Source organism: Sulfurimonas sp. (assembly GCF_041583195.1).
In the GTDB taxonomy this organism is placed as follows: Bacteria; Campylobacterota; Campylobacteria; order Campylobacterales; family Sulfurimonadaceae; genus Sulfurimonas.
Map to the genome: position 1 here is coordinate 57,672 of NZ_JBFHGL010000003.1, position 115,343 is coordinate 173,014.

Here is a 115,343-nt window from a genome sequence, read left to right on the forward strand (position 1 = left end):
AATGAGCCATTATTAATGTTTTTTTCTATAACAACACCTGAATATTTAGATAAAAAGTCAAAGTTTTCCGCACTTTTTAAGCTTTTTGGGTCTATGTCATATAAAGATAGTTTTTTGTTTATTGTGCTTTGTAGACTTTTATCGAGATGTTTTAAAGATGATAACTCTTTTTTAAGATTGTATATCTCTTTTGAGTATACTCTAAATAGTGCTTGACCTTTTACTATGTTCTCATAAGTATCATCAACATAAAGATCTTCTACAAAGCCGTCAAAACGTGTTGTAATATCGTATATCTTCTTCTGGTTATATTGTATAGTTCCATAAAACTCTTTTGTATTTTGTTTTGTTTGAACCTTTGGAGATATACTAACTATATTAAACTTTTGCTCAAAAGTTTTTCCATGTAGATTGTAAAACAATAATAAAATCAATAAAAAAGTTTTCATAGTTTACTCTTTCTCGTAATATAGTCTATTTCTAAACGACTTAGATCTATTTGCTCTAGTAATTGAACTTTCCTAATCTCAAAATCAATCTTTTTGTTTCTGTTTTCAATTATTTGAGGTGTATTTGACACATCATTAAAATTATTGTTGCTATATGAGAGTTCAGAGTCTAAACTCTCTATAACCAAAGTAATGTCATTTAGAGAATTTTTTAAAAAAAGTGTTTTCGACTTATAGTTTTCGTATTTCATTTTTACTTTTCTTAAAAAATCATCTTCAGCAAATGTACTTTTTCTAAATAACTCATTAGTTTTTATAACTTTTTCCTCTTCGGTACCATATATAGGTAAAGGAATAGCTATACCTACATTTACATAATTATCAAAACTCTCTCTTCTGTTATATGAAAAATTAAATGTAAAGTTTGGTGACTCTTCTAATTTTGCATATGTGACTTGCTCTTTAGCAATATTTTTATCCATCTCATAAGCTTTATATTTAGGTGTGAGTTCAAACTCTTCTTGATCATTCAGATTATTTAGATCGTCATTAAATATATTATACTGCTCGCCTAATATATATGAAAATCTGTTTTGTAGATTATCTATCTTTGTAAGCAGGTTATATTTTTGCTCTTTGGCTTTATATATTTTTTCATCAGCTTTTGACAAAAGGGATATATTTGTCATTGAACTGGTTGTATTTATAAAGTATTTTTTCAAAGTATTTAGATTTAAGATCTTTTTATCAAGCAAAGATAGAATCTCTTTACTCTTTATGATCTGTATATTTATTTGACGCAATTGTTTTAAAAGATCATAATAAAGGTCCTCTAAAACAAAGTTCTCTTTTTGAAGTGCATAAAGGGCTATCGACTTTTTAGAATCTATTTTATCACCATCCTCAATCTCTTGTGATATAGCAATATATTGAGTCTGCATAGGTTCTAGGTCAAACTTGTTATATTTGTCTTTTGAGAGCATAATATCGTTGACTCCAAAACTAAGCTTTGGATTTTTGTAGTTAGTTTGTATCGATATATCTTTTTGTTTAGCAGATACAATAGATTTTTGAGCCTGAATCAAGCTGGAATTTTTCTCTAATTGAATTAACAATTCATCTAGAGAGTCTCCAAAAATATTTACTGCTAAAAATATAAAAAATAAGCCTTTATACAACATTTTAAACCCTTTAGTGATTCATATGACCCTCATCGTCATTCATATCCATCATATGTGATCCACCTACATTTATACTGTTTCTATATTTATGTTGTTTGCCGTCTTTGTCTGTAACATACATCATATACTGCCATGTACCGTTCATAGTGAAGTTAGCATCGCATTCATATTTTTTTTCAGTTTTTTTACAAATGTCTTTAGTTTCCATATAAGGCATTCCCGGCATTTCAGGCATGAAAAACTTAATTCTCATATCTTTAACGTCATGCATACCTTTAGAACCATCCATCATATTTATATGGAACTTATTAGCCCCAAGTGTAAGGTTTTTCTCACTAGAGAGATGTAAGTCCATTCCTCCTACATTACACATCTGTGAAAAACCCGCTGCAAATGTAACTGCTGCTAGAGATATAACTCCTAAAACTACCTTTTTCATTTCTTACTCCTAAAGTTAATATTGTGTAAGTATAAAGTATTCAATGTGTAGAAATCGTGTATAGTTTTTGGAACCAATTTTATTAAGTAATATATGTAATTTATTTTTAGATATAATCAATTGAATGATAAAAATTATTTATAAAATTGGATAAAAAGATTTACAATGAAAGATATAGAAATAGCACATCAGGCACAAATGATTCCCATTGTTGACTTAGTAGAAAAAAAGTTCAATATACCTAAACAAGATATAGAACCGTATGGTCATTACAAAGGTAAAATTTCACTTGAATACATCGAAAAACTTTCACATAAAAAAAGTCACGGTAAACTTATTTTAGTTACTGCTATAAATCCAACACCTGCAGGTGAGGGGAAAACAACTACGACAGTCGGTCTTGGTGATGCACTTAATTCACTTGGAAAAAAATCAATTATATGTTTAAGGGAACCATCTCTTGGTCCTGTATTTGGACTAAAAGGCGGAGCAGCAGGCGGTGGTTATTCTCAGGTTGTACCAATGGAGGATATTAACCTTCATTTTACAGGGGATTTTCATGCAATTGCTGCGGCACATAATCTTCTTTCGGCTATGATAGATAATCATATAAATCATGGAAATGCACTAAATATTGATATTAGAAGAGTAAAGTGGAAGCGTGTAGTAGACATGAATGATCGGGCCCTTAGAAAAATAACGGTAGGTCAAGGCGGACCTGCAAATGGTTATCTAAGAGAAGATGGATTTGATATTGTTGTTGCATCTGAAGTTATGGCCATTTTATGTTTAGCAATAAATCGTGCCGATTTAAAAGAAAGGCTAGGGCGAATTATAATTGGATACAGACAAGATGATGCTACTCCTGTATTCGCAAGTGATCTAAAAGCTCATGGTGCGATGGCTGCTATTTTAAAAGATGCCATCAAACCAAATGTTGTTCAAACTTTAGAAAACAATATAGCTTTTATTCACGGTGGACCATTTGCAAATATAGCTCACGGCTGTAATTCTGTAATAGCTACAGATATGGCTATGAAACTTGCTGATTATACAGTAACTGAAGCTGGATTTGGAGCAGATCTTGGAGCTGAAAAGTTTATAAATATAAAGTGTAGAAGCTCTAAAATAGAACCATCAGCAATAGTTTTAGTAGCAACTATTAGAGCATTGAAATATCATGGAAATGTAGAACTTGATCATCTTAATAAAGAGAACTTAAAAGCATTAAATAAAGGTTTTGAGAACCTAAAACGACATATTAAAAATATACAAAAACATTATGGCTTACAGCCAGTTGTTTCAATTAATCATTTCACATTTGATACAGATGAGGAGATTCAACTTATACAAAATAGATGTAAAGAGATGGGAGTTAAGTGTGTCATTGCAAAGCATTGGGCAAATGGCTCTAAGGGAGCAGAAGGACTTGCAAAAGAAGTTTTAAATAGTATTGAAAATGATAAAAATGAATTTAAATTTCTTTATGATGACAAGACACCTTTATGGGACAAAATAAATACAGTAGCAACAAAAATATATAAAGCTAAAGGGATAACTGCTAGTGCGAAAATAAAAGCGGAGATTGAAAAACTTCAACAAACTCACGGCTCACTGCCAATATGTATGGCTAAAACACAGATGTCATTTTCTACAGACCCGTTAAAAAGAGGCGCTCCTAAAAACCATACTGTAGATATTACAGATGTAAAACTGGAAAATGGTGCGGGTTTTATTGTTGCAATAGCAGGGAATATTATGACAATGCCGGGACTACCAAAAATTCCTACAGCTGAAAAAATAGATATTGATAATGACGGTGAAATTACAGGATTATTTTAATAGTAGCTGCATATATCCAATAATGATGATATAGATAGGATATTTGGTATATATGTTTTGAAAGAAATATTTGAACACAGTTAGTTTAGTTTATAAGCTTACTTTATTTAAAATTTAAAAGTTTTTTAGCATTACTTATTGATAATCCTGACTTTGAACAAGCAATATTAAATAACTCATTGTTATTTAAAAGTCTGGTTAATACATTTAATTTAATTAGCGTAGATATATTTATTGAATTAATTGGCATATAGTCTCCTTATATTTTTTATTTTTGATTGGTTGCGGAAGTTGGATTTGAACCAACGGCCTTTGGGTTATGAGCCCAACGAGCTACCGAACTGCTCTATTCCGCGATAAGATTTTTTGTATATATTATTTGGAGATATTTAGATTTGGACAGAGGAGTCTCTGTCCGTTGATACTCTTAAAGAGCAGAAACGTTTTCAGCCTGTGGGCCTTTTTCACCCTGACCAATTTCAAAACTAACTTTTTGACCGTCATTAAGAGAAACACGTTCATTTCCATTACTGTTAATTTGACGATAGTGTACGAATACATCTTTACCGCCGTTTTCTGGTTCGATAAAACCGAAACCTTTTTCACTGTTGAACCATTTTACTGTTCCGTTTATTTGAGTTGCCATTGCAATTCCTTTAGTTATTAATACATATCATTACTGAAATGCTCAAAATTATAATGTGGAGTGTTGTTCTGTTGGGAGGTTAATACTGTAAACTGTAAGTAAGCAATAAAAATCTTGCCTTAGATGAAACTCTAAATCATCATTCGATTTGGAAAGTATAGCTGAATTGATATGTAATAGCAAGCTTTAAAAAAATAAATGTTTTATTTCGTATTTTAAAAAGTACATTATTTACTAGATAAGTTTTAATAAGTCATTATCTAAGTAATATTTATTTAACCATTTACTTTAAAGGTTTAAATGCTATACTCCCATAGAGCCTATTTTTATCTTTTTTGATTTAAAACTTAATTAATATTTTCTGCAGCTCAGTCCTTTGGAGCTGCTATATGAAAAAACAACCTACTACTGAAATTGACTCTAGTGAGATAGATGACTATCTTAAACAAGCAAATCACTATAACAATAATAACGATTATAAAAATGCACTTTTATATTTAAAAAAAGCAGTTAAATTAAATGACAAATGTTATATTTGCTATCACAATATAGCTAATATATATGATAAACTTAATAAGTTTGAACTTAGTCTTTTTTACTTACAAAAGGCAATAAAAATAAACCCTGATTTTTCTGACGCTCTTTTTTCAATGGCACAATGCTATAGAAAAATGAAGAATGAAAATAAAATGCTCGAGTATCTTAATAAAACACTAGAAAAGACACCTGAACATCCAGGAGCGAATCATCTTTTAGCATCGACAAATAAAGAAACAAGTAGCCAATACTCTTCTGAGTATGCAGAAGATTTGTTTGACCGCTATGCTGATCATTTTGAAAACCATCTAGTAAATTCTCTGCAATACAAAGTACCATCTATTATAAAAGAAAAACTACAATCTTTAAATCCTCCAAAAGATTCAAAAATCTTAGATTTAGGGTGTGGTACGGGACTGTTAGGAAAAGCTATTATAGATATGTTTCCTAATATAGTCGGTGTAGATATATCTACCAACATGATAAAAGAAACAAGAAAAAAAGATATTTACACTACACTTTACATAGATGATATTCATGATTTTCTCTTAGAAAATGTAAAAGAGTTTGATCTAATTTTAGCGGCAGATGTTTTCATATATATTGGAGATTTGCAAGTTGTCTTTTCTAGTGTGAGAAAGTGCCTAAATGATAACGGCTATTTTATATTTACTATTGAACTCTCCACAGAAGTTAATACATCAGACCATAAACTGGCAAAAAGCGGAAGGTTTTCTCATACTATGGAATATATAGAGTCCTTATGTAAAGAGGTCGGGTTTGATGTTCTAGATAAAGAGGAGATTATACTAAGACAAGAGAATCAAATTGGTCAAAAAGGGGCAGTCTTTACATTAAAGAACCTATCTGTTCGATAAAGTTTAATATGCCTTGATTTTTATATTGGAACGTAAAGTAAATATATTAGCTGTACGTGTTACTCAAAGCCTTAGAAATATTTGAATGCTATAAAAAGCTGAGTTTCACTAACTCTTGCTACAATTACAATAATATTTTAGAATAAAAGCTATAAATAGTGTAATTTATGGAGTTGTAGGATGCAGATAAGAGTTTATTATGAAGATACAGATACAGGTGGTATAGTATACCATTCAAACTATTTAAACTTTTGTGAACGTGCAAGGAGTGAAGTTTTTTTTAGTCGCGGTATGACACCTGAACTTGAAAATGGACATTTCGTAGCTAGAAAGATAGTAGCTGATTATTATAGACCTGCAAAACTTGGAGATGTTTTAGATGTTAAAACAGAACTACTAGAGATGAAAAACGCATCTTTTTCGTTAAAACAAACGGTATATAAAGATGATGTTAAACTTTTTGAACTTGTGATCACGTTAGCCTACATAGATTTTGAAGGACGTGCACAAAAGCTAAACGAGGTAAAAGAATTTTTATTAGAATTATTCTAGTTTTGAAATATACTTTATAAACCTCGTTTTAGATGGTTGCAGTAACTCTATAGGGTACTGCATCTGATTATCAACTACCTTTATTTTGTATTGTCTATCCTGTTTTGTAATTAGGTTAAAAAAGTAATCTATTCCTACAGTAGTAGTATAGTTAATCCAATCATACACTATATCGTTTCCTAAAAGAGCATTTGTTTCTGTAAATATAGAGTTATTCTCTGTAATAGAGTTTGCTATAACCATATTTTCTCTGTCTTCATACTGTGTAAGTGACAAGATCAAAGGATCGTAGTTTATTTGAGTAGATAATACATTTGTCGCATTTGTATCGTACATTGTAAGTTGAGAGATGATCATTGAGCTTTTTACAATAGGTGTATTTACAATAAATGATCCCTCTTTGATAGCTTCGTTTTCAGAAAGTTGCTCTTCTAAGTTTGTAGTTCGTCTAGGTATTGAAAATTTTACTATACTGCGATTATCATCATAAGCTACTACTTCTGTTTGTTGTTCATCTTCAGAGTCATTAAACTCTGTTGGTTGAACATCTTTATACATATACTTTGTCTCTTGATATTCGGCAAGTTTTTTACCTGTTGAAGACTGATCGTAAAAAACTACTAGAGGGGATACAGCTTCTTTTAAAAGCATATCACTTTGAGCTTTGTAGTCAATTCCTCCAAAATACACATTCTGTAAGCTGGAATTTGTATCTTTTTTATGTATAGTCGGAAAGTATACATTTTCATACGGTCTTAATGATATAAGAGTTTCTGCACCTTCTTTTGTAAAAGGGGCAATGATATATCCAAAGCCGTCTTTTTGAATTTGAGTTAGTGCTTCTTGAATATCTTCTTTACTTTCATTATCAATGTTATATGTTTTTAGATCGAAGTTCTGATTTCTGGCTATAAGATATGCAAAAGATGCATTAGTTGTAGATGCTGCGTAACGACCTATTTTTTTATGAGGTAAAAGAAGTGCGATTTTAAGTCTGTCACTAACTTGTGAACCAAGATTTAATATAGATATGCTCATCATCCTTACTTCATCTTGAGCAGGATCATCAAGTTTAGTTTGTGCATGAGCTAAAAATGATAAGATCATATCGTTATCAAGCAATTCTTGAAGACAATCTTCATTACACGGATAAGGATCCAGGTTTTGAATATATGTTTTAGGCAGAGGTATGTTAGATATTAAATAGCTCTGTGCATTAAGTATTACAGATAAAAATGTAATTATTAAAAATATTATTTTCATAAACAGCTCTTTATAGTTATAAGGTCATTATATGTTGTTTTTTTGCTCTCAGGATTTCTAAGCAAGAAACTTGGATGATGAATAGGAACTAGTTTATATTCTCTAAAATCAATTACATGTCCCCTGACATTTTCAAAGTCTTCATCAACTCCCGTTATTTTAGCATATGCTTCTTTACCTAAAGTAACAATTACTTTAGGTTTTATAAATTCTATTTGTGAAAAAAGATAATTTTTACAAGATTCCCATTCAGACTGAGAAGGCTTATTTGCGTTTAAAGGCTTACATTTGACGGCATGTGTGTAGAAAATATTCTCAGTCGTAAGTTCTAGTACGTTTTCTATCATTTTTTTTAAAATTTCACCGCTTCTTCCGGAGTAATAAGAGTTCAGTTTATCGTCGTTTTGAGACACACTGTAGTCTACTATCATAAGATCTGCATCTTTGTTTCCAAATCCAGGCATACTTTGAGAACGTGATTTACTTAAATCACAAAGATGACATAAAGATATGTTCTGATACAATTGAGAAATATTTAACGGTTTTTCATTATGTGAATTTGAATTAATTGAAAAAGGATCGGTATATTCATAGCCCAGAGCTTTTAAACGATAGAGGTTTTGTAAAAGTGCCAGGTTTTGATAAGAATCCAAATATTCACCTTCATATATAGTTTGAACTGTAATTATAATAGGAATTGTTTTGCATAAAGATAAAAATAAAACACTTGATATAAAAGAATATCTATTAGAATCATCATCGGAAGTTGAAAAGACTGTTAGAGAAATTTCTGAACTAGACTGTAAGCATATGTTAATTCATGTGTATTCAATAATACATAACACTGTATTGGTTCAAAATTTAAAGCAGGAACTTTCAAAAAGAGTTGAAAATGCCGAAGTCGTGTTGTTAAAACATAATGATAGGACAAAAACTAGGGTAGTTGTATACGGCTACTATATGGATAGTACAGAAAATGATCTGCAAAGTAATATATTAAACACTTTAAATGATAATAACTATAAACTAGCAGAAGAGTTAAAGCAATGTAAAACAGAGTTCTTAAGTAGATACTTTACAGATAACCTGACTCATCTTCCAAACCTTTATAAACTAAGAAAAGACTTGGGAGACAGTGAAGAGAGTACTTTAATAAATATAATTGTAGATGACTTTAGTACGATTAATAACTTTTACGGCTTTATAGTAGGGGATTATGTATTAGAGCAAATAGGTAAATTTTTAGAAGAAAACATTAAAGACCAAGTTTACAGAATCTCAGGTACTGAGTTTGCAGTTCTTATAGAAAAAAATTTGACTTTTTATGATTTAAAACAATATTTAGAAGAACTGTATAAAAAGATCAATTTTATTCAAGTAGATTATCAAGGTTCACAGATCGCTATGAGTTTAACACTCTCATCAAGTGCAAGTTCTACAAATGAAAATATGTTTGCTAAAGTTTCTATGGCTTTAAAATATGCACGAGATAATCAACTACCGTTTTGGATATATGAAGACAGCATGAGACTTGAAAATCAGTATGAGCAAAATTTAGATGTATCTGCAAAAGTTAGACATGCTGTTGAAAATTCAAAAATAATTCCATATTTTCAACCCATAGTAGACAATAAAACAGGGAAAATTGTTAAATATGAATGTTTAGCAAGACTGCTTGACGAGTCTGACAATGTAGTTAGTCCTGCTCTGTTTATACCTTTATCAAAAAGAATTAAAGTATATAATTTAATAACAAAAATCATAATAGATAAGTCTTTTGAAGTCTTTAAAGACAATAATTATGACTTTAGCATAAACTTATCTATTGATGATGTTATGAATACGGAAATCTTCAAGTTTATAATAGATAAGTTAGAAGCTTCAGATGCTTCAGATAGGGTTACTTTTGAGATTGTTGAATCCGAAGCTATTGTTGATTTTACAAAAGTATCAAAGTTTATAAATCAGGTAAAAAGACATGGCGCAAAAATAGCTATTGATGATTTTGGAGACGGGTATTCTAACTTCTCATATCTTATAAAAATGGACGTTGATTTTATAAAAATAGACGGTTCTTTGATCAGCAATATAGATGTAGATGTAAATTCACGTTTAGTAGTTGAGACAATAGTTGATTTTGCTAAAAAACTAAACATAAAAACAATAGCTGAATATGTTCATTCAAGCACAGTATCGGATAAAGTTAAAGAGCTTGGAATTGATTATTCACAAGGTTATTATATAGATAAACCTTCTTTAAATATACAAAGCTGATTTTTACCATTTTCTTTCGCTTTGTACAGTGCTTTATCGGCTCTATTTAGGGCACTGTCAATATTCTTGTCATCTTTTAAAACATTATCTACACCTAAACTAATGGTAAATTTTATTTTTAGGTTTTTGTCTATAGTCACTATTTCATTTTCAACTATAGCTCTAAGTTTCGATGCTATATTCGTCGCACCCTTTGAGTCTGTATGTGGGAGAAGAACTATAAACTCTTCACCGCCGAATCTTGCTATTATGTCACTCTCTCTGGTATGCGTTGTTAAAATATTTGATAGGCTTTTTATAACTTCATCTCCGACAGCATGACCATGAGTATCATTTATTTGTTTAAAATTATCAATATCAAGCATTATGATTCCAATATCAGTTTTTTCTCTTTTTGAAATGGTTAAAAGATTAGAAGCTACATCATATAAATATCTTCTGTTGTATAGATTAGTTAAAGGATCCCTGTTAGCTTGTTCAACGAGTTTATCCTGCAGTGCTTTTAGCTCTTTGTTTGCAAGTGATAGCCTTCTGTATGCGTAAATACCTATAGCTGCTAATATTGTAGCAATTACTAAGATTTTTATAATAAGACTATAGTCAGTGCCTTTTTCATATTTAATAGCTATATACCTATTTAATATATCTTGATGTTTACGACTTGATATACTCTGAATAGATTTTTCGAAAATATTTTGAAGTATAGGTTCATCGTTTCTAGTACCTATGCCAAGTTCCCATTTTTCATCAAATTTACCTGTGATTTTTAACTCACCCATGAAGTTTTTTTGAAAAGCATAACCTACACTTGCCAGCGTGCCGATAAAACCATATAGTTCACCGTTTATAACTTTTTGCAAACCGTCATTTATATTTTTTACGTCTACTACTTTTATATTTTTGTACTTTTGTCTTATGATTTCGTTAAATGCATAACCTTTTACAATACCTATTCTTTGATCTTCTATATTTCTCATATCATTTATAAACGGTACATGCATATTTGTCGCAAGAACTAAAGGTATACTCAAATACGGAGAGGTAAAATTCATATATTCTTTGCGTTCAGGTGTTTCCATAGCTAAAGAATAGATATCACAACCTCTTGTTTTAGCAATTTGTATTGATTCCGTCCAGGTGCTTGATGGTACTACTTTTATAGGTATGCCTATTTTACTTTCAAACAACTTGAAATATTCAGCAGTCATGCCAATATGCTTTCCATTTTGATCAAATTTTTCATATGGCATCCAATTTGGATCGATACACATCTTAATAACTTTTTTATTTTTAAGATATTGATGTTGTTCTTTTGTAAAAACAAGCTCTTTTGTATTTGTCTTTGAAAACCATTTTTTTTGAATGTCCAGTTTTTCAGTTGTGGTTAAATTATCATATGCTTTATTTAAAATACTTATTAGTTCAGGAGAAGTTTTATGTGCTACAAAATATAGGTACTTTTTCTTATATGCTTGATCTTCAATATATCCGCCATGTTTGACATTTGTAATAATATTCTCACTCATCAGAAACTTGATTGTATTAATGTTGTCTACAATAGCATCAACTTTATTCATTGATAGAGCTTCTAGCATACTCAAGCTATTTGGTAGTTCTATTATAGTGGCATTTGGGTACTTCTTTTTTAAAGTTTTAACAATATCCCAATCTTTTCCTGTTGCAATAGTTTTACCGTCTAAATCTTCACTTGAGTGTATACTGTTTTCGTCTGTTCTTATAATATAGGAGTTTTTATATGGCATATATGGAGCTGAAAAAAGATATTTATTATCTCTTGATTTATTCCATGCCATAGTATGCATCAGATCTATTTTGTTGTTGTTAAATTTTTCTAAAAGCTCACTCCAAGAAGGAGCGTTTATAAACTTAACTTTTATTCCGGATTTTTCAGCTAGTTTTTTTATTAGATCTACAGAGTATCCTCTGGCTACTCCATTTCTATTATAGTCACATGGAGCCCAATCACTTTGATTGCTGACTTTTACTACAGAGTGTTGCTTGATCCAGTCTTTTTCTTTTTTTGTCAGATTGAGTTGATCGGCTAGTATAAAGTTATTAAATATTAAAAAGTAAGTAGTAAAAACTAAAATGTATTTCATATAAATTTAAATATCCCCTTCTTAAATATCCCCATATTTGTTTAATTATATCATTTTAGATAAAAACTAAGTTTAAAATAATGTGATATTTGAATAATTAACATAAATGTTATTGTTAATGTTACTTAAGTTAAAAGATGTGATCGTTAAAAAAACGTATTGAGATAAAATGTGATAGTTGTTAAAAAAAGCCCTAAGAGTAGGGCTTTAAAATATAAGGAGTGTTATTCAGCTACTTCAACAGTTACAGGAGTTGATTCCCAAACACCGTGTTTAGTACAGTATGCATGAGCAACTAAGTCTAGTTTTTTACCCATTGGACGGATATTAAAAGTTACAGTTGTATGAGACTTTTCATTTCCTAATGTACCTGCTACGAAGTCAGCACGTGCTAAAAGAGTTTCACCATTGTAAAGTGCGATGTTAGCAATGTAGTGATCAAAGTCATCTGGGTGAGTGTACTCTTCTCCCATTTTTACAGTTACAGCGAACATTTCACCTTTTTTTGCACTTGAATCACAGTGAATAAACGGTGAGTGACGGTCAATATAATCTTTTTTAGCTTCTCTTTCTACAGTGTCGATGTCAACGTATTTGTTAATCTTTGGCATTTTTTATTCCTTTGAAGTTTAAATTTATTCAATATTGTATCTTGAAATATATTTGATAAAGTTAAATAAGAGTTTATTTCTCTTATTTAAGTTATTTTTAAATTATATAATCTCAGCTCCACAAAATATTTTTGCATTTCCCTTGTCTAGGGCATATTTAACTTTATATTTTTTATCAAGTATCTTATTGTAGCTAGGATCATTAAGTCCTGAATCAAGTTCTACTTTCATAGTTTGTTGTTCAAGATCACTTGGCTTAATAGTTTTGTCTGCAAAATAAAATGCTATACCTGAAGTACTAGAGTCAAATATATAACCTTCCTCTTTTATATTGTTTGAGAGGTGAAAGATAGCTTTTAAAGGTGGTGTAATTACAGTTCTATTTTCTACCCTGTTATTTAGGACTGCTTGGAAACCGTCACTTAAATCTTTTAGTTTAGAACTTTCATCCATGATCTCATCAATTGTTTCATTTAATACTTTTGAAGTTGCTAAAGAGTGTGTTGAGAACTCTTTTATGTCACTTAAGCTGTTATGAACAGATTCGAGTTTAGTTGTTTGTGTATCGAATTTTTCTTCAAAGCTGTTTATCGAACTTACAGTCATTTCAAGAGTTTCCTCTATTGAGCTGAAGTTGTTCTCAAGCTGTTCAGTCTTTTCTCTAAGTTCCCCAAATATCTCTTTAGTAGATTCTGTATCACTTGTAACTTCACTAATACTTTGTTCGATGTTAGATATAACGCCTTTTATCTCAGTAGCACTTTTTTGAGATTTCTCAGCTAGTTTTCTAACTTCATCTGCAACAACGGCAAAACCGCGACCGTGTTCACCTGCACGAGCAGCTTCTATAGCAGCATTAAGTGCAAGCAGATTAGTTTGATCCGCTATATCTGAAATAGCAGCAATAGCATGTGAAACTTCAGCTGAAAGCGTTCTAAGGCCTTCAACCGAATCAGCTGTTTTTTCTATAGATTCATATACTTTATCAGTACTTTGCATGTTTGAGTTTAATACGTCTTTACCGTTTTCAACACTTTGGATAGATTTTTGAGAGTCATCTTTTAGAACATTCATCTGATCCATCAAATCCTGGTTTATTTGACTAACATCATTTATAGATTCTACAGATTTTGAAACTGCACTGTCTTGTTCATATATTTTTATAGAGTTTTCCTCAACTTTTACAGTTGCATATGAAGCATTAAACGTTATCTCTTTTGATTTTTGAACAACATTATGAATTACAGGCTGCAATGCTTTAGCAGTTTTATCAAGGTGTCTTATGATTCTGTCTAGTTCATTGTTTGTTGAACCCTGCTGTGTAACTTCACCTTTAAGATCCTCTTCTAAAACAAAGTTTCCTCTTTCTATTTTAAAAATTATATTTAATATTTTTGATACTCTTTTTGAGATCTCATAATGGAAAAACAACTGAACGGCAAGTAGAACTAAAAAGATGTTTAAAAACCAGTTCAAAAGCAGTGTATAAAGATTAAAGTCAAGTGCATCGTTGTAATCAACCAGATCAATTTTTACATTTTCAGCAGCTATAACTTCACCTGTGTTCCAAGTAGGGTGACACATCTTACATCTGTCTTCCGCAATTATTGGTCTTGCAAGTATATAAAAGTCTTTATTGTCCTCTTTTATAAACTTTTCTTTTTGTTTTATATCCTTATTTTCAGAAAAATAGTCTATTAAAGTTTCTTCATAATCTACAGCCTTGTTTGTTTCCAGCATAGGGTGCTTTGAAGCTTGTTTAAAAAATACCTTTCCCTCTGAAACATCTGTGAATTTTTCAAATACTTCATTTTGTATAACCTGAGGAATTTCCGGTGATTCACCACTGAAAAACTTTTCATTTCTACTATTTAACAATACGCCTGCAAAATTAAGAATTGATTCTGCTTGAGATTTTAAATTATTGTCTAGTGTATGTTTATTTTCAGTGTAAAGTTTTAAATATGCAGCTGTTGTAATTGTAACGATTGTTAAAAAAATTATTATTGAAAAAGCTGTACTTATTTTAAATTTTCTTAGTTGTTTTAACATGTTGATACTCTTTATTGTTAGTGTTAATTTTGGTTGGAATATTACCATTTTATTACTTTTGGTTTCATTAATAGTATTCAATACAGCATTTTTTAACCATAATATGGGTAAAATCCCGAATATTTAATTATTAAAGAGATATCTATGTTAAAACCACTTTTGATTGAGGTTGGAGTTGAAGAACTCCCGGCCGTTCCACTTTTAAAACAGCTAAAAGAAGTTGAAAAGAAATATGTTGAGATCTTAGAAGAATATTCACTTCTGTGTGAGTTTGAATTTTATTATACGCCAAGACGTTTGGTTTTATGGCATCCAGAATTCAAATTATCACAAGATGATTCAGTAGAAGAGTTTTTCGGAGCACCTGTAGCAGTAGCTTTTAAAGATGGAGAGCCTACACCGGCAGCATTAGGGTTTGCTAAAAAGTGTGGTGTTAGCATAGATGAACTTGGACGTAGTGAAAAAAACGGCAAAGAGGTACTTTACTACAAAAAGGATGTTAAAGGGCAGGAGTCTAAAACACTTTTAAATGAGATTATAACTAAGTGGATTATGTCACTGGATTTTGGTAAGTCTATGAGATGGTCAAGTAATTCTGAGAGTTTCATTCGTCCGATTCGTTGGTTAAACGTAATGCTTGGAGATGATCTGGTTGATGCAGAACTATTTGGCGTAAAATCTGAAAAACATACATTTGTACACCGTATAAGCAATTTTAACGCACTAAATGTAGATGGTGCAAAAGAGTATTTTAACACTTTAAAAGAGGGTGGTGTTACACTTTATCAAGATGAAAGACGTAAAAGTATTTTAGATGCATTTAAGAAGTTAGAAAATGAAAACGGTGTTGTAATAGAGATTGATGAAGATCTTTTAGATGAAGTTGTTGCTATTACTGAAAATCCAACGCCTCTTTTAGGTAGTTTTGATGAGGAATTCTTGACTCTGCCACCTGAAGTTATTATAACGTCTATGAAAGAACACCAACGCTATTTTCCTGTATTTAAAGATAACAAACTTATAAATAAGTTCTGTGTAGTATCAAACGCTCTAACAGATGATTTTTCAGATGTTGTAGAAGGGAATGAGAGAGTTCTTCGTCCACGTCTTGCAGATGGACTGTTCTTTTGGGAGAATGACCTTAAAAATGGACTAAGTACAGAGGGGCTTGAAAAAGTTGCTTTCTTTAAAGGTTTAGGAAGTGTTAAAGACAAGATAGAACGTGAGACTAAGATAGCAAACAAACTTTTTGAACTATACACGCCAAACGATAATAAAGATGATTTAAATACTGCTATATCTTTAGCTAAAGCTGATCTTATGAGTGAAATGGTTTATGAATTTACTGAACTTCAAGGTATTATGGGTGGTTACTACGCTCTTAAAGCAGGACATTCAAAAGCTGTAGCTACTGCAATAACTGAGCAGTATCTCCCTGAGGGTGAAGACTCTCTTTTACCATCAACTAAACTTAGTGCTATAGTAGCTATGAGTTTAAAGCTTGATACTTTAATAGCTCTATTTAGTATAAACCAGATCCCTACAGGTTCACGTGATCCATTTGCACTTCGCCGTGCTGTAAACGGGATCATCCGTATTACAAACGAATACGGTTTTGAATTTGATATAGTAGAAACAATAAAAGAGCTCTCAGCTGAATATGCAGAGTTCGACCTATCTAAGCTTGAAGCATTTATATTAGAGCGTGTGAAACAATACTATAAAGTTAATCCATCTATAGTAGAAGCTGTGCTTGCTTCAGGTGAGAGAGAACTTTTAGCTATCGCTAACAAGATTGATGCACTTAACAATATCGCAAACTCGGATAATTTTAAAGATGCAAGTTCAACTTTTAAAAGGGTTTCAAACATTACAAAAGATATCGATCTTTCTCAAGATATGAGTGTAGACGAATCTCTGTTTGAAGCTGAGGCTGAAAAAGTTTTACACGCTGAGTATAACAAAGTTATTTCTGAGACATATGAGAATTACGAGCAGGAATTGGATGCACTTCTTGGACTTAAACCAAGTCTTGATAAATTTTTTGAAGATGTAATGGTAAATGCTGAAGATGAAAAGGTTAAAAATAACCGTAAATCTTTAGTGGCAAATATATATAAAAGTATTCTAAACATTGCAGATATCAAAGAGGTATCTATCTAATATATGTATGATATAGCTATAGTTGGGGCTGGGATCAACGGTACCAGTGTAGCTTATGAATTTATACAAGCAGGCAAAAAAGTAATAGTGTTTGATAAAGATGCTATTGCAGCCGGAGGCAGCGGGGCAGCCGGTGCTTTTATATCTCCAAAGTTTTCAAAAGCTGGTGAGTTAAAAGAGTTGATTCATGATGCTTTTGTTTATTCTACAGATTTCTATGAGAAAAACTTCCCAAATATTTATAACAAAACAAGACTTATCCATATTGCAAAAGATGAAAAAGATGCAGAGGATCTAAAGTACTATAAAACACACACATCTCTAAAGCTATATGATCAGAACTCTGTTAATATCGATCAAGAATATGTATCGATCGATTCTGGCATAGTAGATGCAAAAAATATGTGCGAAGCTTTATGTGAAGGTGCAAAATTTAAACAAGAAAATATAAGCTCACTTGTATATGAAGATTCTTACTGGGTGTTAAACGATATTTACGCTGCAAAAGAAGTTGTTTTGGCAACTGGTGCATACAAATCACTGTTAAATGAACCTTGTATAAAATTGCGTGGAGTTTGGGGACACAGAATAGATATAAAAACAAGTACAAAAAATGAAAACTCCATTCATCATTTTGTATCTATGTCACCAAACAATGGCGGTGTAATGGCAATAGGTGCTACACATAATGTTCATTATCATCCAGAGACTTCTAAAGAGGAGTATGACCTAAGTTATGGCAGGGTAGAGCTGCTGGAGAAAGCCACACGTACACTTGACTTAACAGATGTAGAGATCATCAAAGATTATGTAGGGCTCAGAAGCGGTAGTTTTGATTATCTGCCTCTTCTAGGTCGTATAGTTAATTCACATGAGACACTAGAATGTGGTGAGAAAAATATACGTGTTAAAAAACCTGACTTTGAAAAATTTATATACTATCCGAACCTTTATATGATCAATGGAAATGGTGGTTACGGATTTGTTTTAGCCCCATATTTAGCTAAAAAATTAGCAGATTATATTTTAAAAGGTAAAAAGATAGAAGATATGTTAAGCCCTGCGAGATTTTTTGCCCGCTGGGTAAAAAGAGGCTAGTCTATACGCTTTATTTGAGGTGGGTTAGTCATAAACGCACCTTTAAAAGCATACGCACGTGTATCTTTCGCTTTTCCTTGAGCTAATGGATGTAAAAAGTATGATCTTTCTATACACTCATCTGCATTGTAGTTACGATCGTGTATAAATACGACCTCTTTTCCAAGCTCCTGTGCTTTTTGGGCAATAGCTTTTGCATAGTTAGATATTCCTATATGTTGAGGGTCATATTTGTGCCCGACACCCATAAATACAAACTTTCCACTTATTCTAATGTTTTGAACATCTTGATAGTTCATAGTTTTTTCAAAAATAGTAAGCTGACCTGAGTTATAAAGATCCAAATCAACTGCAAACTTATCTAAAATAGATGTAGTCTCAATGTTTGAAAGGTTTATGTTAAAAAGGTATTTAATCTCAATAAGTTTGCCTTTATACTCTTTTTTCGTAGCCTGATAAAGTAGGTTAGACATATCATCAAAGTTTAACTCAACAAACTCACCGTTAAATTCATAGCCTTGAGATGCCAGTGAGCTGTTAGTGTTATAACCTTCAGGGCTCATACAAGGGTTAAATAAAAATATAGTACCCGCTACGTGCTTTCTTTTTTTCTTTAGTTTTAACTCCAGATCTTTACTCGTGATCTTCTCATCGTCTTCATTTATGTATATGTAGTGTTCAACTAAAAATTCATCATCAAACTTTGTATCAAATCTTCCAAAAATCTGCATAAACTATCCTATTTGTTATTAAATGGAATTATAGCTAAAATTTCACTATGGATATTGGATTTATAATAAAAAAAACTATTACATTCTTTGTTGAGCCTATGGGTTTTATACTTCTTTTGTTCGCATTAGGGCTTTATTTCTTATATGTAGGCAAAAATAGATTTGCAAAAATACTACTGAGCGCTTCATTTGGCTTTTTATTTCTTTTTTCATACCCGCCTTTTTCAAATTTTCTTATTAAGCATATTGAAGAAAGGCATGAGAAATATGATTATTCTAAAAAAATAAAGTATATACATGTTCTTGGTGGTGGGCATACCATTGATGAAACACAACCTTTAAGTTCAAGTTTGTCTGATGCTTCAGTGAAAAGAGTATTAGAAGGAGTGATTATACATAAAAGAACTCCAAATTCAAAGATAATTTTTACAGGTTATGGTGGAAAGATAGGAGTTCCTGCAGCTATTACAAATACAAAATTAGCTTTAGAATTAGGAGTTAAAAAGGAAGACATCATAGTTGGTATTAAACCAAAAGATACTTATGAAGAAGCTGAGTTTTCTAAGAGCATAGTTGGGGAAAAAGAGTTTGTCCTTGTTACATCTGCTACACATATGCCAAGATCTATGATGTTATTTAAAAGTAATGGTATGAATCCAATAGCTGCTCCGACATACTTTAAAAAATCAGGTGAATACGAGTTTTTACAACCTCCAAGTACAACAAGTTTAGAGAGAAGTCGTATGGCTATACATGAATATTTAGGTATTTTATGGGCGAAAATCAGAGGTTAAGATAAAACTTTCTATCCTCCTTCGCAAACCTCTCGACAGCATACCTAAGCATCACTCTAGGCATCTTTTTAGCATGTTTATCTAAAAAGGTTTTTTCTAAAGCTTCATCTTTTTTACCAACCTCTCTTAACATCCATCCAACTGCTTTATGGATTAGATCCTCTTGATCGTTTAATAGCATCTCTGCGATCTTAAGCGTATGATCAAAGCTGTTTTGTTTTATAAAATAAAAGGTGCTTACAATGGCAATACGTCTCTCCCACAAAGAGTTTGAAAGTGCTAGTTTATATAGTGTTTCTTTATCTTTATCTTCTAAATATGAACCGACTATATGGTGAGCTGAACAGTCAACCAAATCCCAGTTATTTATATGCTTTGTATTTTTTAGATAGATATTATAGATATTATCTTTTTCTTTCTGGACAGCTTTTGAAAAACTGCCAACCATATAAAGTAGTGCAAAATGCCTAACTTCATGGTATTTTGAGCTTAATAACATTTCTATCTTAATCAGTGAAGCAGTTGGAAATTTTTTAATGGCTTTACGTATATCAGGAACTTTAATACCTAAAAAAATATCACCGTGAGAATACTGACCCTTGTTAGTTTTAAAAAAGCTTTTAGTGACCTTGGCAACTTCATCATTGGAAATTGACTTTAAATATTTTACTATCGTATCTTCACTCATTTTTAAAACCTTTTGAATTTAAACTTGATACAATAACATAAAAAAAGGTTTGATTTGCGATATTTAGTTTTATTTGTTTTAGTTTTAAGTTTTGTGGGTTGTAGTACCAGGTTTGTACATGAACAAAAAACTAAACCAAAGCAAGTAGCAAAAGTTAAAGAGCAAAAGGTTGAATTTATACCGTTTCAAGAGCCTGAAATAGTAGATTATAAGCCAATACCAAAACCAAAAATTCTTCCACCAAAGCCAAAAGAACTAACTAAAGCTCAGATACAATACAATAAACGCGTAACTTATGTACAAAAAAAAGCAGCACCTCACTGGGGTAAAAAAGCGCAAGTTGCTACTAAATACAACTATGTTAAATATGTAAAAGATTTTAAAGCACGTACGATAATTGACTTTGAAAACGGTGTAGTTAAAGTTGAAACAACAGATACACAAAATCCTATTAAAACTCTTCAAGAAGTTATATCAAGCTCACTTTTAAACCCTCAGAACCCTGAAGATGTGGATCTATTCTCAACAAGAAATGTAACTCATGTAGGTGTACCATTTTTACATGAGCGTGTTGTTGACTTTGATGGACAACCGATTCGTTGGCAGTGGAGGGCAGATCGTTTTGCAAAGCAGCTTATAGAAAGAAGTTTAAAAAAGCAAAGTATAAAAACAACTTCCGGATATAAAACGAATTACTATGTTACTTTTAAAATGAAGCAAGATAATTATTCAAACACTTCTGAATTAAACTATGCTTCAATTGTAAAAGAACAAGCAAAACGTTTTGGGCTTGAGAGTGCACTTATATTTGCACTTATTGAGACTGAGAGCCATTTTAACCCTTATGCTACAAGTGCAATTCCCGCATACGGACTTATGCAGGTCGTTCCAAATTCAGCAGGACGTGATGCTTGGAAGTTTTTGAAAAAAACAGATGGGAAACCGACTAGAAACTATCTTTTTAATGCTAGAAACAACATAGAGATGGGAAGTGCATATATGCATATTTTGCAAGAGCGTTATCTATCAAAAATAACAAATGATAGAAATCGAGAGCTATGTGCAATAGCTGCATACAATACGGGTAGCGGGAATGTTCTTGAGAGTTTTCATAAAAACAGAGACATTGCTGCTTCTAAAATAAACTCAATGTCACCAAGTTCAGTTTATAATCACCTTCGTAAACACTTGCCATATAAAGAGACGAGAGACTATATAAAGAAAGTTACAGAAGCTAAAAAACGCTATCTATAATTAATACATACTTGCCTGCTAGTTGATAGTTTTTTGGATTTTTTGGTTTTGGTTCATACGGATGAGTCCATTTTTCACCATCTAGAAGGTTAGCAAAAAATACAAAGTTATTATCTAAAAACTTGTTCAGTTCTTCACTCATACGTATACACCCGTGAGACTGAGGTTTTCCAAGAGTTTCTCTAAGACTGTGTGCGTGCATAGCTAGACTCAGTTTGTCTTTTATAAGTATCCATTTCTTTTTATCTTTGATCTTTTTACCGTCTTTATCAAACGAGTTATATCTAACGCTATCTTGAATTCCAAAGAAAAATACAAATCTACCTTTGTTTCCATATGGTTTTGTTGTATTCTCATCATTCATTTTACCATCAGAACGCCATCCACTTTTTATATCAAACAGCCCTGCGGGAGTTTTTACATAGTGGTCTTCACCAGTTTTAGTTTCAATCTCTCTATTAATATCACCGCTTGATATATAGTCAAAACCTATAGGAAAAAAATCTTTTTCATCGTTATCCCAGATTGTTAATACAAGAACTTGTTGAGATAGATCTACTAGGGCTACAAACTGTGTATAAGTAAAATTGTCTTGTTCTTTTAGTAAATGTATTTTTGCTTTATTGAAGTAGCTTTCAGAGAGATTAAATTTGTTAGGAGACTTTTTGTGATTTGAGTGTATAACGACTTTTTTATAGAAGTCTTTTTTGATATCTTCTAGATCGTAAGTGGATGCTTGTAGAAAAATCGATAACAATATTGAGATGGATAGTATTTTAATAAACAATCATAAACCCTGGTTTTAGGTTTATGAAAGCAAAATACGTACCATTACTTAACTTTTTTGCCTATATCATCTTCAGTATAAAAGCTATGTGTACCATCACAAAACGGCATATTTTTGCTAGATTTGCACATACATATGTGATACTGCTTAGTTTTTTCTATATCAACTTTTTTCGGCAAACATGTAGTAGGGCATTTTGTATCTGCATGACTTCCATCACAAAACACACCCTCATCTTTACTTCTTCCACATTGGCAGATGTAGTAACTATGTCCTGCTTCAAGTGTTACTGCTTTTGGTTTGTTGTCATAAACAATTGCATCTTTACACATAATGACTTCCTTTTTTATTTGCTTAGCTTATTATTGTAGTATTAATTTTGTTTATTTTTTATTAGACTTGTTTGAGTAGTGTGTAGCACTAACTATATCGCCTATTATGGCTTTATGAAACAGGTAAGGTCTTTTTATATTTCTTATTACATAGCGACCGCCGTATGTAGTTATAACTTCTAATGTTCCAACATCTAGTACATCTTTTAGCGTCTGGTTAATTGGTTTTATATATATGGTTCTTATATCTTCAAGGTTAATCGGGTATATCTCTTTTACCTTATGACCTTTTAGTATGATCAGTCTTTGTTCGGTAAGAAGACAGTGGTATGAAGCTTTTTCTTTGATCTCTTGCATGTTTACATAAAACGTGCGTATAACTAAAACCGCTCCAATAACTCCGATCTCGTACTCGTAACCTATAAAAAGCAGTGTAAATCCAAGCATATAAAGCAGGGCAATAGATGTATAAAAAGTTCTTGAAATCTCTGCTTGTGCTAATATCGATTCATTCTCATGGAGAGTTTTACTTATGTTGTTCATACAGATTTAAAAAATAATACCTTGCTTTTTACTAAGCGGCTGACATGCATTAGATAAAAAGTAGAAATTCTCATCAATCAGTTTAAAATAATAGTGACCGTTTATATGCTCAATAGTAGCATTTTTATGGGAGATCATTTTAAATGAGTGTTGACCGACATGACATAAAAGTTCATTTTTATCAGACTCTTTAAAATAAGACACAGCATCATCTGCAAACATATATACACTTAGTGATAAGATCAATAATAATACACGCATAAAACCACCTTATTTGTTATGTAACAATTTTAGCACAATTTGTTATATATTTATTTATATATAGAGTTTTTAAAAATCTCGTAACTAGCTTGCGATGAAAATACGAAGTTCACTTCCATAGTGTCGTCTGTTTCTAAAAAGGACTGGACTGCCTTGTAGGCTACTTTTGCCGCTTTATCTTTAGGATAGCCATAGATACCTGTAGAGATCGCAGGAAAAGAGACGGATGTACATCCTAACTTACGAGCTACTTTTAGAGAGTTTACGTAGCAGTTAGTCAGCAGCTCTTCACAACGATCAGCGCAAGAGGGATAGACGGGACCTACCGTGTGGATCACATACTTGGCTTTCATGTCTCCTGCACTTGTCACAACAGCTTCACCAGTAGGCAGACCGTCTTTGTAAGTTGTAGCTCTGATCTCTTTACACTGCTCAAGGATCTGTGAGCCTCCTGCACGGTGAATGGCACCATCAACTCCGCCACCACCAAGAAGTGAACTGTTTGCTGCATTTACCACTGCAGATACATCTTCTTGTGTAATGTCTGATATTTTTAGGTTAATCATTTTACAACTCCACAACACTCTCAAACATCTCTTTGATCTCCATCTCATGGCTGATCAAAAAGATCTGTCTGTACTGCTCTTTGATCGTATGAAACGCTTCTAGTATCTCCATACGTCTTGCCTCGTCTTGAGATCCAAACACTTCATCAAATGCTAAAAATCCTATAGAACTTGCACCGCTTAACTCTGTTAGTGTTTTACTTATGGCTATGCGAAGTACCAAGTTTGCAAGATCGACTTCACCGCCTGAGAATCTCTCGATCGGATACTTTTTACTCTCATCATAGATGAAAAAGTCAAAGTCGTTGCTTACCTCTATGTGTTGGTATTTTCCTTTAGTTATGCGCGCGTACATTTCAGATGCAATGGCAGATATTCTAGGTGCTACTTTGGAATTAAGACGTGTTTTAAACTCCGCTAGGCTTGTTTTGATCTTCTCATAGTCTTGAAGATCATCTTTTTTACTTTGTACTTTTTTAAGTTGGGTTTCGTTGTTGTCAAGTGAGCTCTGAATTGTTTTGATCTCTCCCTCTATTGAAGCTACTTCAACTTTGATTTTGTGTATTTGCTCTGTTTGCTCTTCAACTGTTTTTAGAGCTTGAGAGTGTTCAGACTCTTTTTGTTTGTGAGCGTTTTCATCGTAGTTTACTTTGCTGAATTGCTGTTCTTTTTCTTTGTACTTTTGTTCTAGATCTTTTATGTTTGCAAGTGTCTTATCAAGATCTTTTTTTACAGAGTCCAAACGCTTGGTTTCAGTTTCTAGTGCCAATATATGTTTGTATTTATGAGAAAGTTCATCAAAACTTTTTAACATTTTTGTATGAAGTTTAGGATCGTAGCTGTAGTTCTCTAACTCTTTTAGCTCTTCTTTGTTTTTTAGTCCTTTGAGTTCTACTTGTTTAAAGTGCTCTTTTGCGTTTGTCAGATCTTTTTGTTTGCTCTCTATGATGTTGAGTTTTTTACTTAGTTCTGCAAACTCTTTCTCTTTTACTTTTTTCTCATCTATTAGTTTTGTTTTTTGATCTGTGACATTTTTTAGCTGTTTATTAAGCTCATCGATCTTTTTTTGATGAGTCCCTTGGACTATAGCGTTTAAAGAGCTTATAACATTGTCGTATTCTTCTAAAAGCGGTCTTGTGCATATTGGACATTCAGATTCACTTCCGAGCTTTTCTAGGGCTTTTATTTTGGCATTTGTCTCATCTATAATTCTTTGCTCTGAACCTACCTCTATTTGGATCTCTTTCTCTATCGTATGTTTAGCCTCTATATCGTCTTGTCTGATCGAGAGTTCTTGTTCTAAGTTCTTGTGATCAAAGCTGTATTGTTCGAACATTTCACACTCTTTTTCAAGTGTGTGTATATCTTCTTTGGCTTTTTTATATTGATCTCTTAGTTGGTCTTGTTCTTTTTGAAGACCTTCACGTCTAAGGTAGTGCTCTTTTAGTTTCTCTTGGTTTTTCAAATCTTCTTGCAGACTAAGATACTCTTTTTTTGCACCTTCAAGTGAAATAAGAGATTCTTTTTTGTGTTCTAGTTCGTGTACCTCGGCAATTAGTTTTGTCTCATTTAGCAGTTCTATGCTTTTGTTGCTTTTTATAAGATCAAGTCCGGCTTGTAGTTTTTGTTTTTGCTCTTTTGTTTTTACAAAAACGTCCAGCTCTTTTTTTATTAGTGACTCTTTGTCTTTTAGGATTATAAGCTCTTTAGTTTTGTTTTGCTCATCTTTGATCAGCTGATGTTTTTTATCTTGGTTTTGTTTGATCTGCTCTTGTTTTGTTTTGATCTCGTCATCACTTAGAAGCACCTCTCTAAAAGCGTCTATCTCTTTTTTTAAAGTACGGCTTTTATCGATCAGCTCTTTTTCTACAAAGTCTATTTTCTCCAGTCCCAAAAGACGGCGGATCATCTTTTTACGATCTTCGTTTTTAAGGCTGCTTAGGCTTGTTAGCTCTTTTTGAGATGCAAAGAGTGTATGCATAAAAGCATCTTTACTCATACCCGTTAGTTTTATAATAGCAGTTGTTACCTCTTTAGCTCCAGTTGTAGTAAGTTCACCATTTTTAAAGAGCTTTGCATTTGCACTCATAGCTTTTCCTCGAAACTCTCTTACAACTTTATACTCTGTAGATTCAAACTCAAATACTAGCTCAACCACTACTGCGTCTTTTTCAGATGAATAGCTGTTTCTAAGCAGCTCTTTGTTTCCACGTTTTTTAGCTTCACCGTAAAGGGAAAAAAGTATAGCTTCAAATATTGTAGATTTTCCACTTCCGTTTTTACCTATGATCCCAATGAGTCCCTCACCGAAATCTATATCGTACGAGGTATATTTTTTAAAGTTTTCAAGATGTAGTCTAGTTAGTATCATCTGAAACCTCTTCATAGCTTGCAAACAGCTCTTGAACTTTGTTCTTAAGTCTGTCGTACTCTTTATCTTCAGCGCCTTCTTTTATATGTTCTAAAAAGAACTCTTCAATACTTTGTGCTTCAACACCCTCTACGCTGTTATCATTTGCAGAGCTTTTAAACTCTCTTTTTATATTGACACTCATAGCTTCGCTGAAACGCTCTTTTATATCAGAGTTTTGAATCTCAATAGATTGCATAGAAGAGAGGTTTTTTAGCTTAACCTCTACGATAGCATCTTTAGTGTCACTAGTATCAAGAGATGCAAGTGAATTTTCATAATCCTCACAGTCTATCTCTTTAGTGATGAAAGGACGTATATTGATCTCTTTGTATTCAACTTCCAAAGCGCCAAATAAAGAGTCTTCTTCATTTAAAGTTAGCTCAATGTAGCCTTTTGAATTTCTCTTATCATTCAGACTTGTCCTCTCTGTTGATCCGCTGTAGTATACATTCTCATGTTTACCGACCTGACCAAAGCCGTGCCAATGCCCAAGAGCTACATAGTCCATTTTTTCAAATAGATACTCTTTATCTTTTGGGTATACCCACTCCCCAAATTCTTGCATCAAGTAATGAGCCCCTACAGAGCAGTGCATCATCATAATGTTTTTTCTATTCTCGTCTATGCTTTTCTCACAAAGCTCTATTTGTGGTAGTGCTTTTGTTTCATCATTCATATGGGGCAGGGTGTGAAACGCTACATCTTTAAACTCTATCTTTTTGTATACCTGATTGTATGATGTATGTATGTTTTTAAAAGAGTTGAAAATTTTTAAAATTGGCGAGCTCAGATTTGTTCTTGGTGTTGAGTGATTACCTGCTATTATGATAAACGGGATGTTTAGCGAGTCTATTATTTTAAATTGCTCAAGCGCAAAAGTTATGGCACGGTTAGAGGGAGATGAGCGGTGAAAGAGATCACCTGTATGGATGATATAGTCAGGTTTAGTAAGTTTTATATTTTCAACAACTTGTTTGAAAGCATCGTAAAAGTCAGCCTCTCTTTGGTTGATATTTTCATCGTTTAAAACTTCTAAGTCGTTAAACCCTAAATGGGTGTCGCTAAAGTGGATAATCTTCATAAGATATGGTAGTGTTTTTGAACTTAAAACAACTTATAAAAACGCTTAATACTTTATCTTGGCTAGGTATAGTCCGTTTGCAAGTGCGGGTTTGATCTTATGCTGCTTTGTACATTCTAGCTGCTCTTTTATTTCAGACTCGCTGAGTTTTAAAAGCGCTCCGACCATAAGACGGATTTGGCTTCTTAAAAAGCCGTTGGCTTCAAAGTTTAAAACTATTAGACCTTTGTGTTTATATGCAAAAGACCTATAAATCTCTCTAACAGTCGAGCCTGTATCACTACCTGTTTTCATAAACTGCTTAAAATCATATTCACCTACAAAAACTGGCATCTTCTTTTGAATCTCTTCAAAGTTAACATCTTTGTAAAAGCTTATAAAGTCATCTTCAAAAGGGTTTGAATAAGTAGTTTTTATAAGGTAACGGTAGACTCTGCTTTTAGCTGAATATCTTGCATGAAACTCTTCATCTACTTCTTTTATGGTTAGTATTTTTATTGAGTTTGGAAGCATCTCATTTAGAATGCGTTTGAGCTTTTTAAGATCAGTCCAAAACTCAGGCAGATCTATATGAAAAGTTTGTCCGCTTGCATGTACGCCTTTGTCTGTGCGTCCGCTTGGTTGCGGTTTTGAAGTGATGTTGATCTCGTTTAAAACGTGCTCAATTTGACCAAATACAGTATTTTTAGTTTCACTCTGGGTTTGTGAACCTAAAAAATGAGTACCGTTGTATGAACATGTTAAAAGGGCGCGCATTTCTAAAACTTTGAAACAATTACTTTTCTATATAGTATATATGTAGCACTCAACCAGCTTATAGCAATAACAGGGATCGCATAAAAGAAAAGTGGTACCCATAAAAGCTGTATAGCTTCATAGAATATGATGATCCCCAAAAACATATATAAATAAGCTTTCCCTTTATTATGTCTAACATGAACTATACCTATAGTAGCAGCTAAAAAAAGTGACATCATAGGGAAAAAACTCATTAAAGTATCTGTAATAAATGTTTTATATTTTCTACCAATATCAAAATCTGACTGCCAGTATTCAATAGGTGTTTCGTATTTTACAAGATCAGTTGTAAGGGAACTGTTAATAAACATCTTTTCAAAGTTTATTTGGGAAAACTTGTCATTTTTATAGCTGTATCCTTCACCGTCTGTCAGCTTTAGTCTAAGCAGGTTTGTTTCATTGATAATTTCTGCTTTTTTAGCACTAATTAAAACTTCTTCGTTGTTTTTTTGGTTCTTTTTAAATAAGAATACATCCTCAAAAGTCTCATCAGGATTGCTTTTACCTATATAAAGTAGCCAGTCTCCGAATTTATGTCCAAATTCTGATGCTGAGAGGTTAAATTTTGCCTGTGATTTTTTATATGCAAAAAAGTTTTTAGATAGAGTTTTTGCATGCGGGTAAAGCACGAAAAAGTTTAAAAATAACAGTACACCTAGTAGCGCAGCCGGTTTTAGCAAAGTTTTGATAATAAAATTCGGATGTATACCGAGTGAGAAAAATACAATAATCTCATTATCGTTTGATAGTTTAAAAAGTGTTAGTGTAGCTGCTATAAAAAAAGAAAACGGAAGAGTAAAGAAGAATACCTCAGGAAGTACGAAAATATACATTTTCGTCATCTCCCATATTGTTAGTTTTACAACAGCCGTAAAAGTAGCTAGTTTAATTAAAAATATAACAGATGCTATGGCAAACAGCGGTAAAAATACCGATAAAAAGAGTACAGATAAATGACTTAAGATATATTTTTGGAGTATTTTCATTCGTTAGTAATTTGCCTCTATATATCTCATAATAGGTGAATCATAAATATAAACTATAAATGTTGCAAGTGCTAAAAATGGTACAAAAGGTACACGTTGTTCTTCTGCACTTTTATTATGAACCATTACCATTATAGGCAGTGTTAATATAGCAGATAAAAAGATAGCTACAAGAGCTAATTCAACACCTAGTAGTGCACCCATTGTTGCGGCTACCATTATGTCGCCTTCACCCATAGCTTCAATGTACGGATATCTTTGATAGTATTTTGTCCAAGGTGTTAGTGTTTTATCTGCTTCTATTCTGGCTAATGAGGTTAATATATAAGAGAGTGCAAATCTAAGAAGTGTAAATCCTCCTGCAACTAGCAGAGCATTTGTAAAGTTCTCAATAAGACTGCTAATACTCCACACACCTATAATCGCAAAAAGTATAGCTAAAAGGTTTAATGAATCTGGTACCATCTTGTATTTAAAATCTATCATAGATAGTGCTAATAGCATTGTAAAACTAAGGTATATAAATATTGTTGGAATAGAGATAGTTAGTTTTTGCGCTAATGCTACAAATAATAGACCTGAAACAAGTTCTATTATTGGATATTGTTTTGATATTTTACTCTGGCAATATGCACACTTCCCACCTAAGAAAATCCATGAAAATAAAGGAATATTGTGCCAAGGTTTTAATTTATTGTCGCAAGAGTAGCAGTGTGAGGCATTGAATATAACACTTTCGTTATTTGGTACTCTAAGTATTACTACATTCAAAAAAGAACCAAAAACAATTCCAAATATAAATATTAAAATAAGCTCAATCATTTTAGACCTCCAAAGCGTCTCTCAATTTTTTTAAATTCTTTGATAATTTTTTCCAGCTCTTTAGATGAAAAATCAGGCCACAATGTGTCACAAAAAAACAATTCCGCATATGCTAACTGCCATAATAAAAAGTTAGATATTCTGTGATCACCACCTGTACGGATCAAAAGATCTACATCGTGTGAACAATCAAGAGCGTTTAAAAGCATCTCTTCAGTGATGTCGTTTTCAGAACATTTTATATTGTTTATAGCACGAAGAAGTTCGTCTTTAGCACCGTAGTTTAGGGCTAATGACTGTACAAGTCCGTCACAATGTGCAGTTTTTTGCTGAACTTCGTTTATAGTTTTTTGCAGAGATTTTGAAAAAGCTCTTAAATCTCCGATTGGTTCAAAACGAATATTGTTTTTTATATATGTTTCAAGCTCATTTTTTAGATATTTTTCAAGAAGTTTCATTAAATATTCAACTTCAAGACGCGGACGTTTCCAGTTTTCAGTTGAGAAAGCGTAAAGAGTCAGACGTTCAATGTCATTATGAGCGGCACAGAACTCTGTAATTTCACGAACAACTTCAGAACCAGCTTCATGCCCTTTAACTCTCTTCTTACCTTTCATCTCGGCCCATCTGCCGTTTCCATCCATGATAATTGCTATATGTTTTGCTTGATTCATTTTGACATTATATCTTTTTTATATATTTTTTGCGTGTTCAAGTATTTCAAATGCTACACTAAGTTTATCACCGTGATCAATAGACTCTATTTTGTCGGCTTTTATAAATTCTACTTTATTTGTATCACTTCCAAAGCTGTTAGAGTCCTTTAAAATATTTAGACAAACTGCATCCAACTCTTTTCTATCAAGCATATTAGTAGCATTTTTATGTGCATTCTCAGAATCCATTTCCGCTTTAAAACCTACTGTAGTTATATCCGTCTTATCTATTGAGTTTAAAATATCTATATTCTGAGTTAGTTTTAGATTCCATTCATCACCTAGAGCATCTTTTTTTAGTTTTCCCTCTTGTGCAAATTTTGGAATATAGTCACTAACGGCTGCTGCCATAAAAAGATATGGTTTTTTTTGTATTAGATGTATTTGTTCAGAATCCATCAGTGATGCTTTTGATAGCTTTCCTTTTTTTGCAATACGGATAGAGTCACTTAAATATTCTAACATTTCACTACTGTCATAAACATCGATTGTATGTATATCTTCTGCTAAATCACTCTCACGTCTTGTTGAGATTAGATTTACATCCGCGCCTTTGCAGTAAAGTGCTGTTGCCATAGCTGATGCCATTTTACCGCTTGAGTAGTTTGAGATATATCTAACGTCATCTATCTTCTCTACTGTTCCACCACCAGTTACAATTACACGTCTGTCACTCCAAAATTCATCTTTTAACAAAGCTTTTGCACATTGCCAAAATATCTCTATAGGCTCAGCCATAGCACCGTTACCCTCAGTTTTACAAGCTAACTCTTTTGTTTGAGTGTCTATAAGCTCATAATTCGCAAGTGCTAACATTTTTAAATTTGCTTGTGTTATAGGATTATAAAGCATATTTGTATTTGCTGATGGTGCTAATAATTTCTTATTTGGATAGGCTAGGGCAGCTTGCAGGAGCATATTGTCCGCTATAGCATTTGCAAGTTTTGCAATCGTGTTTGCAGACGCAGGAGCTATAACAAATAGATCAGCCCACTCGCCGATTTTTATATGATTAAAATCATTGCTCCAGTCTTCATTTGTGTCATCAAGAACTTTGTTTGATGTTAACGTCTCAAAAGTAAGCGGAGTTACAAATTTTTTAGCGCTAGCAGTCATCACAACTCTAACTTCAGCTCCGGCTTTTGTAAGTAGTCTTATAAGCTCTAATGACTTATAGATTGCAATAGAACCAGTTACACCTAAAAGTATTTTTTTATCTTTTAGTAAAGTAGTAGGTATAAGCATATTAAATCCTTATTTTTTTCCAAAAAACTTATAGTAGAAATCTTTTACAATTTTCACTTTGTTTCTGCTGATAGCTAAAGCACCTTTTTCTATTTTGTCATTTGTAACAGTTGTACCAGCTGCTATCATAACATCATCTTCTATAGTTACAGGCGCTACAAGTTGAGAATCGCTTCCTATAAATACATTTTTACCTATAATAGTTTTGTATTTATTTATACCGTCATAGTTACATGTAATTGTTCCTGCACCTATATTTGTGCCTTCATCTATCTGAGCATCACCAAGGTAGCTTAAATGTCCTGCCTTAACACCTTTTAGAGAGCTTTTTTTAACTTCAACAAAGTTACCGATATGAGTATCTTCTATATATGAAGCAGGGCGAATATGTGCAAGTGGTCCAATGTCTGAATTTTTAACAACAGAATCTTCTACAACAGAGCCTGATTTTATATGTACGTTACTTATAAGTGTATCTCCAGTTATACGGCATCCATTTTCAACTATACACTCACCCTCAAATGTAACACTCTCTTCTATATAAATAGTTGAAGGAAGCTGCATAATAACACCTTGCATCATCCAGTGTGTTTTTATTCTGTCTTGCATAATAATTTCAGAATCACTCAAATCTTTTTTAGAGTTAACACCTTTAAAATACTCTTCATCAACAATTAAAGGTTTGATCACCAAAGAGTCTTTTTTTGCCATAGAGATTACATCTGTTAAGTAGTACTCCTCTTGAGCATTGTCATTATTTAAAAGTGGGATATATTTATCAATAACATCTTTAGAAAATGCGTATATTCCAGCATTTACTGTTGATATTTTTAATTCATCAGCATCAGCATCTTTTTGTTCTACTATATATTGAACTTCTCCACTTTCAATTTTTACACGTCCGTATCCATCAGGGTTTTGCAGATCAAAAACAGACATTATAATGTCTGCATCGGTATCTATAAAACCTTGAAGTGAATCAGCATTTATGAGTGGCATATCACCGTTTAAAACTAACACTTTTTCGTTCTTTGGTTTTACGTTTTTCATAGCACCGCCAGTGCCTGGAAAGTTGTCTGCATCTTGAACTACAAAGTGAATATCAGTAAAAAAATTCTCCATCTCTTGTTGAACTTTTTCTTTTTGGTGTGCAATAACAACAGATATATCGTTACTGATCTCTTTTGAAGCTTTTATAATATGATATAACATAGGTTTGCCACAAATATTATGTAAAACTTTTGCTTTATTTGACTTCATACGACTACCTTGACCAGCCGCTAGGATCACTATACTGATATTGTTTTTATCCATTTTATAACTTCTTTATAATTTTTTAGTGATAGAATTTTAACATTTAAGAGATAATTTTAAAGTAAAGTGGTATTATAAGAGAATTATTTTTCATAGAGGCTATTATATGGATTTAGGTACAGTCATTGGTTTAGTGTTAATTCTCGCGCTTCTAGCAGGTGCGATGGCTATGGGTGTTGGTATTGGAGCATATATCGATATTCCATCTGTATTAATTGTTATCGGTGGTTCTATGGGAGCACTGATGATCGCATTTAAACCGGTGCAGATGAAAAAATTTATGAAAGTTTTTATGATCGCTGTAAAACCGCCTGAAGAGGATGTTGCAGAACTTATAAAAAAGCTTGTAGCTTATTCATCAAAAGCCAGAAAAGACGGATTGTTAGCATTAGAGGGTGATGCTAACAATGAATCAAACGACTTTTTAAGAAAAGGTCTTTCAATGGCAATTGATGGAAGTGAACCTGACACAATCCGTACTCTTTTAGAGATAGAGATGGAGCAAACTGGGGCTCGTCACAAAGCACACTCTTCAATATTTTCAACTTGGGCTGGGATTGCAGGTGCATTTGGTATGATCGGTACACTTATAGGTCTTGTTGCAATGCTTTTAAATATGGCTGATCCTTCAGCAATCGGACCATCAATGGCGGTTGCTTTACTTACAACAATGTATGGTGCTATTATCGGAAATGTACTTGGTACTCCAGTGGCAAATATACTTGATATTAGAAGTTCAGATGAGATGCTTATTAAAGAGATAGTATTAACTGGAATTATGTCTATTCAAGATGGAGATGCACCAAGAGATCTTGAAGCCAAACTGTTAGCTTATCTTCCACCAGAACATAGAGAAAGCAGTATTTAATAATGGCAAGAAAAAAGTGTCCAGAATGTGAAAAATGTTTGCCGGCTTGGTTAGCCGCATTTGGAGATCTTATGTCTCTGCTTTTATGTTTTTTCGTTTTGTTATTATCAATGTCAAGTATGGATGCTAAGAAAATTTCTGAGGCAATTGGATCTCTTTCAGGTGCTATGAGTGTACTTGAGGGCGGTATAAAAACTGAAATATCAAAACAGCGTATTCAAGAGTCTACACCTATTGAAGCTAGAGATGAAACTTCACAACAGGTAAATAAGGTAACTCAAGCTGTTATAGATGCAAATGAGATGATGGAAAAGGGTCATGGCCCTACTATAACTATGGAAGAAGCTCAAGAAGGGTTCAAGATAGAACTTCCATCATCGCTTCTTTTTAAACCAGGAAGTGCAACTATATATAATGAAGATGCATTACTGTTTTTAAAACGTATAGCTCTTTTGATAGGTGAGATGCCAAATACAGTAAAGATCAGTGTACAAGGTCATACAGATAATATTCCGCCTAGTAAGAACTCTCCATATAAAGACAACTGGGAACTATCATCTGCAAGGGGTATATCTGTACTTCAAGAGTTAATACTTGACGGTGTAGATCCAAAACGTATCAGTGCAGCAGGTTTTGCAGAGTTTACGCCAAAAGCTACTAACGAAACAAAAAGCGGTAGAGAAAAAAACCGTCGTGTTGAGATACATTTTTACGGCTCTAAAAATGAAAATGAGGCAAAAGTTAAAAGATCAGTATTAGATAAGGCCGCGTCTTAATAATGATTAGAATAATCTTTTCTTTATTGGCTTTAGTTTCAATTTTAGGAGCTGAGGCTGTAACTATACCTACTATGAATTTCAACTTGGCTTCTCCTGATACGCCGCAGCAGTTAGTTAGTTCATTAAATGTATTAGTTGTACTTACACTTTTATTTTTAGCACCATCTATGGTGCTTGTTATGACAACATTTACAAGATTTGTTATTGTGTTTGGTTTTTTACGTCAAGCTTTGGGTACACAGCAAGTTCCACCTACACAGGTTTTAGTAATGCTTGCTATGATACTTACTTTTTTTGTGATGGAACCGGTTGGTACAAAAGCATACGAGCAAGGTATAAAGCCATATGTAGAAGAGAAGATCGGCTATGAAGAGGCTTTTGACAAAACGGCACTCCCGTTTAAAAACTTTATGATTAGAAACACAAGAGAGAAAGACTTAGCTCTTTTTTTTAGAATTAGGGAGATGGAAAATCCGCAAAGCGTAGCCGATGTACCACTTTCTGTAGTGATACCTGCCTTTGTAATAAGTGAGTTAAAAACAGCCTTTGAAATAGGTTTTTTACTATTCTTACCGTTTTTGGTAATAGATATGGTTGTTGCATCTATCCTTATGTCAATGGGTATGATGATGCTCCCACCTGTTATGATATCTCTGCCATTTAAGATACTTGTCTTTGTCCTTATAGATGGATGGAACTTACTTATCGGAAACCTCATAGCCTCAATAAAATAGGAGAATAACTTTGGAATGTAAACATTTTGGCGAATGTGGTTCATGTAAAATATATGCAGATGGATATGAAGCACAATTAGATCAGAAATTAAAAATCAATCAAGAAAGATTTGGTGCTTTTTATAACTCAGATATAAAAATATACAGATCTCCAACACAAAATTACCGCTCACGTGCAGAGTTTAAAATATGGCATGTAGAAGATGAGATCCATTATGCTATGAATCATTTGGAACATAAAGGTGTGGTCTTAATAGAAGAATGTCCACAAGTAAGCGAACATATTCAATCTATAATGCCAAAACTTTTAGATAAGATAAAAGAATTTGGTATTGGTTTTAAACTATTTGGAGCAGACTTTTTAAGCTCTCAAAACGGCGAGATGGTAGTATCTTTACTATATCACAGAAAACTCGATGACGAATGGAAATCTTTAGCACAGAAGATTGCAAATGAGCTCGGTATATACATAATAGGAAGAAGCCGTAAACAAAAGCTGGTGATCGGACAAGATTATATAACTGAGAATTTAAATATAAATAATGAAGTTTATAAGTTTAACTATATAGAAAACAGTTTTACTCAGCCAAACGCAAAAGTTAATGAGCAGATGATAGAGTGGGCTATATCTTCACTTGAAGATACAGACAGCGATCTGTTAGAACTTTATTGCGGTGCAGGAAATTTCACAATACCTTTTGCCAACAGATTTAATAAAGTACTTGCAACCGAGATCTCGAAGTCATCTATAAATGCAGCAAAAAGCAATATGGCGCTTAATGATGTAGATAATATAGAATTTGTACGTATGAGTGTTGAAGAGTTTGTTCAGGCGCTTGATGGTGTACGAGAATTTAGAAGAATGAAAGATATCGATATAAATGATTATAGTATAAATACAATTTTCGTAGATCCTCCTAGAAGTGGAATGGATTTGGCTTCTTGTGAGTTTAGTGCAAGACAGGATAATATTATTTATATTTCTTGTAATCCTGAGACATTGGTACGTAACTTGGAAGTTTTATGCAAAACACATAAGATAGTTGATATGGCTTTATTTGATCAGTTTCCATATACTAATCATGTTGAGATGGGTGTAAAGTTAAAAAGGGTTTAGATTGAAATATTTTCTTTTGCTTATTTTAATAGTTGGTTTTTTAAATGCTGATGAGATAAAAAGAATAGAGTCTATAGTTGAAGATATTACAAAGTTAAGAGTAAAATATCAAGAGTGTCAAGATACAAACTTAGAGACTGATTCAAAGTTAGTAAAACTTGAAAAGCAACTGGATAAATATAAAAAACTTTTAAAAGCCAAAGAAAATGAACTATTTATTTATAAAAGTCAAAAAAATAAAGATAAAGTTGTAGAAAAGGTAAAAATTTCTGTTTGCAAAGATATAGATACTGATAAACCAAATAAATTTCCAAAATTAGTATTAAAAGACAAATTTAATGCACATAAAATTATAAATACTAACCCATCTACATACAGATTGAAAAACAATGCAAAAATATACGATTCTATAAATGGAAAAGTTATTGAAGAATGGGAAAACAAGACCTCCTTTACATCAAATAAAAAAAGTGACGGCTGGGTAAAAATAACCGGTTTTTTTATAAATAAAGTTTGGGTAAGGTCTGAATCACAAATGTGGATAAAACTAAAAGACGTTCAAAAAAGATAATTTCATCAAAGATAGATTTAATGATATAATACTCACAAAAAAAGTAAGTATAAAGTGAAAAAAATATTAATAATAAGTGATGGTGATATTGGAAAGCACTTTGTAAACAGGGTTATCCAAACACATACATCAGAAAACATATATTATGTTGTAGAAACTAAAGCGGTCGAGTATGAAGAGTATAATCCTGCTCGCTTTAAGTTTTTCGAATTTGATCCTACAAGTCTTCATAAGTTGGCAAATATTTTAAAAATGGACTTTGTACAAGTTATCATATTAATGGATGATGAAACAGAAGCAAAATACACACTAAAAAATATAAGATCCCTAAAGAGCAAAGTTAGGATAATTTTACTTGACAGCTGGGGTATCGAAAATACTGACCCTGACACTGTACTTGTTGATTCAAAAGAGATAGTTGCTTCAAGGTTGATTGACTATCTTCCAAACGTTCCTGTAATTGCACAAAATGTCGGTATAGGCGAGGGTGAAATTATGGAAGTACTAGTTCCGTTTGGAAGCTCTTTTGTATACAGACATATTGGAGTAATTGAGCAAAAAGACTGGCGTATAGTTGCTATGTATAGAAACAGAAAACTTTTAATGCCTTCACGCAGACGTATGATACAGCCAAACGACTTGCTTGTTTTAGTAGGTCAGCCGGCAGTTTTAAAATCTGTTTATCGTGCTATTAAACGTGAGCTTGGTCAATTTCCTGAACCTTTTGGCTCAAATATTTATCTATATTTAGATATGGATCTCTCAAATAAAGAGACTATTAAAGAGCTGATCAGACGTTCAATTTTTATACATAAAAAATTCAACCATAACTTAATTATAAGAGTTGTAAATCCAAGTGATATAGATATTATTCAACATATTAAAGAGCAGGTGAGCTTAGATGTTATAGTCGATATAAAGTACGATAATACTCCGACAGATGTTAGCTTTTTTGATGATATACAAAACTATCATGTAGGTCTTGTGATTGTGCCTAAAGAGACATTTAACCATACAGAAACAAGAAATATGCTTTACGAATCTCATGTACCGGTATTAAAAATGGCAGATAAATCTTTCTCTGCGGTTAAAGATGCTGCACTTATTTTAAGTGACAACAGAGATCTTGAAAAAATTTCTACAACTATATATGACATTTCAGAACAAATGGGTTTTAATATTAACTTGTATGATTATCAAAATGAACATGAAGCTCAAAAAGAGCAGGTAATAGAGCACTATTATAACCTTTCTACCATCTTTTCTAAAAGCATTAAAGTGATAAAAGAGAATGAAAATCCTATAAATGTTCTAAGACAAAAAGATGATTTTATACATATTCTTCCTTTTACTTTTAAGTTGACAAAAAAATCATATTATTCTTTTTTATCAACAGATAGTGAGAGACTTTATCATAAACTTGACGATTATCATCAGATTTTTATACCAGTACAATTGTAATTTAGCAAAGTATTAGCATAATTTAAGTATTATCTATCAAATAATAAATTTTATGTTTGGATAGATAATGCAGGTAAATATTCCCCTTAAGAAAACAATAGACAATTCGTACGATATAACAATAGACACACTTCCAAAACTACATTTTGATAGAAAAGTGGCAATTATTACAAATACAACGGTTTCTGACTTGCATTTAGACTATTTAAAAGAGAAAGTTAGTGCAAAAGAATTGGTAATTGTTACATTGCCTGATGGTGAACAGTACAAAAATCAAGAGAGTATAGATAAAATACTAAATGCTCTTTTTGAAAATAAATTTAATAGAAAATCACTTCTTATAGCTTTTGGCGGCGGTGTTATAGGTGATATGACAGGTTTTGCTGCAAGTATATATCAGCGCGGAATAGATTTTATACAGATACCTACTACTCTTTTATCTCAGGTTGATGCCAGTGTAGGCGGTAAAACTGGTATGAACAACAAATACGGAAAAAATTTAGTGGGTGCTTTTCATCAGCCTCAAGCTGTATATATCGATCCATACTTTTTAACAACGCTTCCAAAAAGAGAATTTGGTGCAGGTTTTGCAGAGATTGTAAAAATGGCCGTGACATTTAACAAAGAGTTTTTTGAATTTTTACAAGATGCTGATATGAGAGATCAAGAGACTTTGATCGAAGCTATTACAAAAGCTGTAAAAACTAAAGCTGAAGTTGTAGCAAAAGATGAAAAAGAGCAGGGAATTAGAGCTGCTCTTAATTACGGGCATACTTTTGGGCATGTTATAGAGAACGAGACAAAGTATGAAAAATATCTACACGGTGAAGCTGTATCTATCGGTATGGTTATGGCTAATGAGCTGGCTTGTTCAATGGATTTGATGAGCAACGATGAAGCTGTAGCAATTAAGTTTTTGCTTGAGAAGTATGATCTTCCGGTTGATTATAAGATCAAAGATATAGACAAGTTTTATGATGCATTCTTTTTAGATAAAAAAAGCTCAGACTCTAAAATAACTTTTATCATTCCAAAAGGTATCGGTGATGTAGTTATTAGCGATGAGTGTTCAAAAAATTTAGTTATTTCTGTTTTAGAAAAATTTGAGGATAGATAATGGTTAAAAAATTATTAGTATTTTCATTTATCTTTTTTTCCGTAATATCAACTTTTGCAGCTGAAAATAAAGATGCGAATGTTATCGAAGAATATTCTCAAAGCGGTGATTATACAAATGAAGTAAATACTCAAGAAGCTAATAACATCAAAATAGCAAAATATTTTGCTCTTTTAGACAGTTTGGATATTGAAATTTCAAAAGAAAAAGTTTGGACTAAAAGTTATGCTACTTATCTTACAGCTTTAGAAGTTAAGTCGAATTTGGATGATATTAGACAAAGAATTACATTTTTATCTAAAAAGAAAAAAGATCAAGCTGCAAAAGAGGAACTTAGAGCATTAGAAGCAAAAGAAAAAATATTAGCTGCTCAAGTATCTCAGTTAAAAGACAGCTACTCTACACCTTTTTCTGAACTTATTACTCCTCCTGAAATCGATGATGCACCTCAGATATCAAACCCTTTTGATATATTTACAGGTATTTCATACATCAAAAAAGCTAATTCTGATTTTGATGCATATATGAATAACAAGCAGGAGTTAACGAAGCTTATTAAACTGCTAGAGCGTGAGAGTGAAATATATAAATCTATTGAAAAACTTGATAAAGAAAAAACATATTTAGCTCAGGCTGTAACTAAACAAAAACAGCTTGAACGTTTTAAAAATGCACTTAGTACAATATCAGCTGCAGTAGAGGTGTATGAAAGAAGATTAGAAGTTTTAGAGCTAAATATTAACCAAGAGATTGAACAACAAGTATATAAGCTAATCAAAATCGGTATATTGGTTTCTATTGTATTTGTAATTTTCTTTTTATTAAAACTAGCACTAAAAAAATATTTTACAGACAACGAACGTTTCTATATGGCTAATAAAGCTATAAACTTCAGTAATTTCACACTGATCATCTTAATTGTATTTTTTAACTACATTGAGAATGCAAGTTATCTTGTAACTATTTTAGGTTTTGCGTCAGCCGGTATCGCCATCGCTATGAAAGACTGGTTTATGTCTATTCTAGGATGGTTGGTTATCGTATTTGGTGGAAGTATACATGTAGGTGATAGAATCAGAGTAGATATGGATGGTATGTTGTATGTTGGAGATGTTCTTGATATATCACCTATGCGTATGACTATCATGGAAGATATTACGCTTACATCAGTTATGCATAATAGACGTGCAGGTAGGATTATATTTATACCTAATAACTACATTTTCACAAGAATGATAGCAAACTATACACACTCATCATTAAAGACGGTATGGGATGGTGTTAAAATAACTATCACTTTTGAATCCAATCACAAAAAAGCGATGAGTATAATTAAAGATATAACGAAAAAATACTCAAAAGGTTATACGGATATTACAAGAAAACAGTTAAATAAACTTAGACACCACTACAGTTTAAAAAACACAAGTGTAGAACCTAGAATTTTCTCTTTTATAGAAAGTAACGGTATAAACTTGGAAGCTTGGTATTTAACAAATGCATATGCTACTTTAACACTTAGAAGTGTTATTAGTACGGAGATTATAGATGCATTTAATCAAGAAGACGACATTACAATTGCTTACCCAACTCAAATGCTACATTTAGAAGCTTCGGCTAAAGATAAACCAATAATGCCGGTAGCTAGTGATGAAGGTACGGTAAGTCAGTAAAATGAAAAAAGTTTACTTTAAAACATTCGGTTGTCGCACAAATCTTTATGATTCACAAGTGATGATCTCTGCACTAAAAGAGTATGAAGTTACTAAAAATGAAGATGAAGCAGATGCAATAGTTATAAACTCGTGTACCGTAACAAACGGAGCTGATTCTCATGTTAGAACTTATATATCGCATATAGAAAAAACATCAAATGCAAAAATATTTTTAACTGGATGTGGAGCTCATACGAAGGGTGAGAGTTTACTCTCATCTGGTCGTGTTCACGGAGTTTTCGGTCAAAGTGAGAAATTAAAGATAGATAGTCTGCTCTCAGCAGAGAACCCATACTATAATCCAGGTGATCTAAATCATATTGATAACGCAATAGTAGATGATTTTGTAGGAAAGAGTAGAGCGTTTATAAAAGTTCAAGAAGGCTGTGACTTTCGTTGTTCATACTGCATAATTCCATTTGTTCGTGGTGATGCAAGAAGTATGAATGAAGATAAGATCTTAGAACAAATCTCACGTCTTGCACTTAATGGTTTTGGAGAATTTATACTTACAGGTACAAATGTAGGTAGCTATGGAAAAGGCAACAACTCGTCTATGGCAAAACTAATGAAGCGTATATCTCAGATTCGTGGAGTTAGACGTATACGTCTGGGCAGTGTAGAGCCTATTCAAATTACAGATGAATTTAAAGAGATTTTAGATGAGCCTTGGTTAGAGAAACATCTTCATATAGCTTTGCAACATACATCGCCTAAGATGCTAAAAATTATGAATAGAAGAAATGTCTATAAGCAAGACAGAGAATTGTTTGAATTTTTATCTGATAAAGGTTTTGCAATAGGGACTGATTTTATTACAGGACACCCTGGTGAGACTCAGGAAATTTGGAATGAAGCTATAGAAAATTTAAACAATTTACCTTTAACACATCTACATGCTTTTACATATTCTAAGCGTGATGGGACACCTTCTGCCATAATGAAGCCAGAAATAAATGGCAAAATTGCTAAAGAAAGACTACATGAGATAGAAGCTATTATTGAGCAAAAAAATTATGATTTTAGACAAAAGCATAATGTAAACCTTGAAGTGTTGATTGAGAGTCAAAGAGAAGAAGGTCTCTATCAAGGGTTTGATCAGTTCTTTAATAAACTTCTTCTAAAGTCAGATGAAGATATGTTAGGTAACTGGATAGATATAGAAAAATATGAGATCAAGAAAGGAAATAACTATGCCGAACTTTAAAACAAATAGAATTGCACTTTACGTATCCTCTTTTTTTATTGTTGTTTTAGTTTTATTTGCGATTTTTAGAGATAACTCTGAGGTTATTACTCTAGTTGAAGCTAAAAAGATCCTATCTAATAAGAGTGTTGAGAGTGTAACAGCTACTAAAGAGTTTGTTTATTTAAAAACAGAACACGGTATTTATAAAATTGCTTCATCTCAAGTAAATCCTGCTATGTTTGAAGGTTATACAGTTGAAGTTGGGAGTGAGAGCAATATAGTTTTATATCTGTTTTTATTGGTTATTCTTCTTGGTCTTGGATCAATTGGTATTAGATATTTATTAAAGCAAATAAATAAAGATCTTCCTACTCTTAAACAATCATCGGCTCCAATTGGTACAAATCAAAGTATGGTTGTAGAATCTATTAAAAGTGATGTAAGCTTTGATGATATAGGCGGGATTAGTGATGTTAAAGTAGAGTTAGAAGAGATCATTGACTTTATGAAAAATCCAAAGCGTTACAAAAGCTTTGGTGCACGTCTACCTCGTGGTGTTTTACTTGTGGGACCTCCAGGTGTTGGTAAAACTATGATTGCAAAAGCAGTTGCAAGTGAAGCGGATGTTCCATTTTTTTATCAAAGCGGTGCATCTTTTGTTCAAATATACGTAGGTATGGGGGCAAAACGCGTACACGAGCTTTTTGAAGCTGCAAAAAGAAATGCTCCTTCAATAATTTTTATTGATGAGATAGATGCAGTTGGAAAAAAACGAGACGGGCAAAGAAATGATGAACGTGAAGCTACACTAAATCAACTGTTGACTGAGATGGATGGGTTTGAAGCTTCAAGCGGTGTTATAGTTGTCGCAGCTACAAATAAGATAGATGTATTAGATGAAGCACTTCTTCGTGCAGGGCGTTTTGATAGACGTATATTTGTAGAACTACCTACAAAAATTGAGCGTGCATCTATACTTTCAAAGTATCTTGATAAGGTACCTCATTCATTAGATGTATCTGTTATAGCAAATATGACTGTTGGATTTAACGGTGCATCACTAGCAGCACTTGTAAATGAAGCTGCACTATTATCGATTCGTCAAAAAGATATGCAAGTTACACAGGAGCATTTTGAACAGGTAAAAGACAAAGTTGTATTTGGAAAGAAAAAGCTTCAAATACTTAGTGAGAAGCAAAAAATGTATCGTGTTACATATCAGGCTGCAAAAGTAATGGTAGCTACATATTTTGACATACCTTTTGAGAAATTGATTTTAAGTAATGAGAGATTAACTCCTGCTACAAATGAACCTTTTATTAAGCATGAACTTCAAAACAGAGTTAAAATGCTTTTAGCCGGTGTTGTAGCTTGTTCTATGAAGTATAATGAGCATTCAAGTAGCGCAAAACAAGACTTGGATGAAGCTAAAGAGTTAGTAGAAAAAATGATTACTGAATATTCTATGGGTGAAAATATATATCCAAAAGAGAATGAAAAAGAAAATGTAATGAATGCTTTATATGATGATACTTCTAAACTTATTTCATCATTATCAAAAGTTATTCAAAAGATTGAAGCTGATCTAAATGAGTTTGAAAGCATTACGAAAAAACGTGTTAAAGAGTATATAGATGAAGTTCTTTAGTGGTTTTTCTCTGCAAAATGAAGAGTATCTTTTTGAAGATTACATAAAAAAAAGTGACTATACTGTTTGCGGTTTTTCATATGGTGCTATAAAAGCTTTGGATTTTGTACAAAAACAGATAGTAAACGGGAATAGGGTAGATACATTACAACTTCTTTCTCCTGCCTTTTTTCAAAGCAAAGATGCAAAGTTTAAGCGCCTTCAGCTTATCGCTTATAGAAAAAATGAAGATGTGTATCTAAATCAGTTTTTAAACTCTTGCTTTTATCCTTATGAGAAAAAAATAGTTGAGCGTTCAACTACCGTTATAGATGAGCTTGAAGAGTTGTTGGATTATGAATGGGAACTAGAAGCTTTAAATGCCTTAGTCAAAAAAGGTATAAATATTGAGGTATATTTAGGCGGTGAAGATGCTATAGTAGATGCAGAAGCTGCAAAAGAGTTTTTTAAAAATGTAGCTACAGTTACATATATAAAAGATGCAAACCACTTTTTACAATTGAATTAATTTTACCGGAGAGAATATGAGTGATATAAAAATAGGCGTAATAACTGCCAGTGACAGAGCTAGTAAAGGTATTTATGATGATATTAGCGGTGTAGCTATACAAGATACAATGAAAGATTATCTAATAAGTGAGTTTGAAATTGTATACAGATGTATTCCTGATGAGCAAGATGAGATCGAAGCTACAATGAAAGAGTTATGTGATAAAGAGGGATGTTGTTTGGTTGTAACAACAGGCGGTACAGGTCCTGCTCTAAGAGATGTAACACCTGAAGCTACAGAAAATGTGTGTCAGAAAATGATGCCTGGTTTTGGTGAATTAATGCGTCAAGTAAGCTTGCAGTATGTACCGACTGCTATTTTATCAAGACAAACTGCCGGAATAAGAGGAAAAAGTTTAATTATAAACTTACCTGGAAAGCCAAAATCTATTCGTGAGTGTTTAGATGCAGTGTTTCCTGCAGTACCTTATTGTATTGACCTTATTGAAGGTCCGTACATTGAAACAAATGAGGAAGTTATAAAAGCTTTTAGACCAAAACAAGCATAAGCGCAGTTTCTTCAGAAAACAAGCGTAAGTGAAGTTTCTTTAGAAAACAAAAATAATGCTACGTTGTTGCTACTTTTCAATTGTATAATGTAATGAAGTTAGATAAGAGGGAGTTAATAAGATGACACTAGTTGAACTTTTTACAGACTATATCGTTAATAGAAAAGATTTAAAAGATTATGTAGAAGAGCGTAAGACAAGAAATGAGAGAGGTGAGTTTAATGATACTAAACTTCTCACTGCTCAGGAAAATTTAGATAGATTAAAAAAAGAAGATTTAAAGACTTACGAACAGATGTATATGATTTTGGACAAAATAATGAAAGCAGACAGAGGTCACTATGTAGAGTATTCTATAAATTTTACAAAAGCTATCTTAAAGATGTACAGAGGACATGCTACACCGGAAGATGTGTGTAAAGAGTATGCAAAAGAGTTAAATCATCGTTATCACGATGCATAAATAAATTCAATGCTCATGGATTTTAAAGATTTTCAAGTATTAAACGATAAAATTTTTTTAGCTATTAAATTAGGAAAATAAAATGGATAATAAATTAAATATAGAAGTTTATAAGTTTAACCATAAACAGGATTATTTACCGTACTATAAACAATACACTATAAAGTTTAAAGAGGATGATACTGTAGAGGATTTGCTTGATGCGATAAATTCTTTAGAAAAGATTGGTTATGAAAAGTCTTGCAACGTTTCAATAAATAAGCTATTTGTAAACTCAAGAGAGTCAATAGAGAATGTTATTAACAAGCTTGGTAAAGATTTAAAAATTGAACCTATAAGTAAATTCAGAGCTAAGAACGATTTGATAATTGATAAAAATGACTACTTAGGCAAACTAAATAGATTTAATCAGTTTTTAAAAGAAGATGAACTGCTTAAATATGAAAAAGAGCTTGAACTGCTTTACTATTCATCTAATAGTATTAACTACAACAGAGATTATATAGGCGATCATTCTCTACTTATAGCTTATGATATTATCAAAAACAAACCTGAGTACAAAAAAGCTATTTTAAATATACTTTCTGATGAAAACAACGGTATATATAACTATACTTCTTCAAAAAAGCGTATGTTTAATTACGATGATTCAGTTGATGAAAAAGTTGAATATCTATTTGAACTTGTAGGTGAACATACAAAGCCTCTCTTAGCGCAAAACAAATACTTAAGCAGTTTTTTTAACAAGCTTATGAAAAAAGATGAATCAGTATCTAAAGAAGAGTCAAACACTCAAAAGAATGTAGATATAAAACAGTATTTTGAGAATTTCAATATAGCATACTATGCTGATGACCAAGACCTAAATATAGAAAAATATATAATAGATTCAAAGGCAACGTTTATAAAAACAGATATGCAGCATGAACAAATGCCAAAAAGAAATTTTACGCAAAATACAAAACTTCTTAGAGCAATTGCCGCAGATATATTGCTAGATGCTAAAGATAACAATGCAGATTTTTTAATAGTAAAAGATGAGCAGCTTATCAGTCTGTTTGATAAAGATCAAGACAAACTAGCTTCTATATCAGGTAGAGAGATTGATATGATCATTATCAGTTTTTCTCAGTTTTTAATGCTGCTAAGTGGAGAAAAAGACAAAGAGGTTTTAGGTCTTGACAAGCATAAAGTCAAAGTTGACTTTTTAGCTTCCGCTTAAATAGAGATTTTAATCCCTACAGGGCAGTGATCTGAACCGCCTATATCATCAAGTATAAAGGCATCTTCAAGATTTTCTGCCAGATCCTCACTAATGAAAAAGTAGTCTATCCTCCAGCCAACGTTTTTACCACGTGCACCAAAGCGGTAACTCCACCAGCTGTATCTATCCTCTTCGTCACCGTTAACATATCTAAATGTATCTATATATCCATGATCTATAAGTTTGTCTATCCAAGCTCTTTCAATAGGTAAAAAACCAGATGTTTTGGAATTTGATTTAGGGTTTTTTAGATCAATTTCTTTATGAGCTGTATTTACATCTCCACATATAATAATAGATTTTCCTTCATCTTTTAACTGCTCACAATGATCTAAGAACTTATCATAAAATTCCATTTTATAAGCAAGACGTTCATCGTCTTTTTGCCCATTTGGGAAGTATACGTTAAAAAGTACGGTATCACCATATTGAGTCTCTATTATTCTACCTTCATTTAAAAGATCTATATGTTCTGAAGTTGATGTTTTATCAGATTTTATAGATGAAAAGGTGGCAGTTCCACTATATCCTTTTTTTTCTGCTGAGTTTACTTTTAGTTCTAAAAATTCTTTATTAAACAGATCGTTTGGAATTTGCTCAGGAAGTGCTTTTATCTCTTGAAGGCATAATATGTCTGTGTCACGCTCATCAATCCATTTAAGAGCTTCTTTATTAGCTACAGCGCGTATACCATTTACATTCCATGAAATTATCTCTATTGAGTCTGACATATTTATTCCGTTGATTTAAAATATTGGAATTATATCTAAAGAGTTTTATCTTTCATATTTTTAAACTCTTTAATAATTTCAACCTGTCTATTTTTTATATATTTTAGAAGATGATTTTTTTGATTTATATTTAAATTTAGTAAAAATACTACATTTGAATTATGTTGTTCTTGAGCCTCTCTCAGTACTATGGCTTCTGAGTTTATAATTAATGGTTTGTTATCAATATTAAAAATTATATCAATGGTAACTTTATCGTTTTTTTTCAAATTAAGTGGTACATCTTCAAATTTTAGATTAACTGACTCTATAGAAATGTCTATTATGCTGATATCTGTTTTATATCTTTGGTTATTAATAAATAATGAAACACTATATTTAGAGTTTGGTGATAAACGAATTGTTTTTCTAAGTGCCGGAGATGTTCTTGAAAATTCCAAGTCTCCAAGTTCAACAGTGTGTTTCTTGTAGTCGATTTTTACCACTTTATTGCAAACAATGCTATATGGTAATACAGGTGATGTTATTATGGCTCTTTTATCTATCTGTATCGCTTTTTGTTGTAGATAAACTGTTGTAATAGTTATACTATTTTCTTTAACATCAATAATTTCTGCATCGTGTACTATAGTTAAGCCTTTATAGTAGTTATGTACATGTACTTTAACTTTACTTTTTTGAAGAAGTTCAAGTAGGTTGTAAACATTTTCTTTATCTTTTTCAAGTAGTTTTGTTTTTGATTCGTTATGTGCTTTTTCTGTATCTAGTGTTTTAGTTAAATCAAGTTCTGTAACATCGTCAAAAGATAAAATAGCATAGGCTTTTTCTTGAGATATAAGATGGTATTTAAATAAAAAATGTCTCGGCTCACCACGTTTATTTTTAATTTGGACATGGAATAGGTTGTTGTGATGTGCTTTTGCATTGTCAAGCCAATAGTTGTTCAATTGGCTAAATAAATATCCTTCATGATGTAAAAAAAACTCACCTAAATCAGGATACTTATAATTAAATTCTTTTACACTTTCTACATTGAAAAAATTTAAAAAAATATGATTTGCAACTACAGGTCTTCCGTTCTTCAGCATGATAAGCATAGATTTATCATGGTTATATATATTATATACATACGTATTGAATATCTTTATATCATTTTCATGTTGAAGTTGCTGTATACAAAAATTTATAGCATCAGATAATTCAGTCGGTGTTGCGGGCTTAACTAAAAATTTTGTTACACCTAAATTTATTGCTTCCATCAGCATTATATGGGCATCAAATTTTGAGATAAGTATAATTTTTGTATTTGATTTTATATCTTTTATACGAGTTACGGTTTTTACCCAGTCATAACGTCGATCATCTATATCTATAATAACTATTTTTGGCTTGTGAGTTCTGAAAATATCTATAGCTTCATCAGCATTTTGTGTATTATAAACATTAGTAAAATGCTCTTCTAAAATATCTGAAACCTGTTTTCTAAAGTCATATTTATTTTCGATATATAAGAGTTCTAGGTTATTTAAGCTATTTAATATATGTTTATTATCATACACAATATATAACCTTTTAAATGTAAATTTAATATTAGTATATTATTTTTTAGTTATTTTAAGCTTATATAGATGCAGTTGTGAATGTTTTTGTATATGTTGTGTAGCAAAAAGATATATCTCGGAAAAATCCGAGAATATAAGTATAAAGTTAATTAAACGAAATCAACCTTAGTAAGGTGGTGATTAAGACCTAACTCATCAGGAGTACAACCAAGAGCAAGACCAAGCATTTGCTGCATATGTAATACAGGAAGTGCAACTTCACGACCGATTGCTTCAGATGCATGGTGAGTTTGAGTATCTAGTTTTAAGTGACATAGTGGACATGGTGTAACCATCCAGTCAGAATCGTTATCCATTGCACCTGCAATTGCATTACCAGTTAATGTAGCAGCAGTTTTTGGTGCTTGTAATTCAGCATGGAAACCACAACACTTTGTTTTTTCTGCATAATCAACATTATTACCGCCACAAGCGATGATTAAATCATCTAGTGAAGTAGGGCGGTATGCACTCTCTGCAGACTTATGAGTTTCATTTTGAAGCTCTGAAGGGCGGATGTTATGACAACCGTAGAATGGTGCAATATTAAAATCACGAAGAGGTGTTTTAACCATCTCTTTAATCTTATCAAGACCAAAGTCATCAATAATAGCATATAAGAAGTGAGTAACTTCAGATGTACCTTTGTATTCAAGACCAACTTCTGCTAATTTCTCATTTACTTGAGCTTTTAGTTTTTCGTTATTATCTAAACGGTGTTTAGTCATAGCAGTATTAAGCTGACATGTATTACAGATAGTAACCATAGTTAAACCATGCTTCTCTGCATATGCTATATTTCTAGCATTTAGTACTAAAGATAAAAAGTCATCATAGTCTTGTAGATGTGAAGCTCCACAACAAGAAGCTTCAGTAAGTTCTACTAATTCTATTCCTAATTTATCAGCAACTGCCATAGTAGACTTCATTTGTTCAGGAGTACTTTGCTTAGCTGTACAGCCAGTAAAAAGTGCGTATTTTAATTTTTCCATTTTTATCTCCTAGAACTTCACAGTTGATGATGATTTAACAAGCTTTTTAATCTCATCAAGGTTTTGTGATTTTGTAATTGCCCATGGTGGTACAATTTTACCTTTTTTAAACATTTTAAGTGCTACAGGTACATGTTTAACGATAGCAGGACCTTCAGAGTAAAGAACTAATCCACCCTCGTCAAGTACACCGTTTTTAGCAATTGAGTGTTTAAACCCAACTGCATGGCGAGTAGCAACATTTGAAGTTGCAACACCCTCTTTAAACAGCATTTGGTGAAGCTTAGTGATCTTATCAATAGGATTAACCTCTTTAGGACAAACCTCTGCACATTCATAACATTTAACACAGTCCCAAACACCTTGTTTCTCAGAGTGAAGCTCAGATAGTCTCTCTTTATGAGCCTGATCACGTACATCTGCTTCAAAACGGTAAGCTTTTGCAAATGCAGCAGGACCCATAAAATTATCGTTTACTTCAATTACAGGACAAGCATAGTGACATGCACCACATTGGATACAGATATCTGCATCTAACAGTGCTTCAGCTTCATCTTGAGTAACTATATGTTCATGCTCAGGGTTTTCATCAACATCAGAGATTAAGAACGGGTGAATTGCATCGTGTTTCTGCCAAAAGTCACCTTTATCAATGATCATATCTTTTACAGAACGCTTGATGCTTAGCGGTTCAATTGTAAGCTCGTTTCCAAAAAGCTCAATCATAGTTGTCATGCTCTCTTTACAAGCAAGAGTACTCCTACCATTTACTTTTATAGCACAAGCACCACAAATACCGTGACGACAGCTTCTTCTATATGAAAAGCTTCCGTCATGATCCCATTTAATTCTATTTAATATATCTAGTACAACTTCTTCAGAAGTTACATCCATCTCATAGTTTTCGTAGTATGGAAGATAATCATCGTTAGCATTAAAACGAAATACTTTGAAGTTTACTTTTTGTGTTGTAATACCATCTGTACTCATAACTCTACCTCCCTTACCTAGTATGTTCTTGCTTTAAGTTCATGTTTGCCAAGAACGACATCCATGTAATCAAGTGTAATATCACCGTTATTATCCATATAAGCCATAGTATGCTTTAGGAAGTTTTCATCATCACGAGATTCGAAATCTTCTCTATAGTGAGCACCACGACTCTCATTACGAGCAATGGCACTCTCTACGATAAATGCTGAATAATCGATCATGTGTCCAAGCTCAATTGCTTCTTGTAATTCAGTATTGAATATTTTAGATTTATCTTTAATACGGATATTTTTAAATCTTTTTCTTATCTCTTTAACGTCTGCAACAGCTTTTGCTAAAGTCTCTTTAGTTCTAAATGCACCAGCATTTTCTGTCATAGTGTCTTGAAGTTCTTCTCTTAGTTTTGTTACAGTCTCATCACCGTTGTTACTTAATACAAAGTCGATTTCTGCTAAAGCAGTAGCAGCATCTTCTTCAGTTGCAACTCTTAGTTCAATTTCATCAACTTCTGCAACCATAGTTTTACCAACGTAGCGACCAAATAGAAGCGCTTCAAGAACAGAGTTTGCACCAAGACGGTTAGCACCATGAACAGATACACATGAACACTCACCAGCTGCATAGAAACCTTCTACAAGTTCATCGTTGTTCTTTCTAACGTGACCAGGAATATCTACAGGAATACCACCCATTGAGTAGTGTGCAGTTGCAGAGATTAAAATAGGTTCTTTGATCATATCTAGACCTAAGAATGTAAGTGCTAAGTCACGTAATTCTGGAAGTCTTTCCATAATTAGATCTTTTCCTAAGTGAGTTAGATCGATATATACAGCATCTTTTCTTGGACCAACACCGCGACCTTCACGAATCTCATTTAAGATAGCACGAGATACAACGTCACGAGATGCAAGTTCCATTGCATTTGGAGCATATTTTTCCATAAAACGCTCACCCTCAGAGTTAAATAAACGTCCACCTTCACCACGAGCAGCTTCAGATATTAAAACACCGTTTCCTGAAAGACCTGATGGATGAAACTGTACAAACTCCATATCTTCTAATGGAAGACCGTGACGAGCTACAATAGATAAACCATCACCTGTATTTGCATGAGCATTTGAATTGATTTTATATGAACGTGCATAACCACCAGTAGCAAACATAACTTGTTTACAGTTAAAGATAGCCATTTGCATATCGCGGATATTAAACGCTACAACACCAGATACTTTTCCGTCTTTGTAAATGATATCTGCAGCATACCACTCATCCCAAAATTTTACACCAACACGGTGTGCTTGTTCATAAATAGTTTGTAATAATGTAAGACCAGTTCTGTCTTTTGCATAACAAGCACGAGGTGAACTTTGTCCACCAAAAGGGCGTTGAGCAATTTTACCGTCTTTACAACGGCTAAAAGCTGCACCCATTCTTTCTGCCCAGCGAATAGTCTCTGGTGCATTTTTACACATAAACTCAACTGCATCTTGATCAGCAAGATAATCAGCCCCTTTAACAGTGTCAAATTCATGAAGTTCAACAGAATCTTCGTCACTAAAAGCTGCATTTACACCACCTTGAGCTGCACCAGAGTGGCTTCTTAAAGGGTGTAGTTTTGTAATAACGGCAACTTTTTTTCCTGCATTTTGCAATTCTCTAGCTGCTGCACAGCCTGCAAGACCGGCACCAACAATTATTGAATCGTAAGTATAGATAGGAATACTCATTAGCTTTCCTTAAAAATTAGAATAATGTATAAGTGATCATATCTGATAAAGTCTTATTATAGGTTAAATTGTGACAAAGTTTGGAGAGAGAAAAGATATGTTACATTTTGGAACAAAATGCTAGTCTAGAAGGTGTTTCAAATATGCACACCTTCCATATCTCTTTTTTGAGCGATTCTATTTTTTTCACCTTGTTGAGCAAATCTTAGAATCTTTTTAGCTTCTTCCATAGCGTTAGCTAAAACTACATTGTTTGGTTTTATGAAAAAGCCTCCCGATACAGTTATTTGTACAGGAACTTTTGTTTGAGTTACGAATTTCAGTTCAGATATCGCTTCACGAATAGCTTCCATATCTTTATAAGCCTTGTCTTTTGTCTCACGAGATAATATTACTGTAAACTGATTGTAATCAGTTCTTCCAATTACGTCTGTAGCTTGTTCAAATAAAGATATAGTATAAGCTATTTTTTTAAGTGCTGCTTGAGAAAACTCTTGATTAAATGCTCTATTGGTTTTTGAAAAATTATCAACTTCAAGTACAGTTACCGAAGTAAAGTTATTTTCTTTAAAGTTTTTCTTCTCACCGTATTCTGTAATAAGACCTTTGTGATTATTAATTTTTGTAATTGGATCAATATTACTAGGGTTATCTTTTACATCAGGCTTCTTTTTCATTCTGATAGATATTGCATCTGCTTCAATTGTACATATTTCGTAGTCTTTTTTACTTTTAGATGGTGATTGAAGGTATGCTATGTCGTTATATATTTTTTTAAGTCTTGTGTAGTACCAGATTGATAGTAACAGAACTATAACAAAAGTTGCTATTGTTATTTGAATCATAAAGCTGAATTTTTGAGAATCATATTCCATGTTTTTAAAAAGAAGAGAGTTTATTCTGTTTTCTAACACTATATGAGATTTGTCAAGTTCGGTTTTTGTCTGCTCTACGTTCTTTTTTGAAGATTTATAGTATGTGTAAGCTTTAGTATTGAAATCATCTATAGCACTTGATAATTTATCTAAATCACTTAAGTACTCTTGAGAGTTGCCTAATATATAGTTTCCCGTAATATCATATTCGTATAGTTCGCGAAGTTTATTTACTTGGTATTGAAGATCAGTACTTTTTCCGTTGTATTGGATCAGAGCAAGCTCTACATCTTTTTTATCAATCATCCTTAACGAATTAATTATATCTTTTTGATCTTTTAGTATATCTGTTTTAATATATGAATTAGTTTGCTCAAACGTAAACAACATTGCAGATAGTGAAACAAACGTAAAAAACATTAGAAATATCGATATGTTCTTAAACACAGCTTTTATTGATATTTTCATAAAAGTTACTCCAATTAATGTTATAATTGCGCTTATTATAGCACATGTTTTGTAATATTTAGCATATCGACATATCTAACAGTTTTTTAAGAGAATAACAATTGAATATAGAAAATCATTTTATTTCACAGTTTAGCAGTGTCAACATAGGAGATGACGGAGCCTATATAAATGGTTATGTTTATTCAAAAGATGCTTTTTTTGAAAACATCCATTTTAAAACAAAATGGATGAGTTATTATCAAATTGGTGCAAAAGCAATGTTAGTAAATATCTCTGATGCTATTGCAATGAACGCAAAACCAATGTTCGCACTTTTGGCTGTAGCTATGCCAAAGAGTATTTCAAATGAACAAATGGCTGAGCTTGTCAGGGGATTTGAAGATGTTGCTTGTAAGTATGGTATTGAGATAATAGGTGGAGATACTATAGCTAATAACAAACTTGACATAACTGTGACAATTATCTCTAAAAGTAAAAAACCTCTTTTTAGAAAAGGGATAAGAGAGAATGATTTATTGGCTTATACAGGTGAACTTGGCAGAAGTAAAAAAGATTTGAAAAAGCTTTTAAGCGGTGGTAAAATAAATAAAAACTCTAAGTTCGTAAATATTAAGCTAAGAGATAAGTTTGTTAGTCAAAATAGAAGATTTTTAAATGCCGGAATGGATATATCTGATGGATTATATACAGATTTGGAAAAAATTCTTGATTCTAATAAAATAGGTGCTAAAATTTTTAAAAAGTTAGATAAAAGAATAGTGTGTAGCGGTGAAGAGTATGAGATGCTTATAGCCTTTGACAGACGTCATAAAAAAACAATTTTAAGACGTTCAAAACTCTCTAGAGTCAATCTAACCATTTTTGCAAAAGCAAAACAGATTAGATATCGCTCTAGATGTAAAGCAAATCATTTTTAGGAAAACAATGGATAGATTTTATTCTTTAAATCATGCAAGTATTGATTTTCATTTTAAACAAAGTCCACGTGATTTTGTTGTTGACGAAATACCACTGTATGAGTTTAGTGGAGAGGGGGAACACCTGATCCTACATGTTAGAAAAAAGAACCTTTCAACTATGGAGTTAATAGGCATTCTTGCAAAGTATTTAGGTATAAAAAACAAAGAGATTGGTTATGCAGGTTTAAAAGATAAACATGCTATGACCAAGCAGTATATATCTGTACACAAAAAACATGAGGAACTATTGGAAAAGTTTGAGCATGAAAATGTTAAAATACTCTCTACAACATACCATAATAATAAAATAAGAATAGGGCACTTAAGTTCAAATAGATTTTATATCAGACTGAAAAAGGTAAACCCGACAGACGCTAAAAAAATTGATGAAGCATTAAAAAATATATCAAGCCAAGGTATGCCAAACTTTTTTGGGTATCAGCGTTTTGGCAGTGATGGAAACAATCATATTGATGGTGAAAAAATTGCTAAGGGTGAAAAGAAAGAGCGTAATGTAAAAGTTAGAAAGCTTTTAATTAGTGCATACCAGAGTCATCTGTTTAATTTGTGGTTAAGTAGAAGGTTGGAAATTAATTCACTTGTTGCCAGTTTTAGTTTAGACGAGTTAGAAAATTTGTTAAATTTACCAAAAAATGAGATTAAAAAACTAAAGGAACAAAAACACCCGTTTAAATTACTAGAGGGTGATGTGATGGAACATTATCCGTATGGAAGACTTTTTGAGTTTGATCAGAGTGAACATGATTTTGAAAGATTTAACTCCAGAGATATAAGTGTAACCGGTCTGTTATGTGGTAAAAAAGCCAGACTCTCTAGTGGGTATGCACGTGAAATTGAAAAAGATTTCGACGATAATATAAATGCAGACGGTACTAGACGATATGGATGGGTATACCCTACAGATGTAGAGGGCAGGTTTAATGCACAAGAAGCACAGTATGAACTGAATTTTACATTACCAAAAGGCTCGTACGCAACAGTTTTAATTGAAGAGATAGCAAAGCGTAAGCTTGATTAACAAATATTATAAAAATAGAGGATTAAATAATTTAATGAAAAGACATATTACTTCGGCTATATCGCAAGGATTTGGAAAGTTCGCCAATAAAGAGTTCTCTTTATCTATTCAAACATTTGTAAATAAAGCATACGTATCTTTAATGGGTTTAGATATGAGTGAGTTTGCTCATCCTAGCTCTTACAAATCACTAAATAAACTTTTCACAAGAAAACTTGAAAAACAAAGAGAATTTTCTTTGGACGGGGATGATTTTATATCACCATGTGATTCATGGATATCAGCTTGCGGTGAAATCAAAGAAGATACAGCTCTACAAATAAAAGGTATGGAATATAGCTGTGGAGACTTTTTAGGAGACAGCTTTAGTGAAGAGGAAAAAGCTCTTGTCAAAGACGGTACATTTATAAATTTTTACCTATCACCTAAAGATTATCACCGTTACCATATGCCGACAAATACAAAAGTACTAAAAGTTGTACATATTCCTGGAAAGTTTTACCCTGTAAATGTACCATCATTAAATAAAAGAATAAATCTTTTTATAGAGAATGAACGTGTCGTTCTGAAATGTCAAGCACAAAACGGTAAGTGCTATTACATGGTTTTAGTAAGTGCATTAAATGTAGGTGTGATGCAGGTTGGTTTTGAACCAAATATAAAAACAAATGCAGATGTACAAAATAGCAGTGTGTATGAATATGAAAACATGAACCTTGATAAAGGTGATGATTTTGGTTGTTTTGAGATGGGATCAACAATTGTTATATTAACGGAAAAAAATATGCTAAAATTAAATATAAATAATAATGACAATGTAAAATTTGGGCAAACCATAGCAAAGGTAATCTAAAAAAGTATGTTTGATACAAAAGAACAGTTAGAAGAGTATATCGAAAAAATATTGAATAATTTAGAGTTATTCGAGTGGGATGTACTTCATGTTTCTACAAATACAGACAGAGCTGAAGTTATGGAAATTCTGTCTAAAAGTTTTGTTAACGACAGTTTGAAGAACGATATAAACTTTTTGTATATAACAGATATAGAACATATTAAATACAGCAAAATTAAGCAGGCAATATTTAAAGATATTGTTGCTGAATGGGTAAGTTTCTGCAATGAAGTTTTACATATATCTAAAGAACAGGCTATTGAATCTATAAAAAAAGACGGTAGAATCAATTTTATAAACTCTATTGTAAACAACTATTTTAAAAAATTTCATAGAATAATATTCAGTGAGATGTTCGAGACATTTTTAGAATATTTTAATAGAGTGCCAATAACAAAAAGCAAGCAGATTTTTATTGACAAGATACTTCAAAGCTCACTAAATAAAGATAACAGTTCAATAGCTATACGCAAGTTTAATCAGCTTCACAATAGGATAAGAATAGCTCAGGATAAAAAAAATAAAGAGATCTTAAAGTTAAAAAATAGAATCAGAGAGTTAAGAACTGAATTAAATAGTAGTGCTGAGATTAATTTTAATGAAGACAATGAGTTGTTATATGATATAGAGGATTTAGAAGAGGATCTAGAAGAGTTAGAAGAAACAAGCCTTTATCATTTTGATGACGTTATAGCCAATCTTAGAGACAATATGATAGACTCTATGAGAGTAGCTAGTTTAGGAGTTTAACAACTTTTAGTTTTGAAAAAACTTCTCCATCTTCTTTAAATATTTCAAGTTCTGTATCTATAGGGTTTCTTTGTTTTAGAAGTGAACCTTGAACAGAGTGAAGCACATGTGTAAATTTTGCAAATAACGGTACGACTATATATTCTATATGTGCATTAGCTATTACATCTGCCAACTTATCAATAATACAATAGTAAACTGCTTTGTTAACTGAGCGCTGAATTAAATAATCATGCATTATCTCTATATTGCTCTCTAGTATTTCAATTTCATCATCTGTTAAAACTTTTGATTCATGAGCTCTCTGTATATTATGCTCAATCTCATCTTCAACATCATGGTTTTCTTTTTCAATAAGTTTATTTAAATCACTGCAGTATTTTTTTAATTCTTCAAAAAGTTCATCTTTACTCAGTCTTCTTGTATCTGCATGATATTTATATGTATTTCCCTTTAGATTTTCATCACCTAAAGCTTTTATCAGTTGTATAACTATATTAAGGTAGACATATTTATCTTCTTTATTGTTGTCAAATTCAATACTAGTGTGAGAGATTATAGGTTTAGGACCAACATATTTTAATTGCATATCTACCCCTTTATATTGTTATACGTTAAATCTAAAGTGCATTATATCACCATCTTGCACTATATACTCTTTTCCTTCAAGTCTCATTTTTCCGGCTTCTTTGGCTTTTTGCTCTCCACCACATGCTATATAGTCCTCATAAGAGATAACTTCAGCACGAATAAAGCCTTTTTCAAAGTCATTATGAATAGCTGCTGCTGCACGAGGAGCTGTTGAATTTTTTCTAATTGTCCATGAGCGAACCTCTTTTACACCTGCTGTAAAATAACTCATAAGACCAAGTTTATCAAATCCTTTGTGAATGATCTGCTCTAGACCTGATTCTTTCACACCTAGTTCATCTAAAAACTCTTTTGCTTCCTCTTCATCAAGACCTACAAGTTCTTCTTCAACTTTTGCGCATAGTTTGATAAGTTCACAGTTGTTTTTATCTGCATGTTCTTTTAATGCTTTTACATAATCATTATCTTCTAAAAGACCGTCTTCATCAGTATTAGCACCATACATAATCTCTTTGTTTGTTAAAAATCTAACTTCTTGATTTAGCTGTTTGTATTCATCAGTATCAGTTTTGTCAAAGTTACGTGCTAAATTTCCATCAGCTAGGAATTCTAAAAGCTCTTCCGCTATATCTAAAATACCTTTTGCACTTTTATCAGCTTTTGCTTGACGCTTTAGTCTGTCTATACGGTTTGATAGTACTTCAATATCAGCTAAAACAAGCTCACCTTCAATGATCTCAACATCACGTAAAGGGTCAATACTTCCTTCGTTATGAACAATATTTTCATCATCAAAGCATCTTACTATTTGAAGAATAACTTCTGTTTCACGGATATTAGATAAAAACTTGTTTCCAAGACCTTCACCTTTACTTGCACCTTTTACAAGTCCTGCAATATCAACAAAATCAAGTGTTGAATACTGAATACGCTCAGGGTTAACAATCTTCGCAAGTTCTGATAGTCTTGAATCAGGAACAGGAACTATTGCTTTATTTGGCTCTATTGTACAAAAAGGGTAGTTTGCAGCTTCTGCGTTTTGAGCCTTTGTTAGTGCATTGAAAGTTGTTGATTTACCTACGTTTGGAAGTCCTACTAGACCTATACTTAATCCCATTTTTTACCTTTAGAAAATTTATACTTAATTTATCTTAAATAATTTTTGAGATTATAGCAAGTTTTTTAGAAAACTGCTCATAAGTCTAACGCCAGCACCTGTTCCGCCGTATACATTACAATCCCAAGGTGACTCAGTATATGCACTACCAGCTATATCAAAATGTAGCCATTTACCTTTATTTTCTTCTCTTATAAAGTTGTCTAGATATAATCCTGCCGTAATAGCTCCACCAAATGGTTTTGAAGCTACATTTGAAATGTCTGCTATATCGCTTTTTAGAAGTTTTTTAAGGTGTCTGTTAAAAGGAAGAGAACCAACTAGTTCCCCTGAATTATTCGCTGCATCAAATACATAGTGTTTAAGTGTATTTGAGTGTCCCATAACACCTGTAGTATATTGTCCAAGTGCTACCATACATGCACCTGTTAGTGTTGCAAAATCAAATATGTAATCTGCTTTTACTTTATCTTGAGCATAATCAAGTACGTCACATAAAACTAATCTTCCCTCTGCATCTGTATTTCTAACCTCTACAGTTTTCCCGCTTCTTGTAACTAAAACATCATCTGGCTTGTAAGCATCTCCACCGATCATATTCTCAACTGCACCTACAAATGCGTGAACTTCAATATCTAGTTTTAGTTCACTTACAGCTTTAATGATCCCAAGAACAGCACAAGCTCCAGCTTTATCCATCTTCATGGTTACCATAGAAGTTGATGGCTTAAGACTAAGTCCACCACTATCATATGTTAGACCTTTACCAACAAGAGTTATAACTTTTTTAGCTTTCTTCTTAGGTTTGTATGTCAGGTGTATAAGTTGGCTCTCGTGTCTTGAAGCACGTCCAACAGCAAGCATAGCGCCACATTTCTCTTTTTTAAGAGCTTTTTCACCTAAAATATTACATTCTAAGTTATTTTCTTTAGCAAGCTCGCTTGATAGTTTAGCAAGTGTTTCTGGGTGTATATCTTCAGGAATAGTATTTACAATATCACGAGTAAAACATGTAGCTTCTGCAACTATTACGGCTTCTTCAAAAGCATTTTGCAGCTTCTTGATATCTTTACATACTAAATTTATATTTTTTAGAGTAGTTTTTTTAGGTTCTGATTTATAAGTGTTGTATTCATAACCCCCTAATATAATTCCCTCTACAACAGCTTTTATATTTTGATCATCTACATCAAAACTAGCAGTTTTGTATTTAGCAGATTTTAGTGCTTTGATCGCTATTGAACATACACTTCTTGTGTTATCGCTTGATTCATCATCAACGCCACATGCTAAATATCCTTTTTCATGTAAAAAGCATATAGTGTCTTGCTCAGCTGTAAAACCTGCTAAGTCAAGGATCTTTTTGTCTTTAATTGTTTTTAGCTTATCTTTTGTAATTAAGTCAACTGATACGTCTGAACCATTTTTATTCTGTGTTAGTTTGATATTCATAATAATCCATTTTAGTTTAATATATAAAAGTATAATAGCAAAAAATGTTAAACCTATATATTGATGCTTTTTGATATAATTTCTGTATGAGAAAAAAAAGGGTTTTAATACTAGAGATAAACGACAAGAACTTTAATTCTTTAGAATCAATTTTAAAGCAAGAGGGGTATGAATCTATACAGTATAGATTCGATGTTGAAGATTTTGATTTTAATGCAGAAGATCTTGATGTAGCTTTAGTTAATACAAATATAGACTATATAAATATAGAACAGGTTTTTACACGTATAAATTTAAATAATGTGATTAAAGTTCCTATAGTTTTTTTAGATAATTCGCAAGAACATGACAAACAAGTTTTACAAAAATGTTATGAAAACGGTGGAAGTGATTTTATAAAAAGACCATTTGGTTCTAAAGAGATTATTTCAAGACTTAATTATCATTGTGAACAGATATACAAGTTGCGTGAATATAAACTAAGGGTGGATAAATTAGCACATCTTGCGACGGTTGATCAGATGTCAAAACTCACGTCAAAGATGCATATGCAAGGGATTTTAAAACACCAAGTAAGTAACTTTAACAGATATAAAAGTCCGACTTCTATTTTATATATAGGTTTAGAAAGTGTTGATAGGGCAGTTAGCACCTTTGGTTTTGAATATGGAGAAAAAATGATTCAACTATTCTCAAAACAACTTAAAAACTTACTAAGAGATTCAGATGCGGTGTCTCGCTGGTATGGATCGAATTTTATGATCTTGTTATCTGGAACAAATGTAAAGCAAGCTGAGATAGTTGCTAAAAAATTAAATACATCATTGTCGACTTTAGAAATTATGAACGATACCAAACCGGTTGTGGCATTTGGTATAACTGAGTTTACAGAAGACGATTCTGTAGAAGAGATAGAGCAAAGGGCGGTTTACGCCCTTAAAGAAGCGAAAAAGAAAGATTACGGAAAAATTTTTGTTTGCTAGTTAGTCAAAGTGTAAAATATCTTTGGCTTGTATCATATCTTTATCACCACGACCTGATAGGTTTACAATGATAATTTTATCTTTAATATTTTCCATTTTTTTAAGGTATGCTACTGCATGAGAACTCTCAAATGCAGGTATAATTCCCTCTTTTTGACTTAACCAAACAAAAGCATCTAGTGCTTCTTGATCAGTTGCATAATCATACGAAACTGATTTGTTGTCTTTATGGAATGCGTGTTCTGGTCCAATTCCTGGATAGTCAAGTCCTGCACTAATAGAGTGAGCTTCTAATACTTGTCCATCTTCATCTTGAAGTAAATAACTCATTTGCCCGTGTAGAACTCCAGGACGCCCCTTATTTAATGAACAACCATGTTTATCAGTATCAATTCCAAGTCCACCAGCTTCAATACCTATGCATTCAACACCTTCATCTTCTAAAAAGTGTTGAAACATACCTATAGCATTACTACCGCCACCTATACATGCGATTACATGATCAGGAAGTCGGTTTTCTTTCTCTAGTATTTGAGCTCTTGTTTCATACCCAATTATTGCTTGAAAATCACGTACCATTAATGGATATGGGTGTGGACCAGCTACAGTACCTATAATGTAAAAAGTATCTCTTGCATTTGTAACCCAGTGGCGGATTGCATCATTCATTGCATCTTTAAGTGTACGGCTTCCGCTCTCAACTGCATTTACCTTTGCTCCAAGAAGTTTCATTCGAAATACATTAAGTTCTTGACGTGAAACATCTTTAGCACCCATAAATATCTCACACTCTAGTCCTAAAAGTGCACATATAGTAGCTGTAGCAACACCGTGTTGTCCTGCACCAGTTTCAGCAATTATCTTTTTATAACCTAAGCGCTTTGCCATAATCCCTTGAGCTATAACGTTGTTTACTTTATGAGCACCTGTATGGTTTAGATCTTCACGTTTAAAATAAACTTTTGCCCCAAGTTCATCAGATATGTTTTGAGCAAAGTATAAAGGGCTAGGGCGACCTACATAGTCTTTTAAATAGTAATGAACTTCTTTCCAAAACTCTTCATCGAAACGGATAGACTTATATTCTTGTTCTAGTTTTAAAAGTGCGGGCATTAGTGTTTCAGGTACATATCTCCCACCGTGTATATCAAAATGACCATTTAGATCAGGATCATATTTCGAAGCTTTTGGTATATACATTAATCAACCTCTAAAACTGTATATACATCAGTTTTTTCACTTAAGTTTTTTATACCATCTAGAAATGATAGACCTAGAATAAAACAAGCCTCTACACATTTAGCGCCTGTCTGGTTTACAAGTGTTGCAGCTGCATTTGCAGTACCGCCTGTAGCTATTAGATCATCTATTAGTAGTACACGAGCATTTTCTACACCGCTGAATGCGTCTAAGTGTACTTCTATCTCATCAACACCGTATTCAAGTGCATATTTTTCACCGATTGTCGTATAAGGTAGTTTTCCTTTTTTTCTGATAGGAACAAAACCTATGCCAAGCATCTGAGCAAGTGCTGCACCAAATATAAATCCACGTGCATCTATACCTGCAATATAATCAAGGTTATAACTACTGTATCTATGGTGAAGATGTTTCATTAAAATACCATAAGCCTCTTTATTATTTAAAAGTGTTGTAATATCTTTAAATATAATTCCCTCTTTTGGAAAGTCTTTTATATTTCTAATTGAATTTTCTATTATTTGTTTATCGTTAGCGCTTAATGTCATAATTTTCTCCGTTATAGTAATGCATCTATTCTGTTTTCAAGTGCTTTTATTTTTCCGTTTAGTCTGTCGGTTTCTTGTCTATGTTTTGAGTTTCTTGATTTTAAAACTTTCAGTTCGTTTCTTAACTTTGTTAATTCTTCACTTAAAATGTCTACATTTCCTAGTGCACGCTGAAGCTGAATCTGATATTTACGTATCAATATCTCTGCTTCTTGAAGAGTTAGTTTCATCAAGTCGTTGCTTCTTTGCTCTTTAGAAGTGATACTTTTAAAGTAAAACATCTTTACAAAAAGGTAAATTGATAGTATCGATAAAACTGAAAGTAGTGACCATTCCCAAAACATATTTATTCCTTTAGTTTATTTCTATTTTTTCTACGCGTCCGCAGTGTCTACCACCATCAAAACTACCGGCAATCCAAGCATCTAAAATAGACTCTGCTACACCTTTGCCTACAATACGCTCACCAAAACAAAGTACATTCGCATCATTGTGACCACGTGCTACGGTTGCAGTGTATGCATCGTGACATAGTGCTGCACGAATACCTTCATGGCGATTAGCAGCCATACTCATTCCTATACCGCTGCCACAGATTAAAATCCCTTGTGCATCTGAGTCTTCTAAAACGCTAAGCGATAGTTTATGAGCATAATCCGGATAATCAACTCTATCTTTTGTAAAAGGCCCAAGGTCAATTACTTCATGTCCCTTTTGTTTTAAAAGATCAACAGTGTAATCTTTTAATTCTATACCTGCATGATCAGTTGCTATATAAAATTTCATCTAACTTCTCTCCTATGTAGTTAATAATAATTCTAAAATTGTTTGTACCGGTAAAAGCAGTACATAATCTTTAATAGGCGTCATAAGTACAATTAGTACTATTATGATACCATAACGTTCATTTTTATAAAAAAACTCCGCTACACTTCTTACCTTATGTTTTAGCGATAGGTGCATTAAAAAATGCGCACCGTCAAACTGTGGTATTGGCAGCAGGTTAAATACTGCTAAAACTATATTTATCAGTAATAAATTCCATACAAACAGATATGTAAAAATATAAAATAAACCATCTAAGGTAGTTGGTTTGGCCATTGCTAAAATAGCAACAGACGCAATAACACCAAGTGTGAAATTATACACTATACCTGCTAAATCTACCTGCATAGCACCATTGTAACCTGCATTTCTGATAACGGTAACGGTATTTATAGGTACAGGTTTAGCCCAACCAAATAAAAAACCACTCTCTCCACCTAAAAGTATAGGTAAGAAATACATAGTTGCCGGAACTAAAATTGTTCCAACAAGATCAACGTGAACTATTGGGTTTATGTTTAGTCTTCCTGCATTTTTTGCAGTCATATCACCATATTTATAGGCAACCCATCCGTGCATAATCTCATGTCCGATTATTGCCACGGCTAAGGCTAATACTGCAGTTATGATTTTTAATAAATCAATAGATTCCATGATCGTCTTTGTCGTGTTTTTCTCTCTCGGCTATAGCTTTATCCAGATGAATAGGTTGTTCTAAATCCGTTGGAGTTTTACCCATTCTATCCCATCTGATCTCCCAGTTTTCATCTATTGAAAAATATACAAACCAAGGTGTACCTTCAATATTTTCATATGGAACTGTACCCCAAAAACGGCTGTCATTTGAGTGATCACGGTTATCACCCATCATAAAATATTCACCTTCAGGCACTCTTATAGGACTTAGGTTAAATAGAGGTGCACGTCTTGGATTGCCGTCATTTATTACTTTGTCATCATTATGAATTCCATGATGATCTTTTCTATAAGGATTTTTTACCCATAGTTTTCCTGCAAGTTTTACTACTTCATAACCCTCATAGTTTTTTTCTATCCATTCATCACCTTCGTTGAAGTGTATAAAAAGATCTTTATTTATAAGAAAAAGCTCATCGTTTGGAAGTGCTACACATCTTTTTACAAAGTGAGTTTGAGTGTTGTGAGGGTATCTAAATATTACAACATCACCACGTTTTGGTTTGTCCCCATCGATCAGTTTTAAAGAATCACTCCATGGCATAATTGAGATCTCTAAAAAAGGGATATGTGGCATAGGGATACCATATGCGAACTTTTTACCAAATAGGTGATCGCCTATTAAAAGTGAATCTTTCATACTTCCAGATGGAATTCTAAAAGCCTGTGCTATAAAAAAGATTATAAATAAAACAATTATTATTGTTCCTGTCCAAGAGTTTGAGAATCTGTAAGCTTTACCTAATACCTCTTTCATTAAGCTTCTTTCTCTTCTTTAAGTTTTTTAGCATTTATCTTTGCAGCTTTTAGAGTATTGCTTAGAAGCATAGCAATAGTCATAGGTCCAACTCCACCAGGACTTGGTGTTATGTATGAGCTTTTTTTACTAACATTTTCAAAATCAACATCACCAACTAGTTTTCCCTCTTTAGTTCTGCTAACTCCAATATCTACGATCACAACATCATCTTTAACCATATCTTCCGTTATTAGGTTGATCACACCAACTCCACATAAAACAATGTCAGCGCCAAGTGTGTGTTTTTTCAGATCATCTGTAAAAATGTGACATATCTCAACTGTAGCATCTGCATTTAAAAGTAGGGCAGCCATAGGTTTACCAACAATGTTTGAAGCTCCAACAACTACACAGTTTTTACCTTTTACATCTATGTTGTACTCTTTTAGTAACTCCATTACACCAAGTGGCGTACACGGTACAAAACCATCAAGATTAGTTACTAAACGTCCTACGTTGTATGGGTGGAATCCATCTACATCTTTTGCAGGATCAACTAGTTCTAAAAGTTTAGTAGTGTCTATATGAGCTGGAAGAGGCAGTTGAATTAAAATACCGTCAACATTTGAATCGTTATTTAGCATTGTAATCGTTTTTTCAATAGCTTCTTGAGAGATTGTTTCAGGCATATCATGAGTAATAGAGTAAAACCCAACTCTGTCACAAGCTTTTTTCTTCATATTCACATATGCTGCACTTGCAGGATCTTGACCAACCAGCACAACAGCTAGTCCAGGTGTACAACCACATGTGTCTTTTAATTGTTTAACTTCTTGTTCAACTTGTTGTTCGATTTTTTGAGAGAGAGCTTTACCGTCTAATAATTGCATTTAAACCTCATAAATAATTTTTTAGATATTATATCGTTTTAATATTAACTGGAGTTTTTATGAGATTCGTACCGGCACTTTTTTTGCCACTTTTTTTATTTGCACAAAGTTCTTTTATAACACCGCTGGAGTACTCATCTTCGCTTTACAAAAATCCTAGAGGGATAGGGTGTTTTCATTGTCATGGTGAAAAAGGAGAGGGGAAAATAGTTGCAAATTACACTCATAACAAGCAGAAAAAAAACTTTGGCGGACCTGCTATAAACTCACTAAACTATGATGATTTTAAAAAATCTTTAGAGGTTTCAAAAAAAGGTATGCCGAGATACTACTTAACGACAGATGAGATAAAAGCTTTGTTTTTTTATCTGCAACAGATGAAGGTGGAAAATGAAAATTGATTTTAAAGATGCGTTGATGCTCTCAACACATAATGAAAAGCACCTTTTAAAAATACCACAGCTTGATGCACAGTGCATAATGTTAAATCTTGAAGATGGTGTTAGTAAAGAGCAAAAACCGGAAGCTTTAAGACTTTGCGGTGAGTATCTACAAAAGTATAAAGAACAAGAAAAGATGTTTGTAGTTCGAGTCAATGCTATAGATGAGGGTGGAATTGATGAAATTAACTATATAAATCAATTTAAACCTGATGCTATACGCGTACCTAAAATTCAAACACCTGAAGATGTAGAGAAAATTATAAATTTAATAGATAAAGATATTGAAGTTCATCTGTCAATCGAGAGTGCCAATGCATGGAATAATTTAAATAAATTACGCATAAATGAACGTGTAACTACTTTTTATATCGGTATGCTTGATCTCTCGGCGGATCTTGGGTTGTCACAGTCTATTGTAGACAGAGATAATCCTACTATGACGTATATGCTTAGTCATTTTTTAATAACTTGTAAATCTATAGGTGTAAAACCCGTGTCATTTGTTTATCAAGATTACAAAAATTTAGAAGAGTTCTCTAAATGGCTAGAACTAGAGAAAAAAATGGGCTTTAAGGCAAAAGGGTGCATATCTCCAAAACAATCAGAGCTTGTACAAAAGATATTCGGTCAAAGTGAAGAAGAGATAAAAAGGGCTTTAAAAATTGTCGAACTATTTGAAGCAAACGAAGCAAAAGGTATAACTGGGTTTGTTGATGAAGAACTTGGCTTTATAGATGAGCCAATCTATAAAGGAGCTAAAGTTATTTTAGAGAGAAACTAAAAATCAATTGATGTAATAAATCTAAGGTATTGTGCATCTTTGGTTTTATCTTCATAGTCTTGAAACTCGTAACGTAAATATATCTTTATAAAGTTATCTGTGTTATGTCTAAAGTGCGTATAATACGATTTATATTTAGTCAATTTAGAATCTATTTTTGCAAGCCATACAGAGAACTCGGAACTATGTTTACTTATGAGTTCAAATTCAAAATTTGTTTTTAGCATAAAAACTTCCGGTTTATTTTCACCCCTTCCATTTGAGATCATAGATGCTGTATATATTTTTGAGAGTCCTCCATATCCATCTGCTTTGTCTACACCGTCATTTTTAGTATAGTTAAGCGTTATGTCAAGATGCTCTGTAAATATTCCTGTTCTTAAACCAATAAGATCCACATCCATATGATCATATGTTTTCATGTTCTGCAAACCTACACAAAATAGAAGGTCATTGTTTATAAAGTTATCTTTATAATCTATTTGAAAAAAATAGCTGTCATAGAGTGATGGTGCATTGTAATAGTAAATATGGACATCAAGTGGCTCAATAGGGTGGTGTTTAAATCCAATCATAGTTATACCGTCACCAATCTTACCTGCAAGACTTTCATCTTTATATTGATCAGAGGTATATTTGCGCATTTTATTTATGTAGTTTAGTTGTATAGATGATTTGAAAATATTATTTATAACAAATGATGCACCTTGATAGCTCCATGGAACTATTCTGGCTGAGCTTTTATTCATAAGAGGCGTATTAAGAAGAAAATTACCGACTTTAAAAATTGAGTCTTTTGTTTTATATGCTAAAAAAGATTCAGAAACAGCAGTTAGTGCATTGCCGTCTTTATCGTTATTAAAAAGTGAGGTTAATTTTTTGTTTTTATGATCAACAATAGGCGTAGAATTATGAAAACCTACAGTGGCAAAAATAGGATTTGAACTATCGGTTGTAAGCTTTAGATCACCTCCTAAAGCATTTGCATAAGCATCTTTAGTGTTGTCTTCCTTATCTATAGTGTAGTAAAAATAAGTTAAATTTCCTGTAATATCTGAATTTTTAAATGCTGATTCTAAAGAGTCTCCAAAAATTATAATAGGAAAAAATAAAACTAAAAAATACTTAATAGCAGATCCCTTTTTTATAGTATTAATAACATCCAAGCCGTACCGATAGTTAAAAATACTAATGTATTTATGAGTGTTATTATACCACCAACCTTATAGATCTCTTTTGCTTCTATATACCCACTTCCTACATATATAACATTGGCAGATGAACCTTGTGGTGTTATGATCGCATTAAAGTTTGTCGCAAAAAGAAGTATTAATGCCATCATCTCTGCAGGTACGCCTGCTTTAATACCAACTCCTAAAAAGACTGAAAAAAGTGCTAACATTTGGGCAGTTTGTGATACGAAAAAGTAGTGAATAAGTACATAGGAAAGTGTAAGTCCTATATAAACTACAGGCCATGAAAATCCATCAATAAACATAGATATATTATCTCCTACCCATCCCATAAATCCAAATTTATCCAGATGTACGCTCATCCCATATAAAATTGCAAACCATATTAAAGTTCCAAGAGCATTTCCTTCATGCAGTAGATCATCTAGTGTAAATATATTACTAAGCATAAGTACGGATAACCCAAGAAAAGCTACAGCTGTTTTGTCTAATCCTAATGAACCTGACATGATCCATAAAAACACCATTCCGATAAATGTAGCTGCCATAATCCATTCATTGCGGCTTATTTTTCCCATAGTTTGAAGTGCATTTTCTGCTATACGCGGTGCATCAGGTGTATACTTTATCTCTGGCGGGTAAATTTTATATATTACCCAAGGCACAAGAAAAAAAAGTATTATAACAGGCAGTGATGCGGCTAATGCCCAAGATCCATATGTGATCTCAACTCCATATTCTGCAGCCATTTTTGCCCCTGCTGGGTTTGCCGCCATTGCTGTTAGCCAGAGAGTTGAAGATATCGTAAGTCCTGCCATTGAAGCCATCATTAAAAATGAACCGAGTTTTTTTCTAGTTCCATCTGATACTTTTGAATTACTATCATTCGCAAGTGCATTTACAATTGGAAAAAGTACACCTGAGCGAGCAGTATTGCTAGGAAAAGCAGGGGAGATAAACATATCTGCTGCTATAACAGAGTATGAAAGACCTAGTGAGCTTTTCCCGAATTTTTTGATAATTAAAAAAGCAATTCTTTTTCCCAGACCTGACTTTATAACACCGCGGGCTATTAAAAATGCAACTATAATTAGTAGTATAAAACTCTCTCCAAACCCGCTGTAAGCTTGTTTTGCACTCATAGTATTGGTTAGAACAGCTAACGATACTGCAATAATTGATGAAGTTAAAATTGGCATCGCATTTAGAATTACTGCAAATATAGCACTTATAAATATTGCAAATAGGTGCCAGGCTTGAGTATTTAAACCATCAGGAACAGGAGAAAACCAAAGAAATACACCTATAAAGAGTACTAATGCCTGCATATGGTGTTTGTATCTGTTCTCTTTTATATTTGACATGTTCTCCCCTTTTAATAGCGTGCTAAATTATAGTAAACATTATATCTGATTAATGTCTTTTCTATTGGTCTTGGGTATCTGCTATATGCATATTCTATAGTCTCTTTAGTAGTCTCGTCAAGTATATAATAATCACTCTTTCTTAAAAATTTAAAATCTGTCATATCACCATTTGGATGCAGGTAAAACTCAATTACATTGATTCTATTAACATTCAGATCATGTGGAATATTTACTCTTGCTACACGGTTTAAGACCTGTTGAGTTATACGTCTCATGATCTCTTGATTGTCTAAAATATATTTTTGCTGACCTTGACTTAGTTTACCAAACTCTTCACCATAAAGCTCTTTTATATTGTTTGCAATACTGCTTCCAGTCTGAACTATTTTCTTCTCCTCTTTTTTCTCTTGGGCTGAATGGTCCTGAGATAGTAGAGAATAAAGTGGATTTTTTTCTTTCTTTGGCTCTTTTTTTACAATGGTCGTATTGGTGTCATGTAAGGCGATATATGGCTTTTTAGGCGGTAATGGCTCAATTTTTTTCACAACCGGTTTTGTTGCTTGTTTTTTTGGCTTTGGTTTATTTAAAGCTGTCTTTACAGGCTCTTGTTTTGGTTTGAATTTTACAGGCGGCTGTTTTACGATTTTTTTAAGCTGTGAACCTTTTGGCATTGGTGGTGCTATTTTTGGCGGTGGTACGCTTTTTTTTGTTAATCCTGATTCTTTATGCTTTTTAGGTAACTCTTTTAGTGATATTTTTATCTTTTTTTCATCTTTTTGTAGTTTAGGTTTCTCTGCTTCCATCGATCCAAGCATCCAAAATATAAGTAAAAATATAAAATGTATTAAAAGTGCTACAAAAAGTGCAAAGTTAGAACGGCTCAATCATTTTCCATTATTTAAAGTTTAGGCGATTATATCAAATGTAGATTAATACAACTTCGCTATAATCATAAAAAAATTTCCCAAGGTTAGATATGAGTAAAGATAAATCACTTCAAGCTTTCAAAGAAGCGCAAGAATTAATTCCAGGAGGAGTTAACTCACCGGTACGTGCATTTGCCAGTGTTGGTGGAAGTCCTGTATTTGTTAGCGAAGGCGAGGGTGGATACCTTAAAGATATTGATGGTAATAAATACGTAGATTTTGTTCAAAGTTGGGGACCACTGATTTTTGGTCATCGTGATGAGAGTATTGAAAGTGCTGTTATAGAAGCTGTAAAACACGGTCTTAGTTTTGGTGCACCAACACTGGCTGAAACTGAACTTGCTAAACTTGTTGTATCTATGTTTGATTCTATAGATAAAGTTAGATTTGTTAGTAGTGGTACTGAAGCTGTAATGAGTGCTATACGTTTAGCTCGCGGTTTTACAGGGCGTGATGATATTGTTAAATTTACAGGCTGTTATCATGGTCATAGTGATTCACTTTTAGTTCAAGCCGGAAGCGGTGCTGCAACATTTGGAAATCCGTCAAGCCCTGGTGTGCCAGCTGATTTTACAAAACATACATTGCTAGCTCAATATAACAATATTGATAGTGTAAAAAAATGTTTTGCAGATTCAAAAGATATTGCTTGTGTTATTATTGAACCGATTGCTGGAAATATGGGACTTGTTCCAGCACAAAAAGAGTTTTTAAATGAGCTTCGTGAGCTTTGTGATGCAAATGGTACTTTACTTATCTTTGATGAAGTTATGAGTGGCTTTCGCGCATCTATAAACGGTGCTGAATCTATAACTGGTGTAAAACCTGATATCGTAACACTTGGAAAAGTAATTGGTGGCGGAATGCCAGTTGGTGCTTTTGGAGCTAGACGTGAGATTATGGCTCAACTATCTCCTGAAGGACCTGTGTATCAAGCAGGTACACTTAGTGGAAACCCTGTAGCTATGGCAGCAGGTTTTGCAGCACTTTCAAAATTAAAGAAAAATGCACCAGTACTTGATGTACTAAATAAGCGCGCAGTGCGTTTAGTTGAAGGTATGCAAGAAGAAGCTAAAAAATGTGGAATAACTATGCAGGTAGATACTCGCGGATCTATGTTTGGGTTCTTCTTTAATGAGAATCCAGTTATGAGTTTTGAAGATGCATGTACATGTGATGCCAGCTTTTTTGCAAAGTTTCACCAAGGTATGTTAAATGAAGGTTTTTACTTTGCATGTTCACTATTTGAAGCAGGTTTCATCTCAACTGCAACAACGGATGAGATGGTAGAAGAGTGTATTAAAGCTAGTGCTAAAGTATTTAAAGAGATCGCATAATGGAAAAAGAAAACAAAATAAACGAAGAAGTTGAAACTAACGAAAAGCCAAAGGTACGTCAGGTCGTAGAGGCAGTTGATAGTCTTTCTCTTGGTATATCAATGGTTGTTGCCGTTGCAATGGGTATTGGTATCGGTATGGTGCTAAAAAGCCTAACAGGTGCAGCATGGACGTTATGGATAGGTGTTTTTATCGGTGTAGCTGCAGCAATATTAAATGTGTATAAAGCATATGAGAAGCAAAAAGAGGGTTATGAAGAGTTATTAAAAGAGCCTCGTTATGCTATTAAAAAGCAGCTTGAAGACGAAGAAGACGATGATGGCCTAGAGCGCTATGGTAAATAAAACTAGCATTTTAAAGTCCTTAAAATTATTAGCAGTAACAGAGTTTGTAATACTGCTAACATACTTTTATTCAAAAAGTTTTTATGCAAACCTTCAAGTTGCTTTCATAAGTAGTTTTATTATTATGTTAGGTTCATTCTATGCCCATAGAAAAATGGTAAATCATAAAGTCAAAACTCAAAATTTTGAGAGTGACAGAGATCCGTTAGATACAATAGATGATCCTCATGAACTATACGATGAAGAGGCTTTAAATGAAGCACCTGCAGAAGAGCTTGATCTTAAGCAAATAGTTAAAGAGGAAAAGAAAAAGATTAAAACATTTAATCTTAAAAGTCTAAAAGAAGGTTCAAGTGCATCTTTCTCACTCTTTAGACTTGGTGGTTATCTGTTTTTAGTTCTTGGGTTTATTGCTTTAAAAAACAATGAAATACTTCAGATAAGTGTGTATTTGCCATCTTTATTGATTGGAATAATAGTAGGATACATATGCTCAAAAGAGATTTTTTCGTAATCTCTTTTGATTCTTATTCTGTAATTATAGGTAGGTTAATAGTTATTTTATTATGAATATCCACATGGATATTGTTAGAATCCACAAGGCTTTTCAGCTCATTTATTCTTATATCGTCTTTTATTGGTGCAGATACTTCTATACTGAATAAAGAGTGCTTTTTCTCATCAAATATTATATGTTCACCAACTCTATAAAATATTTTAGTATTTATAGAATCACTCTCTATAAAACATGAATATATTTTATTTAGTATCTTTATGAATGAATTTGAATCTATAATGATCTCTGGAATAGTAGGATCAAACTCTTTAGAAAAGCTAGCTTGCGAATTTATAGAGTTTGTTGATATACAAAGATCTATAAGCGTATATATATTTGTAAGTTCACCAGTAGGTCTCTTGCTTTTTATTTTAAATGACGGTGATTGGTATAGAATTATACCTATTTCATTTTCACTTTCATATCCAACTGTAATTCCAAAAAATTTGTGTCCTGAAAACTCTACATCCATAAAAGTAGTTTTAAAACCAAACGTCACATTTGCATATGTAGTTGCTAATTCAAACAGCTCTTTTGCATTAAATGGAGTAACTATGAACTGTGCTTGTTCGTTTAATGACAACACTTTTCCATCTGAGCTAAAAAGCACAAATGGATTAAAAGCATGTTCAATTAATTTTTGCTCAAAATTCATATAGATATTTATTCTTCTATATAGTTTTTAAGCTTACGACCAACCTTAGGGTGTTTAAGCTTTTTAATTGCACTAGATTCAATCTGACGTACACGCTCACGTGTTACAGTTAACTCTTTTCCAATCTCTTCAAGAGTTCTATCACTCTCATCATCCATAATACCAAAGCGAAGTTTGATAACGGCTTTTTCACGCTCGTTTAGTTGCTCTAAAACTTGTTCAATTTGAACTTTAAGATCATCTTTTAAAATTGCGTCTGATGGGCTAAGAGAAGTTTTGTCTTCAATAAAGTCACCAAAACGACCATCTTCTTCACTACCGATAGGTGCTTCAAGGGAGATTGGCTCTTTTGTGATTTTGATAACGTTTTTAACTTTCTCAACTGAAAGTCCAACATCTTCTGCAATTGTCTCAACATCCGGTTCTTTACCATGCTCTTGAAGGTGTTTACGCATAATTTTATTGATACGGTTAATAGTCTCGATCATATGTATTGGGATACGTATAGTTCTTGCTTGATCTGCAATAGCACGTGAAATTGCTTGACGAATCCACCATGTAGCATAAGTTGAGAACTTGTAACCTTTTTGGTATTCGAACTTATCAACAGCTTTCATAAGTCCTATATTTCCCTCTTGAATTAAGTCAAGGAATGGAAGCCCACGGTTTGTATAACGTTTAGCAATAGATACAACAAGTCTAAGATTTGATTTTGCCATCTTAGTTTTAGAGATCTCCGAAATATTTTTACCACGTTTGATTTGCTCTAAAATATCAGCAAGCTTTTCAGGTTCCATATCAAAAGAGTTTTTAGAAGCCTCTTTTGTTTGAACAAGTTTTTTAATCTCCATATATGTAGAAACCATTGTAGCTTCAGGAACCATATTTAAAATATCTTCTTTTGATAATGAACATATTTTATCTACTAATATTTTATGGTTTGCCTTTAGAGTAGCATTAAATAAAGGAAGTTTGTACTCAAGACGTTTAAGCTCTTTGTCGTACCCCTCATCACTTTTAAGTGCAGTCTCCATAGAACGTACCAGCTCATTTATCAGTTTAGAAGTCGGTCCAAGTTCAAGAAGGTATTCTTTTAAGATCTGCTTTTTGAAAGTAGAACCTAGATAGTAAGTTACGATCTCTTCATCTACCTCTCTAGTGTCTAGATCCTCAGGAGCTTTTGAGTTGAATTTAACCCAGTCTTTTTTCGCTTTTTCAAGTGCTTTAAAGCTTGTAGTCACTTTCTCTACACGTGACTTGTCTTTAGCACTTAAAGTCTTTTCACCTTCTTCATTAGAATCATCATCATCATTAGAGTTGTCTGAATCATCACTGTCACCGTTATCGTCTTCAAAGCTTCTAAAAAGCTCTTTTACACGTCTTTCACGGTTAATTAGAGGTTCTTTATAGTCAAGAATAAAATCGATCAGGTATGGAACCGAACATATAGCATCGATAATAATACTCTCACCGTTTTCTATCTTTTTAGATATTTCAATCTCTTCCTCTTTTGTTAAAAGCGGGATTTGACCCATTTCACGAAGATACATACGAACAGGTGAATCTGAGCGAGACCATTCTAGTAGTTCATGCTCTTTTAAAATATCAAACTTGTCAGTTTCATTGTTTTCAAGCATTTTTCTTTGAGCATCGCGTCTTGCTTCTGCTTCTTTGTCATTTAACTGCTTTGCATGCTCGCTTGCAGTATAAAGACATACTTTGTGTTTAGTTGCTAATTTAAAAATGTTTTTTGCTTGTGCAGCTGTCGGCTGTTTATCAAAAAGTTCAATTAGTGACTCATACGTTGCACAATCTTTAGATTTTCGCTCACTAAAGAAGGTGTCTATTGCTTTGTTGAGTTCTTTTGCTGTCATTAAGCCTAACCCTTGTAGATGTTTTTAAGTTTTTTCAAAGAGTGGATTATACCGAAATTTTTTTAAGGATAACTTATTTTAAGAGGAATTTTAAAATTTATTTTTATGGAACACCGATTGCTTTATACTTGAAAACAATTAACATAAAACTGTATAACAGTGTTAAAAGGGATGTAATGCAAACAGGTTATTATGGAGCAGCAGCAGGGATGGTTGTCCAATTTAATCGTTTAGACACAATTGCTAACAACTTGGCAAATGTAAATACAAACGGTTTTAAAGAAGACAATGTAGTTGTTGGTGATTTTATGCGTTTATACAAAGAAGCAAGGGATGAGCTTCCAAATGCAAACCAAACAAAAGAAGCTGCACAGTTTATAAATAGAACAATGGCTAAAACACCTCACATTGTAGATGAATATACAAATCATAGTGTAGGCGGTATGCAAAAGACTCAAAACAATTTAGATGCAGCTTTATCTCGTGAAGGGCTGTATTTTTTAGTAAAAACACCACAAGGTGTTAGACTAACACGTGATGGTTCATTTACAAAAGATGATGAAGGTAAACTAAGTACAAAACAAGGTTACGAAGTTTTACCAAATGATTACTTTGAGTCTAAAAGCAATATTACTTTTAACCAAAGTGATTTTAATGTTGAGATTGATAAAAACGGTCAGATATATACAAATGCTCCTGGCGGATTAAATCAGATTCAGCAACAAAAACTTTTTATAGCAAACCCTGATAATCTAAGTATGCTAAAAAAAGTCGGTGATAACCTGTATGAATATAAAGGGATGGATCAGCTTAAACCTTTAGAAGACAGCGGTGCTGTTTTTCAGGGTTTTGTTGAAAAAAGCAATGTAAATCCTGTAAAGATGATGACACAGATGATTGAGACAAATCGTTTAGTAGGAATGTATCAAAAAGCTATGGATGCTCAGATGAACGATATGAATACAGCTGCAATTGAAAAAATAGCTAAGAAAGCTTAATTAAGGAATAAATTATGATGCAATCACTATATACTGCCTCAACTGGAATGCTTGGGATGCAGACACAAATTGATACTACGGCAAATAATATTGCCAATGTTAATACTATAGGATTTAAAAAATCTCGTGCCGAGTTTGCAGATCTTATGTACAGTGTTATGGAATATGCAGGAACTGCGACAAGTGATACGACAAAAAGTCCTACGGGAATTGAAGTTGGTTTAGGGGTTAGACCAACAGCCGTAAATAAAATATTTTCAGAAGGCTCATTAAAACAAACAGATAATCAACTTGATTTGGCTGTAACGGGACGCGGTTTTTTTAAAATGGAACTACCTGATGGTACAGAGGTTTATTCAAGAAACGGTGCATTTAAGATTGATGACAACGGTACTATTGTTAATAGTGATGGATATAGACTTACACCTGAAATAGTAGTACCTCAAGATGCTACTAATATTAGTGTAGGTACAGATGGTATTGTAACTGTAGTTCAGCCTGGTCAAACAGAGGCTACTCAGATTGGACAAATAACACTAACTAACTTTATTAACCCGGCAGGTCTACACTCAATGGGTGATAATCTTTTTGTAGAAACTGATAGTTCTGGTCAGCCGGTTGAAGGTACTCCCGGGCTTGATGGTTTAGGAAACATAAGACAAGGTTTTGTTGAACTTAGTAATGTTGAACTTGTAGTTGAGTTGACGGACTTGATCACAGGTCAGCGTGCGTATGATTCAAACTCTAAAGTGATTACGACAAGTGATGAGATGTTGCAGACTACGAATAATCTAAAAAGATAATATTTTGTAATTTATGCTACAATAATTTTATTATTTTTAGTACAGAGGATATATTTATGGAATATATTAGTTTAGAATATATGTTTTTAATTACATCTGCTCTTTTTGTTTTGAGCTTTTTGTATAATATAAAACAAAGTAGAATGTTACATGGAGTTAATCCTTCGGATATACTTCAGGACACATTTTACGATTCTGTTACGGATTTGCCAAACAGAAACAATATAGAAATAATTATAACTGAAAACATAAAAGTAGCATCAAGACGTGATAAATCTTTTTGTATCCTTGGACTAAAAGCTCTTGACTATAAAGATTTGAAAAATGAATCTATTGAAAAATCAAATGAGCTTTCAATTGATATCGCTGATGGTATTTTATCTTCAATAAGAGATGAAGATACGGCAGCCAGAATTTCAGATGATGAGTATGTAGTTGTATTTAATGAATACTTAGAAGTAGAAAACTATGATATTCCAATGGACAGAATCAGTGAAGCATTAAAAGGTAAAAATGTAAGATATTCATATGTTACATATCCTGATGAAGCTAGCAATGTAGATAAACTTCTTGAAAGTGTTTTGGCTAAACTTTAAGAGTCAAACACTTCCTTTAACTCTCTTTTATTAAAATTAAAATACATTTTCGCTATAATCCCAAGATTATTTTTAAAATATAGGGATTTTTATATGCAAAAAGCAAATATAAATGGAAAAGTTTGGAGATTTGGTAAAGATATTGATACAGATTTAATTATAGCTGCACGTTACCTAAATACTTCAGAACCTGCTGAGTTAGCAAAACACGTAATGGAAGATGCTGATCCGGAGTTTGTTTCTAAAATGAATGAAGGTGATATTATCGTAGCAGGTGAGAATTTTGGATGTGGAAGTAGCCGTGAGCATGCACCTATCGCACTTAAAGCTGCCGGTGTTTCTGCAGTTATAGCTCCAACTTTTGCAAGAATTTTTTATCGTAATGCATTTAATATGGGATTACCTATTTTTGAATTGAATGAGAGTGCCGAGATCAGTGAAGGTGATGAAGTAAGTGTTGATATGGATGCAGGAACTGTAACAAATAACACTACAAATAAAACTTATAATTTTACGCCTATTCCGGAGTTCATGCAAGAACTTATTGATGCAGGTGGATTAATGAATTTTGCTAAAAATGAAGTAGAGGAAAATAAATAATGAAAACATATAAAATTGCACTAATTAAAGGTGATGGTATTGGTCCAGAGATCATTGATGAAGCTACAAAGGTACTAGATTCTGTTGCATCTTGCTTTGATTTTGATTTTAAATACGAAGAAGTTTTAATGGGTGGATGTGCATATGATGAGACTGGTGATCCTCTTCCTCAAGAAACTATTACAGCTGCACTTAACTCTGATGCAGTACTATTTGGTGCTATTGGTGGTGAAAAGTGGGACAACTTACCACGTGAGAAAAGACCAGAAAGTGGACTTCTAAGATTTCGTAAAGAGCTTGGTGTATATGCAAATCTACGTCCTGCCGTAGTATATGATGAGTTAATTAATGCTTCTTCGCTTAAACCTGAAGTTGTTCAAGGCGTTGATCTGATGGTTGTTCGTGAGCTTATCGGCGGTATCTATTTTGGTGAGCCTAAAGGTCGTGATGAAAATAAGGGCTGGAACACTATGGTTTATACAAAAGATGAGATCGTTCGTATAGCTCACACTGCATTTAACATTGCTATGGAAAGAAATAAAAGAGTATGTTCAGTTGATAAAGCAAACGTACTTGACGTATCTCAACTTTGGCGTGAGACTGTAGAAGAGGTAGCAAAAGAGTATCCTGATGTTGAACTCTCACACATGTATGTAGATAATGCAGCTATGCAGCTTATACGTGATCCAAAACAGTTTGACGTAATGCTTACTGGAAATATTTTCGGTGATATTTTAAGTGATGAAGCGTCAATGCTATCAGGATCAATCGGTCTTTTACCATCAGCTTCAGTTGGAGCTAAAATAGGTGTATATGAGCCGATTCACGGTTCAGCTCCGGACATTGCAGGTCAAGGTATTGCCAACCCTATCGCTACAATCTCTTCAGCGTCAATGATGCTAAGATATGCACTGGGTGAGAACGAAGCAGCTGATAGAATCGATAATGCAATAAAAAGAGCTTTAAAAGAGGGTTATCGTACTCAAGATTTAGCTCAGTATGATGCTAAAGAGGTTTGTTCAACTTCTGAGATGGGTTCGATCATAGCAAACTATACGGCTAAGTAATATGCAGACACTCACATTAGCAAATATATACGAACTTCAAGGTCTTAAAGAAGAGGCTTTGGAGATCTATAAAGAGGTTTTGAAAAAAGATCCTGCTAATAGTGAAGCAAAAATCGCTATCAGAAGACTATCTGGAATAAGAAAAAAATTTTTAAACGTAAATCAAGAGATGAAAGATTTTTTTATTAAGATGGATAGCGATATAGAGATAAATGAATTTGAAAGGTGGCTCTTAAAATCATGGAACTAGAAGATGCAATATTATCAACTCTTAAAGAGATAGAGGACAAAGGTAAGTCTAAACTACTACAACCCAAAAAAAAGCCTTTTGAAGAAAAAAAAGAACTTTTAGAGCCTCAACAAACAATAGATGAAGAAAAAGTTTATAGTGAAGATTCATCTTTAGATGAAAAAGCTTATTTAAGTTCAATGCGTGAGCGTCTTTTAGTCTTATTTGAAGGGTTCCAAGCTCCAAATAATTCAAACATAGAAGCAAAAATAGATTTAACACTAAACTATTTAGAATATGTTTTAGCATCTATAGATGCAAGATTAGAAAAATTAAAATAAGGGTAAGTTTTTAGATGGCTCAGTACAGAATTTTAATAGATGCAAACGATGAAAAAGGTTTGGTTTACAAAGTATCCACAATATTTTTTGAGAAAGAATTAAATATCTTAACAAATAACGAATTTGTTGATAAGGTAAACGGTAAATTCTTTATGCGTAGTGTTGTTGAGGGTGATGTTAAAGCAGACGAGCTTAAAGAGCTTATATTAAAAGCATTACCTAAAGGTACGAATGTAAAAGTTTTAGAGCCTCATAAGAAAAACATTGTACTTATGGCTACAAAAGAGATGCATGCACTTGGAGATATTTTGGTTCGCCATGAAGAGGGTGAGTTAGATGCAAATATACTTGGAGTTATATCTAATTATGATGAGTTAGAGCCATTTGTAAGTAAATTTAATATACCTTATTTTACTGTATCTCATGAGGGACTTGACAGAGCAGCACATGAAGAGAAGATCCTTGAAAAACTAGCTGAATTTGAGGATATTGACTATATTGTTTTAGCAAAATATATGCGTATTTTAACACCTCGTTTTGTTGAAGCATATGATAGTAAAATTATAAATATCCACCACTCATTCTTGCCTGCATTTATCGGGGCAAATCCTTATAAACAAGCTTATGACAGGGGTGTGAAGATCATTGGTGCTACTGCACACTTTGTAAATAATAATCTTGATGAAGGTCCGATTATATCTCAAGAGGTTATCCATGTAGATCATGCTTATTCGTGGAAAGATATGCAGAGAAGCGGAAGAAATGTAGAGAAAATAGTTCTATCTCATGCACTAAAATTAGCACTTGAAGATAGAATATTTGTGTATGCAAACAAATCAGTGATCTTTTAAAAATGTTTAATCTAGTTCTAGTTAATCCTCAGATTCCTAATAATACAGGTGCTATAGGCAGACTTTGTGTAAATGCAGGTGCATCACTGCATATAATAAAGCCTATTGCATTTGATATAGATGAAAAAGCAGTTCGTCGTGCAGGACTTGATTATTGGGACAAGCTTGATCTACATGTGTGGGAAAGCATTGATGAGTTTTTTGAAAAAAATGAAATATCTGATAATGCCTACTTTGCTACGACTAAAACAGATAAGCCTTACTTTGAAGCTGCGTTTAAAAAAGGTGATTTTATATTTTTTGGAAGTGAAACAGCAGGAATTCCGGAAGATATATTAAACAGATACAAATCTCAAAATATAACTATCCCTATGACGAAAGAGGGACGTAGTTTAAATCTAGCTATAAGTACAGGTATAGTCTTATACGATGCAATCAGACAAAATTTTGATAACTTTGAAGGTTAAGTATGGGTACATTTGTTGATATATTAATGATTACACTTTTTGTACTCTTTATGGTTTTTATCCAAAGAGGATATCATCAGAAAAAATCACAAGAACGCGAGGAACTTAGAAAAAAAGAGGAAAAAGACTCTTAAAATAATCTCTCAGCTAAATCCTCAACTAAAGTTTCAAATCTTTCAAATAAACTCTCTGCATTTTTAACTATGTATGACATTGTATATCCTTTTTTTTATTTATCTTAGTAAAAAATGCAATTTAAATTTAAAAATATTGCAAAATGACATATTTTTCTTTACTTTATTTCAAATTTTTATTATAATTTGTAAAATTAGACAAAAAATTCTATATAAAGGAAGGGTATTATGAATAGTTTTAGCAGTATTGTTGAAGAGATTAAAAGTATTATTTCCACAAATTTTGATGGGAAAAAGGTATTTGATAAAGACGTTGCAGATGCACTTGGGATTTCTCAAATGAATTTTGCGACTATGAAAAAAAGAGACAAGATCCCTTTTACTGAGCTATTAGACTTTTGTGCTAGAAAATCTATATCTATTAATTGGATGCTTTACGGACAGTCTCCAGAGAGTCTCGTAGAGGCTACAAACAGATTTTACATGGTAAAGTTTTTAGGTGATGTAAATGTAAGTGCAGGTGGTGGAGCTGATGGTGAAGAAGGTGAAGTGAGTGAGATCCAGATCCCAGAAGAATTCATATCAATGTTAGGCGGAGAGAGTGAACTTAAAAATATAGAAGCAGTAAATGTTTCAGGTGACTCAATGGAGCCTACTTTTAGTTATAACGATATTGTTTTTGTAAACAGAGCAAAAACAAATGTTGATCGTGGCGGTGTATTTACTATTAGAACAGAGGGTGGTTTGTTTATTAAAAGGGTACAAAAAAGACTTGATGGAAAATTTGATATAATATCTGATAATGATATATATACAACACAAGTCCTAGAACCGTATGAACTTGAGGTTATAGGCAGAGTTGTTAGTAGATTTGGAGAAGTAGATTAGGATGTTTATATGAAGTATATTGTTTTATTTTTTAGTTTTTTATTTATGATCGCTTGTAGCTCAGGACCAGAGGTACAAAAAATTGATAATACTAAAGAGAATCGTAAAAAAAATGATATACAAGAATCTACAAATGCAAATCAAATATATGACCTGCAAAGGTTTGAACAAAACTCATGGGCATATTTAAAAGATATTGAAATAAAAGAATTATCTGTAAAACAGGAAGACTTTGAAAGTTCTTACTTTAGTCCTTGGAATAGAATACCTACTGATTCTAAAGAGACTGCTATGTGGCCATTTTATTCATATAAGCATGGTGATATGTATGGAGAAAATCTAAAGCTTATAGAAGAACAGGTATTTGAAGATATAAAAGATAATGCTGACTTTGACAGCTATAAAACTTTAAATCAAAGAGCAATTACTTTAAAGCATATAAATATAAGGGCATTTCCGACTTCAAAACCTATGTTCAAAGACCCAAACATTGCAGGAGAGGGGTTTCCATTTGATTATATGCAAAACTCTACGATAAGTGCGAATAAACCACTTTTAATATCACACTATTCAAAAGATAAACAATGGGCCTATGTATTTACTAGTTTTACCGGAGGCTGGGTAGAGGCTAAAGATATAATAGATATTGATAAAAAATACACCGACTTATGGCAAAGAGCAAAGCAGATATTTTTAATAAAAGACAATATCCCTTTATATGATAAGAATGGAAACTTTTTATTTAATTCAAGGGTAGGTATGATGCTTTCTTTAATTGAAGAGGATAAAGATAACTATACTGTATTAACTGTATCTTCATATAAAAACCATCAACCAAACTACCATAAAACAAAGATATCTAAAAATATATCTCATAAAGAGATTATGGACTTTAACAAAGAGAATATTCAGAAGATATTTGATGAAGTAGCTAAAAGTAAATATGGTTGGGGCGGACTTTATGGTGAAAGGGATTGTTCATCTACAATTAGAGATATTTATACACCTTTTGGTGTTTGGTTCCCAAGAAACTCATATCAACAATCAAGAGTTGGAAAAACTATTTCGATGGAAAATTTAAGTGATCAAGAGAAGATAGAGCTTATTAAAAAAGATGCTATACCTTTTAAAACATTACTTTATAAAAAAGGACATATATTGATATATGTCGGAGTAGATAAAGACGAAGTAATTGCTTTTCATAATACATGGGGTATAAAAACTAAAGATAATGATGATAAAGAGGGCAGAGTTATTGTTGGAAAAAGTGTTTACAGCTCCCTCCGCCTAGGAAGTAATCAAAAAGATTACGATAAAGACTCAGAGATCTTGAAAAACCTGCTTAGTATGAATATCGTAGTAAATTAAGCTTTGATATCCAAAAGACTGCCAAGCATCTCATCTTGAGTTTTTATAGCAGTTACATTAACTCCTGTCGCCCCTTGCGTGATCATCTGATCAGGCATCTCTTTTGATAAGTCAGTTTGACTTCTAGAATAGTTCGTATCTGTAGCTTCTCTTGTGTTAGCTCTTACAGAATTACCCTCATCACTCATTACAGTACTTTTTGGAACAAAACCGTCAGTGTTAACATTGGCTACGTTGTTAGCACTATTGTTCATCATAGTCTGATGCGCAGATATTGATGACACATTATTCGATATATTCATTATATGCTCCTTCCTTATAATAATAATTATATAACCTGCTTTATAAAAAGCAGATTATAACAGAGAGTTAATTATTAGTGTAAATCTGCGTTTAGTTTTATCTCTCTAGTTGAGCGAGATGCAGTGATCTCACCAGTTAAAGAGTTTTGTCTAAAGTGAAGACCGTTTAGTCCTGCTAATTGTTTGCCTTTGAAAACTTCACCGTTAAGTGTAACACCACTGTTTACTTCATTGATTTTAGCAAGTTGCTCAGGATATATACCAACTTTAGTTCCTTCTAAAATTGCGATACCTGCATCTATGATACAAGCATCACCTAAAGGGATACCACATACAGAGTTTGCACCTAAAAGACAGTTTTTACCAACAGAGATTGGATTACCATCAGTACCACTTAATACACCTAAAATAGAAGCTCCACCACCAACATCAGAACCATCACCTACGATAGCAGAAGATGAAATACGTCCTTCAACCATAGATACACCAGTAGTACCTGCATTGAAGTTAATATATGAAGCACCAGGCATTACAGTAGTACCAGCAGCTAGTTGAGCACCAAAACGTACTTTTGAAGTGTCTAATATACGAGTGTTATCTGCAGGAATGATGTGTTGTAAGAATCTTGGGAACTTATCTACAAAATCAACGTGTGGATATTCGCCTGATAGTTTTAATTCGATCTCAAACTCTCTTAAGTACTCAAGCTCTATCGGTTGACCTTGACTCCAAGCAACATTTGGAAGTGCACCAAATGCACCGTCTAGACAAATTTCACGTAAACCAACTTTAGCTAGTGAGATAGCATATAGTTTTAAGTAAGCTGCTTCTACACTTTTTACAGGTGCATCATCAAAAATAAATGTAACTTTGTATTCACCCTCAACCATACCGTGTTCTACTAGTTGGTTGTATAATGCAGAAACAACTTGAATGTTTTTATGAGCATCACCGTAAGCTTCATCAGCATATGGAGTAAAAGCATTTAAACAAGATCTTAAAAAGTCTAAGTTGACGTTGCAAACTACTTCACTTTGAGTAAAATCTACATCTATACCTTGCTCAGATAAAGCTTTGATAAATATAGCTGCACTACCAAAGTTTTCATCCCAGTTGATGATCGGATATGTCGCTTGAAGACTCTTGTTTACATTAAGTTGTCCTAAATCTATTCTTGCAATACCAAATGCTAAAGGATCTCTGTAACCTTCAGTTTTTTTGATATCTTCGATCAGTGCTTTAAAAGCATCTGCTGTTTGGATTGTTTCCATTATTTTTCTCACCTTAAATCAAATATTTCCGCAATTATATTCAAATTTTACTAATAAGATTTAATATATACTTTGAGTAATAAATTTATAAAGTTAAATTAAAAAAGAGAAATTATGCAAAAATGGATAGATATTTTAAAAAACAATGATTTTATAGCTGCTAAACAATATATAAAAAAAGGTGCTGACCTAAATGAAGAGAATGAAAATGGTGAATCTGTTTTAGCCACGGCTATAAGACATCATTGTGATGATGATTTGATTCATTTATTAATAGATAGCGGTGCAGATATATATGATTTTGATAATGAAGGTGTAAGTATCTTTGATATGGCAATAACCTATAATAATCTTTATGTGTTCAATCATATAATTGAATCAGGTATAGATGTGAATAAAACAAATAGAAGAAGCGGTTTTACACCTCTGATGTGTGCAGCTTGTTATGGAAGGGTTGAAATAGCAAAGCTTCTTTTAGAAAACGGTGCAGATAAAAATTCTTTGGATTCTCGTGGTTTTTCAGCTCTTGATTTTGCCAGAAAAATGAATAAAAAGAGTGTTTTGGAAGTTCTGGATTATGATAAAGAACTTCCACTAAATAGAGGTTATACTAAATAATATTAATCGAAAAATTTACCCTGTTTTTCATTATCTAAAGGTTTTCTTTTCTCTTTAACTAACCACTCTTGAAGAAGTGACTCTATAACTTTACTTAAACTCATTTTATATCTGTTTCTTGAATAAAGCATAGCGTCATCCCATGTTTTTCTGTCTATAAGTAAACTTCTTGTTATTTCATCTTTTGGTTGCATTAAAATCCTTAACTATATAATAAACTATATAGTAATAAAAAGAACCTTATAAGTCAATTCAAAGATCTAATATGTATAATTAAAATAAAAAAGATATATTTAATGGCTAACAATATTTACATAGCAAAACAACCTATTTTAAAGAAAGACGGAGATGTATTCGCATATGAACTTTTATATAGAGATTCAGAGGACACATCAAATATTAAAAACCGCAAACAAGCTACAGTTTCCGTACTTAGCTCTGTAATTAATAAGTTTGGAATAGATAACTTGCTTTCTAACCATAAAGCATTTGTCAAAGCTGATGAAGAGTTTATTATGCACAGTATTGTAAACACAATACCAAAGGAATATTTTATATTTTCCCTGCAGTTTGATGAAAAAGTAAGTCCAAAGGCGGTAAAAAAAGTTAAAAAACTTTATGAAGACGGTTATACATTTGCAATTAATGATGTTATTTTAGACAAGAATGTAATGGATAACTATAAAGACATTATGGAATATATAAGTTATGTAAAAGTTGATATAGATACTCCTGCAGATAATTACTCACTTTTAAATGACCTGGATATTGAGGTAATATCAACAAAAGTAGAAAACAGTGAAAAAGAAAAAACAGCTTTACAAAGAGATGTAGATTACCTTCAAGGTTATTTCTTTTGTAAGCCTGCAGTTAAAAAACAAGAGAAGTTTGATGCAGAGGTTGAAAATGTAATCAGACTTTGTAATAGGATTATGCAAGATTGTAGTGTGGATGACCTTGTAGACGAGTTTGAGAGAAGTCCTGTAGTTTCTATGCAGTTATTAAAGTTTATCAACTCAGGACTATTTCACTTTAGACAAAAACTTTCATCTATAAAACAAGTTCTAACATTGGTTGGAAAAACAAAACTGACACAATGGTTAATGCTTATGATATACTCAACACCAAGAGGAGAGGGCGTTTCAAATGAAGTTTTGTTTGAGAGGGTAAAGAGCCGGACTTATATTATGAATGAAATCGCTAAGATAATCGATCGCTCAATAGTTTCAAATGCTTACTTTGTAGGAGTTATATCTCTTATGGATGCTTTGTTTAGCATAAGTAAAAGAAGCTTAATGCAACAGTTGAATGTTGATAAAGAGATAAAAGATGCTATCTTAAAAAAAGATGGTATTTTAGGTGATATATATAGTTTTGTGTTAGCTTTAGAGAGTTTCAATACTGAAACTATTGATAATTTTATTGAAAAGTACAATATATCTAAAGAAGCATTAGAGCAGATAACTCTAAATGCATCTAAAGACTTAGGAAACATCGAGTAATCTGACAAAGTTTTTATAACTGTCCACAATTTGTTGGTTTTTTGCATTTTGAATGTAAAATTCTATCGCTTTTTTGCCAAGTCTTGGTATTTCATTTTTTACAGCCCAGCTGCTTACGGTTCCCTCAGGAACCTCTAGTATATTAGCTAGTGCTTTTTGAGTAATTCCAAGTTCTTGACATACATCTTTTACTACATTGCTTTTTTTCTTAATAACTTTATGTTTTGTATATATCGCTCTGTTTTGTGTGAATTCAGTATGATTTTCTTGTTCGAAATCATCTAAACCTATATCTGAGTTTTTAGATATCCATTCATATATATCATGTGAGTTAAGTAACCAGTCCCTAGAGTGTAAACCTACAATAACATGATCAACAAATTTTTCGGCATTTGCTTTTGCTATCTCTTTTGTACTGATCTGACGAAGTATTGCATATGCAAGTTGCAGTGAACCAGAACCTTTAACACCCCAGTCAAAACCATTTTTAGATTTTGGATATTCTTCAAATCTATTTGGTAGTTCAACCTCTCCATAAGTTACATACCTGCCGCCTAGCAGTGCTTTATGCCCTTTAAATACGTGATTACTACGTTTAATTGCCATTTTTTCCTCTTATATTTTAAAAGTATAGTGATTCTTTTTATGCTTATTTATGATCTTCTGATTTACAGACATTTTATATCGATAAAAAGCGTATATAGATATACTTAGCAATAATAATACCAATAACCAAACTATCATAGGAGAATTCCTTGAGTTTTAATGTATTCATAAATATCGACACTATAACATATAACATTAATTTATAGATATTTATCTATGAAATTTTGCTATCATTACAAAAATATTTACATGACAAAGGTATACAATGTCTTACACACAAAAACTTGAAGAACTTTTAACAAAGCAGGTTATTCCAGATATAGATGATGCATTAGATGAAATTTTTGAACAAATAGCAGATGAAAAAAATGCGAATGATGATCAAAAAGAAGAGATTGAGGAATTACGTGAATTTAAATCTGATTTAAAAGATCTGCTTGAAGATATAAAAAGCGGTGAAGTTGAAGATGATGAGTGTGAAGAGATCTACAATGATATCTTAGAAGCTCAGCAGGGTGCTGATGAAGAGGAATAAAATCCTCTTTATATTTTAGACACTATAAAATCTTCCATATCAGAGACAATCTCCTCTATGGCTCTTTCTCCATCTATAACTTCTAACATATTTTTATCTTTATAAAACTCTTGTATCTCTTTTAGAGGCTCTGTATAAACTCTCATACGGTTGTTAAATACTTCGTTATTATCATCAGCTCCACGTGCGCGACCAAGGACTCTATCGCGTGCTACTTCTTCGCTAACTTTAACTTCTATAACATTTATTAGCTCAACACCGTCTTCATTTTGAAGATATTGGTCAAGTGAATTCATCTGCTCAATACTTCTTGGATATCCATCAATTATTACAACATCTGTAGGCGCTTTTTTGATAGCACCTACAATAGTTTCTATAGCAATCTCAATCGGTACTATCTCACCTTTTGATATGAAAGAATCTATAAGTTTTCCTCTTTCACTACCGCTTGCAACTTCTGCACGGAACATGTCTCCTGCAGAATAGTGTGTTATTGGAGCATTTTTTTGTGCTATAAGTTCAGCATCGGTAGTTTTTCCACTACCTGGTGCTCCAATAATTAAAAAAAGTTTTTTCATTATTGTTTTGGCTCGCGAAGACGAATGTGAAGATCTCTCAGTTGTGTATTGTCTACTTCGCTTGGAGCTTGTGTTAGTACACAAGAAGCTTTTTGAGTTTTAGGGAATGCTATAACGTCACGGATACTTGATTTTTTAGAGATTAACATCATCATTCTATCAAATCCCATAGCAAAACCACCATGTGGAGGTGCACCGAATTTAAGTGCATCTAGTAAGAAACCAAACTTCTCTTGTGCTTCTTCCTCTTCAATACCTAAAAGTTTAAAGATCTCTTCTTGAACTTCTTCTTTATGGATACGGATAGAACCACCACCAAGTTCAACACCGTTTAGAACAATGTCATAAGCGATAGATTCGATCTCTTCAACATCTTCTTTATCAGTATCAAGTGGCTGTGTAAATGGGTGATGAAGTGCTTTAACACGTCCTTCTTCAACTTCAAACATAGGAAAGTCAACTACCCATACAAACTCATATTTATCTGGATCTACAAGATTCATTTTCTCATGTTCAGCTATAAAGTTTCTGAAACGTCCCATATAATCCCATACAAGTTTTTTCTCACCTGCACCGAAGAATACAACATCACCAACTTCCATACCTAATCTTTCTATAAGTAAGTTGATATCAGCTTCGCTGAAGAACTTAATTAATGGACCTTTAAGACCATCTTCTTTCATTTGGAAATAACCAAGACCGCTTGCTCCAAATTTTCTCACAAAGTCTTCGAAGCTTTTCATCTCTCTTTTTGAGAATACTAAATCAGCTCCAGGAACTTTAAGAGCTTTAATACGGTTTGTGTGTGGCTTAGCTGCTATTTTAGAGAAGATCTCATTGTCACATCTCTCAAATATATCGATAACGTCTACCATTTTTAGACCATATCTTAAATCAGGTTTGTCTGATCCGTACCATTCCATTGCATCTTTATATTTGATACGGTTAAATGGAGCTTTAACTTCAATATCACATGCACTGAATATACCCTCTAGTAAATCTTCTGCAACTTTGATTACGTCTTCTTGGTCACAAAAACTCATCTCAACGTCTATTTGAGTAAACTCCGGTTGACGATCAGCTCTTAGGTCTTCATCACGGAAACATTTAGCTATTTGGAAATATCTGTCAAATCCACCAACCATTAAAAGTTGTTTAAAAAGCTGTGGAGATTGAGGTAGAGCATAAAACTCTCCATTATGAACACGAGAAGGTACTAAGTAATCTCTTGCTCCCTCTGGAGTTGATTTTGTAAGAATTGGAGTTTCAACCTCTAAAAATCCATTTGCATCTAATACATTTCTAGCAGCAATTGCAGCTTTTGAACGTAGACGGAATGCTTCATACATTGCCGGGTCGCGAAGTTCTAAATATCTATACTTTAGTTTAACTTCTTCACCAACATTAGGATCACCTAGTGTAAACGGCATAGGCTTAGCTTTGTTTTCTATTTTAAGTTCAGTAACAACTATCTCAATAGCACCTGTTTTTAGTCTAGGGTTAACTAAACCTTCACCACGATGACGAACTTTACCTTTAGCGATTAATACGTATTCATCGCGAACCTTATCAGCAATTTCGTGAGCTTCTTTAGAATCTTCAGGATCACAAGTAAGTTGAATAAGACCTGTTTTATCCCTTAAGTCAATAAAAATAATACCACCGTGATCACGGTAGCTATTTGCCCAACCTGTCAGTGTAACTTCTTCACCAACGTTTGTTTCGTTTAAATCTGTACAATAATGAGTTCTCATATAAATAGAGTCCTATAAAAAATTTTCGCGATTATATCTAAACTTGGCTTATCTCAGGATAAGTCGTGTTATAACATTAATATGTCAATTTGCAATATTTTTACTATTTTAAATTTAAAAGTGTATAATTTGCTAAAATAAATTGAAAAAGAGCCGTTTTGAAAAATATAGATTTTAATAAAGTTGGTATTGTTTTAAGACCAGATAGTCCCCAGCTTAAAGGGGAGTTTTTAAAAGTACAAGAGACACTGAATAAATATAATATTGAGATATTTTTAGAAAAGAACAGTGCACAGATGATCTCACTTGAAGGCTTTGAATTTGACGAAATGTGTTCTAAAAGCGGTTTTTTAATTACTATCGGTGGTGATGGTACTCTGATCTCTACTGCTAGAAAATCTTTACAGTATGATATTCCAATATTGGGAATTCATGCCGGCAGACTAGGCTTTTTATCTGATGTAAGTATAGACGAATTTGACGGATTTTTTCAACAAATGAAAAATGGAAAGTTCAGAATAGATGAGAGAGCCGTACTTGAGACTACACTAAATAAAGGTGAAAAAGAGGAAAAAAGATACGCATTTAACGACGTAGTTTTAACCCGTTCTTCAGTTCCTCAAATGATCCATATTGAAACACTGGTTGATTCAAAACCGTTTAATACTTACTATGGCGATGGTGTTATAGTCTCTACTCCAACTGGATCTACAGCATATAACCTTTCAGCAGGAGGACCTGTTATGTTCCCTTTGACTAATGTTTTTGCATTAACACCTATATGTCCGCATTCATTAACTCAAAGACCTGTTGTACTGCCTGGGAAATACCCTATAGAGATGAAAACTTCTAGTGAGAAAGCTTTAGTTATATTTGACGGACAAGATATGGTGGAGTTGGGACTTGGTGAGAGTATAGATATAAAACTGGCTACTAAGATGGTAAGTTTAATTCATAAAGAAGATTTTAACTACTTTGAAATACTAAAAAATAAATTAAATTGGGGAGATTAAGATACCAATATGATTGAAAGATTTTTTTTAAAAGACTATTTGAGTTTTAAAGAGGTTGAATTAAGCTTATACGGTGGTCTAGTTGTTTTTACAGGTCCTAGTGGAAGCGGAAAATCTATACTTATAAATTCTATACTCTCATCACTTGGAAATAGCAGTTGTGAAGCAAATATATGCGAATCTTCTACTTCATGGGAATTTGACGCAGATGAATATGGATTAGAAAGCGATGACATAAATATTTTCAAGCATATAAAAAAAGAGAAATCAAGATATTTTATAAATAATCAAAGTGTCTCTAAAAAAGCTATGCAAGATATCTCATCTAATCATCTTAGACACTTAAGTTTAAAAGATTATTCAGATTTTGAAAATGAAAATCTAATCAATATTATAGATACAAGAATTGGAAAAAAATCAAATAAAATAAGTGATCTTAAAGATAGATATAAAGCATCTTTTTTAGAACACAAAAGACTAAAATTTGAACTTGATAAGATTGAAGAAGAAGAGAAAAAAATAGTTGAATTAAAAGAGTTTGCTAAGTTTGAGATAGAAAAAATAGAACAGGTAAATCCGAAAAAAGATGAAGATTTAGAACTTTTAGAGATTAAAAAAGAACTTTCTAAAAAAGAGAAAGTATTGGAGTCGTTATCTTACGCAAATGAGATATTTAACTCTGAACACAATGTCTTCTCAGCCTTAAATGCTTTAGATGTAGACAGTTCTTTCTTTAGTGATGCTATGAATGAACTAAGAGCCACACTAGATGGTGCTGAAGAGAAGTTTTCTGCCCTAGATGAAGTTGATGTTGAAGAAGTTTTAAATAGGTTAGAGGAATTAAGTGATCTAAAAAGAAGATACGGTTCTATAGAGGAAGCATTAGAGTATAAAGAAAATAAAAAAGCTGAACTTGAAAAATACGAAAATATTGAGATAACAAAAGATGAACTCCAAAAACAAGTTTCTATTTTAAACTCAGAAGTTAATACACTTGCAAATGAGTTGAGTGCTTTAAGAGAAAAAGAACTTCCTTTATTTGAAAAAGATTTAAACAGTTACTTAAAAGAGTTGTATTTAAGAGACTGTAGTGTTTCTATTAAAGAGATTCCAAACAGTGAATTTGGTAAAGATGAGATTGCTATTGTTCTTAACAATACGTCTTTAGATAAAATTAGTACAGGTGAGTTTAACAGACTTAGACTTGCTATACTAGCTATAAAATCTGAAAATATGGATAAAAACGGCGGTGTGTTGATGCTTGATGAGATAGATGCAAACCTAAGTGGTGAAGAGTCTATGAGTGTTGCAAAGGTTCTTAAAAAGCTCTCAAAACACTTTCAAATATTTGTAATATCGCATCAACCTCAATTAACTTCTATGGGTGATCAACACTTTTTAGTCAAAAAGATAGATGATGAATCAAAAGTAGTTGAATTGGATTTTGATAGCAGAATAGATGAGATAGCAAGAATCATTAGCGGAGATAAAATAACTCCTGAAGCTAAAAAGTTTGCAAGAGAGCTATTAGAGGGATAAAATGATAATTGATACACATATACACTTAGACGATTCACGCTATGATGATGACTTGGATGAAGTTCTAGATAGGGCAAAAAAAGGCGGAGTTGAGCGTTTTATAATACCTGGTGCTGATGCAGATACATTAGAGAAAGCAATTGCAATATCTGAAAAATATGATGATGTATATTTTGCAGTCGGAATACATCCGTACGATTTAGATGGCTTTGATGAGTTAGTATTTGATAAATATGTAAATCATAAAAAATGTGTAGCTATTGGTGAATGTGGGCTTGATTACTTTCGTTTAGAAGGAAGTGATGAAGAAAAACAAGCAGAAAAAGATAAGCAAAAAGAGATTTTTGTAAAACAGATAGAGATTGCAAAAAAGTACAAAAAACCACTAATTGTACATATACGTGATGCATCTGTGGATTCTAAAAATATTTTAATTGAAAATAATGCATCTGAAGTAGGTGGTGTTTTACACTGTTTCAATGCAGACGAACAGCTTCTTAGTTTAAGTGATAATGGTTTTTATTTTGGAATAGGAGGAGTGCTTACATTTAAGAATGCAAAAAAATTAGTAAATGTGTTACCAAAAATACCATATGAAAAATTAGTAATAGAGACAGATGGTCCATACCTTACTCCAACACCGCATAGAGGGGAGAGAAATGAACCTTTATATACGACCTTTGTTGCAAGTAAAATGGCTGAGTTGTTAGAGACGGATGTTGATGAAATTAAAAAAACTACCTCTAAGAATGCTTTAAAACTTTTTTTTAACTAATTTTAGATAAAATGTAACTTTTATTTTACATATAAAGTTACATAATTTGAAATATTTTTTATTATTAATCATACCGTTTACACTATTTGCTAACCTAAATTATGCTTTTAACCATAATGAAGAGGTTAAAATTTTAGACTCTTTTGATATAGATGCACCTTTTTTATTTGATAAAACACTTAATGAGATGCGCAATAGAAACAGCCAAATCTATAGAAGTAAACACTTCTTTCAAGCTATGGATGATGCTTATATCTATATTCCTGAGATTAAAAAAATTCTTTCACAGCATAACATTCCGGCAGAATTTTTATATTTGGCAATGGCTGAATCAAATTTTTCAAACCGTGCATATTCAAAAAAAAGAGCAGCAGGGTTATGGCAGTTTATGCCTCGTACAGGTAAATCCTTTGGTTTAAAAATAGATGAATACGTAGATGAGAGACGTGATCCAATTAAGTCTACAAAAGCCGCAGCTAAATATCTATCAAGTCTACATGAAAGATTTGGAAAATGGTACCTAGCAGCAATCGCTTATAACTGTGGTGGCGGCAGACTTAGTAAGGGAATTAAAGAAGCTAAAACGGATGATTTAAGTGTGCTTTTGAATCCAAAGAAAAAATATCTTCCTCGTGAGAGCAGGTTATATATTAGAAAAATTTTAGCTTTGGCACTTATTGGTTATGACGATAAGTTTTTATTGGAGAGTGAGTATGCACATCTTTTAAACCGTGCAAGTGCTTTTTCGATGTCTACAATTCAGCTGCCAAGCGGTGAGTCACTTAGAAGGTTTTCAAAAACGATAGACCTGCCTCTTGGAACATTAAAAAAACTAAACAGACATCTAAAATATGATTTCGTTCCGCCTTATAAAGAAGATTATGAAGTATATATTCCTTATGTTAAGTTAAGCGAGTTTAAACAAAAATACAAAAGAGATTCTGTAAAAAATATATATAAAGTACATGTTGTCTCAAATGGTGATAACCTTTCATATATAGGTAAAAAATACGGAGTACCTTATAAAGTGATAATGGATTTTAATAATCTAAAACATACACGCCTGAAGCTTAGACAGAAGCTTGTAATTCCTATTGATCTGACTTCAAAAACAACAAAAATAAAAACAAAACATTATTATTTAGTGAAAAAAGGCGATACACTAGAGTCTATATCTAAAGCTCATAGAGTAAGTATTCAAAATATTAAAAAACAAAATAAGCTGCGCGGTAGTTTAATAAAAGTAGGTGAAAGGTTAAAGCTATATGAATAAATTTTTTTATTTATTTCTAATATTTTTAACTCTTTTTTTTGCAGGCTGTAGTACTAGAGGTAAAGGTGTGTATAGAACATATTCCGAACCTAAAACTTACTCAAGTAATAGTTCAGCCCATTCACAGGTTATGGATAGAAAGTCATATTCTCATCCTACAATGAGACCATACGTTATTCGTGGAATAAAATATTATCCAAGTGTAGTAGCAGCAGGAGATAACTTTGACGGGATTGCTAGTTGGTATGGACCTGATTTTCACGGAAAGCTGACTTCAAACGGAGAAACTTATAATATGCATGATATGACTGCCGCTCATAAAACCTTTCCGATGAATACGATTGTAAAGGTTACAAATGTGGAAAATGGACAATCAACAGTTGTTAGAGTAAATGATAGAGGACCTTTTGTAGGTACTAGAATCATAGATCTTTCAAATGCTGCAGCACATAAGATAGACATGGTTAAAAAAGGTACGGCAAAAGTAAGGCTTGAAGTGCTTGGCTTCCAGGGTAAAGGGAGTACGAAAATTCATCCTACTCATAAACTTAAAAAAACTCCTCATGAATCGGATATAGCCGATTATGCTATTCAGATAGGTTCTTTTTCAAGATTTGAAGGTGCTTTGAGTACACAGCAAAAATATGATGGACAAGACGGATATAAAACAGTTATAAAAGATATAGACAACGGTAAAAGTAGGAGTTTTAAAGTATGGCTTCAAGGTTTTAGAAGCGAAAAAGAAGCAAGAGACTATAAAGCATCTTCAGAGTTTTATAGTTCATTTATTGTAAGGGATAATTAATGGTAACAAAAACAAGAAAAACAAAAGAGACAGATATTAGTGTATCACTAAATTTATACGGTGAAGGTAAAAACAATATTGATACAGGTGTAGGTTTTTTAGACCATATGCTTGAGAGTTTTTCAAAGCACTCTTTAATTGATCTAGATGTTAAATGTGTAGGCGATACGCATATAGATGATCACCACAGTGTTGAAGATGTTGGAATTGTTATCGGTTCACTTTTATCTGAGGTGCTGTATCCTGCAAAAGGTATAGAGAGATTTTCAAATTCGTCTGTTGTAATGGATGAAGCTTGTGTAGAATGTGATCTAGACCTTAGCAATAGACCTTTTTTAGTTTATGATCTCGATGTTTACGGTAAAATAGGAAATTTTGATGCAGAACTTGTTGAAGAGTTTTTTCGTGCATTTATTTTAAATGCTTCAGTTAGTGCACATATTATTCAAAAACGCGGTAAAAACAAACATCATATAATTGAGGCTGCATTTAAAGCCGTTGCAGTTGCCATTCGCAGAGCTACTGAAAAAAATGATAGAATCGGTATCCCTAGTACGAAAGATATGTTATGATAAAACTAATTGTGTTGGACGTAGACGGGTGTTTAACTGATGGAAAACTGACATATACATCAGATGGAATTGAAACCAAAGCTTTTAATGTAAAAGACGGTCTTGGAATAAAGTCTTGGATTAGTATTGGCAATTATGCTGCGATCATCACAGGTAAGACATCTGCTATGGTTGAAAAACGTGCAAATGAGCTTGGTATTACACACTTTTATCAGGGTATTAGAGATAAAGATAGGGTAATAAAAGAGGTGATAGAGGAACTTGGATTAAATAGACATGAAGTAGCAGTGATTGGTGATGATCTAAATGATTATAATATGCTTCGTCATGCCGGTAGAAGTTTTACTCCAAATGACGGGATGGATGATATTAAAGAGATAGTTGATACTGTTTTAACACGTAAAGGCGGTGATGGTGTCGTTCGTGAGATGATAGAAATACTGGTTAAAGACAACAACCAATATGATGAATATTTAGGGATTTGGGTGTGAATATAAATGTTTTTTTATCCATAGTCTTGGTTGGTTTATCGATGATATACTTTTTGTTTAAACCAATGAATTTAAAACAGACTGATGATAAAGAGATGCCCCAATTTAGCTTAGAAATTTTTACTTTGTATGAGTTAAATCAAAATGGTTTAATTACCAAGATGGACGGTGATGATGCCATTAGATATGACAATAGATATGTTGTAAATAATATTGATTATACTGATAACTCAAGAGAGTTTTTAGCAAATATGAAAGCTAAAAATGGTTTGTACAAAAATGATGTTGTTTATCTAAACGGTGATGTGAAATTATATAGAGATGATGGGCTTAGATTTTTTTCACAAAAACTTACATACAATAAAGCCAAGGATATAGCACATACAAACGTTAAATATGTAGCTTATATGGGAGAAAACTATATAACTGGAGACAAAGTAACGCTTAATAATAAAAAAAGCACTGTTAAATCAAAACAAATATATGCCGTATATAATTTAGAAGAAAAGAAGAAGAAATAATGAAATATGTTTTAATATTACTAGTAATAAGTATATCTATATGTGCAAATGAGTTAAAAATAAAAGCCAACTCATTCGAAGCAGATCAGAAAAAAGGCATCTCAGTTTTCAGCGGAGATGTTAATATAATTAAAGAAAACGATGAGATCAATGCATCTAAAATAACTGTTTTTACAGATTCTGAAAATAAACCGACCAAGTATATAGCTAAAGGTGATGTGACTTTTAATATTACAACCCAAGAGGGTGCTAAATACAGTGGTAAGTCACAAAAAGTTATATATGTTCCTTTAACTAAAGAATACTATTTTTATGATGATGTTCATATAAGACAAATTGGTGAAAAAAATGAAATTATAGGTGATGAAGTTGTTATAAAAACGGTTGAGGGTAAGGCAAATGCTAAAAGTAATACCAATAAACCTGTTATAATGATCTTTGATGTTGAAGAGAAAAAAGATGACAATGAGACAAAACAAGGAAATAAGAAATGATAGAAATTGTTGATTCAAAATTTGTTATTTCTGCACCTGATATAAAAGGTGCGCCTGAATCGGATGTTCAAGACGAAATTGTTTTTATGGCACGCTCAAACGTTGGTAAAAGTTCTTTATTAAATGCACTAACTAATCACAAAGGATTGGCTAAAGTTTCTTCATCTCCTGGTAAAACAAGATTGATAAACTATTTCGATGTTACTTTTATGGATAGGGATACAGATGAGAAAAGATTTGCTAAGTTTGTAGATCTACCGGGTTTTGGATATGCTAAAGTATCTAAAAGTATTAAAAGTGATTGGGAGAAGAACTTAACTGACTATATAGCAAAACGTTTAAATATTAAAGTTTTTATCCATTTGATTGACTGTAGACACCCACATTTAGATATTGATAAGTCTGTTAGCGAGTTTTTAGTTGAGAATTCAAATGAGAGTCAGTATATACTTCAGATCTTTACAAAGATAGATAAGCTAAACCAAAAAGAGCAAAACAAACTAAGACGTGAATTCCCAAATGCAATTATGGTCTCAAGTGCCAAAAAAAGAGGTATGCAAAAGGTTAACAACATTTTATATAAGATTCTTGGAGACTTGACAGACAATGATTGAATATAAAAAAGCAAAACTTGGCGATATAGCTGCAATGCAAAACCTAGTTGCACCTGAAGTTGAATCAGGGATAATATTAGATAGAACAGATGATGAAATAGCTACAAATATACGCTCTTATACACTTGTTTTAGATGATGATCAGCTAGTTGGTTTTTGTGCACTTCATATACACTCTCCATCACTGGCAGAGATTCGCTCTTTAATTATAAAAGAAGGCTATAGAGGTAAAAATATAGGAAGTGGTTTAATAAACAAAGTATTAGATGAAGGTGTAGAATTAGGTCTGCAAAAAGTTCTTAGTTTAACGTATAGAAAAGAGTTTTTTGAAAAGTTGGGTTTTGTTGAAATTCCAAAAGAGTCATTGCCTGAACATAAAATTTGGGCAGATTGTATAAAGTGTAAACATTTTCCGGTATGCAACGAAGTATCTCTAATCAAAAATCTTTAACACCTTTTTTATATGTAGCATTGTTTGTGCTTTATGAAGGTCTTAGTAGTATATACCTGTTCCTTCCTCCATTACTTGGTGTATTGTTTTTTTTATTTTTAGAAGCTTTCAAAAAAGAGAACCTGCTAAGTATAGTTTTGGTGGTTTTTTCAATACTTGTTTATGAGAGTGAGAAAGGGTATCTTTTATTTTCTACAGTGATCTATTTTGCACTTGTTTTAAAGTTTATACTTCCGAAAATTGAGCAAAATTTTAACTGTAAAGTATGTACTAAAGTTTCTATAATTTTACTTGCGTATATAGGTTTTTATTTTTTCACGTCAATACTTTCAAGTATTTTTTTATTACCTATGCCTTCTATTAGTTATTATGTAATTTACTATATAGTTATTGAGTTTTTAATTGTGAGTATTTTATGAAAATTAAATTTATACTTAGTGTATTTTTTCTACTTTGGATAACACTGATAGTTAGAGTATTCATGCTTGCAGTTGAATCCCATTCTTATTATGACAAACTATCACAAAGTAATACAATAAAGACTGAAAAATTAGCACCGGTTAGAGGCGAGATTTCAGATAATAAAAATCGACCAATAGCTATTAATAAACTTGGATTTAAAGTACAGCTGAAACCGCATCTAACTTTAAAAAAGAACGCAGATATATATGAAGAGGAATTAGATAATTTAGTATCTTTACTTCCAAGTTTAGATAAAGAAGAGATAAAAAAAATATATAAAAAACAGGACTCTTATTATAATCACGATTTTATAGACGTAGTAGACTTTATTTCATACAATGAGATGATGCCTGTATATACAAAGCTAAATCTAAGAGAAAATGTTAAAATTGTTTCAGCGCCAAAAAGGTTTTATCCATATGGAAATATAGCTGCTCATTCAATAGGATACGTTTCCCGTGCTAATTCCAAAGATATACAAGATGATGATCTTTTAAAGCTTATTGGGTATGTAGGAAAGAGTGGTATTGAAAGGTACTACAACACTTACCTTCAAGGTGAATCAGGAAGTAAAACTGTAAAAGTAAACGCTAATAACCAAGTTATACAGCAGATCTCATATGAAAAAGCACAAGAGGATAGAAAACTCACTCTAAATATAGATATAGAACTCCAAAAATATATATCTTCTATGTTTCATAATAAAGCAGGTGCTGTAGTAGTTATGGATGTAGAGGGAAGGGTGCTTAGTGCAAGTAGCTTTCCAGAATACGATCTGAATACTTTTGTAAACGGTGTATCCCATAAGATGTGGAAAAAGTTATCGACTAGTTTAGATAAGCCATTTACTAATAAAATTACACATGGTTTATACCCTCCAGGTTCAACTATAAAGACAGGTCTTGGACTTGTATATATTACAAATGATATAAGTCCATATTGGACAGTTGATTGTCGCGCTTCAATGCCGCTTGGAAAAAGGGTTTTTAGATGTTGGAAACAAGCTGGGCACAGAACAACAGGGATTAAAAAAGCTATTCGTGAGAGTTGTGATGATTATTTTTATAAAGGTAGTTTGCTTGTCGGCATAAAAAAGATGAGTGATGGATTAAAAAGATATGGTTTAGGTAAAAAAACCGGTATTGACCTTCCAAATGAATTTATCGGCACGGTTCCTTCACGTGAGTGGAAAAGAAAAAAATTTAATCGTCCTTGGTACATAGGTGAAACTGTAAATACATCGATTGGGCAGGGTGACTTTCTGGTTACTCCAATTCAAATGGCTCAGTTTACTGCACTTATGGCTACATCAAAACTTCCAACACCTTTTGTAGCTAAAAAAGTAGGTAATCATGAGATAAAACCTATTATACAAGATATTTTAAATGAAGATGAATTAAAGAAGCTTCCTATAATTCAAAGAGCAATGTATGAGGTTTGTAACTATCCAAAAGGTACTGCTACTCAGTATTTAAGCTCAAAAATTAAGATTGCAGGGAAAACAGGTACAGCACAGGTTGTAGGTATTTTACAAGATATTGAGGAAAGAGAGCTTGAACATGAAATGGAATACTATACGCGTTCACATGCTTGGTTTACAACATATGGACCGTATAAAGATCCACAATATGTAGTTATGGTTATGGTTGAACACGGTGGTCATGGTGGTGCAGCTGCCGGTAAAATCGTGTCAAATATTTACAATAAACTTCTAGAGATGGGATATATAAAAAGATAAAATACAGTTGCTTATGCAACTGCATTCTGAATAAATAAAGCAAGGATTGTAAGTAAGAAAATACCGCCTGCTTTATTGTATAGTTTATTAGCAATTATGAACAGTAGTGTTAATGATGCACCAAGCATGATAAACATATCGTATTGGTTTGCTACAAGGTCCACACTTAGAGGTGCAACAAGTGATGCAGCTCCTAGTACCATAGAGAAATTGGCAACATTTGATCCTATAATGTTTCCTATACTCATCTCTGCAGAACCTTTTTTAAGTGCAACTAGTGATACTACAAGTTCCGGTAAACTAGTTCCAAGTGAGATTAAAAATATACCGATTATCCATTCACTTATACCAAAATCTCTAGCTATATTTGCACCGCTATCAATAACAAAGTTTGCGCCGCCTATTGTTAATGTGAATCCAAGAACTAAAAGAACTATGGTTTTTGCCCAATTGAATTTATCTTTTAAATCCTTATCAATTTCGCCTTCTAAATCATCTTTTGAGGACATAAACAAAAAGATAAGATATGAAACCATTACAAGCAGGTAAAGAATTCCGTCAACTCTACCTATTTCACCGTCTTGTGACATTAAAAAGAAAATTATTACAGGAACAATAACCCATGCACTGTCTTTTGCAAACAGATCACGAGAAGTTGACATATTTTTTGCTAAAATAAAAACAGCTCCAAGAACTAGGGTTATATTAAATATTACACTACCGACAACATTTGCGACTGCCATATCACTTTTATTAACACTTGAAGCCATCATAGAGGCTGCCATCTCAGGCAGACTAGTTCCAAAAGCAACAAGTGTCGCACCGATTACGAAGTGAGATATATTAAAATGAAGAGCAATTCTTTCTGATTCTTTTATTATAAAATCAGCACCGTATATTAAAGATGCCATAGCAACTATAAATATTATAAAATCCAATTATTATCCTTGAGTACGTATTATTAAGCTTTGAGGCAGGTTGAATTGATTAATTAACTCTTCCTCTTTTAATCTCATCTCACCATTGTCTACTTCATGGTCATAGCCTAAAAGATGTAAGAGTCCGTGTATGAATAGCAATGCTAATTCATCATCTTCACTATGACCAAGCTCCTTTGCTTTGTCAATAACATGAGAGTCTGAAATAACTATACTTCCAAGCAGTGCCATTGGCATTTCCTCGTAAGGAAAACTAAGTACATCAGTACTTTTGTCAATTCCACGGTATTGTTTGTTTATCTCTTGTATTTCAATGTCATTTGTGATTATGAGTTCAATGTGTTTGTCTGTCATTGATGAAGCTATTTGACTTAAAAAATCTTCATCAATATTTAAGGAGGTATTATTTTCTAATTCAATCATAAAAAGAATTATATCAAATACGGAAGAAAAATCCTATCCTAGAAGATTTACGTTATTACCCATTCCTGTTTTTTGAGCATTTATTTGTTGAGTTTGTTTAGATTGTTCATCTAAACCTTCTAAAATTTTTAAAACTTGTTGAGATTGAACCTCTGTAGCTTTTTGCATTGGACTTTTACCTTCTTGTTGAGCCGGTGCATTTGTTGATGATGAAACTTGCATAACATATCCTTTTATATTCTATATTTTTAAATTATATATACAGTTTTATTTAAAGTAGATTAAAAATATATGTTAAAATTCTTTTATGAAAAATATTAAAAGTAAAAAAGCTGTATGTGTTATGAGTGGCGGTATGGACTCCACTTTGAGCGCATACATTAAAAAAAGTGAAGGCTATGAGATAATCGCTGTTCATTTCAATTATGATCAAAGAACTCAAAAAAAAGAGTTGGAATGTTTTCATAAAATATGCAATAAACTAGATGTAAAAGAAAAATATATACTTGATTTAGATTTTTTCAAACAACTAGGTGCTTCGGCACTGACAGATAAAAGTATACAAGTACCTACATCTGGACTTGAAGACGGAGTACCCGTTACATACGTACCATTTAGAAACGGTATATTTTTAAGTATGGCGGCGGCAATAGCTGAAAAAGAGGGTGCTGGCGTTATAAGTATTGGTGTAGTTGAAGAAGACAGCAGCGGTTATCCTGATTGCAGATTTGATTATATAAAAAGTATGCAAGAAAGCATTAATCTTGGAACTAAAGATGAGACAAATATAACGATTGATATGCCTTTGGTTAAGCTCAAGAAATCTCAAATAGTTCAAAAAGCGCTAGAACTCAATGTGCCTTTAGAATTAACATGGAGCTGTTACCAGGATGAAGATAAAGCTTGTGGCGTTTGTGACAGTTGTAGATTGAGACTACGAGGTTTTGAACTTGCAGGAGTAAATGATCCAATCCCGTACAAATAAAATAAACCATAACGGTTTTGAAATTACACATATTTGCAAACCAAGACTAAAGAATAGTTATATAAGTGTGTCAAAAGATGGTGTACTGTTAAAAACACCACGAGTTTCGGATTCTTATATAAAAAAATTACTTTTGGAAAAAGAGCAGTGGATTCACAAAAAGTTAATTGAGCTTAAAAGCAGAATCTATGTGGATAAAACTTTGTCAGATGAAACAATAGCGAAAGAGTATCTAAAAAGCAGGGTAGAGTATTATTCAAAACTAATGGGATTAAAGTATTCGTCACTAAAGTTTAGAAAGATGAAAAGACGTTGGGGAAGTTGCAGTTCAAATAGAATTATTACTTTAAATACATATTTGTACAATACCCCGCAAGAACAAATTGATTATGTAGTGATTCATGAGTTGGCTCATTTAGTGCATATGAACCACTCTAAAGAGTTTCACAGACTGGTTGATAAGTATATGCCTCTATCTAAAGATTTAAAATCTATTCAGAGTCAATTCTACTTATTGCAGTAAGTCTAAAGTAGTTTTGTTTATATCTGCTAGAAGGTGACCACATCATCCAGCCGTTTGTATCATGCTCTTCAGATGCACGAATTTGAGCTTCAATATCTTTTTTAACATAAAAACGTTTCTCTTGAGTATAGTCTTTAAAATGTTGAAGCCATGGTCTAAGTCTTAGCGGATTGATCTGATCAACAACATTGTTTATACTTTCATATATAACTTTATGCGGATAATCAGCTGGGTTTTTTACATTAAAATAACTCGAACTAAACCCTGAAGGGTAGAGCATCGGACAAATATAGTCAGCATATTTTGATAGCCCTTTAATAGTTTGACCTATACCGGTGTCTGTTTCATTCCAGCAAATTAATCCATAAGTATCCACAGAGACAAAAACTCCATATCTTCTAAGCTCATTTTGTGCTAAAGATAAAAACTCTTCAATAGCTTTAATACGGTTTTGCTCAGTGTTTTCTTTTGAGAAAACAAGCCCACGTCTTGCAGGAAATCGTATAAAGTCAAAGTTGATCTCATCAAAACCTACCTTAGCAGCATCTTTAGCAATCTCAATAGTATAGATATGACTTCTTTTATCATAAGGATCAACCCACGCTATACCGTCAAAGTTTCTCCAGACTTCACCGTTTTTAGTTTTAATTGCATAGTCAGGATTATTTTTAGCTTGAAGATCATCTTTAAAAGTTGATAATCTTGCTATCGTATATATATTTTTTGATTTAAGAACACTCATAAACTCATCTATATCTTTTATGCTTCTTTGAAACCATGCTCCATAAGAGTTTGCTTTGTCATATGATGTTTTGTATGAAGTAAGTCCTTCAGCACTTTTTATATCAACTACAACAGAATTTATCTCTGTTTCATCTATGATTTTTAAGATTCTGGCAAATGTTTTAGAATCAATTTTTGCTCCCCAAAAATTCAGATAGAGTGCTTTTACCTTGATTGGTGTCAGTTCAATTGTTTTTGAAAGTTCTGAGAGTTTAAATTTTTTTGGTTTGTATCCGTAGGCTTTGATGAAAGCGACCTCTTCGTTACTATCAAGTACAAAGTGACCGAATATATGAGAATGTATAGTTTGGTTGGAGTCGCTTATTTTTGCATCTATTATCGGTTCTTTTGTAACAGAGTCAACAATTTTCCCCTTAAAAGATATAGCAAATATGTTAGAAATAATTAAAAAAGTTAAAAATAATATCTTCAAAATAGTGTTCCACGAAAAAAATCCTGGAATTGTACCTAAAAATCAATCATCTTTCGTTAATAAAATACCCTAAACTTACTTTACTCCACTCTTTGGATAAGTTTAAATATTTTTCAATTGAATTTTGTACAATCTCAAAATCTTTATTTTTTGAGCTAAGCTCCTCTAAAACAACTTTCAGAGACTCTTTACCCTTTGTAATAACATCGTCAGGATATTTAGATAGTTTAATGTCCATAGAACGCAGTTTCTCAAGTGCTAAGATGTTTTTGGCATGAAATTCGTGTGTCATATTTGAATTAAGTTCACTCGAAGCTACTTCGATCATAGCTTGGTGTTCATCTGCAAGTTTGTCAAAACTTTTTTTATTAAATGTTAGCTCTAGTATTGAGCCTGGTTCGTGCCAGCCAGAATAATAATACGGTGCTACTTTGTAAAAGCCCATTTTGATATCTAGTGCAGGTCCAACCCATTCGGTTGCATCTATTACACCGCGTTCCAAAGAGGTATATATTTCACCCGCAGGCAGAAGTATAGGGTTAACTCCCATTTTTGCAAAAACTTCCCCTCCAAGACCAGGTATTCTCATTTTAAGACCGTTCATATCTTCTAAAGAATTTATCGGTTTTCTAAACCATCCACCCATTTGAATATTTGTATTTCCGCCTAAAAAAGGGTGTAGATTGTATTTTGCATACTGTTCACGCCATAGTTCAAGTCCTCCGCCATAAAGCATCCATGAATTGATCTCTTCAGCAGTAAAGCCAAACGGTATACCGCTAAAAAGTGAAAATGCAGAGTTCTTACCTTTCCAATAATAAGGTCCTGAATGAAAGGCATCGATCTGACCGCTTGAAGCTGCATCAAAAACAGCTAATGCAGGAACTAGTGTATTTTTTGCATATATTTTTATTTCTAAACTGCCACCGCTTATTTGTTTAATTCTTGAAGCAAAATTATCAACACCTGTTCCCATTATTGGAAAGTGAGCAGGCCAGCTTGTTGCGAGTTTTAACGTAGTCTTCTTATTTCTATTGATATTTACGCGCTTATTGTCTTCAGTGGTGTTTTTAGGGTGTTTTGAGTAGTCTATTGCCTGTCTGTTGTTCTCATTACAACCTGTTATTGCGATTGAAGCTGCTCCAATGCCGGCTGTAGTCAAAAAATTTCTTCTATCCATTAATAAACTCTCCTAAAATGCCAAAGTCAATTGTGTATGTGATTTTTGTTCAGATTGATTTTGTTCTAAAATACTTTTATCAACTCCGGCTACAAATGCGAAATTAAATCGGTTTTGCTTTAAAATATTTAAAATCTCATCACTATTTTTATAAATAAAAGTGTTTTGTGTAACATTTAAATCGATATCTTGAGGAACAATGTAAATTATGTTTGCCCAAGTAGCATTATTTTGCAAATACTCAATCTCGGTTTTTATTAAGTCATTGTTTGATTCAAAAATTAGAACTTTATCGCTTGTACCAAACTCTTTTATCTCAAAGTTTTTATTTGTAAATACAGCTTCAAAGTGCTCTATTGGAGTGAATTTTTTTAGTTTATAGTTGATCTTAAGTGTTTTAAATATATTAAACAGCTCTTCTAAATAAGGCATAAAAAACGGCGATATTGTTTGTCTTTCATAAAATACATTATCATATATAAAAGATGTTTCAAAAAGTGTTTTTTCCATAATTGTTATTTGCTCTAGAGATCTGCTTGGCGTATTCTTTTTATTTGCAAATATTCTTTCATCGTTAAGTGAAGGTGAAAAAAGCAGGGTAGAGCGGTTTTGTATATGCCATAAGTTTTTAAAAAGATGTTCAGTATCTCCACTAACTATAACACAGTGTGGTTCTATAATAAATTGTTTAGCTAATTTGATAACAACTTCACTACATTCATAAGCTGTAGCTTCTTTTTCTATAAGTCTAAATCTTAGAAGTCTTTTTAATGCTTCTTCTAAATTATCTGTTTGAATCCATGCAATTTCACTATCTAGTATTTCACAGTCTGACTCATAAAATATTCCGTAAGCACCGTTTTTTACGGCTTCTGATATCTCTTGATTATTTTTGGCTATGAAGAGATCGCCTCGATTTACTTTGTTTACGTCAAAAATGATATTTTCAAAATTACTTACACATGGCTCAGTATTTAGTTTTGCATGTGTAAGTGCTAGTAGGTTTTCAAGCCTCATCCAATAGGAGTGCCGGCTTTTTTAGGTTTTTCAGGGCGAATAAGACATAAACCCTCATCATCTTTAGCTGCTAGTAGCATACCTTCAGATAACATTCCCATTAGTTTGGCAGGTTTTAGGTTTGCAACTACACAAACCTGAGTACCGATCAAATCTTCTGCAGAGTAAGATTTTTTAATACCTGCAATGATTTGTCTAGGTTTAGCTTCTCCTAGATCTACTTGTAGTTTAAGAAGTTTTGAGCTTTTAGGCACTGCTTCACCTTCAACTACGGTTCCGACTTTTAGAGATGTCTCAAAAAATTGACCGATCTCTATTAAATTATCTTCTTCAACCTCTTGAGGCTCATCATCACTTACAGGTTTGTTTGGCTCTTGTGCAGGAGCTTCAGGCATTAAAGGCTCTTCAATACGAGGAAATAGTGGATCTATCTTTTTAATATTAAATAATTTTAACAGTTTTTTATCACAAACTAGCTCTGTATAACTATCGTTATTGATCTCAAAATTAAGAGTATCTGCAACTTTTTTAGATGTGTTAGGCATAATAGGAGAAAGCATAACAACAGCTTTTGCAAGAACATTTGCAACTAGTGCAACTGTAGCTAGTGCTTCGTCTTTTCTGTCTTCTTTCATCTTAGCCCATGGCTCATACTCTGTAATAGCGCTGTTTCCAATAGCAAAAAGCTTCCAAAGCTCTTCAAGGTATCTATGAGTTTGAAGAGTTTCCATGTAGTTGTCTAATGAATCTAATACCTCATTCATCTGAGTTAACTCTTTAGAATGGTATTTTTCTACATCAACACTATCGATCTCAAAATCAGAGTATTTACCGCTCATACCGATTATACGGTTTAATAAGTTACCAAGATCGTTACTTAATTCAGAGTTCATTCTATCAATCAGTGCACGTTGAGAAAAGTCACCGTCTTGACCAAAAGGAACTTCACGAAGCATGAAGTATCTTAGGTTTTCATATCCATAAGCATCTGACACATCTTTAGGTGATACTACGTTACCTTTAGACTTACTCATCTTTTCGCCATCGCGTGTCCACCAACCGTGTGCACCAATAGTTTTTGGAAGCGGAAGATCAAGACTCATTAAAAATGCAGGCCAGTAAATAGCATGAAAGCGCAAGATATCTTTACCCACAAGCTGCGTTGAAGCTGGCCAGAAGTCCATATTTTCTTCATTTTTACCATATCCAAGAGCTGTTATATAGTTTAGAAGTGCATCCAACCATACATACATAACATGTTTGTCATCGTTTATAGAAGCTGGCATATGTACACCCCACGAAAATGAAGTACGAGTTACTGAAAGATCACGTAATCCGCCTTTTACAAAGTTAATTACTTCATTAGCGCGAGATTTTGGCATGATAAATTCAGGATTTTGTTCATAGTGTGCTAAAAGTTTGTCTTCATAGTTTGAAAGTTTAAAAAAGTAGCTTTCCTCTTTTACTACGTTTGTTGTACGACCACAGTCAGGACAAAATTCACCATCAACTAATTGAGTTTCAGGAAAGAAAGTCTCACAGCTTACACAGTAGTGACCTTCATAGAAATCTTTGTAAATATCACCTTTTTCGTACATTTTCTCAAACGCTTTTTGAACACCAAGCTTATGATCTTCATCTGTTGTACGGATAAACTTATCGTAAGATATTTCAAACTCATCCCAAAGGTTTCTAAATGTAGCACTGATCTCATCAGCAAAGGCTTGAGTTTCTTTACCTTTCTTTTGAGCAGATTCTTCGATCTTTTGACCATGTTCGTCAGTACCGGTTAAAAAGAAAGTTTTTTCACCTTTTAGTCTTTCGTATCTTGCTAGTGAATCAGCTATAAAAGTTGTATATGCATGACCAATGTGTGCTTCACCATTCACGTAGTAGATTGGGGTAGTTATATATTTACTCAATTTTTATCCTATTAAATATTTTAATTTTGTTATTTTATCTAAGAATTCTTAGATAATAGTTTAAAACTCAAAGCCACCTGTATCTCCCTTGGACATACTGTTATAAACTGAGTTTACATAATCATTTCTAAGCTCACACTTTAGAAATTGATCACATTTGCTGCAAGAATCAACACTGTTTTTTTGTTGACATTCTTTTACATTTTCTATCATGCTTTCTAAATGAAGTTCAAATTTATCAAGCTCTTTAGATTCAGTTGTTTGCATAAACTTCTTTTACTCTTTGAATTTCATGACGTGATCCAAAAAAACAAGGTGATGTATCGTGAACATGAGCATATGGAAGTGTCATTAGATCATCTTTACCGTTAATCGCTTCTCCGCCTGCTAGTTTATAAATGAATGCAAAAGGGAAAACTTCGAACAGTCTGCGTAGTTTTCCTTCAGGTTTATCACTTGTAGCAGGGTAAGAAAACAGACCACCGCCTTTTAGCAGTATTTGGTGAAGATCTGGAACCATACCACCGGAATATCTAAGGCGATAACCCTCTTTAAAGAAACTGTCTACTAGTTCTTTATGATATGGTTCCCAGTTTTGTTGAGTCCCGCCGGGTGCGTTTAGATTACCTTTTTCTTTCATACGGATCTCTTTAACAAACTCCCAGTTTTCCTCTTGAAGCAGGTGAAGTTTAACTTTATTGTGAGCAAACACCATTTCAACTCTTGGTCCATGAACTACATAACATGAAGCAACCATATTTTCAGAACCAAATCCACCTTCATATATACCGTAAATAGTCCCTACACTAAGGTTAACGTCTATTAAAGATGAACCATCAAGTGGATCATATGCTATAAAATACTTACCTTTTGTATTTAGCTCCATTGGATGCTCTTTTTCTTCACTTGCTATTGTATGAACCGTAGGTACGTGTGAAAGTTCCTCTTCGATTATCATATCGCATTGAATATCAAGCTGAAGTTGTGTTTCACCTGAGCTGTTTGCTTGGTTTGAATAACCAATATCTTTAATATCAATCGCTTTTTTGATTCTTTTTGCACTTCTTTGTATCGCTTCAAATATATCTGTCATTTATACTTCCTTTGAGTTTTTAAGTATCCAAGATATTACATCTTCAGGGTCATTTAGATCTAACATAGAAACATTTTTTGGGATATCGTAAGCATCTGAATCTATGCTCTCATCTATAGCCAACGCATCCATGTATGGAAAATAGTCTGTATCTAGAGAGTTTCTAAATACGGCTATTCTAGGTAAAGGCAGGTTTTTTAAACCCTCGACAAGCAGTATGTCAAACTTGTCAAAGAGTCTAATCATCTCATCTAGTTCTTTTTGTCTATGAGAAAAGTAAGTTGTACGTGTAGGGGAGGTTACTATAACTTCAGCCCCTGTATCACTAAACTTGTAGCTGTCTTTTCCCTCAACATCAAACCTTGCTTTATCACCTGGATCATGTTTTATTATTGCCACCTCTTTTTTATGCTCATAAATAAGTTTTCTGGCAACTTTTAATATAAGTGTTGTCTTCCCACTATTTGATGGTCCAGTAAAAGCTACTGCTAATCTTTTATTCAATGTTATATCTTTACTTAAAATTTAAAGTGATTATACAAAAGAAAAGTTTAACAAGTTATAATTTCGGCATGAAAACTATATATATTTTGTTAATACTTTTATTTATAAGCGGATGTTCAAGCCAAAATGCATTTACTTACTTTGATTTAAACAAGGAACAACAACTAAGTGCCCAAAGTTTTAAAAGGGTAAAGTTAAGTGAGGGTGAAAAAGTTATAGGAACATTTTCTACTATATATTTAAATGAGGTTTATCCAAATAGATTTAATAAAAACGAGTATTTTGTTGTTTATATCTACATGAAAGATTCTATAGAAGATTTTGATTTAAAACTTAACTCTCACGGATATATGAAGATCAAAGAGCTAAACTATGATAATAGGTTCTCAACTCTTACTAGAGAGAAGAGCGAATGGAGTAAATATTATTTAGTATCATTCGAAGAACAGGGAAATCAGCTAAATTTAGATTTATACATAAATAACTCTAAATTAGCATCAATCGGCTACAAAAAAAATCAACAATAGTTTGTTTTAGAGAGCACGTAAAACAGAGCTTAGTATTACAACTACCACTTGAAGAGCTATAATAATAACAAGAGGTGCTAAATCAAGCCCGCCAAAATCTGTTTTTATGTTTCTTCTAACTAAAGTGTAAGCTGGTTGAGTAACTCTATGTAAAAACTGAACGATTGGATTGTAAGGATCAGGGTTTACAAAACTAAGTAGTGCAGCTATTATAACTACCCAAATATATACATTGATCAGCGTTATTAAAATACCACCTAAACCTTGAATAATATCAACTAACACGCTCATTTAACGATTCCCCCTATATAGTTTTTTAAATATTTATAGATCTTCTCAAGATCAGGACCTTCCTCAGCTCCTGTAAGCACGTAACGAAGTATTTTAGAAAAATTCTCATCATCGATATCTGTTTCTTTTGAAATATAAGCTTTAAAATCATCAAATGCATCAAAAAATGGTGCATTCTTAATTGCGTCAATCATAACCTTTGACTGCTCACTAAGCTCATTTGGTATGTTTTTATCTGCAAAAATAGGCTCTATTTTAGCTTTTAACTCTTTTGTAGTAGATACACCATCTAAAAATACACGAGCAAGCTCACCAATTTCAGCATCGGCAAATCCTACATAACGTGATAACTCTTTTGCGTCTAGATTTTTAAGATAAGTGTTGTTAATCTGCTTAAGTTTCTCTATGCTGAACTCTGCAGGTGAGTTGGAAATTTTATTTATATCAAACGACTCTATTGCTTCTTCTAAAGTAAAAATTTCAGAGGATGATTCTATAACTGTTGATAGAAGACAGTTAATGATAGCTTCAGGCAGAAAGCCTTGTTCTAGTAGGCTTTTAATACTAAAATCTTCAGAATTAGAAATAGGTACAAGGTGTGCATATTCAACATTTTTTTCATACCCTAAAGATCTTCTGATATGTTCTTGTTTTGGAGTATTTGAGAGATGATTTTCATCACGAATTATCATACTAATATCACTAATCATATCATCAATAGCACACGCAAAATTATATGTAGGTGTTTTATCTTGATTGAGAATTACAAAACTGTCTACTTCATCAATAGAAAAAGATAAGTCACCTTTAATTTTATCATGTATTACTATGTCTGATTCAGGTCTAGTGATTCTTATTCTGAAAGGATTTGTATTGTCAATTACAAGTTCTGCAGGTAGATTTCTACAAGCATCATCATAGCTGTAAGGTTTATTATCTTTTTCAGCTTCTTTGCGCTTTTTATCAAGCCATTCATCTGAACAAAAACAACTAAAAGCTCTTTTTTCATGCATCAATTGTAGAGCCATAGCTGAGTGGAACTTGTAGTTTTGGCTTTGATAGATTGTTTGAGTGTATTTTATGCCAAAAAGATCAAGTATGTCTAAAATTTCTTGATCGCATCCTTCTATGTTTTTCTCTTTATCCATATCTTCTATACGTACTATAAAATCTTCTTTTTTTTGTTGAGAAACAATATAGTTGAGTAGGGCAAGCCTCAAGCTTCCTATGTTCATTTCACCAGTTGGACTAGGTGCGAATCTAAGCATTAAAAATCCTATAAAATTATTTTTGAAATTTTATCAAATTTTAGCTAATAAAGTTCTTTTGTTTTGATTGTTTTTTTATTTGAAAGTGGTGACCCCAAGGAGACTCGAACTCCTGTAACATGGATGAAAACCATGGATCCTAACCGCTAGACGATGGGGCCATTTGTTGTTGAGCCGAAATTATATATATCTTTTACTTAAGATAATATAAATTTCGAAAGGTTTGTTAG

At 32.6% G+C, this 115,343-nt stretch carries 128 protein-coding genes and 2 tRNA genes (2 of these 130 cut by a window edge); 63 read left to right on the forward strand and 67 right to left on the reverse strand.

Features of this window, described 5'->3' with window-relative positions; translation table 11 throughout:
- The 3 genes in view from ABZA65_RS03670 to ABZA65_RS03680 are tightly spaced (at most 10 nt apart) and all read right to left on the reverse strand, a layout consistent with a single transcriptional unit that may run on beyond the window.
- Nucleotides 1-449: the 5' portion of an efflux RND transporter periplasmic adaptor subunit gene (locus ABZA65_RS03670; RefSeq protein WP_373070720.1), read on the reverse strand. It extends 511 nt beyond the left edge of the window; 449 of the gene's 960 nt are visible here — the first part of the coding sequence; its start codon is at nt 447-449; the stop codon falls past the left edge of the window.
- Nucleotides 446-1,630, reverse strand: a complete 1,185-nt coding sequence (locus ABZA65_RS03675) for a TolC family protein (RefSeq protein ID WP_373070722.1) — start codon at nt 1,628-1,630, stop codon at nt 446-448. The genes ABZA65_RS03670 and ABZA65_RS03675 overlap by 4 nt, the downstream gene beginning before the upstream one ends.
- 10 nt (nt 1,631-1,640) lie before the next feature.
- The gene (locus ABZA65_RS03680) at nt 1,641-2,069 is read right to left on the reverse strand and encodes a FixH family protein (RefSeq protein WP_373070724.1); all 429 of its coding nucleotides are present in this window, start codon (nt 2,067-2,069) and stop codon (nt 1,641-1,643) included.
- 165 nt (nt 2,070-2,234) lie between these two features.
- On the opposite strand from ABZA65_RS03680, the gene ABZA65_RS03685 reads away from it, so the two are divergent.
- Nucleotides 2,235-3,911: a formate--tetrahydrofolate ligase gene (locus ABZA65_RS03685; RefSeq protein WP_373070726.1), complete on the forward strand. Its 1,677-nt coding sequence runs from the start codon at nt 2,235-2,237 to the stop codon at nt 3,909-3,911.
- Nucleotides 3,912-4,014: 103 nt separating this feature from the next.
- Here ABZA65_RS03685 and ABZA65_RS03690 read toward each other — a convergent pair whose 3' ends face one another.
- The 3 genes from ABZA65_RS03690 to ABZA65_RS03700 form a co-directional block, all read right to left on the reverse strand.
- On the reverse strand, nt 4,015-4,161 hold the full coding sequence (locus ABZA65_RS03690; RefSeq protein ID WP_373070728.1) for a hypothetical protein: 147 nt from the start codon (nt 4,159-4,161) through the stop codon (nt 4,015-4,017).
- A 29-nt stretch (nt 4,162-4,190) separates the two neighbouring features.
- Nucleotides 4,191-4,267 (reverse strand) — tRNA-Met (locus tag ABZA65_RS03695).
- A gap of 71 nt (nt 4,268-4,338) precedes the next feature.
- Complete coding sequence (locus tag ABZA65_RS03700) at nt 4,339-4,557, reverse strand: cold-shock protein (protein WP_373070730.1); 219 nt, start codon at nt 4,555-4,557, stop codon at nt 4,339-4,341.
- A 389-nt stretch (nt 4,558-4,946) separates the two neighbouring features.
- On the opposite strand from ABZA65_RS03700, the gene ABZA65_RS03705 reads away from it, so the two are divergent.
- Nucleotides 4,947-5,972 (forward strand): methyltransferase, encoded by a 1,026-nt coding sequence (locus tag ABZA65_RS03705; protein ID WP_373070732.1) that lies wholly within the window; start codon nt 4,947-4,949, stop codon nt 5,970-5,972.
- Between the two features lie 180 nt (nt 5,973-6,152).
- Nucleotides 6,153-6,524, forward strand: coding sequence for a YbgC/FadM family acyl-CoA thioesterase (locus ABZA65_RS03710; RefSeq protein ID WP_373070734.1), 372 nt, complete (start codon nt 6,153-6,155; stop codon nt 6,522-6,524).
- Here the strand turns inward: ABZA65_RS03710 and ABZA65_RS03715 are convergent.
- Together ABZA65_RS03715 and ABZA65_RS03720 are read right to left on the reverse strand one after the other, a co-directional pair.
- A complete protein-coding gene (locus ABZA65_RS03715; protein WP_373070736.1) occupies nt 6,516-7,787 on the reverse strand; it encodes a hypothetical protein in 1,272 nt (423 codons plus the stop codon). The two genes, ABZA65_RS03710 and ABZA65_RS03715, sit on opposite strands and share 9 nt — an antisense overlap.
- Entirely contained in the window at nt 7,784-8,440 is a 657-nt protein-coding gene (locus ABZA65_RS03720; protein ID WP_373070738.1) for a uracil-DNA glycosylase, read from the reverse strand. Before ABZA65_RS03720 ends, ABZA65_RS03715 begins: the two co-directional genes overlap by 4 nt.
- 49 nt (nt 8,441-8,489) lie before the next feature.
- Here ABZA65_RS03720 and ABZA65_RS03725 point away from each other — a divergent pair, with 49 nt between their 5' ends.
- A complete protein-coding gene (locus ABZA65_RS03725) occupies nt 8,490-10,061 on the forward strand; it encodes an EAL domain-containing protein (RefSeq protein WP_373070740.1) in 1,572 nt (523 codons plus the stop codon).
- Here ABZA65_RS03725 and ABZA65_RS03730 read toward each other — a convergent pair.
- The 3 genes from ABZA65_RS03730 to ABZA65_RS03740 all read right to left on the reverse strand — a co-directional run bounded on the left by ABZA65_RS03730 (nt 10,025) and on the right by ABZA65_RS03740 (nt 14,844).
- Nucleotides 10,025-12,181: a diguanylate cyclase gene (locus ABZA65_RS03730; protein WP_373070742.1), complete on the reverse strand. Its 2,157-nt coding sequence runs from the start codon at nt 12,179-12,181 to the stop codon at nt 10,025-10,027. The genes ABZA65_RS03725 and ABZA65_RS03730 overlap by 37 nt on opposite strands.
- A gap of 224 nt (nt 12,182-12,405) precedes the next feature.
- Nucleotides 12,406-12,792, reverse strand: a complete 387-nt coding sequence (locus ABZA65_RS03735) for a class II SORL domain-containing protein (protein WP_373070744.1) — start codon at nt 12,790-12,792, stop codon at nt 12,406-12,408.
- A 102-nt stretch (nt 12,793-12,894) separates the two neighbouring features.
- Nucleotides 12,895-14,844, reverse strand: coding sequence for a methyl-accepting chemotaxis protein (locus ABZA65_RS03740; protein WP_373070746.1), 1,950 nt, complete (start codon nt 14,842-14,844; stop codon nt 12,895-12,897).
- Nucleotides 14,845-14,988: 144 nt separating this feature from the next.
- On the opposite strand from ABZA65_RS03740, the gene glyS reads away from it, so the two are divergent.
- Nucleotides 14,989-17,007, forward strand: a complete 2,019-nt coding sequence (glyS, locus tag ABZA65_RS03745; protein WP_373070748.1) for a glycine--tRNA ligase subunit beta — start codon at nt 14,989-14,991, stop codon at nt 17,005-17,007.
- A 3-nt stretch (nt 17,008-17,010) separates the two neighbouring features.
- Nucleotides 17,011-18,105 carry an NAD(P)/FAD-dependent oxidoreductase gene (locus tag ABZA65_RS03750; protein WP_373070750.1) on the forward strand — a complete coding sequence of 365 codons (1,095 nt, stop codon included), beginning with the start codon at nt 17,011-17,013 and terminating at the stop codon, nt 18,103-18,105.
- Here ABZA65_RS03750 and ABZA65_RS03755 read toward each other — a convergent pair.
- Entirely contained in the window at nt 18,102-18,836 is a 735-nt protein-coding gene (locus ABZA65_RS03755; RefSeq protein WP_373070752.1) for a hypothetical protein, read from the reverse strand. The genes ABZA65_RS03750 and ABZA65_RS03755 overlap by 4 nt on opposite strands.
- A 47-nt stretch (nt 18,837-18,883) precedes the next feature.
- Between ABZA65_RS03755 and ABZA65_RS03760 the strand changes: the two genes are divergently transcribed.
- Nucleotides 18,884-19,630: an ElyC/SanA/YdcF family protein gene (locus ABZA65_RS03760; protein WP_373070754.1), complete on the forward strand. Its 747-nt coding sequence runs from the start codon at nt 18,884-18,886 to the stop codon at nt 19,628-19,630.
- On the opposite strand, the gene ABZA65_RS03765 is transcribed toward ABZA65_RS03760, so the two are convergent.
- Nucleotides 19,620-20,318, reverse strand: coding sequence for a DNA alkylation repair protein (locus ABZA65_RS03765; protein ID WP_373070756.1), 699 nt, complete (start codon nt 20,316-20,318; stop codon nt 19,620-19,622). The two genes, ABZA65_RS03760 and ABZA65_RS03765, sit on opposite strands and share 11 nt — an antisense overlap.
- Nucleotides 20,319-20,372: 54 nt before the next feature.
- On the opposite strand from ABZA65_RS03765, the gene ABZA65_RS03770 reads away from it, so the two are divergent.
- Entirely contained in the window at nt 20,373-21,572 is a 1,200-nt protein-coding gene (locus ABZA65_RS03770; RefSeq protein ID WP_373070758.1) for a murein transglycosylase domain-containing protein, read from the forward strand.
- Here the strand turns inward: ABZA65_RS03770 and ABZA65_RS03775 are convergent.
- Genes ABZA65_RS03775 through glmU form a run of 13 tightly spaced genes read right to left on the reverse strand, consistent with a single transcriptional unit; the run spans nt 21,553 to nt 33,436 of the window.
- Nucleotides 21,553-22,359, reverse strand: coding sequence for a L,D-transpeptidase (locus ABZA65_RS03775; protein WP_373070760.1), 807 nt, complete (start codon nt 22,357-22,359; stop codon nt 21,553-21,555). The two genes, ABZA65_RS03770 and ABZA65_RS03775, sit on opposite strands and share 20 nt — an antisense overlap.
- A gap of 44 nt (nt 22,360-22,403) precedes the next feature.
- The gene (locus tag ABZA65_RS03780; protein WP_373070762.1) at nt 22,404-22,691 is read right to left on the reverse strand and encodes a CDGSH iron-sulfur domain-containing protein; all 288 of its coding nucleotides are present in this window, start codon (nt 22,689-22,691) and stop codon (nt 22,404-22,406) included.
- 51 nt (nt 22,692-22,742) lie between these two features.
- Nucleotides 22,743-23,234 (reverse strand): hypothetical protein, encoded by a 492-nt coding sequence (locus tag ABZA65_RS03785; RefSeq protein ID WP_373070764.1) that lies wholly within the window; start codon nt 23,232-23,234, stop codon nt 22,743-22,745.
- A gap of 6 nt (nt 23,235-23,240) precedes the next feature.
- On the reverse strand, nt 23,241-23,495 hold the full coding sequence (locus ABZA65_RS03790) for a hypothetical protein (protein WP_373070766.1): 255 nt from the start codon (nt 23,493-23,495) through the stop codon (nt 23,241-23,243).
- Between the two features lie 50 nt (nt 23,496-23,545).
- Nucleotides 23,546-24,061: an O-acetyl-ADP-ribose deacetylase gene (locus tag ABZA65_RS03795; RefSeq protein WP_373070768.1), complete on the reverse strand. Its 516-nt coding sequence runs from the start codon at nt 24,059-24,061 to the stop codon at nt 23,546-23,548.
- A 1-nt stretch (nt 24,062) separates the two neighbouring features.
- On the reverse strand, nt 24,063-26,432 hold the full coding sequence (locus ABZA65_RS03800; RefSeq protein WP_373070770.1) for an AAA family ATPase: 2,370 nt from the start codon (nt 26,430-26,432) through the stop codon (nt 24,063-24,065).
- Nucleotides 26,419-27,555 carry an exonuclease SbcCD subunit D gene (locus ABZA65_RS03805; protein ID WP_373070772.1) on the reverse strand — a complete coding sequence of 379 codons (1,137 nt, stop codon included), beginning with the start codon at nt 27,553-27,555 and terminating at the stop codon, nt 26,419-26,421. The genes ABZA65_RS03800 and ABZA65_RS03805 overlap by 14 nt, the downstream gene beginning before the upstream one ends.
- Nucleotides 27,556-27,600: 45 nt before the next feature.
- On the reverse strand, nt 27,601-28,311 hold the full coding sequence (gene truA / locus ABZA65_RS03810) for a tRNA pseudouridine(38-40) synthase TruA (RefSeq protein WP_373070774.1): 711 nt from the start codon (nt 28,309-28,311) through the stop codon (nt 27,601-27,603).
- 2 nt (nt 28,312-28,313) lie between these two features.
- Nucleotides 28,314-29,339, reverse strand: a complete 1,026-nt coding sequence (locus ABZA65_RS03815) for an LptF/LptG family permease (RefSeq protein WP_373070776.1) — start codon at nt 29,337-29,339, stop codon at nt 28,314-28,316.
- Nucleotides 29,340-29,342: 3 nt separating this feature from the next.
- Nucleotides 29,343-30,161, reverse strand: a complete 819-nt coding sequence (locus tag ABZA65_RS03820; protein WP_373070778.1) for an A24 family peptidase — start codon at nt 30,159-30,161, stop codon at nt 29,343-29,345.
- Entirely contained in the window at nt 30,158-30,835 is a 678-nt protein-coding gene (locus tag ABZA65_RS03825) for a di-trans,poly-cis-decaprenylcistransferase (protein WP_373070780.1), read from the reverse strand. Before ABZA65_RS03825 ends, ABZA65_RS03820 begins: the two co-directional genes overlap by 4 nt.
- 18 nt (nt 30,836-30,853) lie before the next feature.
- Nucleotides 30,854-32,122: a bifunctional phosphopantothenoylcysteine decarboxylase/phosphopantothenate--cysteine ligase CoaBC gene (gene coaBC, locus ABZA65_RS03830; protein ID WP_373070782.1), complete on the reverse strand. Its 1,269-nt coding sequence runs from the start codon at nt 32,120-32,122 to the stop codon at nt 30,854-30,856.
- 9 nt (nt 32,123-32,131) lie between these two features.
- On the reverse strand, nt 32,132-33,436 hold the full coding sequence (gene glmU, locus ABZA65_RS03835; protein WP_373070784.1) for a bifunctional UDP-N-acetylglucosamine diphosphorylase/glucosamine-1-phosphate N-acetyltransferase GlmU: 1,305 nt from the start codon (nt 33,434-33,436) through the stop codon (nt 32,132-32,134).
- A gap of 106 nt (nt 33,437-33,542) precedes the next feature.
- Between glmU and ABZA65_RS03840 the strand changes: the two genes are divergently transcribed.
- From ABZA65_RS03840 to ABZA65_RS03905, 14 genes are all read left to right on the forward strand, one after another.
- Entirely contained in the window at nt 33,543-34,304 is a 762-nt protein-coding gene (locus ABZA65_RS03840) for a motility protein A (RefSeq protein WP_373070786.1), read from the forward strand.
- 2 nt (nt 34,305-34,306) lie between these two features.
- A complete protein-coding gene (locus tag ABZA65_RS03845) occupies nt 34,307-35,080 on the forward strand; it encodes a flagellar motor protein MotB (RefSeq protein WP_373070788.1) in 774 nt (257 codons plus the stop codon).
- A gap of 2 nt (nt 35,081-35,082) precedes the next feature.
- The gene (gene fliP / locus ABZA65_RS03850) at nt 35,083-35,817 is read left to right on the forward strand and encodes a flagellar type III secretion system pore protein FliP (RefSeq protein ID WP_373070790.1); all 735 of its coding nucleotides are present in this window, start codon (nt 35,083-35,085) and stop codon (nt 35,815-35,817) included.
- Nucleotides 35,818-35,827: 10 nt separating this feature from the next.
- Nucleotides 35,828-36,934: a tRNA (uridine(54)-C5)-methyltransferase TrmA gene (gene trmA, locus ABZA65_RS03855; RefSeq protein ID WP_373070792.1), complete on the forward strand. Its 1,107-nt coding sequence runs from the start codon at nt 35,828-35,830 to the stop codon at nt 36,932-36,934.
- Nucleotide 36,935: 1 nt separating this feature from the next.
- Nucleotides 36,936-37,505 (forward strand): hypothetical protein, encoded by a 570-nt coding sequence (locus ABZA65_RS03860; protein ID WP_373070794.1) that lies wholly within the window; start codon nt 36,936-36,938, stop codon nt 37,503-37,505.
- A gap of 54 nt (nt 37,506-37,559) precedes the next feature.
- Entirely contained in the window at nt 37,560-38,966 is a 1,407-nt protein-coding gene (locus ABZA65_RS03865) for a COG3400 family protein (protein ID WP_373070796.1), read from the forward strand.
- A 67-nt stretch (nt 38,967-39,033) separates the two neighbouring features.
- Entirely contained in the window at nt 39,034-40,083 is a 1,050-nt protein-coding gene (gene aroB / locus ABZA65_RS03870) for a 3-dehydroquinate synthase (RefSeq protein ID WP_373070798.1), read from the forward strand.
- The gene (locus tag ABZA65_RS03875) at nt 40,083-41,756 is read left to right on the forward strand and encodes a mechanosensitive ion channel domain-containing protein (protein ID WP_373070800.1); all 1,674 of its coding nucleotides are present in this window, start codon (nt 40,083-40,085) and stop codon (nt 41,754-41,756) included. The genes aroB and ABZA65_RS03875 overlap by 1 nt, the downstream gene beginning before the upstream one ends.
- Nucleotide 41,757: 1 nt before the next feature.
- The gene (gene mtaB / locus ABZA65_RS03880; protein WP_373070802.1) at nt 41,758-43,005 is read left to right on the forward strand and encodes a tRNA (N(6)-L-threonylcarbamoyladenosine(37)-C(2))-methylthiotransferase MtaB; all 1,248 of its coding nucleotides are present in this window, start codon (nt 41,758-41,760) and stop codon (nt 43,003-43,005) included.
- Nucleotides 42,968-44,635, forward strand: coding sequence for an AAA family ATPase (locus ABZA65_RS03885; RefSeq protein WP_373070804.1), 1,668 nt, complete (start codon nt 42,968-42,970; stop codon nt 44,633-44,635). The genes mtaB and ABZA65_RS03885 overlap by 38 nt, the downstream gene beginning before the upstream one ends.
- Nucleotides 44,622-45,143: a pimelyl-ACP methyl ester esterase BioV gene (gene bioV / locus ABZA65_RS03890; RefSeq protein WP_373070806.1), complete on the forward strand. Its 522-nt coding sequence runs from the start codon at nt 44,622-44,624 to the stop codon at nt 45,141-45,143. Before ABZA65_RS03885 ends, bioV begins: the two co-directional genes overlap by 14 nt.
- A 16-nt stretch (nt 45,144-45,159) precedes the next feature.
- Nucleotides 45,160-45,693: a molybdopterin adenylyltransferase gene (gene mog / locus ABZA65_RS03895; RefSeq protein WP_373070808.1), complete on the forward strand. Its 534-nt coding sequence runs from the start codon at nt 45,160-45,162 to the stop codon at nt 45,691-45,693.
- A 121-nt stretch (nt 45,694-45,814) separates the two neighbouring features.
- Entirely contained in the window at nt 45,815-46,156 is a 342-nt protein-coding gene (locus ABZA65_RS03900) for a hypothetical protein (protein WP_373070810.1), read from the forward strand.
- 82 nt (nt 46,157-46,238) lie between these two features.
- Nucleotides 46,239-47,378 carry a DUF5644 domain-containing protein gene (locus tag ABZA65_RS03905; protein WP_373070812.1) on the forward strand — a complete coding sequence of 380 codons (1,140 nt, stop codon included), beginning with the start codon at nt 46,239-46,241 and terminating at the stop codon, nt 47,376-47,378.
- On the opposite strand, the gene ABZA65_RS03910 is transcribed toward ABZA65_RS03905, so the two are convergent.
- The 6 genes from ABZA65_RS03910 to ABZA65_RS03935 all read right to left on the reverse strand — a co-directional run bounded on the left by ABZA65_RS03910 (nt 47,375) and on the right by ABZA65_RS03935 (nt 54,807).
- Entirely contained in the window at nt 47,375-48,151 is a 777-nt protein-coding gene (locus ABZA65_RS03910; RefSeq protein WP_373070814.1) for an exodeoxyribonuclease III, read from the reverse strand. The two genes, ABZA65_RS03905 and ABZA65_RS03910, sit on opposite strands and share 4 nt — an antisense overlap.
- Nucleotides 48,152-48,186: 35 nt before the next feature.
- Entirely contained in the window at nt 48,187-49,710 is a 1,524-nt protein-coding gene (locus ABZA65_RS03915; protein ID WP_373070816.1) for a response regulator, read from the reverse strand.
- A 152-nt stretch (nt 49,711-49,862) separates the two neighbouring features.
- Nucleotides 49,863-50,744 carry a CoB--CoM heterodisulfide reductase iron-sulfur subunit B family protein gene (locus tag ABZA65_RS03920; protein ID WP_373070818.1) on the reverse strand — a complete coding sequence of 294 codons (882 nt, stop codon included), beginning with the start codon at nt 50,742-50,744 and terminating at the stop codon, nt 49,863-49,865.
- 9 nt (nt 50,745-50,753) lie between these two features.
- Nucleotides 50,754-51,734: a succinate dehydrogenase/fumarate reductase iron-sulfur subunit gene (locus ABZA65_RS03925; RefSeq protein ID WP_373070820.1), complete on the reverse strand. Its 981-nt coding sequence runs from the start codon at nt 51,732-51,734 to the stop codon at nt 50,754-50,756.
- A 17-nt stretch (nt 51,735-51,751) separates the two neighbouring features.
- Nucleotides 51,752-53,464: a succinate dehydrogenase flavoprotein subunit gene (sdhA, locus tag ABZA65_RS03930; protein WP_373070822.1), complete on the reverse strand. Its 1,713-nt coding sequence runs from the start codon at nt 53,462-53,464 to the stop codon at nt 51,752-51,754.
- 137 nt (nt 53,465-53,601) lie between these two features.
- Entirely contained in the window at nt 53,602-54,807 is a 1,206-nt protein-coding gene (locus tag ABZA65_RS03935) for a GGDEF domain-containing protein (protein ID WP_373070824.1), read from the reverse strand.
- Nucleotides 54,808-54,908: 101 nt separating this feature from the next.
- Between ABZA65_RS03935 and ABZA65_RS03940 the strand changes: the two genes are divergently transcribed.
- Genes ABZA65_RS03940 through ABZA65_RS03955 form a run of 4 tightly spaced genes read left to right on the forward strand, consistent with a single transcriptional unit; the run spans nt 54,909 to nt 58,453 of the window.
- Nucleotides 54,909-55,727, forward strand: coding sequence for a thiamine-phosphate kinase (locus ABZA65_RS03940; RefSeq protein ID WP_373070826.1), 819 nt, complete (start codon nt 54,909-54,911; stop codon nt 55,725-55,727).
- Between the two features lie 7 nt (nt 55,728-55,734).
- Entirely contained in the window at nt 55,735-56,808 is a 1,074-nt protein-coding gene (gene truD / locus ABZA65_RS03945) for a tRNA pseudouridine(13) synthase TruD (RefSeq protein ID WP_373070828.1), read from the forward strand.
- A 34-nt stretch (nt 56,809-56,842) separates the two neighbouring features.
- Nucleotides 56,843-57,661 carry a phosphatidylserine decarboxylase gene (locus ABZA65_RS03950; RefSeq protein ID WP_373070830.1) on the forward strand — a complete coding sequence of 273 codons (819 nt, stop codon included), beginning with the start codon at nt 56,843-56,845 and terminating at the stop codon, nt 57,659-57,661.
- Nucleotides 57,662-57,667: 6 nt separating this feature from the next.
- Nucleotides 57,668-58,453, forward strand: coding sequence for a hypothetical protein (locus ABZA65_RS03955; protein WP_373070832.1), 786 nt, complete (start codon nt 57,668-57,670; stop codon nt 58,451-58,453).
- Here ABZA65_RS03955 and ABZA65_RS03960 read toward each other — a convergent pair.
- From ABZA65_RS03960 to ABZA65_RS03970, 3 genes are read right to left on the reverse strand one after another with little or no spacing between them, the layout of a single operon-like run.
- Nucleotides 58,437-59,042, reverse strand: a complete 606-nt coding sequence (locus ABZA65_RS03960; RefSeq protein ID WP_373070834.1) for a hypothetical protein — start codon at nt 59,040-59,042, stop codon at nt 58,437-58,439. The two genes, ABZA65_RS03955 and ABZA65_RS03960, sit on opposite strands and share 17 nt — an antisense overlap.
- 18 nt (nt 59,043-59,060) lie before the next feature.
- Nucleotides 59,061-60,161 carry a redox-regulated ATPase YchF gene (gene ychF / locus ABZA65_RS03965; RefSeq protein WP_373070836.1) on the reverse strand — a complete coding sequence of 367 codons (1,101 nt, stop codon included), beginning with the start codon at nt 60,159-60,161 and terminating at the stop codon, nt 59,061-59,063.
- A 51-nt stretch (nt 60,162-60,212) separates the two neighbouring features.
- Nucleotides 60,213-61,613: a leucyl aminopeptidase gene (locus ABZA65_RS03970; protein WP_373070838.1), complete on the reverse strand. Its 1,401-nt coding sequence runs from the start codon at nt 61,611-61,613 to the stop codon at nt 60,213-60,215.
- An 86-nt stretch (nt 61,614-61,699) separates the two neighbouring features.
- Here ABZA65_RS03970 and ABZA65_RS03975 point away from each other — a divergent pair, with 86 nt between their 5' ends.
- Complete coding sequence (locus tag ABZA65_RS03975; protein WP_373070840.1) at nt 61,700-62,596, forward strand: diguanylate cyclase domain-containing protein; 897 nt, start codon at nt 61,700-61,702, stop codon at nt 62,594-62,596.
- On the opposite strand, the gene trpB is transcribed toward ABZA65_RS03975, so the two are convergent.
- The 7 genes from trpB to folD are packed head-to-tail and all read right to left on the reverse strand — an operon-like array spanning nt 62,597 to nt 67,494.
- Nucleotides 62,597-63,796, reverse strand: a complete 1,200-nt coding sequence (trpB, locus tag ABZA65_RS03980; protein ID WP_373070842.1) for a tryptophan synthase subunit beta — start codon at nt 63,794-63,796, stop codon at nt 62,597-62,599. It lies immediately after the preceding gene.
- On the reverse strand, nt 63,796-64,344 hold the full coding sequence (locus ABZA65_RS03985; protein WP_373070844.1) for an adenine phosphoribosyltransferase: 549 nt from the start codon (nt 64,342-64,344) through the stop codon (nt 63,796-63,798). The genes trpB and ABZA65_RS03985 overlap by 1 nt, the downstream gene beginning before the upstream one ends.
- An 11-nt stretch (nt 64,345-64,355) precedes the next feature.
- A complete protein-coding gene (locus tag ABZA65_RS03990) occupies nt 64,356-64,688 on the reverse strand; it encodes a hypothetical protein (RefSeq protein ID WP_373070846.1) in 333 nt (110 codons plus the stop codon).
- Nucleotides 64,689-64,698: 10 nt separating this feature from the next.
- A complete protein-coding gene (gene rpiB, locus ABZA65_RS03995) occupies nt 64,699-65,130 on the reverse strand; it encodes a ribose 5-phosphate isomerase B (RefSeq protein WP_373070848.1) in 432 nt (143 codons plus the stop codon).
- Between the two features lie 12 nt (nt 65,131-65,142).
- Complete coding sequence (locus tag ABZA65_RS04000) at nt 65,143-65,823, reverse strand: site-2 protease family protein (protein WP_373070850.1); 681 nt, start codon at nt 65,821-65,823, stop codon at nt 65,143-65,145.
- Nucleotides 65,810-66,622: a signal peptidase I gene (gene lepB, locus ABZA65_RS04005; protein WP_373070852.1), complete on the reverse strand. Its 813-nt coding sequence runs from the start codon at nt 66,620-66,622 to the stop codon at nt 65,810-65,812. Before lepB ends, ABZA65_RS04000 begins: the two co-directional genes overlap by 14 nt.
- A complete protein-coding gene (folD, locus tag ABZA65_RS04010; protein WP_373070854.1) occupies nt 66,622-67,494 on the reverse strand; it encodes a bifunctional methylenetetrahydrofolate dehydrogenase/methenyltetrahydrofolate cyclohydrolase FolD in 873 nt (290 codons plus the stop codon). Before folD ends, lepB begins: the two co-directional genes overlap by 1 nt.
- Nucleotides 67,495-67,553: 59 nt before the next feature.
- Between folD and ABZA65_RS04015 the strand changes: the two genes are divergently transcribed.
- Nucleotides 67,554-67,895, forward strand: a complete 342-nt coding sequence (locus ABZA65_RS04015; protein WP_373070856.1) for a cytochrome c — start codon at nt 67,554-67,556, stop codon at nt 67,893-67,895.
- Nucleotides 67,885-68,718 carry a CoA ester lyase gene (locus ABZA65_RS04020; protein ID WP_373070858.1) on the forward strand — a complete coding sequence of 278 codons (834 nt, stop codon included), beginning with the start codon at nt 67,885-67,887 and terminating at the stop codon, nt 68,716-68,718. Before ABZA65_RS04015 ends, ABZA65_RS04020 begins: the two co-directional genes overlap by 11 nt.
- On the opposite strand, the gene ABZA65_RS04025 is transcribed toward ABZA65_RS04020, so the two are convergent.
- The 3 genes from ABZA65_RS04025 to ABZA65_RS04035 are packed head-to-tail and all read right to left on the reverse strand — an operon-like array spanning nt 68,715 to nt 72,162.
- Complete coding sequence (locus tag ABZA65_RS04025; protein ID WP_373070860.1) at nt 68,715-69,884, reverse strand: OprD family outer membrane porin; 1,170 nt, start codon at nt 69,882-69,884, stop codon at nt 68,715-68,717. The genes ABZA65_RS04020 and ABZA65_RS04025 overlap by 4 nt on opposite strands.
- Nucleotides 69,863-71,275 carry a DASS family sodium-coupled anion symporter gene (locus tag ABZA65_RS04030; RefSeq protein WP_373070862.1) on the reverse strand — a complete coding sequence of 471 codons (1,413 nt, stop codon included), beginning with the start codon at nt 71,273-71,275 and terminating at the stop codon, nt 69,863-69,865. The genes ABZA65_RS04025 and ABZA65_RS04030 overlap by 22 nt, the downstream gene beginning before the upstream one ends.
- Before the next feature lie 11 nt (nt 71,276-71,286).
- Complete coding sequence (locus ABZA65_RS04035; RefSeq protein ID WP_373070864.1) at nt 71,287-72,162, reverse strand: hypothetical protein; 876 nt, start codon at nt 72,160-72,162, stop codon at nt 71,287-71,289.
- A 92-nt stretch (nt 72,163-72,254) separates the two neighbouring features.
- On the opposite strand from ABZA65_RS04035, the gene hemL reads away from it, so the two are divergent.
- The 3 genes from hemL to ABZA65_RS04050 are packed head-to-tail and all read left to right on the forward strand — an operon-like array spanning nt 72,255 to nt 74,399.
- Entirely contained in the window at nt 72,255-73,541 is a 1,287-nt protein-coding gene (gene hemL / locus ABZA65_RS04040) for a glutamate-1-semialdehyde 2,1-aminomutase (protein WP_373070866.1), read from the forward strand.
- Entirely contained in the window at nt 73,541-73,885 is a 345-nt protein-coding gene (locus tag ABZA65_RS04045; protein WP_373070868.1) for an AtpZ/AtpI family protein, read from the forward strand. Before hemL ends, ABZA65_RS04045 begins: the two co-directional genes overlap by 1 nt.
- On the forward strand, nt 73,875-74,399 hold the full coding sequence (locus tag ABZA65_RS04050; RefSeq protein ID WP_373070870.1) for a hypothetical protein: 525 nt from the start codon (nt 73,875-73,877) through the stop codon (nt 74,397-74,399). Before ABZA65_RS04045 ends, ABZA65_RS04050 begins: the two co-directional genes overlap by 11 nt.
- A 13-nt stretch (nt 74,400-74,412) precedes the next feature.
- Here ABZA65_RS04050 and ABZA65_RS04055 read toward each other — a convergent pair whose 3' ends face one another.
- Both ABZA65_RS04055 and rpoD read right to left on the reverse strand, forming a co-directional pair.
- A complete protein-coding gene (locus ABZA65_RS04055; protein ID WP_373070872.1) occupies nt 74,413-75,096 on the reverse strand; it encodes a hypothetical protein in 684 nt (227 codons plus the stop codon).
- Nucleotides 75,097-75,104: 8 nt separating this feature from the next.
- A complete protein-coding gene (gene rpoD / locus ABZA65_RS04060; protein ID WP_373070874.1) occupies nt 75,105-76,970 on the reverse strand; it encodes an RNA polymerase sigma factor RpoD in 1,866 nt (621 codons plus the stop codon).
- Nucleotides 76,971-77,146: 176 nt separating this feature from the next.
- On the opposite strand from rpoD, the gene ABZA65_RS04065 reads away from it, so the two are divergent.
- From ABZA65_RS04065 to ABZA65_RS04120, 12 genes are all read left to right on the forward strand, one after another.
- Nucleotides 77,147-77,968, forward strand: a complete 822-nt coding sequence (locus ABZA65_RS04065; RefSeq protein ID WP_373070876.1) for a flagellar hook-basal body protein — start codon at nt 77,147-77,149, stop codon at nt 77,966-77,968.
- A 14-nt stretch (nt 77,969-77,982) separates the two neighbouring features.
- Nucleotides 77,983-78,771 carry a flagellar basal-body rod protein FlgG gene (flgG, locus tag ABZA65_RS04070; protein ID WP_373070878.1) on the forward strand — a complete coding sequence of 263 codons (789 nt, stop codon included), beginning with the start codon at nt 77,983-77,985 and terminating at the stop codon, nt 78,769-78,771.
- Between the two features lie 56 nt (nt 78,772-78,827).
- On the forward strand, nt 78,828-79,367 hold the full coding sequence (locus tag ABZA65_RS04075) for a GGDEF domain-containing protein (RefSeq protein ID WP_373070880.1): 540 nt from the start codon (nt 78,828-78,830) through the stop codon (nt 79,365-79,367).
- A 93-nt stretch (nt 79,368-79,460) separates the two neighbouring features.
- Nucleotides 79,461-79,967 (forward strand): 3-isopropylmalate dehydratase small subunit, encoded by a 507-nt coding sequence (locus ABZA65_RS04080; protein ID WP_373070882.1) that lies wholly within the window; start codon nt 79,461-79,463, stop codon nt 79,965-79,967.
- Nucleotides 79,967-81,034 carry a 3-isopropylmalate dehydrogenase gene (gene leuB / locus ABZA65_RS04085; RefSeq protein WP_373070884.1) on the forward strand — a complete coding sequence of 356 codons (1,068 nt, stop codon included), beginning with the start codon at nt 79,967-79,969 and terminating at the stop codon, nt 81,032-81,034. The genes ABZA65_RS04080 and leuB overlap by 1 nt, the downstream gene beginning before the upstream one ends.
- Nucleotide 81,035: 1 nt before the next feature.
- Nucleotides 81,036-81,284: a tol-pal system YbgF family protein gene (locus ABZA65_RS04090; RefSeq protein ID WP_373070886.1), complete on the forward strand. Its 249-nt coding sequence runs from the start codon at nt 81,036-81,038 to the stop codon at nt 81,282-81,284.
- Complete coding sequence (locus ABZA65_RS04095; RefSeq protein WP_373070888.1) at nt 81,275-81,604, forward strand: hypothetical protein; 330 nt, start codon at nt 81,275-81,277, stop codon at nt 81,602-81,604. The genes ABZA65_RS04090 and ABZA65_RS04095 overlap by 10 nt, the downstream gene beginning before the upstream one ends.
- Before the next feature lie 14 nt (nt 81,605-81,618).
- Entirely contained in the window at nt 81,619-82,455 is an 837-nt protein-coding gene (gene purU, locus ABZA65_RS04100) for a formyltetrahydrofolate deformylase (RefSeq protein ID WP_373070890.1), read from the forward strand.
- A gap of 2 nt (nt 82,456-82,457) precedes the next feature.
- Nucleotides 82,458-82,922, forward strand: a complete 465-nt coding sequence (locus tag ABZA65_RS04105) for a tRNA (cytidine(34)-2'-O)-methyltransferase (RefSeq protein ID WP_373070892.1) — start codon at nt 82,458-82,460, stop codon at nt 82,920-82,922.
- Nucleotides 82,923-82,924: 2 nt separating this feature from the next.
- Nucleotides 82,925-83,056, forward strand: a complete 132-nt coding sequence (locus ABZA65_RS04110) for a hypothetical protein (RefSeq protein ID WP_373070894.1) — start codon at nt 82,925-82,927, stop codon at nt 83,054-83,056.
- 228 nt (nt 83,057-83,284) lie between these two features.
- Nucleotides 83,285-83,944 carry a S24 family peptidase gene (locus ABZA65_RS04115; RefSeq protein ID WP_373070896.1) on the forward strand — a complete coding sequence of 220 codons (660 nt, stop codon included), beginning with the start codon at nt 83,285-83,287 and terminating at the stop codon, nt 83,942-83,944.
- 9 nt (nt 83,945-83,953) lie between these two features.
- The gene (locus ABZA65_RS04120) at nt 83,954-85,312 is read left to right on the forward strand and encodes an SH3 domain-containing protein (protein ID WP_373070898.1); all 1,359 of its coding nucleotides are present in this window, start codon (nt 83,954-83,956) and stop codon (nt 85,310-85,312) included.
- On the opposite strand, the gene ABZA65_RS04125 is transcribed toward ABZA65_RS04120, so the two are convergent.
- On the reverse strand, nt 85,309-85,614 hold the full coding sequence (locus ABZA65_RS04125) for a flagellar basal body rod C-terminal domain-containing protein (protein WP_373070900.1): 306 nt from the start codon (nt 85,612-85,614) through the stop codon (nt 85,309-85,311). The two genes, ABZA65_RS04120 and ABZA65_RS04125, sit on opposite strands and share 4 nt — an antisense overlap.
- A 74-nt stretch (nt 85,615-85,688) precedes the next feature.
- Complete coding sequence (locus ABZA65_RS04130; protein WP_373070902.1) at nt 85,689-86,885, reverse strand: tetrahydrodipicolinate N-succinyltransferase N-terminal domain-containing protein; 1,197 nt, start codon at nt 86,883-86,885, stop codon at nt 85,689-85,691.
- 114 nt (nt 86,886-86,999) lie between these two features.
- Between ABZA65_RS04130 and ABZA65_RS04135 the strand changes: the two genes are divergently transcribed.
- Nucleotides 87,000-87,503, forward strand: coding sequence for an ankyrin repeat domain-containing protein (locus tag ABZA65_RS04135; protein ID WP_373070904.1), 504 nt, complete (start codon nt 87,000-87,002; stop codon nt 87,501-87,503).
- A 2-nt stretch (nt 87,504-87,505) separates the two neighbouring features.
- On the opposite strand, the gene ABZA65_RS04140 is transcribed toward ABZA65_RS04135, so the two are convergent.
- Nucleotides 87,506-87,697, reverse strand: coding sequence for a hypothetical protein (locus ABZA65_RS04140; protein ID WP_373070906.1), 192 nt, complete (start codon nt 87,695-87,697; stop codon nt 87,506-87,508).
- 102 nt (nt 87,698-87,799) lie between these two features.
- On the opposite strand from ABZA65_RS04140, the gene ABZA65_RS04145 reads away from it, so the two are divergent.
- The gene (locus tag ABZA65_RS04145) at nt 87,800-89,005 is read left to right on the forward strand and encodes an EAL and HDOD domain-containing protein (protein WP_373070908.1); all 1,206 of its coding nucleotides are present in this window, start codon (nt 87,800-87,802) and stop codon (nt 89,003-89,005) included.
- On the opposite strand, the gene ABZA65_RS04150 is transcribed toward ABZA65_RS04145, so the two are convergent.
- Nucleotides 88,988-89,611 (reverse strand): DUF6166 domain-containing protein, encoded by a 624-nt coding sequence (locus tag ABZA65_RS04150; RefSeq protein WP_373070910.1) that lies wholly within the window; start codon nt 89,609-89,611, stop codon nt 88,988-88,990. The two genes, ABZA65_RS04145 and ABZA65_RS04150, sit on opposite strands and share 18 nt — an antisense overlap.
- 265 nt (nt 89,612-89,876) lie before the next feature.
- On the opposite strand from ABZA65_RS04150, the gene ABZA65_RS04155 reads away from it, so the two are divergent.
- Nucleotides 89,877-90,146: a hypothetical protein gene (locus ABZA65_RS04155; protein WP_373070912.1), complete on the forward strand. Its 270-nt coding sequence runs from the start codon at nt 89,877-89,879 to the stop codon at nt 90,144-90,146.
- Between the two features lie 8 nt (nt 90,147-90,154).
- Here the strand turns inward: ABZA65_RS04155 and ABZA65_RS04160 are convergent, their stop codons facing one another.
- Together ABZA65_RS04160 and aspS are read right to left on the reverse strand one after the other, a co-directional pair.
- A complete protein-coding gene (locus ABZA65_RS04160; RefSeq protein ID WP_373070914.1) occupies nt 90,155-90,724 on the reverse strand; it encodes an adenylate kinase in 570 nt (189 codons plus the stop codon).
- Nucleotides 90,724-92,478 (reverse strand): aspartate--tRNA ligase, encoded by a 1,755-nt coding sequence (gene aspS / locus ABZA65_RS04165; RefSeq protein WP_373070916.1) that lies wholly within the window; start codon nt 92,476-92,478, stop codon nt 90,724-90,726. Before aspS ends, ABZA65_RS04160 begins: the two co-directional genes overlap by 1 nt.
- Nucleotides 92,479-92,636: 158 nt before the next feature.
- On the opposite strand from aspS, the gene ABZA65_RS04170 reads away from it, so the two are divergent.
- The 13 genes from ABZA65_RS04170 to mrdA are packed head-to-tail and all read left to right on the forward strand — an operon-like array spanning nt 92,637 to nt 103,226.
- On the forward strand, nt 92,637-93,491 hold the full coding sequence (locus ABZA65_RS04170; protein ID WP_373070918.1) for an NAD(+)/NADH kinase: 855 nt from the start codon (nt 92,637-92,639) through the stop codon (nt 93,489-93,491).
- Between the two features lie 9 nt (nt 93,492-93,500).
- Nucleotides 93,501-95,030: an AAA family ATPase gene (locus ABZA65_RS04175; RefSeq protein WP_373070920.1), complete on the forward strand. Its 1,530-nt coding sequence runs from the start codon at nt 93,501-93,503 to the stop codon at nt 95,028-95,030.
- 1 nt (nt 95,031) lies between these two features.
- Nucleotides 95,032-95,805 (forward strand): TatD family hydrolase, encoded by a 774-nt coding sequence (locus ABZA65_RS04180; RefSeq protein WP_373070922.1) that lies wholly within the window; start codon nt 95,032-95,034, stop codon nt 95,803-95,805.
- Nucleotides 95,806-95,851: 46 nt separating this feature from the next.
- A complete protein-coding gene (locus ABZA65_RS04185) occupies nt 95,852-97,078 on the forward strand; it encodes a transglycosylase SLT domain-containing protein (protein ID WP_373070924.1) in 1,227 nt (408 codons plus the stop codon).
- Nucleotides 97,071-97,883 (forward strand): septal ring lytic transglycosylase RlpA family protein, encoded by an 813-nt coding sequence (locus ABZA65_RS04190; RefSeq protein WP_373070926.1) that lies wholly within the window; start codon nt 97,071-97,073, stop codon nt 97,881-97,883. Before ABZA65_RS04185 ends, ABZA65_RS04190 begins: the two co-directional genes overlap by 8 nt.
- Nucleotides 97,883-98,455: an imidazoleglycerol-phosphate dehydratase HisB gene (gene hisB, locus ABZA65_RS04195; protein WP_373070928.1), complete on the forward strand. Its 573-nt coding sequence runs from the start codon at nt 97,883-97,885 to the stop codon at nt 98,453-98,455. Before ABZA65_RS04190 ends, hisB begins: the two co-directional genes overlap by 1 nt.
- Nucleotides 98,452-98,946, forward strand: a complete 495-nt coding sequence (locus ABZA65_RS04200) for a KdsC family phosphatase (RefSeq protein ID WP_373070930.1) — start codon at nt 98,452-98,454, stop codon at nt 98,944-98,946. The genes hisB and ABZA65_RS04200 overlap by 4 nt, the downstream gene beginning before the upstream one ends.
- Nucleotides 98,943-99,467: an LPS export ABC transporter periplasmic protein LptC gene (lptC, locus tag ABZA65_RS04205; RefSeq protein WP_373070932.1), complete on the forward strand. Its 525-nt coding sequence runs from the start codon at nt 98,943-98,945 to the stop codon at nt 99,465-99,467. The genes ABZA65_RS04200 and lptC overlap by 4 nt, the downstream gene beginning before the upstream one ends.
- Complete coding sequence (gene lptA / locus ABZA65_RS04210; RefSeq protein ID WP_373070934.1) at nt 99,467-99,961, forward strand: lipopolysaccharide transport periplasmic protein LptA; 495 nt, start codon at nt 99,467-99,469, stop codon at nt 99,959-99,961. The genes lptC and lptA overlap by 1 nt, the downstream gene beginning before the upstream one ends.
- Nucleotides 99,958-100,575: a ribosome biogenesis GTP-binding protein YihA/YsxC gene (yihA, locus tag ABZA65_RS04215; protein ID WP_373070936.1), complete on the forward strand. Its 618-nt coding sequence runs from the start codon at nt 99,958-99,960 to the stop codon at nt 100,573-100,575. The genes lptA and yihA overlap by 4 nt, the downstream gene beginning before the upstream one ends.
- Nucleotides 100,568-101,026, forward strand: coding sequence for an N-acetyltransferase (locus tag ABZA65_RS04220; RefSeq protein WP_373070938.1), 459 nt, complete (start codon nt 100,568-100,570; stop codon nt 101,024-101,026). Before yihA ends, ABZA65_RS04220 begins: the two co-directional genes overlap by 8 nt.
- Nucleotides 100,993-101,445: a hypothetical protein gene (locus ABZA65_RS04225; RefSeq protein ID WP_373070940.1), complete on the forward strand. Its 453-nt coding sequence runs from the start codon at nt 100,993-100,995 to the stop codon at nt 101,443-101,445. The genes ABZA65_RS04220 and ABZA65_RS04225 overlap by 34 nt, the downstream gene beginning before the upstream one ends.
- The gene (mrdA, locus tag ABZA65_RS04230; RefSeq protein ID WP_373070942.1) at nt 101,442-103,226 is read left to right on the forward strand and encodes a penicillin-binding protein 2; all 1,785 of its coding nucleotides are present in this window, start codon (nt 101,442-101,444) and stop codon (nt 103,224-103,226) included. The genes ABZA65_RS04225 and mrdA overlap by 4 nt, the downstream gene beginning before the upstream one ends.
- 11 nt (nt 103,227-103,237) lie before the next feature.
- Here mrdA and ABZA65_RS04235 read toward each other — a convergent pair whose 3' ends face one another.
- The 3 genes from ABZA65_RS04235 to ABZA65_RS04245 are packed head-to-tail and all read right to left on the reverse strand — an operon-like array spanning nt 103,238 to nt 104,809.
- On the reverse strand, nt 103,238-104,164 hold the full coding sequence (locus tag ABZA65_RS04235; protein WP_373070944.1) for a calcium/sodium antiporter: 927 nt from the start codon (nt 104,162-104,164) through the stop codon (nt 103,238-103,240).
- Between the two features lie 3 nt (nt 104,165-104,167).
- Nucleotides 104,168-104,587 (reverse strand): rRNA maturation RNase YbeY, encoded by a 420-nt coding sequence (gene ybeY / locus ABZA65_RS04240; RefSeq protein ID WP_373070946.1) that lies wholly within the window; start codon nt 104,585-104,587, stop codon nt 104,168-104,170.
- A gap of 33 nt (nt 104,588-104,620) precedes the next feature.
- Nucleotides 104,621-104,809 (reverse strand): hypothetical protein, encoded by a 189-nt coding sequence (locus ABZA65_RS04245; RefSeq protein WP_373070948.1) that lies wholly within the window; start codon nt 104,807-104,809, stop codon nt 104,621-104,623.
- A gap of 85 nt (nt 104,810-104,894) precedes the next feature.
- On the opposite strand from ABZA65_RS04245, the gene queC reads away from it, so the two are divergent.
- Nucleotides 104,895-105,572 (forward strand): 7-cyano-7-deazaguanine synthase QueC, encoded by a 678-nt coding sequence (gene queC / locus ABZA65_RS04250; RefSeq protein WP_373070950.1) that lies wholly within the window; start codon nt 104,895-104,897, stop codon nt 105,570-105,572.
- Complete coding sequence (locus tag ABZA65_RS04255; RefSeq protein WP_373070952.1) at nt 105,550-106,095, forward strand: M48 family metallopeptidase; 546 nt, start codon at nt 105,550-105,552, stop codon at nt 106,093-106,095. Before queC ends, ABZA65_RS04255 begins: the two co-directional genes overlap by 23 nt.
- On the opposite strand, the gene ABZA65_RS04260 is transcribed toward ABZA65_RS04255, so the two are convergent.
- From ABZA65_RS04260 to mobB, 7 genes are read right to left on the reverse strand one after another with little or no spacing between them, the layout of a single operon-like run.
- On the reverse strand, nt 106,064-107,311 hold the full coding sequence (locus ABZA65_RS04260; RefSeq protein ID WP_373070954.1) for a putative glycoside hydrolase: 1,248 nt from the start codon (nt 107,309-107,311) through the stop codon (nt 106,064-106,066). The two genes, ABZA65_RS04255 and ABZA65_RS04260, sit on opposite strands and share 32 nt — an antisense overlap.
- Nucleotides 107,312-107,357: 46 nt before the next feature.
- Nucleotides 107,358-108,491, reverse strand: coding sequence for a TRAP transporter substrate-binding protein (locus tag ABZA65_RS04265; protein ID WP_373070956.1), 1,134 nt, complete (start codon nt 108,489-108,491; stop codon nt 107,358-107,360).
- Between the two features lie 12 nt (nt 108,492-108,503).
- Nucleotides 108,504-109,508 carry a hypothetical protein gene (locus ABZA65_RS04270; protein WP_373070958.1) on the reverse strand — a complete coding sequence of 335 codons (1,005 nt, stop codon included), beginning with the start codon at nt 109,506-109,508 and terminating at the stop codon, nt 108,504-108,506.
- On the reverse strand, nt 109,505-111,430 hold the full coding sequence (gene metG, locus ABZA65_RS04275) for a methionine--tRNA ligase (RefSeq protein WP_373070960.1): 1,926 nt from the start codon (nt 111,428-111,430) through the stop codon (nt 109,505-109,507). The genes ABZA65_RS04270 and metG overlap by 4 nt, the downstream gene beginning before the upstream one ends.
- 60 nt (nt 111,431-111,490) lie before the next feature.
- On the reverse strand, nt 111,491-111,697 hold the full coding sequence (locus ABZA65_RS04280) for a hypothetical protein (protein WP_373070962.1): 207 nt from the start codon (nt 111,695-111,697) through the stop codon (nt 111,491-111,493).
- On the reverse strand, nt 111,684-112,523 hold the full coding sequence (locus ABZA65_RS04285; protein WP_373070964.1) for a class 1 fructose-bisphosphatase: 840 nt from the start codon (nt 112,521-112,523) through the stop codon (nt 111,684-111,686). Before ABZA65_RS04285 ends, ABZA65_RS04280 begins: the two co-directional genes overlap by 14 nt.
- Entirely contained in the window at nt 112,524-113,027 is a 504-nt protein-coding gene (gene mobB, locus ABZA65_RS04290) for a molybdopterin-guanine dinucleotide biosynthesis protein B (protein ID WP_373070966.1), read from the reverse strand.
- 68 nt (nt 113,028-113,095) lie between these two features.
- On the opposite strand from mobB, the gene ABZA65_RS04295 reads away from it, so the two are divergent.
- Complete coding sequence (locus ABZA65_RS04295; protein WP_373070968.1) at nt 113,096-113,554, forward strand: hypothetical protein; 459 nt, start codon at nt 113,096-113,098, stop codon at nt 113,552-113,554.
- Between the two features lie 6 nt (nt 113,555-113,560).
- Here ABZA65_RS04295 and ABZA65_RS04300 read toward each other — a convergent pair whose 3' ends face one another.
- The 4 genes from ABZA65_RS04300 to ABZA65_RS04315 form a co-directional block, all read right to left on the reverse strand.
- Entirely contained in the window at nt 113,561-113,845 is a 285-nt protein-coding gene (locus tag ABZA65_RS04300) for a YggT family protein (protein ID WP_373070970.1), read from the reverse strand.
- The gene (gene gltX / locus ABZA65_RS04305) at nt 113,842-115,113 is read right to left on the reverse strand and encodes a glutamate--tRNA ligase (protein WP_373070972.1); all 1,272 of its coding nucleotides are present in this window, start codon (nt 115,111-115,113) and stop codon (nt 113,842-113,844) included. The genes ABZA65_RS04300 and gltX overlap by 4 nt, the downstream gene beginning before the upstream one ends.
- An 86-nt stretch (nt 115,114-115,199) precedes the next feature.
- Nucleotides 115,200-115,274: transfer RNA gene (locus ABZA65_RS04310), tRNA-Glu, on the reverse strand.
- A gap of 65 nt (nt 115,275-115,339) precedes the next feature.
- On the reverse strand, nt 115,340-115,343 hold the 3' portion of the coding sequence (locus ABZA65_RS04315) for a response regulator (RefSeq protein WP_373070974.1). The gene runs 548 nt beyond the window's last position; only the last 4 of its 552 coding nucleotides appear in the window; its start codon lies off the right edge, out of view — the gene reads right to left on this strand; its stop codon occupies nt 115,340-115,342.

Coding starts and splice junctions, on each gene's coding strand:
- ABZA65_RS03675 (WP_373070722.1), bottom strand. CDS start 1,630: ATGTTGTATAAAGGCTTATTTTTTATATTTTTAGCAGTAAATATTTTT.
- ABZA65_RS03680 (WP_373070724.1), bottom strand. CDS start 2,069: ATGAAAAAGGTAGTTTTAGGAGTTATATCTCTAGCAGCAGTTACATTT.
- ABZA65_RS03685 (WP_373070726.1), top strand. CDS start 2,235: ATGAAAGATATAGAAATAGCACATCAGGCACAAATGATTCCCATTGTT.
- ABZA65_RS03690 (WP_373070728.1), bottom strand. CDS start 4,161: ATGCCAATTAATTCAATAAATATATCTACGCTAATTAAATTAAATGTA.
- ABZA65_RS03700 (WP_373070730.1), bottom strand. CDS start 4,557: ATGGCAACTCAAATAAACGGAACAGTAAAATGGTTCAACAGTGAAAAA.
- ABZA65_RS03705 (WP_373070732.1), top strand. CDS start 4,947: ATGAAAAAACAACCTACTACTGAAATTGACTCTAGTGAGATAGATGAC.
- ABZA65_RS03710 (WP_373070734.1), top strand. CDS start 6,153: ATGCAGATAAGAGTTTATTATGAAGATACAGATACAGGTGGTATAGTA.
- ABZA65_RS03715 (WP_373070736.1), bottom strand. CDS start 7,787: ATGAAAATAATATTTTTAATAATTACATTTTTATCTGTAATACTTAAT.
- ABZA65_RS03730 (WP_373070742.1), bottom strand. CDS start 12,181: ATGAAATACATTTTAGTTTTTACTACTTACTTTTTAATATTTAATAAC.
- ABZA65_RS03735 (WP_373070744.1), bottom strand. CDS start 12,792: ATGCCAAAGATTAACAAATACGTTGACATCGACACTGTAGAAAGAGAA.
- ABZA65_RS03740 (WP_373070746.1), bottom strand. CDS start 14,844: ATGTTAAAACAACTAAGAAAATTTAAAATAAGTACAGCTTTTTCAATA.
- glyS (WP_373070748.1), top strand. CDS start 14,989: ATGTTAAAACCACTTTTGATTGAGGTTGGAGTTGAAGAACTCCCGGCC.
- ABZA65_RS03750 (WP_373070750.1), top strand. CDS start 17,011: ATGTATGATATAGCTATAGTTGGGGCTGGGATCAACGGTACCAGTGTA.
- ABZA65_RS03755 (WP_373070752.1), bottom strand. CDS start 18,836: ATGCAGATTTTTGGAAGATTTGATACAAAGTTTGATGATGAATTTTTA.
- ABZA65_RS03760 (WP_373070754.1), top strand. CDS start 18,884: ATGGATATTGGATTTATAATAAAAAAAACTATTACATTCTTTGTTGAG.
- ABZA65_RS03765 (WP_373070756.1), bottom strand. CDS start 20,318: ATGAGTGAAGATACGATAGTAAAATATTTAAAGTCAATTTCCAATGAT.
- ABZA65_RS03780 (WP_373070762.1), bottom strand. CDS start 22,691: ATGTGTAAAGATGCAATTGTTTATGACAACAAACCAAAAGCAGTAACA.
- ABZA65_RS03785 (WP_373070764.1), bottom strand. CDS start 23,234: ATGAACAACATAAGTAAAACTCTCCATGAGAATGAATCGATATTAGCA.
- ABZA65_RS03790 (WP_373070766.1), bottom strand. CDS start 23,495: ATGCGTGTATTATTATTGATCTTATCACTAAGTGTATATATGTTTGCA.
- ABZA65_RS03795 (WP_373070768.1), bottom strand. CDS start 24,061: ATGATTAACCTAAAAATATCAGACATTACACAAGAAGATGTATCTGCA.
- ABZA65_RS03800 (WP_373070770.1), bottom strand. CDS start 26,432: ATGATACTAACTAGACTACATCTTGAAAACTTTAAAAAATATACCTCG.
- ABZA65_RS03805 (WP_373070772.1), bottom strand. CDS start 27,555: ATGAAGATTATCCACTTTAGCGACACCCATTTAGGGTTTAACGACTTA.
- truA (WP_373070774.1), bottom strand. CDS start 28,311: ATGCGCGCCCTTTTAACATGTTCATACAACGGTACTCATTTTTTAGGT.
- ABZA65_RS03815 (WP_373070776.1), bottom strand. CDS start 29,339: ATGAAAATACTCCAAAAATATATCTTAAGTCATTTATCTGTACTCTTT.
- ABZA65_RS03820 (WP_373070778.1), bottom strand. CDS start 30,161: ATGATTGAGCTTATTTTAATATTTATATTTGGAATTGTTTTTGGTTCT.
- ABZA65_RS03825 (WP_373070780.1), bottom strand. CDS start 30,835: ATGAATCAAGCAAAACATATAGCAATTATCATGGATGGAAACGGCAGA.
- coaBC (WP_373070782.1), bottom strand. CDS start 32,122: ATGCTTATACCTACTACTTTACTAAAAGATAAAAAAATACTTTTAGGT.
- glmU (WP_373070784.1), bottom strand. CDS start 33,436: ATGGATAAAAACAATATCAGTATAGTGATCCTAGCGGCTGGTCAAGGT.
- ABZA65_RS03840 (WP_373070786.1), top strand. CDS start 33,543: ATGGATTTAGGTACAGTCATTGGTTTAGTGTTAATTCTCGCGCTTCTA.
- ABZA65_RS03845 (WP_373070788.1), top strand. CDS start 34,307: ATGGCAAGAAAAAAGTGTCCAGAATGTGAAAAATGTTTGCCGGCTTGG.
- fliP (WP_373070790.1), top strand. CDS start 35,083: ATGATTAGAATAATCTTTTCTTTATTGGCTTTAGTTTCAATTTTAGGA.
- aroB (WP_373070798.1), top strand. CDS start 39,034: ATGCAGGTAAATATTCCCCTTAAGAAAACAATAGACAATTCGTACGAT.
- ABZA65_RS03875 (WP_373070800.1), top strand. CDS start 40,083: ATGGTTAAAAAATTATTAGTATTTTCATTTATCTTTTTTTCCGTAATA.
- mtaB (WP_373070802.1), top strand. CDS start 41,758: ATGAAAAAAGTTTACTTTAAAACATTCGGTTGTCGCACAAATCTTTAT.
- ABZA65_RS03885 (WP_373070804.1), top strand. CDS start 42,968: ATGAGATCAAGAAAGGAAATAACTATGCCGAACTTTAAAACAAATAGA.
- bioV (WP_373070806.1), top strand. CDS start 44,622: ATGAAGTTCTTTAGTGGTTTTTCTCTGCAAAATGAAGAGTATCTTTTT.
- mog (WP_373070808.1), top strand. CDS start 45,160: ATGAGTGATATAAAAATAGGCGTAATAACTGCCAGTGACAGAGCTAGT.
- ABZA65_RS03900 (WP_373070810.1), top strand. CDS start 45,815: ATGACACTAGTTGAACTTTTTACAGACTATATCGTTAATAGAAAAGAT.
- ABZA65_RS03905 (WP_373070812.1), top strand. CDS start 46,239: ATGGATAATAAATTAAATATAGAAGTTTATAAGTTTAACCATAAACAG.
- ABZA65_RS03910 (WP_373070814.1), bottom strand. CDS start 48,151: ATGTCAGACTCAATAGAGATAATTTCATGGAATGTAAATGGTATACGC.
- ABZA65_RS03920 (WP_373070818.1), bottom strand. CDS start 50,744: ATGGAAAAATTAAAATACGCACTTTTTACTGGCTGTACAGCTAAGCAA.
- ABZA65_RS03925 (WP_373070820.1), bottom strand. CDS start 51,734: ATGAGTACAGATGGTATTACAACACAAAAAGTAAACTTCAAAGTATTT.
- sdhA (WP_373070822.1), bottom strand. CDS start 53,464: ATGAGTATTCCTATCTATACTTACGATTCAATAATTGTTGGTGCCGGT.
- ABZA65_RS03935 (WP_373070824.1), bottom strand. CDS start 54,807: ATGAAAATATCAATAAAAGCTGTGTTTAAGAACATATCGATATTTCTA.
- truD (WP_373070828.1), top strand. CDS start 55,735: ATGGATAGATTTTATTCTTTAAATCATGCAAGTATTGATTTTCATTTT.
- ABZA65_RS03950 (WP_373070830.1), top strand. CDS start 56,843: ATGAAAAGACATATTACTTCGGCTATATCGCAAGGATTTGGAAAGTTC.
- ABZA65_RS03955 (WP_373070832.1), top strand. CDS start 57,668: ATGTTTGATACAAAAGAACAGTTAGAAGAGTATATCGAAAAAATATTG.
- ABZA65_RS03960 (WP_373070834.1), bottom strand. CDS start 59,042: ATGCAATTAAAATATGTTGGTCCTAAACCTATAATCTCTCACACTAGT.
- ychF (WP_373070836.1), bottom strand. CDS start 60,161: ATGGGATTAAGTATAGGTCTAGTAGGACTTCCAAACGTAGGTAAATCA.
- ABZA65_RS03970 (WP_373070838.1), bottom strand. CDS start 61,613: ATGAATATCAAACTAACACAGAATAAAAATGGTTCAGACGTATCAGTT.
- ABZA65_RS03975 (WP_373070840.1), top strand. CDS start 61,700: ATGAGAAAAAAAAGGGTTTTAATACTAGAGATAAACGACAAGAACTTT.
- trpB (WP_373070842.1), bottom strand. CDS start 63,796: ATGTATATACCAAAAGCTTCGAAATATGATCCTGATCTAAATGGTCAT.
- ABZA65_RS03985 (WP_373070844.1), bottom strand. CDS start 64,344: ATGACATTAAGCGCTAACGATAAACAAATAATAGAAAATTCAATTAGA.
- ABZA65_RS03990 (WP_373070846.1), bottom strand. CDS start 64,688: ATGTTTTGGGAATGGTCACTACTTTCAGTTTTATCGATACTATCAATT.
- rpiB (WP_373070848.1), bottom strand. CDS start 65,130: ATGAAATTTTATATAGCAACTGATCATGCAGGTATAGAATTAAAAGAT.
- ABZA65_RS04000 (WP_373070850.1), bottom strand. CDS start 65,823: ATGGAATCTATTGATTTATTAAAAATCATAACTGCAGTATTAGCCTTA.
- lepB (WP_373070852.1), bottom strand. CDS start 66,622: ATGAAAGAGGTATTAGGTAAAGCTTACAGATTCTCAAACTCTTGGACA.
- folD (WP_373070854.1), bottom strand. CDS start 67,494: ATGCAATTATTAGACGGTAAAGCTCTCTCTCAAAAAATCGAACAACAA.
- ABZA65_RS04015 (WP_373070856.1), top strand. CDS start 67,554: ATGAGATTCGTACCGGCACTTTTTTTGCCACTTTTTTTATTTGCACAA.
- ABZA65_RS04020 (WP_373070858.1), top strand. CDS start 67,885: ATGAAAATTGATTTTAAAGATGCGTTGATGCTCTCAACACATAATGAA.
- ABZA65_RS04030 (WP_373070862.1), bottom strand. CDS start 71,275: ATGTCAAATATAAAAGAGAACAGATACAAACACCATATGCAGGCATTA.
- hemL (WP_373070866.1), top strand. CDS start 72,255: ATGAGTAAAGATAAATCACTTCAAGCTTTCAAAGAAGCGCAAGAATTA.
- ABZA65_RS04045 (WP_373070868.1), top strand. CDS start 73,541: ATGGAAAAAGAAAACAAAATAAACGAAGAAGTTGAAACTAACGAAAAG.
- ABZA65_RS04050 (WP_373070870.1), top strand. CDS start 73,875: ATGGTAAATAAAACTAGCATTTTAAAGTCCTTAAAATTATTAGCAGTA.
- ABZA65_RS04055 (WP_373070872.1), bottom strand. CDS start 75,096: ATGAATTTTGAGCAAAAATTAATTGAACATGCTTTTAATCCATTTGTG.
- rpoD (WP_373070874.1), bottom strand. CDS start 76,970: ATGACAGCAAAAGAACTCAACAAAGCAATAGACACCTTCTTTAGTGAG.
- ABZA65_RS04065 (WP_373070876.1), top strand. CDS start 77,147: ATGCAAACAGGTTATTATGGAGCAGCAGCAGGGATGGTTGTCCAATTT.
- flgG (WP_373070878.1), top strand. CDS start 77,983: ATGATGCAATCACTATATACTGCCTCAACTGGAATGCTTGGGATGCAG.
- ABZA65_RS04075 (WP_373070880.1), top strand. CDS start 78,828: ATGGAATATATTAGTTTAGAATATATGTTTTTAATTACATCTGCTCTT.
- ABZA65_RS04080 (WP_373070882.1), top strand. CDS start 79,461: ATGCAAAAAGCAAATATAAATGGAAAAGTTTGGAGATTTGGTAAAGAT.
- leuB (WP_373070884.1), top strand. CDS start 79,967: ATGAAAACATATAAAATTGCACTAATTAAAGGTGATGGTATTGGTCCA.
- ABZA65_RS04090 (WP_373070886.1), top strand. CDS start 81,036: ATGCAGACACTCACATTAGCAAATATATACGAACTTCAAGGTCTTAAA.
- ABZA65_RS04095 (WP_373070888.1), top strand. CDS start 81,275: ATGGAACTAGAAGATGCAATATTATCAACTCTTAAAGAGATAGAGGAC.
- purU (WP_373070890.1), top strand. CDS start 81,619: ATGGCTCAGTACAGAATTTTAATAGATGCAAACGATGAAAAAGGTTTG.
- ABZA65_RS04105 (WP_373070892.1), top strand. CDS start 82,458: ATGTTTAATCTAGTTCTAGTTAATCCTCAGATTCCTAATAATACAGGT.
- ABZA65_RS04110 (WP_373070894.1), top strand. CDS start 82,925: ATGGGTACATTTGTTGATATATTAATGATTACACTTTTTGTACTCTTT.
- ABZA65_RS04115 (WP_373070896.1), top strand. CDS start 83,285: ATGAATAGTTTTAGCAGTATTGTTGAAGAGATTAAAAGTATTATTTCC.
- ABZA65_RS04120 (WP_373070898.1), top strand. CDS start 83,954: ATGAAGTATATTGTTTTATTTTTTAGTTTTTTATTTATGATCGCTTGT.
- ABZA65_RS04125 (WP_373070900.1), bottom strand. CDS start 85,614: ATGAATATATCGAATAATGTGTCATCAATATCTGCGCATCAGACTATG.
- ABZA65_RS04130 (WP_373070902.1), bottom strand. CDS start 86,885: ATGGAAACAATCCAAACAGCAGATGCTTTTAAAGCACTGATCGAAGAT.
- ABZA65_RS04135 (WP_373070904.1), top strand. CDS start 87,000: ATGCAAAAATGGATAGATATTTTAAAAAACAATGATTTTATAGCTGCT.
- ABZA65_RS04140 (WP_373070906.1), bottom strand. CDS start 87,697: ATGCAACCAAAAGATGAAATAACAAGAAGTTTACTTATAGACAGAAAA.
- ABZA65_RS04145 (WP_373070908.1), top strand. CDS start 87,800: ATGGCTAACAATATTTACATAGCAAAACAACCTATTTTAAAGAAAGAC.
- ABZA65_RS04150 (WP_373070910.1), bottom strand. CDS start 89,611: ATGGCAATTAAACGTAGTAATCACGTATTTAAAGGGCATAAAGCACTG.
- ABZA65_RS04155 (WP_373070912.1), top strand. CDS start 89,877: ATGTCTTACACACAAAAACTTGAAGAACTTTTAACAAAGCAGGTTATT.
- ABZA65_RS04160 (WP_373070914.1), bottom strand. CDS start 90,724: ATGAAAAAACTTTTTTTAATTATTGGAGCACCAGGTAGTGGAAAAACT.
- aspS (WP_373070916.1), bottom strand. CDS start 92,478: ATGAGAACTCATTATTGTACAGATTTAAACGAAACAAACGTTGGTGAA.
- ABZA65_RS04175 (WP_373070920.1), top strand. CDS start 93,501: ATGATTGAAAGATTTTTTTTAAAAGACTATTTGAGTTTTAAAGAGGTT.
- ABZA65_RS04180 (WP_373070922.1), top strand. CDS start 95,032: ATGATAATTGATACACATATACACTTAGACGATTCACGCTATGATGAT.
- ABZA65_RS04190 (WP_373070926.1), top strand. CDS start 97,071: ATGAATAAATTTTTTTATTTATTTCTAATATTTTTAACTCTTTTTTTT.
- hisB (WP_373070928.1), top strand. CDS start 97,883: ATGGTAACAAAAACAAGAAAAACAAAAGAGACAGATATTAGTGTATCA.
- ABZA65_RS04200 (WP_373070930.1), top strand. CDS start 98,452: ATGATAAAACTAATTGTGTTGGACGTAGACGGGTGTTTAACTGATGGA.
- lptA (WP_373070934.1), top strand. CDS start 99,467: ATGAAATATGTTTTAATATTACTAGTAATAAGTATATCTATATGTGCA.
- yihA (WP_373070936.1), top strand. CDS start 99,958: ATGATAGAAATTGTTGATTCAAAATTTGTTATTTCTGCACCTGATATA.
- ABZA65_RS04220 (WP_373070938.1), top strand. CDS start 100,568: ATGATTGAATATAAAAAAGCAAAACTTGGCGATATAGCTGCAATGCAA.
- ABZA65_RS04225 (WP_373070940.1), top strand. CDS start 100,993: ATGCAACGAAGTATCTCTAATCAAAAATCTTTAACACCTTTTTTATAT.
- mrdA (WP_373070942.1), top strand. CDS start 101,442: ATGAAAATTAAATTTATACTTAGTGTATTTTTTCTACTTTGGATAACA.
- ybeY (WP_373070946.1), bottom strand. CDS start 104,587: ATGATTGAATTAGAAAATAATACCTCCTTAAATATTGATGAAGATTTT.
- ABZA65_RS04245 (WP_373070948.1), bottom strand. CDS start 104,809: ATGCAAGTTTCATCATCAACAAATGCACCGGCTCAACAAGAAGGTAAA.
- queC (WP_373070950.1), top strand. CDS start 104,895: ATGAAAAATATTAAAAGTAAAAAAGCTGTATGTGTTATGAGTGGCGGT.
- ABZA65_RS04255 (WP_373070952.1), top strand. CDS start 105,550: ATGATCCAATCCCGTACAAATAAAATAAACCATAACGGTTTTGAAATT.
- ABZA65_RS04265 (WP_373070956.1), bottom strand. CDS start 108,491: ATGGATAGAAGAAATTTTTTGACTACAGCCGGCATTGGAGCAGCTTCA.
- ABZA65_RS04270 (WP_373070958.1), bottom strand. CDS start 109,508: ATGAGGCTTGAAAACCTACTAGCACTTACACATGCAAAACTAAATACT.
- ABZA65_RS04280 (WP_373070962.1), bottom strand. CDS start 111,697: ATGCAAACAACTGAATCTAAAGAGCTTGATAAATTTGAACTTCATTTA.
- ABZA65_RS04285 (WP_373070964.1), bottom strand. CDS start 112,523: ATGACAGATATATTTGAAGCGATACAAAGAAGTGCAAAAAGAATCAAA.
- ABZA65_RS04295 (WP_373070968.1), top strand. CDS start 113,096: ATGAAAACTATATATATTTTGTTAATACTTTTATTTATAAGCGGATGT.
- ABZA65_RS04300 (WP_373070970.1), bottom strand. CDS start 113,845: ATGAGCGTGTTAGTTGATATTATTCAAGGTTTAGGTGGTATTTTAATA.
- gltX (WP_373070972.1), bottom strand. CDS start 115,113: ATGCTTAGATTCGCACCTAGTCCAACTGGTGAAATGAACATAGGAAGC.